Origin of the sequence: Pseudomonas sp. Ag1, from assembly GCF_000278565.1 — a bacterium.
Taxonomy (GTDB): domain Bacteria; phylum Pseudomonadota; class Gammaproteobacteria; order Pseudomonadales; family Pseudomonadaceae; genus Aquipseudomonas.
On record NZ_AKVH01000109.1, the window covers coordinates 109,657 to 222,512 of the forward strand.

The window sequence follows — 112,856 nt, forward strand, 5'->3', positions numbered from 1 at the left end:
GCATGCTCAGCACCTTGCTCGACTCGTTGCTGATGTTCTGCCCCAACGCCAACTCCTATCGACGCTTCCAGACCAACAGCTACGCGCCGCTGGCCGCGACCTGGGGCGTGGACAACCGCACCGTCACACTGCGGGTGCCCGGCGGACCGGCGTTTTCCCGGCATATCGAACACCGTATCTGCGGCGCCGACGCCAACCCGTACCTCGCGGCGGCCGCGATTCTGGCCGGTATCCACCGGGGCATCCGCGAACAGCGCGACCCCGGCGCGCCGGTGGAGGGCAACGGTTATGCCCAGGCCAAGGAGTTGCTGCCCACCGATTGGCTGACCACCTTGCGTGCGCTTGAAGGCTCGGTTTGGGCGCGTGAGGCGTTCGGCGGCGAATTCCTCGGCGTGTACCTGGCGGTCAAGCGGGCCGAATACCGTCAGTTCATGGGCGAGGTGGGCGAGCAGGATTGGCGCTGGTATCTGCACCAGGCCTGAAGATGAAGGCGCTGATCACAGACAGTTAACAGACAGGCAGCGGGCTGGATACTGGATCTGCATTAACGGCGAACAATCCTTCGACCTTTTTTTCACGAGACGGTGGTTAAGCTGCGAATGTCTGATCCATTAACAGAGTCGTGTGATGCCGTCGCAACCGCCGTCTTCCATCGAGATTGAATTTGCCGAACGCGCTGGCCAGCAGCATGCCCTGGTCTGCGCCGACACGCGTCCGCCGGGGCTGTTGCGGCGCCTGGGGTTGTGGCGCGATGAGCAATTGGTGCGCCGTGCACTGAAGATCGCCGGCGAGCCAGGGCTGATTCTCGACCTGGCGTGCGGCTCCGGGCGCTTTTGGCCGGTGCTGGCCGAGCACAGCAACCGGGTGATCCTGGCGTCGGACAACTCCCAGGACATGCTCGACCACGCCCGTACCCACCACGCGCCGGGCTTGCTCAAGCGGATCAAGACCTTCCAGGGCTCGGCATTTTCCATCGGCCTTTCGGCCAACGCGGTGGACTGCATTTTTTGCCTGGAGTTGTTTCGCCATGTGCCAACGGCAGAAGGGCGCCTGGCCCTGCTCGGTGAGTTTCATCGGGTAAGCCGCGACACGGTAATTGTTTCGGTCAACAGCGACAGCGGCTACCGGGCGTTGCAGCCTGGCCCGGCGGCAGTTGCCAGCCACCGGGCGCAAGTGGAGGCGGAGTTTCGCCTGGCGGGTTTCAAGGTCCTCGGTCAACAGGAGTTCATGCCCGGCTCAGCCATGTGGCGGGTGTATGTCCTGCGTAAGAGAGGATAAGTACCGACTGTCGGACTATTCTTCAGCTCCTATAAGAGTTTTCATGGCGGATGCTGTACTGCGAATGCTCGCAACTCCCTTTCGCGATATATACTGCGCGCCATTCTTCAAGGGAGAGCCGTGTGGCCATCGATATTCACTGGATCTGCGACAACGATAGCCTCGGCCAGCACTGCGCCGAATGGCAGCAGTTGCCATTCGTCGCCCTCGACACCGAATTCATGCGGGTCGACACTTTTTATCCCATAGCCGGGCTGATCCAGATCGGTGATGGCGCGCGCGCTTACCTGATCGACCCCCTGACCATCGACAACTGGCAACCCCTGGCCGCCTTGCTGGAGAACCCGGCGGTGATCAAGGTGGTACACGCGTGCAGCGAAGACCTGGAAGTGTTGCTGCGCCTGACCGGCAGCCTGCCGGTGCCGTTGTTCGACACGCAACTGGCGGCGGCCTACCTGAACCTCGGTTTCTCCATGGGCTATTCGCGGTTGGTGCAAGCCGTCCTCGATATCGAGTTGCCCAAGGGCGAGACCCGCTCCGACTGGTTGCAGCGGCCATTGTCCGAGACGCAAATCAGCTACGCCGCCGAAGACGCGGTGCACCTGGCAGAAGTCTACACACGCCTGCGCCCGAAGCTTTCCGACGACAAATACGCCTGGGTCCTGGAAGACGGTGCCGAACTGGTGGCCAACCTGCGCCGCGAAGTCGACCCGTACGAGGTTTATCGCGACGCCAAGCTCGCCTGGAAACTCTCCCGTGCCCAGCTCGCCGTATTGCGCGAACTGTGCGCCTGGCGCGAACAGCAAGCCCGTGCCCGTGACCTGCCGCGCAACCGGATCATCCGTGAGCACTCGTTATGGCCCCTGGCCAAATCCCAGCCGGATAACCTCGCCGCGCTGGGCAAGATCGAAGACATGCACCCGCGCACCGTGCGCCAGGACGGCGAGTTTCTGCTGGGCCTGATCAAGCGCGCCGGCAGCGTGCCCATGGACCAGTGGCCACCGGCGGTTGCCGAGCCATTGCCGGTGGACGCCGCCACGCTGATCAAGCAACTGCGCGCCCTGGGCCAGGCCGAGGCCGAACGCCTGGACATGGCGCCGGAACTGATGCTGCGCAAGAAAACCCTTGAAGCCCTGGTCAAGAGCGGCTACCCCGAGGGGCCTTACCAATTGCCAGATTCGCTGCGTGGCTGGCGCCGCGAACTGATGGGCCAGGCGCTGCTGGACAGCCTGGCCACTGCCGGAGAACAGCCTTGAAACGTATCTGCTCCATCTATCGCAGCCTCAAACGAAACGAGATGTACCTCTACGTGCTGAAAAGCGATGCACTGGAGCGCGTGCCGGAAAGTCTGCTGGCCGCCTTCGGCAAGCCGCACCACGCCTTCGACCTGGTGCTGAGCCCGGAGCGCAAGCTGTCCCGCGAGGACATCACCGTGGTTCTGGAGAACCTCGAAAAGCAGGGTTACCACCTGCAAATGCCGCCGGCCGAGGACGAGTACATCGAACACTTGCCCGAAGAGCTGCTGCGACGCAATGACCCGATGTGATCGGTCAGTGCCCCGTCCGGGGCACATCATCTATGGAATTCAATTTTTGGCGGCGGCCGCACGGTACAGTGAACTGGACCGGCGGCCGCCTGCAGTGTTTTTGAAAGGTTTGAACCATGCGCGTTCTGATTGCTGAACACGATCACCCGCTGTACGCCCGGCTGCTGCGCGAAGCGGCGCCGGACCTTGAGGTCATGACCAGCGGCGACTCCGCCGAATTGTCGCGCCTGGCGGCCGATTGCCCGGTGTGGCTGGGCCAGCCGGATCTTCTGGCCACCTTGCTGCGCCAGGGGCACCAGCCACAATGGCTGCAATCCACCTGGGCCGGCATCACGCCGCTGCTGGCCGACGGCCTGCCGCGGGATTACCGCCTGACCCGCGCCGTGGGCATTTTTGGCCAGGTGATGGCCGAATACGTGCTGACTTACATGCTTGGCCATGAGCGTGAAGTGCTGGCGCGGCTGGTCAGCCAGGTCGAGCGCAAGTGGGATAACCGCATGGGCCAGAGCCTGGCGGGGCGCAAAGTGCTGATCGTCGGTACCGGTGATATCGGCCGCAGCGTTGCGCAATTCCTGCAGCCGTTTGGCGTTGAGCTGTACGGCATTGCCAGTGAGGCCCGTGAGCAGGCGCCGTTTGTCGAAGTTGCCGGGCTCGACGCGTTGCCGCGCCTGGTGGGTGAGGTGGACTACGTGGTCAACCTGCTGCCCAACACGCCGAACACCCACGATTTGTACAATGCGGCGCTGTTCAAGCAGTTCAAGCCGACCGGGTTGTTCATCAACGTCGGGCGCGGTGTGGCGGTGGTCGATGCGGACCTGGTGGAAGCGTTGAAGGAAGGCCATCTGGCCGGCGCGGTGATTGACGTTTGCCGTCAGGAACCATTGCCCCAGCGCCATCCGTTCTGGACCGCCTGGGGCTTGCTGTTGACCGGCCACAGCTCGGCGCCGACTTCGCCGGGGATGATGGTGCAATTATTTGTCGAGAATTTGCGCGCGTACCAGGCGCAGGAAACGTTGCGCGGCGAAGTGAGTTTCGAGCGCGGTTACTGACAGCGCGAAGGCTCGGCAACGCGTGTTGCCGGGCGCTTACAAATTTCTGCAAACACTAATCAGATGTTCGTTTCGCAGGCCGTATGTGAGGCTCGTACCCCTCTCCAGATGGGTACATTCTCATGTTGAATGCTGGCACTGTGTCTCTCCCTCCACGGGTAACTCCGCAACTTTCCCTGCTTTCTACCGAGCCGGCGGCGCTCCCTCTATTGCCCTCTGCTCTGGGTGCTACGGCCGATCGCGATACGCTGGCCCTCGCCCCAGTCCCCCGGCAATCCGGTCTCACCGCGGCGTTGGGCGACCGCGAGAATCTGCGGACACTGGGCCAGAAGCTCAACGAAATCGCCAGCCGTCTTGGCGTGAATGCCAGCCCTCAAGCGGTGCTGGCCGCGCTGCAAACGACACCGATGCAAATACACCCCGACTCGTCCTACCCGACCCAGGCGGGTAAAGCGGCGACGGTAGAGACCTTTCTCGGAAGTATCGGCTTGGGGTTGCCCACCAATCATTTTCAGCTGACCGGTCATGCCCATGCGGTGAGTGACAGGGCACTGGAGCATCCGCTCGGCAATTTTGGCGGCGGGTTGTCCTGGCCTGTTCCCATGAGCGCCGCTGAACAGCGCAGGGTACTGGCGGCGGCTACCGACCATGGCAGCCAGAACCTCAATGCACCACACATCGGCGCAAGCGTGGGTGTACTGGAATATCTGAACGCGAACCAGCCGTTGTCGGGCGAGGCATTGGCTGATCCTGCCAAGGCACTCGAAACCCTCGTCAGCTCCACCCGCGGGCAGGCACTGGGGCAAGCCATACAGGACCAGCTTGGGGGCGCCGCCTCCGAGACCAGCGTGAACGAGTACGCACTGAGTGCGATCCATCTGCTGCTTGACCCGGAGTCCATCACGGCGCCGCACCGTAACCGCGTGGCGGGTTTCGACCTCGCCCAACAAGCCCATTGGGGCAAGCCGGCTTCGACAGTGCTCGAGCGCCTGAGCACTTACCTGCACGAAAATCACAAGACCAGTCCCGAGATGGCCAAGGCCGGCGCCTATTTGTTACTGGCACGAAAGGCGCCCGAGTTTTTGATCAAGGACATCCCCGACCGCGTGACCTACGGCAGTCCGGCCTGGGTAAGCCTCGCGGTCGCAGCGGCGGCCATAGAGGCGCAGTTCCCCGGAAAGGTGGCGCACATGACCTTTGCCCAAGTCATGTCCAGCGCGGAAAACGCGATCCTGACGAATCGAGCCGCCGCCGAACATGCACAAAAGGCGGCATTGGTGGACTGGGCCGTGGTCAACGGGATCGTCACATGCCAGCCAGGTGATCGTTACAGCGACGATGAGATAGACCGTGCAAGGACGGCATTCAACGCACAACTGAAGTCGACGCTTGCGGCTACCGGTTTGTTGGAAGCCGAGATTCCAAGCCGTAAAGACATTGCGTTGGCCCATTTGAAGGAGCGGTTTGGCGAACACGTACCTTTTGAAGAGAAACGACTGAAGGTCGTTGACTCGAAACAACCGTCAGCCCAACCACTTTATGGTCCGAACCGGGCGCCCGGCGGGCTTTTCTCGTTGTTGGACATCGCCATGAGCGGACTTGGCCAATACCCATGGGAAACCAGGGACCCGAGCATTGCCGAGGCAATCAAAGGCAAGAGCCTGGATTTCAGCGTGAACAAAATCTTCAACGAAGAATTTGAACAAGCAATCACTTCTCGCCAGCAAGGGGTTCGCAGCGTCATCAAGCACCTTGTCGCAACACTGCCCTTGGTCGACCGGGAAAACCTGGAGTTTGCAAAGCTCGAGTTTTTTCAGAAAAACACTTATGAACTGGGCCTCGACTTCATCTCTAAAAAACGGCAGGGCGCGGAAAACAAACTGTGGGTCAAGGCCACCGGAAGGAATGGCAACACCGTTTATGAAATTGATTTGAACGCAGGTGCAATCAAGTCGGTGCCGACCTCGGAGTTAACAACAAAACGCGAGCGGCAGGCCAACAAGGAGTTCAAGACGGAGCCCTTCAAGCCCAAGACCGTGAGCGAGGCTGCCCTTGGCCAAAAGAGCCAGGACGGCTTGTCAACGCCGCCCCCCAGTTTTTCCAGTGCGCGAACCCAGCACATTGCCGATGCCTTTGTTGAACATCTTGATCTCGACAGTGATGACATAAAAACCTATGCCCGGGGTGTCACCTCATTCGATAAACAAATGGCAACCGAGTGGAACGTCACCCACTTTTTTCTTGACCTGATTCCGCTCAGGTCCGCCATCGTGAATTTTTCCAGGGGTAACCACCTGGAAGGGGCCAGTGACCTGGCGCTGGATGTCTTTGGTTTTGTCACGGCGGGCGCGGGTGTGGCGGCGAAAGTCACGAAGGCGGGGGCCAAGGTCGCGAGCGCCGCCGCCAAGGCCATTCAAGTGGCAAAAGTCATCGGTGTGGCTGCCATTCAAGCATTCAACCCATTGGATGGCTTCAGCGAACTGGTCGCGGGCGGTGCCCGGTTGCTGGGCAAAGGCGCCAACTTTGTACGCGCCACGGGTGCAGAGGTGGTCAACAAGCTCAGGGGCGCGAGCGGCAGCTATGACCTGTTGAAGGCTGCCAGTAAACACTATGACGCAGCAGCGACGGGTACCTTCAAGGTCGCCGGGCAAAGCGTTGATGGAGGCGCGGTACTCCAGAACGGTCGATGGTATGCGTTTGATGTGGACAGGATGCGGCCTTACGGCAGCCCTCTTGAAGGCTTCACCGCAAAAACGAGTGCGATGGATGGGGCGATCATCACCACGCCTGCCGAGCCGGGCAGCGCCCTGAACAACCGGTTGCTTGGCGACTACAGCGTGGCCGAATCGAAAATAGCCGGGCTTGCGCGCAACAGTCAGGGGATCTATGTGGCGGCGGACGGTCACTTGTCCCACATCCGCCATACCGATACTGCCGGCAACACTGCGGTCTACGAAGTGCGGCAAGTGACTCGCACCGCCGACGGTGCCGTACAGGCGCAGATTTATCACAACAACCGGCAAACGCCGCTGCTGGTGCAGCACCTTCAGGGGGACCAATGGCAGCGCCTGGGGGCACGCGGCGGTAACCCGCCTTCTGTGGCATCAGACCTGGGGCCGGAAATTGGCGGGGGCGGTGAGGGGACGATCTACGACAGTCTCGACGGGAAAAGTGTCTATAAGGACTATGGCCCTTCATCCATGACTTCTGCCGACGACTTTGTCGATAACGAGACCCTGTGCCTGAACAGCTATTACGGTGACGGCTTTGCAACCACGATATTTGAAAATGGTCGCCGTTATTTGAAAATGGGCAAGCTGGACGGGGTGGATGTAAATACCCTGGCAAGGGGAAGTTTGCCCCCAGAGGCCAGGCTTTTACTGGATGACGCATTTCGGCGCATGGAACAGAAAAATCTTTACCACAACGATCTGCAGTTAAGTAATTTCCTGTATTCAGCGAGGGATAATAAAATCTATCCAGTGGACTTGAACGCAAACGGTCTTGAAGACATGACACCGTTTCTCGCCAGTATGTACAAGCGTGATCGAGACGAGCTGCGCAGGGCCTATTACGCGCTGATCGCCAAGGCTTAGCTGCACTTGTGGCGGGTGTACCCTGCTGTGATCGCAGCAGCAGGGTTTTGACGTGACCGTCAACGACTGCCAGAGCGTGTTCAGTCCTGGTGGTTGAAGTCGCCTTCGGACACCAGCTCGTTCAATGGACGACGCGGGCTCGGGGTTTCCCGGGCTTGCAGGTAGTCGGCCAGGGTCGATTTGTCGCCGAGCTTGCCAATCGCCACCGCAGCGTGCAGGGCGTAACCTTCAGGAATCTTCAGTTCCTTGCGGGTCAGTTCCTGGTCGAAACCGGCCATGCCGTGGGTGTGCCAGCCGCTGAGGCTGGCTTGCAGCGCCAGGTGGCCCCAGGCCGAGCCGGTGTCAAAGGTGTGCCACAGGGCCGGGGTTTCTTCGGTGGCACCAGGCACGGCAAAGGTCGTCTTCGACGCGACGATCACCAGGGCCGAGGCATGCTGCGCCCAGCCACGGTTGAATTCGTTCAGCAGGCCCAGGAAACGTTCCCAGTTCGGCGTGTCGCGGCGCGCATAGAGAAAACGCCATGGCTGCGAGTTGTAGGCCGAAGGTGACCAGCGCGCGGCTTCGAAGAAGCTCAACAGGGTGTCCACCGGGATGCTTTCGCCGGTGAAGGCGCGCGGCGACCAGCGGTCGGTGAATTGTGGGTGGATCGGATAGTCGGCGACGCGTGGGTTGCTGCTCATTGGGCTGATCCTGATGAAAAACCGGGGTTCAAAGCTACTTCGCCGCCGGGTGGCTGACAAGTCTTGTTCTACCGACAGTCGTAAGCGCTTGGCCCCGGGGGCCATGGGCACTAGACTGGCGGCCTTTTAACATACCGATATTGATGTAGAGCCATGGCCGCCAAAGTCGAACCTTTCTGGATCCGCAAAACCCTCGAACAACTCGACCAGGATGAGTGGGAGTCGTTGTGCGACGGCTGCGGCCTGTGCTGCCTGCAAAAGCTCGAGGATGAAGACGACAACAGCGTCTACTACACGCGCATCGCCTGCAAACTGCTGGACCTGAAAACCTGCCAGTGCACCGATTACCCCAACCGTCGCGCCTCGGTGCCCGATTGCATCCAGCTCACTCCGGGCCAGGCCGACCAGTTCAAATGGCTGCCGCCCACCTGCGGTTACCGGCTGGTCAGCGAGCGCAAGGACTTGCCGCTGTGGCACCACCTGGTCTGCGGCGATCGCGACGCTGTGCACCAGGAACGCATTTCCCAGTCCGGGCGCATGCTCAGCGAAGGCAGCGTGCCCGAGGATGACTGGGAGGATTACCTGATTTTTCGAGCAGGCTGAGAAGGAGTGTGTATGACGGTTGGAGCCAGGCTGGCGGCGAGCCTGCTGTTGTTGGTATTGAGTGCGCCGGCGTGGGCGGCGAAGAAAGTTGACCTGGACTATCACGTCAAGCTGTTGCCCCAAAGTGATCAGGCAGAAGTGCGCCTGAGCCTGTCCCAGGGCTCGGCGGTGCGCAGCCTCAACTTCGACCTGGGCCGCGACGGCGACTACAGCGACTTCAAGGCCGATGGCCAGTGGCAAGTGTTGCCGGGCATTACCCCGGGTGACAGCCGCGGCCTGTGGCAACCGAGTGCCGACAAGGCCAGCCTGACCTACCGTGTACGCCTCACCCACGCGCGCAAGAAAGGCGTCTACGAAGCGCGGATGACCCCGAGTTGGGCGCTGTTTCGCGGCGAAGACCTGGTGCCCACTGCACGTCTGGATCAACAGGACGGCATTGAACTGGTGTCGCGCCTGGTGTTTGAACTGCCTGCCGGCTGGAAAAGCGTCGAGACGTCCTGGCCGCGCATCGGCAAGAACAAATTCCGCATCGATAACGTTTCCCGCCTGTTTGACCGGCCCACCGGCTGGATGCTCGCGGGTACGCTGGGCAGTCGCAGGATGCGCCTGGGGGAAACCGAAATCACCGTGGCGTCGCCCAAAGGGCAAGGCATGCATCGCATGGATGTGCTGACCTTGCTGACGTTTGTCTGGCCGCAAGTGCAAGCGGCATTCCCACGGCACCCGGCGAAATTGCTGGTGGTGGGCGCCAGTGACCCGATGAGGCGCGGTGCGTATTCGGCGCGGGACTCGATCTACCTCAACAGCCGTACGCCGTTGGTCAGCGAGAACGGCAGCAGCCCGTTGATCCGTGAAGTGGTGCAGGCTATCGGCCGCTTCAACGACCACCAGGGCAGCGACTGGATCAGCGAGGGCTTGGCGCAGTACTACGCCATTGAACTGATGCGCCGCGCAGGAGGGATCAGCGATGATCGTTATGCCGCCCTGCAGGCCCGGCTGGCCAGCGAAGGCAAGGACGTGACCACCCTGCGGGTCGAGCACGCCAGTAGCGCGACCGTCTCACGAGCGGTGGTGTTGTTGCAGGAGCTGGACCGCGAGATTCGTGTGAAAACCCACAACAAGCGTTCGCTGGATGATTTGACCCAGGCGGTGATGCGCCTGAACAGCATCAGCACCAAGGAATTTGTGCAGCTGGGGGAGAGCATTATTGGCGAGTCGTCGGTAGTACTCGATACCAAACTGCTGCACTGAAACCAAGGTGGGAGCGGGCTTGCTCGCGAAAGCGGTGTATCGTATCAGAAACACAGTCAGTGACTGACACTCCGCTTTCGCGAGCAAGCCCGCTCCCACTTTTGATCGGGGTTAACCCACAGTTTTGCTGGCGTTTTCAGCCGCCACTTCAGCCTTGGTCTTGAGGTTTTTCAGTTCCTCACCGGCGCGTTCGATCTTGGTTCGCACGCTGTTCATTTCCTGGCGGCTGCGCTCCAGCAACTCTTTCGCCGAGCTATGCCCGCTGATTCCGCGTGCCAGCGCTACGCCGCCAATCGCCACCTGGATCAAACCGAAAAAGCCGCCACGGCGCAGGCCTTTGCCCATCATCACCACACCGCCAGCCAGGGAGCCGATGCGTTCCCAGCCCTGGACGTTTTGCGTGGGTTGGGGCTCGAACGGGGTGGACCGGATAACGGGTCGCAGGGTTTTGCTGTCGCTCATGATCTGTCTCCAACAAGGGCTGATTGATATGCAGCTGACTGCACACAGGCCGCGGATGTTCCCAAAAAATCAGTATTTGGGGCCCGAACGGGTGTTGTTGCCCTTGGCCAGACGGTCGTAAAGCACCACGTTGACGGTGGCGGCGAGGTTCATGCAACCGGTGGTCGGGATGTAGATCACGTCTTCACACCAGTCGCGAATCTCTTTGTCGAGGGAGCCGTCTTCCGGACCGAAGATATACAGCGCACGGTCCGGATGGGTGTATTCGGGGAGAGGGCGGGCGCCTTCCACCAGCTCGACGGCGACGGGGATGCAGCCCAGGGGCAGGATCTTTTTCAGGTCGTCGATACCGATCAGCGGAATGTCGTGGTGGACCTTCTTGGTGTCGGTAATAAAGTCCCGGGCCCGCTCATAGCGCTTGCCGGTGTAGAACACCGAGGCCACGCCGTAGCAGCCGGCGGCGCGCATCACCGAGCCGACGTTTTCGGGGGATTTGGGGTTGTACAGACCGATGCAGCTGTAGCGTTTATTGCCCACGGGAGAGGGTGCCTTCGAGAAAAACCGCGATTATACGGCCTCGGGCTAATGCATTGCTTGGGCGATCGCTATCGCGGGCAAGCCCGGCTCCCACATTTGGAATGCAATCCCTTGTGGGAGCCGGGCTTGCCCGCGATGAGGCCGTCACATTCAGCGAAGATACTCAGTCGTCTTTCTTCATCAGCCCGGCCAACGCCGCAAACGGGTTGTGCGTCGCCTTGGCGATCGTCGGGCTGCTGGTGGAGCCTTCGCCGAAATACTGCTGGTCGGTATAACGCGAGTGTTCGTTGTCGTGGCAATACAGGCACAGCAACTCCCAGTTGGAGCCGTCCTGGGGGTTGTCGTCATGGTTGTGGTTGCGGTGGTGCACGGTCAGTTCGCTCAGGCGCTTGCCGGCGAATTCACGGGCGCAGCGGCCACACACGTGGGGGTACATCTTCAGGGCTTTGTCGCGGTAGCCCATTTCCCGATCGCGCTGGGCATCGGCGAGGATGCGATCCAGCTTGGCGGTGTGGGAGGGCGGGTTGGTCGAGCTCATCATGGCTCCTGTCTTTTAGTGGATCACGGATAGCGTTGATTCTAGCTGCTTGCGGGCTAATAAACCTCCGGCTTTTTCAGGCGCGGTCATGCCGGTGAGGGGGATTGTTTGTAGTATCGACGAACTGAATTCATAAGGAGCGGTACTCATGCGGATGCATTCATGGTTGTGGGCGCTGCTGTTGTGCGCCGTCAGTGTTCAGGTCCAGGCGTTTTCCACGCCCCAGCCAGGCCAGGTGATCAATGTGGCGCTGGAGCAGCTCCACCCGACCCAGGCCGTCATCGGTTTTGATCAGATTCATTACAAGCTGGGGGTATTTGCCGAGTCGCCCAAAAAAGTGTTCGACGAATATTGTGAAACCAACGGCCAGGGCGGTGTCGACAAGGTGCCTGAAGATGCCGATCTGCATAAGCCAGGCAGCTTCACCTGCAAAGACCCGGTGGGCGCTCACGTGGCGGACATGAAAACCGTGGTGGTCGGCCCCGCTGGCCAGTTGTACCTCACTGACGGCCACCACTCGTTCAGTACCTTGTGGGAGCAGCCAGGTGCCGGCGCCAAACTGAAGATGTGGGTGCGGGTCACCGATAACTTCAGCGACAGTCCCGACCTGGCGACTTTCTGGAAACGCATGGAGCAGGGCCGCAAGGTCTGGCTCAAGGACGGCCAGGGCAAGACCATCACACCTGAGCAAATTCCGGCACACCTGGGCTTCAAGGACCTCGGCGACGATATGTTCCGCAGCCTGGTTTACTTCTCCCGCAAGGCGTCCTACGGCAAGCCGACCTCTGGTGAGGTGGTGCCGGAATTCCTGGAGTTTTACTGGGGAGGGTGGTTGCGCACGCAGATTGACCTCGGCGCGTTCAACCTGAACAAGCAAGGCGGGTATGAAAAGGCAATCGAGGCGGTAGCCAAGCGCATGGTCAGCCTGGCGCCCGAGGCACCGGTAGGGGACAGCGGCTTCAGCGCCCGGCAGTTGGGCGGCTTCACGTCACTTGACCGCAAAGAACTGAACGATACGTTCAAGAAGAAAGTGCCCTACGTTATCGACAGTAGAAGTAACTAAGTGACGAACCGGCAGGGGCGGCCTTGTGCTGTTTCTGTCGGACGTATAACGGCTTAATATACAGTAAAGATCCGGCAGATATCGATTTAAATGCCGTGGGGCATTTAATTGTCTTCAGGGTGATAAAGTGTTGGACTAACTTTGCCAGTTTGTTTAATGTGGCGCCTCTTGGCCTACTGCCGTTAGTGTGTTCTGTGGTGGCGTCAGGTAGTCAATACGTCAGGTCTTTCCTGGCGACTGTCAGTTTCCCGCAAGCCGGGCTTTCCTTTCACGATATCAACCCCCGTGGTTGACGTTGTGGCGTTTCAAATCAGAAGCGCTCATCCAGAGCGTACTGCTTCCAATAACCGAAGTCGGGTGGTTGAAGTGTCTGATGATCGTCGTGCAAATAATAAAAAATCAACGCGTTACCCTGTTGTTATAACTTGAATATTCGGGATAGGTGTCCTGTGCAAGTTGTAAGTTTATGGTGCCCGTTAATAAACTTCTGATGTTCATCTCACTGACATTCACACTGCGTGAATGCAACGGCCTGCTTCAATTGAATACATGCAATTTTTTGTAGAGGCTGTTGTGTCTAAAGGCGTTGTTCTGGCGGTTTCCGCTTCCTTCCTGTTTGGTGTGCTGTATTTCTTTACCTCCCTTCTTGAACCCTTGAATGGCCAGCAGATATTTGGCTGGCGAATGCTCATCTCCTTGCCCTTCATGACGTTGCTGCTGTGCCTGTCCGGGGATTGGAAGTGGGTGCCGTTGATCTACAAGCGTCTGCGGGAGAAACCCGCGTTGCTGCCCTGTGTCGTGCTCACCAGTGCCCTGGTGGGTGTGCAGTTGTGGATCTTCATGTGGGCGCCCCTCAATGGCCACGGCCTGGATGTGTCGCTGGGCTATTTCCTGTTACCGCTGACCATGGTCATCACCGGGCGCATCGTTTACGGCGAACGCCTTTCCCATCTGCAAAAAATTGCCGCAGCGCTGGCGGCGGTGGGCGTGGCCAACGAGCTGTATCGCACGGGCGGGTTCTCCTGGACCACCCTGGTGGTGTGCGTCGGTTATCCGCTGTATTTCGTAGTGCGCAGGCGTTGTGGCACCGACAACCTCGGCGGGCTGTGGCTGGACATGATGCTGATGATTCCGGTCGCGCTGTGGTTCGTCCTCGGTAGTGAGCCCATCAACGAGACCCTGGCGCAGCGCCCGGCGCTCTATTGGCTGGTGCCACTCATGGGGTTGGTCAGCGCGGCGGCGGGTTATTCCTACATCCTGGCCAGCCGGCTGTTGCCGTTCAGCCTGTTCGGTTTGCTCAGTTACGCGGAACCGGTGCTGCTGGTGGCCGTGTCGCTGATGCTGGGAGACGCCCTCAAGCCGGGCCAATGGATGACCTACCTGCCGATCTGGCTGGCGGTGGTGGTGTTGGTGCTGGAAGGCTTGAGGCATTTGAATCGACTGCGCCGGTCGATCTGACTTCAACCCACGCAGTTAATGCTTAGCCCTTGAGCTTTTCAGCAATCCAGATGGTATGCCGCGTGCCCTTGTTACCATGGGCAAACACTTGCACTTCCTCGGCCTTGAAGCCGGCCTTGCGCAGTTTGTCGCTGAACTGCTTGTCGGCGCTGGCCGACCATACCGCCAGCACGCCCTTGGGCCGTAGCGCCTTGGCGCAGGCGCTTAGGCCACCGGCGGAATACAGCCAGCTGTTGGCTTTTTGCGTCAGGCCTTCGGGGCCGTTGTCGACGTCCAGCATGATCGCGTCAAACCCCTGGGGCTCGGCCTGCAGCACCTTGGCCACGTCTTCCAGACGGATCACGGTGCGCGGGTCCAGCAGCGGGCGGCCGGACTTTTCCCCCAGGGGCCCGCTATTCCACTCGACCACGCCGGGCACCAGCTCGGCAACCACCACTTCGGCAGTCTTGCCCAAATGCTTGAGCGCTGCCGCCAGGGTAAAACCCATGCCCAGGCCGCCAATCAACACCCTGGAGCCGGGCCGACCGGCGACTTTGCGGCACGGAATCTCCGCCAGCGCATCCTCGGAACCGTGCATGCGCGTGTTCATCAACTGGCCACCGTCACCGCCCTGAATCTTGATGACAAAATCCTCACCGTATTCGAACAGGCACAAGGCACCGCCGTTGTCGGGGATCGGAGTGGTGTCCAGCAGAACGAAACGTTTCATGGAAATCTCATTGGGAAGGGCATTCTTGCGCGGTTGGGAGTAGCCTTACGACTTTACGGTCAGGCCATGGAGCCATCGATGAAGTGCAGCATTCTAACGGTCATTGTGTGGAGCGCGCTCGCCCTTGGCGGTGTGGCCCAGGCTCAGGAGTCGCAAACCGTGCCGATTACCCCCGCGCCCACGGCGGGTTCACCGGGTACTGCAACGCCCACGCCTTACCCGCAAGTCACGCCACCGGCAACGCCAAAGGCGGCCGGCAGCGGTGAGCCATTGTTGGCGCCGATCGTGCTGCCCGCGCCGCCGAAGGACCAGACGATCCCCGGCTTGCAGCAAAACGACATCAAGCCCAAGACCCCGGGCGGCTAAAACTGCTGGGACAGCAATTGCCCGTCCGCCATGCGCAGGCGCCTGGACAGGGCGATAGCAATCGCACGAATGATCTTGGCCGCGATTTTCGGTGCATCGTTGAGCATCTTTTCCAGGGAATCCTTGCCCAGGTTCAACAGCACGCAATCGCTGGCCGCCACACAGCTGGCGGAGCGGCGCTCGCCGTCCAGCACAGCCATCTCGCCAAAGGTCCGCCCGCTGCGCAAGGTGGCGATAGTCAGGCGCTGGCCTGCATGGTTGGTCTTCTGCACCGCCACCTGGCCTGAGTGAATGATGCACATGAAGGTGCCCGCGTCGCCCTCGAGAAAAATTACCTCATCGCGGGCGATGCTGCTGATGTTGAAATAGCCCGCCGCTACGTGGAAGTCTTCCGGCAGCAACGGGTCGAACAGGCCGCAATCCATCAGCATGTCGCGGATTTCGTTATTGAGTAAGGTCGGTTCTGGCATGAGGCTTACAGTCTTTGTCCATAAATCGTGCAGGGCGCGCCCGGCGGTCAAGTGTTCAGACCGGCCCGCCAGGCGGAGTTCCTTAAATCAGCCCAAGCGCCTTGAAAACAAATGCATATTCGAGTGCTACGTCACGTAATCCCTGGTAACGACCACTCATGCCGCCGTGGCCGGCGCCCAGCTCGGTCTTGAGCAGCAACAGGTTGTCGTCGGTCCTGGTGTCGCGCAGCTTGGCCACCCACTTCGCCGCTTCCCAATACTGCACGCGGCTGTCGTTGTAGCCGGCGATCACCAGCGTGGCCGGATAGGCCTGGGCGCTGACGTTTTCGTACGGTGCGTACGCCTTGATCCGCTCATACACCTCGGGCTCCTGCGGGTTGCCCCATTCGTCGTACTCGGTGATGGTCAGCGGCAACTCGGGGTCGAGCATGGTGTTGAGCACATCGACGAACGGCACTTCGGCAATCGCCGCCTGGAACAGCTCCGGGCGTTGATTGAGCACCGCGCCGATCAACAGGCCACCGGCGCTGCCGCCGCTGATGGCCAGTTGCTTGGAGGTGGTCAGGCCCTGGGCGATCAAGTGTTCGGCGCACGCGATAAAGTCGCTGAAGGTGTTTTGCTTGTGCTCCTGCTTGCCGCCGCGATACCAGGCCTCACCCAGTTCGCCACCGCCGCGTACATGGGCAATGGCGAAGGCCACGCCACGGTCCAGCAGGCTCAGGCGGGCGTGGGAGAACCACGGGTCGAGGCTGTGGCCGTAGGCGCCGTAGCCGTACAGATACAGGGGCGTCGGCTTACCCAACTGATCGCGTCGGACGACAAGACTGATCGGCACCTGAGTGCCATCGGCCGACGTTGCCCACAGGCGTTGGCTGACGTAGTCGTCGGCGTTGAACACGCCCAGCACCGGGGTTTCCTTGAGCACTTGTTGTGCGCCGCCGGCCAGTTCCAGCTGACGAACCTGGGCCGGGCGGTTCAGGGCCTCATAGCGCAGACGGATCTTGTCGCTGGCAAATTCCAGGCTGTTTTGCACATAGAGGCTGTAGGCTGCGTCCGGTAACTCCACGCGATAAGCGGCTTGCCCCTGTGGGTGCACTTCGATGATCGGCAGGCCGCCGATCCGCAGGCTCAGGGTCATGGCCCGGGCATTGAGGCTTACGCCATCGAGCATTACCGCGTCGTCGTGGGGGATCAGGTTCAGCCAGTCGTCCTGGGTCGGCACACTGCCGGTGTCGGCCGCCTGGAACAGCGCAAAGTTGATGCCGTCACGGTTGCTGCGGATAAACCAGGTCCACTGGTCGTCCAGCTTGCCGTGGTCGACGTCATATTCATGGCCCTCGACCCGTGGCGCCATGCAGGTAAACGCCTGCTGCGGCTTTTCGGCGTCCAGGGCCCAGATCTCGCTGGTGGTCTTGCTGCCCAGGGCCAGCAGCAACTGACGCTCGGAGCTGGAGCGGTAGCAGTGCAGGAAGAAACGTCCGTCAGGCTCGTGGAACACTTCTTCGGCGGCAGTGCCGTCCAGGCGATAGCGATACAGCTTGTGCGGGCGATGGGTGTCGTCCAGTTCGGTGAAGAACAGGGTCAGGCTGTCGTTGGCCCAGGTCATGCTGCCATCGCAGTCTTCAAACTCCAGTTCGCTGACCTTGCCGGTGGCCAATTCCTTCACGTAGAGGGTGTAGATCTCTTCGCCGCTGGTATCCAGGCTGTAGGCCAGGCGCTGGTGGTCCGGGCTGATGCTGAAGGCGCCGAGGGAGAAAAAGCCGCCATTGGCCAGTACGTTCGGGTCCAGCAGCAGCTCTTCCGCGCTTTCGTCGACCTGTTGGCTGTCGTCCGCCGGGCGCGGGCAGCGGTAGTGGCGGGCGTATTCGTCGCCGGCGGTGGTGCGGGTGTAATACAGGTACGGGCCCCAGGGCGAGGGCAGGGACAGGTCGGTTTCGAGAATGCGGCCCTTGATCTCCTCGAACAGGGTCTCGCGCAGCGCCTGCTGGTCGGACAATTGTGCTTCTTGCCAGGCATTTTCCGCCTTGAGGTAATCGAGCACCTCGGCGCTGTCACGCGCTTGCAGCCAGGCATACGGGTCGGTGCCTGGGGCCTTGCGGGCGATCGGGGCGGCAGTGATGTGGGTCGATGGGGGCATGGATCACTCTCTGTCTGGCGGTTGGCCGACGGCATTGCAGCCTCGGCACTGAAAAGCCGTTATCATAGCGGCCTGTTTGCCTACCTTGCCATGGACACCATGACCGAGAACGACTATCTGATCGCTTGGGGCCTCTACGCCTTCGCAGCCCTGGGTTGCCTGTTGGTGTGGTTTGCCATGACCCGCTGGATGTGGCGCTGGCTGCGCGAGCCGCTGCGGTTGCTGGTGGCGGTGCTGCTGTTCAGCCCGACCATCGTCGACCCGGTGAAGACCCAGTTCGCCCCGGCCGTGGCCATCACCGCCCTGGACCTGGTGCTCAAGGTCGGCAACAACGCCTGGCGGGCGATCTCCGATCTGTTCATGTATTGCATGATCGCGTTCGGCGTGTACCTGGTGTTCGTGCTGATCCGCTGGCCCATCGAGCGTGCCGCCAGGGTTCTTCGTGAGCAGAAGGCCGCCGCTGCGGCAGCCGCTGCCGCCGAGCCGGAGGATGACGACGAACCCTTCGCCGATGAGCGTTACGGTCGCCCGGCACCTGTCAGCGGTATGCGGGTCGAACCGCGCCTTTAACGTTGTACGCCCTGTATCGAGAAGCCTGGCATGTGTGAATTATTGGGCATGAGTGCCAACGTACCGACCGATATCGTCTTCAGCTTCACCGGGCTGATGCAGCGCGGCGGACGTACCGGGCCCCACCGCGACGGTTGGGGCATCGCCTTCTACGAGGGCCGTGGCCTGCGGTTGTTCCAGGACCCGGCGGCCAGCAGCGAATCGGAAGTCGCGCTGCTGGTGCAGCGTTATCCCATCAAGAGTGAAGTGGTGATTGGCCATATCCGCCAGGCCAATGTGGGCAAGGTGTGCCTGTCCAATACCCATCCGTTCGTCCGTGAACTGTGGGGCCGCAACTGGTGCTTTGCCCATAACGGTCAACTGGCGGACTTCAACCCCCGCGCCACGTTCTACCGCCCGGTGGGCGATACCGACAGCGAAGCGGCGTTCTGCGATTTGCTCAACCGAGTCCGTGAAGCGTTCCCGGAACCGGTGGACATCGAACAGGTGCTGCCGGACCTGATCGCCGCCTGCAGCGAATACCGCAGCAAGGGCGTGTTCAACTGCCTGCTGAGCGACGGTGACTGGCTGTTCTGCTATTGCTCGACCAAACTGGCACAGATCACCCGGCGTGCGCCATTTGGCCCCGCACGGTTGAAAGATGTCGACGTGATCGTCGATTTTCAGGCCGAAACCACCCCCAATGACGTGGTGACGGTAATTGCCACCGAACCCCTGACCGAAAACGAGACCTGGACCCGCTACGAACCGGGCCAGTGGAGCCTGTGGCGACGCGGCGAATGTGTCAGCCAAGGTAAAACGGAATAAGGACGTCGAATATGTTGCTCAGCTATTTGCGACTGGTGTTGTTTGCCGTGGGTCTGTTGGTCGGTGTGCAGGTGCCGGGGTTTATCAGCGACTACGCCAAGCGCGTCGAAGCCCACTTGATCGAAGCCCAGACCGGCTTGCGCGGCTTCGATGCCACGGCGCAACAGTTCTTCAACGGTGACTTGCAGGCGCTGGTGGCCCATTACCGTGCCAGTGACGACCCGGTGTTTCGCAGCGATGCCAACAGCCTGGGCACCTTGCTCGACCGCCAGGTAGCGCTGGATAAGCAGTTCCAGGCGATGCAGGGCCCGTGGTACATCCGCGCGCTGCAAGTGGCGGTGGCCGCCGACCCGGCGATTCGCCAGGAAACCTGGAACGGCTACAGCTACATGCTGTTGCTGACCCCGGAAGCCATGGGCTGGGGCCTGGGCGGGGCGATGCTGTTGTCGTTCGGCATCGAGTGCCTGTTCCGCCTGATCGACTGGGTGGTGTTGGGCGGCAAGCGCCTGCGCCAGAGCCGACCGATTGAAGAGCGGGACCTCAAGGGGCTTTAAAGGCTGACGCGGTCAAATTGTGGGAGCGGGCTTGCTCGCGAATGCGGTGCGTCAGTGACATATGGGGTGGCTGGCACACCGCATTCGCGCGCAAGCCCGCTCCCACAGTTTTAAATCGGTTCCTTCAGTGGCATGGGTTTGCTCAACACCATCAAGTCCTCGCCCACCTTCTGCGCATACTGCTGCACCACGCTCTGGCACAGCGCCACAATCTCCTCCACCAACTCCACGCCCACTCGCCACGACACCACCACCTGCAGGTTCGGCGGCCGTTGTTCCATGGGCAGCATGGTCAATTCACCTCGTGCCAGCTCTTCACTGACCAATACGGGCGGGAACGCACCAATCCCGAACCCGTCCCGCAGCAGGCGGGTGATCGCTGACACCGAGTTCACACAGTTCATCCGTGGGGCGGATACGCCGTTAGCCTGCATCAGGCTGAGCACGTCCTGGTGCGGACAGGAGTTTTTCGAGTAGGTGATGATGCGCTCCTGGGCCAGTTCGGCGAGGGACGCGTAGTCGCGGTTGTAGATCGAGTGGCTGGCGACGATCCAGCCCATGGGGTGGCTGGCCAGTTCCAGGCTGCGCAAGGTTTCCTGGCGCAGCAGGTCGGTTTGCAGGATCAGGTCGAGAAAGCCTTTTTGCAACTGATCGCTGAGGTTCAGCGCGGTATCGGCGACCAACTCGATTTCTACCCGCGGAAAGTTGTCCGTCAGTTCTGCCACCAGCGCGCTCAGCCAGGTGTGGATCACCGTGTCCATCACTCCGATGCGGATACGCCCGACCTTGCTGCTGGTGGTTTCCAGGGACTGCTTGAGCCCTTGCATGGTCGCCATCATCTGCTCGGCATAATCGAGCACCTTCAAGCCTTCCGGCGTCAGGCTCACACCTCGGGAGTCGCGCAGGAACAGCTTCACCCCCAACTCGCTTTCCAGCACGGCGATGCGGCTGGAGATCGAGGCCTGGGTGGTGAACAGCTTCTCTGCCGTGAGGCGAAAGCTCTTGAGCTTGGCCACCCAGACGAAGGTTTCGAGGAACTTCAAATTCATGGGATCAACTTTTCTTATGCATGGATTGTTTTTTATTAGTTGGACGCAGCGTGCCGCAACCGCCAAAAATCGAGCTGTCTCACGATAAGCGTCGTTGGGGCTCGGGACAACATCGTTGCGAGATCTTGGTAAAAGATCCCACACTACAAAAAAATAAAGCCTACAGGAGCCCTACCGTGAGCCGCCTGCTATTGAACTGCGACATCGGCGAAAGCTTTGGCAACTGGACCTTGGGTCTGGACGCCGAAGTCATGCCGTTCATTGATTGCGCCAACGTAGCCTGCGGTTTCCACGCCGGCGACCCGAGCATCATGCGCAAGACCGTCAGCCTGGCCTTCGAGCATGGCGTGCAGGTGGGCGCGCACCCGGCGTACCAGGACCTGCAGGGTTTCGGCCGCCGCTCCATGGCCTACACCCCGCAGGAAATCCAGGACCTGTTGCACTACCAGGTCGGCGCCCTCGACGGTATTTGCCGGGCCCAGGGCGGGCGGGTCAGCTACGTCAAACCCCATGGCGCGATGTACAACGACATGATGGCCAAGCCTGCGCAATTGCGTGCGGTGATCCAGGCCGTGGCGGCCTACGACGCCAGCCTGCCATTGATGCTGATGGCCACCCGTGACAACAGCGCCGCCCAGGCCCTGGGTGAGGAATATGGCGTGACCCTGTGGTTCGAAGCCTTTGCCGACCGTGCCTACGACAGCGCCGGCCATCTGGTCTCCCGCCAGTTGCCGGGCGCGGTGCATCATGACCCGGAAAAGATCATCCAGCAGGCCTTGATCATCGCCCGGGGAGAACAGTTGGTCGCCAGTGATGGCAGTCCGTTGCACCTGCAAGCCAATACCTTGTGCGTGCATGGCGATAACGCCAGCTCAGTGGCTGCCGTGCAGCGCATCCGCGAGGCGTTGACCCCAGCATGAAGCCACGGATTGAAGTGGTGGCCATCGACTGCCTGATGGTGCGCCTGTTTGAGGTGATCGCCGAAGACAACATGCCCTGGATGCTCGCCGCCACCCGCCGTTTGCGCGAAGGTTTTGGCCCGGCGCTGGTGGACCTGGTGCCGTCCTACACGACCCTGATGGTGCACTACGACCTGCTGGCGCTGGACCCTGGCCAGGCACGGGCGTTGATCGACCAGGCGCTCAAGGAATTGCAGCCCGAACCCAAGGGCAGCGGGCAATGTCATGTGTTGCCGGTCTGGTATGACCTGAGTGTCGGCCCGGAGTTGGCGTTGCTGGCGCAGCGCAGTGGCCTGGCAGTGGAGGAGGTGATTCGCCGTCACAGCCAGCATGAGTACCAGGTATTCGCCTTGGGCTTCGCCCCGGGGTTTGCCTTTATGGGGCTGGTGGATGAACAGCTCGCGACACCGCGGCTCAACACCCCGCGCAAGCGGGTGGCGGCGGGCAGCGTGGGCATCGCCGAGCGGCAGACGGCGGCTTATCCGGTGGTCTCGCCAGGCGGCTGGAACCTGATTGGCCGCACGCCGGCCAAGCTGTTTGACCGTGAACGCGAGGGCTACAGCCTGATGCAGCCTGGGGATACCGTGCGCTACAAAGCGGTCAGCCATTGCGAATTCATCAACCTGGGCGGCGATGATACGCCGTTGGAGGCGCAGGCATGAGCCGCTTGCTGATCGAGGCCAGCACGCCGCTGTGCCTGTTGCAGGACGCCGGACGTTTTGGCGTCAGGCATTTGGGCGTGACCCAGGGCGGCGCGCTGGATTGGGTGTCGATGTCGTGGGCCAATTGGTTGCTGGGCAATGCCCTGGATGCGCCGGTGGTGGAAATCACCTTGGGTGGCTTCACCGTGCAGGCCGAGGACTATTGCCTGCTGGCGCTGGCCGGGGCGGACTTGGGCGCGTATGTCGACGAGCGCGCGATCAGCCCGGGGCGCAGCTTTATTCTGCAAAAAGGCCAGCGCTTGCGTTTTACCCAGCCTTTCAGCGGTGCGCGGGCTTACCTGGCAGCGCCGGGCGGGTTTGATGCGCCGCAGGTGCTGGGCAGCTGCGCCACGGTGGGCCGTGAAGAACTGGGCGGGCTGGATGGCTTTGGCCGGTCACTGGCCGAAGGTGCGCAATTGACCTATTCGGGCGTGGGCGGTGCGATGCAGGTGTTGTCCGCCGGGCAATTGCCGAAGCTGGATTCCAAGGCGCCGCTGGAGGTGATCCTCGGGGCGCAGATCGGTCAGTTTGGCGGGCAGAGTCTGTTTGATGTGTTCAACAGCGAGTGGACCCTCGACAGCCGTGCCGACCGCATGGGCATGCGCTTGCTGGGTACGCCGCTGGAATATCAGGGGCCGTCGCTGATCTCGGAAGGCATCCCGCTGGGGGCGATCCAGGTGCCGCCGGACGGGCAGCCGATTGTGTTGCTCAATGACCGGCAGACCATTGGCGGCTACCCACGATTGGGCGCGTTGACGCCATTGGCGTTGGCGCGGCTGGCGCAGTGCTTGCCGGGGGAGAAGGTGAGGTTGGCGCCGGTGGTGCAGGAAACGGCGCATCGCCAGCAAGTGGAGTATTTGCAGTACCTTGCCAGAAACTAAAGATCGCCGCAGGACAAAATGTGGGAGCGGGCTTGCTCGCGAAGGCGGTGTATCAGCCAATATATTCGGTGACTGACACTGCGCTTTCGCGAGCAAGCCCGCTCCCACATTTGATCGTGGTTGTCTGGGAAACAACTTACTTCGACAAAAAGCGCATCCCTTCCTCAAGCCCGCGCAACGTCAACGGAAACATCTGGTCCTCGATCAAATCCCGCACAATCCCGGTGGACGCCGTATAGCCCCAGGTATCTTTCGGGTACGGATTAATCCAGATCAGCTTCTTGTACTTCTCCATGAACCGCTGCATCCACACATACCCGGGCTCTTCATTCCAGTGCTCGACGCTGCCGCCGGCCTGGGTGATTTCATACGGCGCCATGGCCGCATCACCAATAAAGATCACTTTGTAGTCGGCGCCGTACTTGTGCAGCAAATCCTGGGTCGAGGTGCGTTCCGAGCCCCGGCGCATGTTGTTCTTCCACACCGATTCATAAATGAAGTTGTGGAAGTAGAAATACTCCAGGTGCTTGAACTCGGTCTTGCACGCCGAGAACAACTCTTCGCAAGTCTTCACATGGGCATCCATCGAGCCGCCGATGTCGAACAGCAGCAACAGCTTGATGGTGTTGCGCCGCTCCGGGCGCATCTGGATATTCAGCAGCCCGGCATCGCGGGCCGTATGGTCGATGGTGCCGTCAATGTCGAGCTCTTCCGCCGCACCCTGGCGTGCGAACTTGCGCAGGCGGCGCAGGGCGATCTTGATGTTGCGGGTGCCCAGTTCCACCGAATCATCGAGGTTCTTGTACTCGCGCTGGTCCCAGACCTTGACGGCCTTGCCCTGGCGCTTGCCGGCATCCCCCACGCGTATGCCTTCGGGGTTGAAGCCGCCGGAGCCGAAGGGGCTGGTACCGCCGGTGCCGATCCACTTGTTGCCGCCGGCGTGGCGTTCTTTCTGTTCTTCGAGACGTTTCTTGAATTCTTCGATGAGCTTGTCGAGGCCGCCGAGGGACTGGATCTGTGCGCGTTCCTCGTCGGTCAGCGAGCGTTCGAATTCCTTGCGCAGCCAGTCTTCGGGGATCAGCGCCTGCAGGTGATCATCGAGTTTTTCCAGGCCATTGAAGTAGGCGCCGAAGGCCCGGTCGAACTTGTCGAAATGCCGTTCGTCCTTCACCAGGATCGCCCGGGCCAGGTAGTAGAACTCGTCCATGTCGGCGAAGGTCACGCGCTGTTTCAGCGCGTTGATCAGGTCCAGCAGCTCACGCACCGACACCGGCACCTTGGCTGCACGCATTTCATTGAACAGGTTGAGCAGCATGGCAATCGCCCTTATCGGTTACCGCGACGGCTCATGAACGCCAGGCGTTCCAGCAACTGCACGTCCTGCTCGTTCTTCACCAGGGCACCGGCCAGGGGCGGGATGGCCTTGGTGGGGTCGCGCTCGCGCAGTACCGCTTCGCCGATGTTGTCGGCCATCAGCAGTTTCAGCCAGTCCACCAGTTCGGAGGTGGACGGTTTTTTCTTCAGGCCCGGTACTTTGCGCACGTCAAAGAATACGTCGAGGGCTTCGCTGACCAGGTCTTTCTTGATGTCCGGGTAGTGCACGTCGACGATCTTTTGCAGGGTGGTGCGGTCCGGGAAGGCGATGTAGTGGAAGAAGCAGCGGCGCAGGAACGCGTCCGGCAGCTCTTTTTCGTTGTTGGAGGTAATGATGATGATCGGGCGCTTCTTGGCCTTGATGGTCTCGTCGATTTCGTAGACGTAGAACTCCATCTTGTCGAGTTCTTGCAGCAGGTCGTTGGGGAACTCGATGTCGGCCTTGTCGATTTCGTCGATCAGCAGGATGACCCGCTCCTCGGACTCGAAGGCTTCCCAGAGCTTGCCCTTTTTCAGGTAGTTGCGTACGTCGTGCACCTTGTCCACGCCCAGTTGCGAGTCTCGCAGGCGGCTCACCGCGTCGTACTCGTACAGGCCCTGGTGCGCCTTGGTGGTGGACTTGATGTGCCAGGTGATCAGCTTGGCGCCAAAGGATTCGGCCAGTTGCTCGGCGAGCATGGTCTTGCCGGTGCCCGGTTCGCCCTTGACCAGCAGTGGCCGCTCCAAGGTGATGGCGGCGTTGACGGCCAGTTTCAGGTCATCGGTGGCAACGTAGGCCTGGGTGCCTTCGAACTTCATCTATCAATCCTCGAACGTGACGCCGAACGGTGCAGGACCGAAGCGGGCGAGTAATCAGCTTGGCCCGACTATACCGCGCAGCCCCGGCGACTGTGAACGCAGACGGGCTATTCAGTCTCTGAATGGGCAGTCACGTTGAAGATCAATCTGTCGAGGGCTTGGGTTGTTCATAGCGGGCGTTGAAGGCCTGGACAAAACCATTGCGCAAAATCTGCAAAAACGCCTGGAACGCGCTGATATCTTGCTGATGCACGTTGCCGCTGAGCTCCACGCGGGTGGCGAACTGGTTTTTCTGCTGGTTCTTCAGCACGGTTTCGCTGACGCCAACCACCGCCTCCCAGATCGACCGAAAGATGCCCTTGTCCTTGTTCTCGACATCCTGCTGCCAGTTGAACACTTCGACATTGCGCAGCAAAGGCTTGATGTAGCCGGTCAACTGGCCTTTTTCGGCCTGGGCTTCCACCACCAGGTCGCCGTTGCCGGCATTGAAGTCGAACTTGCCGTAGGCCGAGGCGAAGTCATTCATGCGCTTGAGTTCGATATCCCGGGCCCGGAAGCGGAATTCGAAGTTTTCGAAATTGCTCAAGGGGTCGAACGTGGCGGTGGCTTCCAGCGGTGCCTGGCCCAGGAACAGCGCCTTGCCGTCGAAGCGCGCGTCGCGCTGGCCTTTGACATCCACCACGTTGGTCAGGTTGTAGAAGCTGGCGTTGACCTGGGTCGCGTACATATTGACCGGCGGTTTCGAACTGAAGTTATGGAACGCGATCTTGCCGTCGTTGATGCGCACCTCATTGAGGGTGATCGGCAACAGTTTGCTCAGTTGGGCACGCCAGTCGGTGCCCTGACCGGTCTGGGACGCCTGTTTGTTGGTGCCGCCGTCGACGAAGTTCAGCTCCGGCTTGATGAACTGTGCCTCGGCCACCACTGCGTGGTCGTACCACAGCGAATGCCAGCTGACCGACAGGTCGATCACCGGCGCCTTGACGAACGGTACCGGCACCTTGCCGTCGACCTTGACGATCTGCAGGCCGTTGATCCGATAGGCGCCGCGCCACAGTGCGAGGTCGACATCGGTGACCTGGCCGCGGTAATCGCCCATGTCGGCGAGTTTGTCATTCAGGTAATTGCGCACCAGATAGGGCAGGGCGATATCCAGGACGACCAGCAGTACCACGACCCCGACGAGGGTCCAGAGCGGCCAACTGTAGCGACGTTTCATAGGAAAATTCTCCATCCGTGTAGGCGATTGACTGCTGGCGCCGCCGGACGTTCGCTTGACTGGACGCCTTGCAACACGAGGCATACCCTTGGGGCCTTCCTGAAATTGCCTTAAGGACCCGTCATGAGCCGCATTTTTGCAGACAACGCGCACTCCATCGGTAACACGCCCCTGGTTCAGATCAACCGTATCGCGCCGCGTGGCGTGACTATCCTGGCCAAGATCGAAGGGCGTAACCCGGGGTATTCGGTGAAGTGCCGGATTGGCGCAAACATGATCTGGGATGCCGAAGGCAGCGGCAAACTCAAGCCGGGCATGACCATTGTCGAGCCGACTTCCGGCAACACCGGGATCGGCCTGGCATTTGTTGCCGCCGCCCGTGGTTACAAGCTGTTGCTGACCATGCCCGCCTCCATGAGCATCGAGCGCCGCAAGGTGCTCAAGGCCCTCGGCGCCGAACTGGTGTTGACCGAGCCGGCCAAGGGCATGAAGGGCGCGATTGAAAAAGCCGGCGAAATCCTTGCCAGCGACCCGGCCAGGTACTTTATGCCGGCCCAGTTCGAAAACCCGGCCAACCCGGCGATCCACGAGAAAACCACCGGTCCGGAAATTTGGAATGACACTGATGGCGCGGTGGACGTGCTGGTAGCGGGCGTGGGCACTGGCGGCACCATCACCGGGGTGTCGCGCTATATCAAGAACATCCAGGGCAAGCCGATCCTGTCGGTGGCGGTGGAGCCGATCAGTTCGCCGGTGATTACCCAGGCGCTGGCCGGTGAAGAGATCAAGCCCAGCCCTCACAAGATCCAGGGTATCGGCGCCGGTTTTGTGCCGAAGAACCTCGACCTGTCGATGGTCGACCGGGTCGAGCTGGTCAGCGACGAAGAATCCAAGGCCATGGCGTTGCGCCTGATGCAGGAGGAGGGGATTCTGTGTGGTATCTCCTGCGGCGCGGCGATGGCCGTGGCGGTGCGACTGGCGCAGAAGCCGGAAATGCAGGGCAAGACCATCGTCGTGGTGCTGCCGGACTCCGGTGAACGCTACCTGTCGAGCATGCTGTTCGCCGATTTGTTCACCGATCAGGAAAACCAGGCTTGATTCAAATCAGCGCGATGGCGTGGCCCTTATGCATAATTGGCCCGTTATCGCGCACCGCTAGATGCTGATTGTTGGAGTGCGCGGGTTTTTCCCGAGGCCCGGAGTGTTTATCATGGCCGGCTGCTACGTCTGGTTTCCCCGTAACGGGAGGCTAATGGCCAGACGCCTATTTCCAGGAGTTGCTGCATGACCTTTTCTTTGGCCGCCAAACTGTCGGTGTTGCTGCTGTTTATCGGCAGCACGCTGTATGTGCATTTGCGTGGCAAGGCCCGTTTGCCGATGTTGCGTCAGTTCGTCAACCATTCAGCGCTGTTCGCCCCGTACAACGCCTTGATGTACATCTTCTCCGCCGTGCCGTCCAAGCCGTACCTGGACCGCAGCAAGTTCCCGGAGCTGGACGTGCTCAAGGACAACTGGGAAGTGATTCGCGAAGAGGCCATGCACCTGTTCGACGAGGGCTACATCCGCGCCGCGGAGAAGAACAACGACGCCGGTTTCGGCTCGTTCTTCAAGAAGGGCTGGAAGCGTTTCTACCTCAAGTGGTACGACAAACCGTTGCCGTCGGCTGAACTGCTGTGCCCGAAAACCGTGGCCCTGGTCAGCAGCATTCCCAACGTCAAGGGCGCGATGTTCGCCCTGTTGCCAGGTGGCAGCCACCTCAACCCGCACCGTGACCCGTTTGCCGGTTCCCTGCGTTATCACCTGGGGCTGTCCACGCCGAACTCCGACGACTGCCGTATTTTCGTCGACGGCCAGGTGTACGCCTGGCGCGACGGTGAAGATGTAATGTTCGACGAGACCTACGTGCACTGGGTGAAGAACGAAACCGAGCACACCCGGGTGATCCTGTTCTGCGACATCGAACGCCCGCTGAGCAACCGCCTGATGACCCGCATCAACCGTTGGGTCAGCGCGCAACTGGGGCGCGCCACCGCGCCGCAGAACCTGGATGACGAACGCGTTGGCGGGATCAACCAGGCATATGCCTGGAGCAAGCGCTTCAGCGACAGCTTCAGTGGCGTGGTCAAGCAGTGGAAGCGCAAGCATCCGAAGGCTTATCGCATCCTGCGGCCAGTGCTGGCGGTGGTGGTGCTGACGGCGCTGGGGTATTGGTTGTTTGGTTAAGGCGTTTGCAGGCTCGAAAAAACCGCTCCGATGAGCGGTTTTTTTATGCGCTGGATTTGTGCGGGCGAAGTTATTGCAAAGCATGTCCCCAGCTGGTTATAGTCGGCCGCAGGTGTTTCCAGACACCTTGTTCATCCCTTCATAAAAGATCAGCACATGCCAGCTTCCCTGCGCATAGCGGTAGTCGATTCAGCGGTCAACGCTGCGGTCGTGCCGTGCGGGAGCCAGCAGCCTGCGCAGATCAGTCACTACCCCCCACCTGTCAGTAGCACGCCGGTGTACGCAGTCGTATCACCGCCGGGTGTTGGCATTTCGGGCTGATCAGCTGATGGCTGTTCCCCTGTGCCCGCCTGAAAAAACCTACTGAATTTCAGCTGTTGCTGAGTTGGCTTTTTGCCTGATCACAGGTGGTATCCATGTCTGTTCTTTCGAAACAATCCGTGGCCGCGGCGGCCTCGACGAGCCTGTTTGTCTTGCTGTGGAGCAGTGGGGCGATTTTCTCCAAATGGGGCCTGGCCCACGCTTCACCCTTTGCGTTTCTGCTGATCCGTTTCGCCATCGCCCTGGCGGGGTTGGTGATACTGGTACCGATCCTCAAGCTGAGGTTGCCGCGTCCCGGCAAGCCGATGCTTTACGCGGCGGCTACCGGGCTGGTGCTGTTGGGGGCCTACCAGATTTTCTATCTGCTGGCCCTGGACCTCAAAGTCACGCCCGGCATGATGGCAACCATCATGGGCGTGCAACCGATCCTGACCGTGGTGTTGATGGAGCGCCGGCGCTCCTGGAGCCGGATGTTCGGCCTCGGGCTGGGAATGGCGGGGTTGATCATGGTGGTGTACCAGGGCATCGGGATGTCCGGCATGTCCCTGGCAGGCATGCTTTTTGGCCTGTTGGCCCTGGCCAGCATGACCTTTGGTTCGATCATGCAGAAGCGCATCACCGATAACCCGTTGGGCACGTTGCCTGTGCAATACCTGGCCGGCTTGCTGTTGTGCTCGGTGTTTGTGCCGTTCCAGCCGTTCCACTTTGAACACAACACCGGCTTTTTCGTGCCGGTGCTGTGGATGGGGCTGGTGGTGTCGTTGCTGGCGACGCTGTTGCTGTACCGGCTGATTGCCCGGGGCAATCTGGTGAATGTCACCAGCTTGTTCTACCTGGTGCCCGCGGTGACGGCGGTGATGGACTACCTGATCTTCGGCAACAAGCTGGCAATGTTGAGCTTGCTGGGGATGGGCTTGATCATCGTCGGATTGGCTTTCGTGTTCCGTAAGGGCTGATAAACCCAATGCTGTAGGAGCCAAAAAGCTCCTACAGCTTGCGGGCCAATCTCCCCGGCCGAAGCACCAGCCACAACGCCCCCGCAATCAATAACCCGCCATACAGATGCGCCATGGACAACGGCTCATCCAGCAGCAACGCGCCCCACAACACCCCGAATGGCGGAATCATGAAGGTCACGGTCATCGACTTCACCGGGCCGATGGACGTCAGCAAGCGGAAGTACAGGATGTAGGCAAACGCCGTGCATACCAGCCCCAACCCCAGCAGCGACAACCAAACAGGCCAGCCACCCCAGCTGACCGGTGGATGGCTGATGGCACTCCAGGCAAACAGTGGCAACAGGAACAGCGTGGCCCCGAGCATGCTGCCCAGGGCCGCCAGGCGACTGTCCAGCCCGCCCTGTTGATCGAGCCAGCGGCGTGCCAAAAAGCCGGCAAAGCCATAGCAGGTGGTCGCCAACAGGCATGCCAGCGCACCCATCAACAATTCCATGTCGAAGGCCACCGGCCCGGCGCGGGTCAGGATGCCAACGCCGAACAGGCCCAGGCATACCCCGGCGATTTTCGACGGCGTGAGGCGCTCACTGAAGAACAACCCGCCAATCAGCACGCCCATCAGTGGCGTCGTGGCATTGAAGATCGCCGAGTAACCGGCCGGCAGCACTTGGGCCGCCACTGAATACATGGTCGCGGGAATGCCCGAGTTGATCACCCCGAGCAACAGGACCGTCTTGAACTTGCCCTGGAAATCCCAACTCACCCGCATCATGGCGAGGATCACCAGCAGGCCGGTGGCAGCAATCGACACCCGGAAAAACGCGGTAGGAAGGGTGCCGATTTCCGGCGCGATAATTCGCATGAACAAAAAACTCGCGCCCCAGATAGCGGCCAGCACCAACAGGTGCAGGGTGTCGACAGGTCTCACGGAGGAACTCCAGTTTGATAAGGGCGGAAGTGTTGCCCACCGACCTGTCTGACACAATCGCTAATACATGTTTTACAGCACGAAACGCGTCACCAAGCCATTGAGGTCCACCGCCAGCCGCGACAGTTCCTGGCTGGCCGCCGAGGTCTGGGTGGCACCGGCGGCGGTTTGCGTCGACAGGTCCCGGATGTTCACCAGGCTGCGGTCCACCTCACGAGCCACCAACGCTTGCTGCTCGGCGGCGCTGGCGATCACCAGGTTGCGCTGGCTGATCTGCGAGATCGCCGCCGTGATTTTCTCCAGTGCACTGCCGGCGCTGTTGGCTCGCTGCAAGGTCTGGCCAGCGTGTTCGGCGCTGCTGTTCAGGGCGCCGACGGTGTCCTGGGTGCCTTGCTGGATACCGTTGATCATCTGCTCGATTTCTTCGGTGGAGTCCTGGGTGCGTTGTGCCAGGGAGCGCACTTCGTCAGCCACCACGGCAAAACCACGACCGGCCTCGCCCGCGCGGGCCGCCTCAATCGCCGCGTTGAGTGCCAGCAGGTTGGTCTGCCCGGCAATCCCGCGAATCACTTCAAGCACCTTGCTGATGTCCTGGGCCTGCGCCGCCAGGCCCTCGGCCTTGGTCGAGGCACCGAGGACTTCGTCCACCAGGTTCTGGATCGAGCTGATGGTTTCGCTGATCTGGTAGTGACCGTGCTTGCTGTCTTCGTCGGAGGCCTTGGAGGCTTCGGCGCTGGAAACCGCATTGCCCGCCACTTCATCGACTGCCGCGCTCATCTGCGTCACGGCGGTGGCAGCCTGTTCGATCTCGTCGTTCTGCGCTTGCAGGCCGCGGGTGCTCTGCTCCATTACCGAACTCATCTCCTCCGCCGCCGAGGCCAACTGCTGCGACGATTCGCTGATGCCACGGATGGTTTCCTGCAGGTTGGCCTGCATGGTGGCCAGCGCGGTGAGCAGTTGCGCCGGCTCATCCTTGCCCTCCACGACGATCGGCCGGCTCAGATCGCCGGAGGCGATGGTGCGGGCCACTGTCAGTGCCTGGCCAATGGGCGCGGTGATGCTGCGGGTCAGCAGCCAGGCCAGCAACAAGGTGGCCAGCAGGGCGGTGATGATGATCAGGCCTACGATCCATTGGGCGCTGTAGTACATCTGCGCCGCTGACTCTGCGGCTTCCTGGACGCCTTTCTGGTTGAAGGTGATCAGGTCTTCCAGGCTCTTGTTGAGCACCAGGCCCTGGGGCGCGAGGCGGCTGTTGAGCAGGTCCATGGCCTGCTGCTGTTGATCCTGGTCCACCAGCTGAATCATCTGGCCCATGATGCTCATGTACGTCGATACGGTACTTTTCAGCTGGTTGAGCATCTCGGCGTCCTGCTCGTTGACCACCAGTGTTTCGTATTGCTTGAAGCTTTCCTGCAGGTCTGCCTGTTCCTTGCTGATCAGGCTCTTGCTGTTGTCGCGCACCCTGGATTCGTCGGTGGTCAACAGGCGCAGTGCTTCCAGGCGGATGCTGGCGATAAAGGCCGCGCTGTCGTGGACCGTCTCGATGCTCGGCATCCAGGAATCCTCAATCACGGTGGCGCTTTCCCGCAGCTTGGCCATTTGCCCCAAGCCAAACAGACCCACCACTACCAGCAAGCCGGCCAGTACCGCAAAACTCAGACTGGCGCGCAGGCCGATCCCCATATTCCTCAATGACATCTCAATGCTCCTTTGGCGGTTAGAACCTGATCCCGGATCGGTCTTCTGACCTTGTTAGGTGGGAGAGGGCGCGCTATATAGCAAAGTGCCACTAGCTAGGGTAGTCAGGGTTTCCCTTACGTTGGATCCAATGGTCGAGAAGCCACCAGTACCGGAGCAGTAGAGCAAAGACTCTTATTTACCCCGGCTCGCACAGGCAGGCCACGTCACACAAGGCCTGTAGATGAAACGTTTAATGCGGGGAGGGTGACGCGCGGGTTTTTTGTTGACCGGTTAGTCGAATTAAATAAAGAGTAAATAAATGTACGAAATGAACAATCTTGTACAAGTCTGAATGAAAAATGATCCTTCTCCTGTTCCCGCACACTGGCTAAGCTCAGCTCACTCCAAATGCCCGCAGAGGTTTCCCGAATGCCGCAGCCAACGCCCGCCCTCGACATTGCGCAGATGATCCTCGACGGCTTCGACGACTACCGCGAGCACTTCCGCCAGATCACCGACGGCGCCCGGGAGCGTTTTGAAAAGGCGCAGTGGCAGCAAGGGCAGGCGGCATCGGCTGCGCGCATCAATCTTTACGAAGAGAAGGTCAGCGAAGTCACGGCGCGGCTGCGGGCGGCTTTCGATGAAGCCGTGTTGCTCGACATTGCCGCCTGGCCGCTGGTGAAAAGTGCCTACATCAGCCTGATCGACCTGCGGTTTGACGATGAGCTGTCCGAGACCTGGTACAACTCGACGTTTTGCGGCCTGTTCAGCCATGACCTGATCAGCGACGGCTGCATGTTCATCCATACCACCCGGCCCAGCCTGCGCCGCGCCCGGGCGGCGCAAACCCGCACCTACAAGCCGGGCGGCAAGCTGGCGGGCATGCTGGAGCAGATTTTCGCCGACTACAGTTTCAGCGAACCCTACGCCGACTTGCCCGCCGACCTGCGCCGCCTGGAGGCGCAATTGCGCGAAAACCTGCCGGACTGGGTGTGCAAGGACCCGGACCTCAACGTCGAACTGTTTTCCTCGGTGCTGTACCGCAACAAAGGCGCGTACCTCGTAGGGCGCATCTACACCCGCGACGAACAGTGGCCGCTGGTGATCCCGCTGCTGCACCGCGAAGGGCGCGGCATCCAGATCGACGCGCTGATCACCGACGAGGCCGATGTGTCGATCATCTTCTCGTTCACCCGCTCCTATTTCATGGTGGACGTGCCGGTGCCGGCGGAGTTTATCGGCTTCCTCAAGCGCATCCTGCCGGGCAAGCACATCGCCGAGTTGTACACCTCCATCGGCTTCTACAAACACGGCAAATCCGAATTCTACCGGGCGCTGATCAACCACCTCGCCACCACCGATGACCAGTTCATCATGGCGCCGGGCGTGCGCGGCATGGTCATGAGCGTGTTTACCCTGCCGGGCTTCAACACCGTGTTCAAGATCATCAAGGACCGGTTTTCACCGTCGAAAAACGTCAACCGCGCCACCGTGATCGAGAAGTACCGGTTGGTGAAAAGTGTCGACCGGGTAGGGCGCATGGCCGACACCCAGGAGTTCGCCGACTTCCGTTTTCCGTTGAGCAAATTCGAGCCTGAATGCCTGGCCGAACTGCTGGAAGTCGCCGCCGGTACCGTCGAGGTCGAAGGCGATACGGTACTGATCCGCCACTGCTGGACCGAGCGGCGCATGACCCCGCTGAACCTCTACCTGGAAAACGCCAACGAAGCCCAGGTGCGCGAAGCCCTGGAAGACTACGGCCTGGCGATCAAGCAACTGGCGGCGGCGAATATTTTCCCGGGCGACATGCTGCTGAAGAATTTTGGCGTCACCCGCCACGGTCGCGTGGTGTTCTACGACTATGACGAAATCTGTTTCCTGACCGAGGCCAACTTCCGCCACATCCCGGCGCCGCGTACCCCGGAAGATGAAATGGCCTCCGAGCCCTGGTATTCCATCGGTCCGCTGGACGTGTTTCCCGAGGAGTTCCCGCCATTCCTGTTTGCTGATTCCGCCCAGCGCCGCCTGTTCGACGAACTGCACGGCGAGTTGTACAACGCCGACTACTGGAAAGGCCTGCAAGAGGCGATTCGCGCCGGCAAGGTAATCGATGTGTTTCCTTACCGGCGCAAGGGCCTGGACAATGAATGAGGGGAGCGCGCGGCGGCGCTTTTCTGCGACAATCCGCCCCCTGCCTACATAGACGACCTTTGCGTACCTGATGACTGACCAAGCGCCCGCTATCGACCAACTGCTGAAAAACCTCGATCACGCCATGCTCGCCGACCGCCACCGCCTGCGGCGGCAGCTGCTTGAGCTGCGCAAGAAACCCGATGAGGAAAAACTTGCGCAGTGGGTGACGCGGATGCAGGCCTCCTGCGCCCAGGTGACAGCGCGGCGCGCCAGCCTGCCGGTGATTCGCTATGACGACAGCCTGCCGATCGCCGCCAAGCGTGACGAGATCAAGGAAGCGTTGCTCAAGCATCAGGTGCTGATCATTGCCGGTGAGACCGGTTCGGGTAAAACCACCCAGTTGCCGAAAATCTGCCTGGAAATCGGCCGCGGCCAATACGGCCTGATCGGCCACACCCAGCCGCGGCGGATTGCGGCGCGCAGCGTGGCGAGCCGGGTCGCGGAAGAGTTGGCGACGCCGCTGGGTTCCCTGGTGGGTTATCAGGTGCGGTTTGAAGACCAGAGTGATTCCAACACCCTGATCAAGCTGATGACCGACGGTATCCTGCTGGCCGAAACCCAGAACGACCGCTACCTCGAACGCTACGACACGATCATCGTCGACGAAGCCCACGAACGCAGCCTGAACATCGACTTCCTGCTGGGTTATCTGAAAACCCTGCTGCCGCGTCGCCCGGATCTCAAGGTCATCATCACCTCGGCCACCATCGACCTGGAGCGCTTTTCCAAGCACTTCGACGATGCGCCGATTGTCGAGGTGTCGGGCCGCACCTTCCCGGTGGAGACCTGGTACCGCCCGCTGACCCTGGAGCAGGACGAGGAGGGCAACCGCGTCGAGGACGACCTGACCGTCGACCAGGCGATTCTCGCCACCCTCGATGAGATCGCCGCCTTCGAGCGCAGCGAGCGCAAGAGCCCCGGCGATGTGCTGGTGTTCCTGCCCGGCGAGCGCGAGATTCGCGACGCTGCCGACATGCTGCGCAAGGCCCAGCTCAAGCACACTGAAATCCTGCCGCTGTATGCGCGCCTGTCACCGGCGGAGCAGCAGCGGATTTTCCAGTCGCACCCAGGCCGGCGTGTGGTGCTGGCGACCAACGTCGCGGAAACCTCGCTGACCGTGCCAGGCATTCGTTATGTGATCGACAGTGGCACCGCGCGCATCAGCCGCTACAGCTACCGGGCCAAGGTGCAGCGACTGCCGATCGAGGCGATTTCCCAGGCCAGTGCCAACCAGCGTAAAGGCCGGTGCGGGCGGGTCGAACCCGGTATCTGCGTGCGCTTGTACAGCGAAGAGGATTTTATCGGGCGCCCGGAATTTACCGACCCCGAGATTCTTCGCACAAACCTCGCGGCCGTAATCCTGCAGATGCTGCACCTGCGCCTGGGCGAGATCACCGATTTCCCGTTTATCGAGCCGCCGGACGGCAAGGCCATCAGCGACGGTTTCAACCTGCTGCAAGAGTTGTCCGCCGTTGACCGCAACAGCCAGCTGACACCGATGGGCCGCCAGTTGGCGCGTCTGCCGGTGGACCCACGCATGGGCCGCATGTTGCTGGAGGCGGCCAAGCTTGGCAGCCTGCAGGAAGTGCTGATCGTCGCCAGCGCCATGTCGATCCAGGACCCGCGCGAGCGTCCGCCGGAGCGCCAGCAAGCCGCCGACCAGGCTCACGCACAATGGAAGGACGCGGATTCGGACTTCGCCGGGTTGGTGAACCTGTGGCGTGGTTTTGAAGAGCAGCGCCAGGAATTGACCGCCAGCCCGCTGCGCAATTGGTGCCGCAAGAATTTCCTGAACTACCTGCGCCTGCGGGAATGGCGTGACTCCCACCGCCAGTTGAGCCTGATCTGTCGCGACATGCAGTTGACCGTCAATAAAGAACCGGCGGACTTCCCCAAACTGCACAAGGCGGTGCTGTCCGGCCTGCTCAGCCAGATTGGCCAGAAGACCGAAGAGGGCGATTACCTCGGCGCGCGTCAGCGGCGTTTCTGGATTCACCCGTCGTCGGGTATTGGCAAGAAGCGTCCGCAATGGCTGATGACCGCCGAGCTGGTGGAAACCACCAAGCTGTACGCGCGGATGGTGGCCAAGATCGACGCCGACTGGATCGAGCCGTTGGCCGGGCACCTGATCAAGAAAAACCACTTCGAACCTCATTGGGAAAAGAAGCGCGGCCAGGTGGTGGCGTTTGAGCAGATCACCCTGTTCGGGTTGATCATCGTCGGGCGCCGGCCGGTGCATTACGGGCCGATTGATCCGGTGACGTCTCGCGAGCTGTTTATCCGCGAAGGCCTGGTGCGCGGCGAGATCCAGTCCCGGGCCCGCTGCCTGACGGCCAACCAGCAATTGCTGGAGCAGCTCGACGAACTGGAAGCCAAGGCCCGCCGGCGCGATATCCTGGCGGACGAGGAAACGCTGTACGCCTTCTACGATGCGCGCCTGCCGGCGGAGATTCACCAGACCGCGACCTTCGACAGTTGGTACAAGGTCAACAGCCAGAAAGACCCGCAGCTGTTGATCATGCGCGAAGAAGACGTGCTGGCCCGCGAGGCCAGTGAAGTCACCGCCGCCCATTACCCCGACACCTTGCACCTGGGCGACCTGGCCCTGGCCTTGAGTTATCACTTCGAACCCAACCATCCACGGGACGGTGTGACCCTGCGCGTGCCGGCGCCGCTGTTGCCGGCCTTGCCACCCGAGCGCCTGGAATGGCTGGTGCCGGGTGTGATCGAGGCCAAGTGCATTGCCCTGGTGCGCAACTTGCCCAAGGCCCTGCGCAAGAACTTCGTGCCGGTGCCGGATTTCGTCAAGGCGGCGTTGCAACGTATCGAGTTCGGCCAAGGCTCGTTGCCTCAGGCCTTGGGGCGTGAGCTGCTGCGCATGACCGGGGCACGGGTCAGCGATGAAGCCTGGGCCGAGGCTGCGCAGCAGGTGGAGAGCCACCTGAAGATGAACCTGGAAGTAGTCGACGGCCAGGGCAAGTTCCTCGGTGAAGGCCGCGACCTGGCCGAGTTGACCGCGCGTTTCGCCGAGGCCAGCCAAGCAGCGTTGGCGGTGCCGCAGACTGCGAAGAGCCAGCAGCCGGTGGAGGCCAAGGTGTTCGCGGCGGTGGCCGAGAAAACCCAGCAAAACATCGCCGGGCTTTCGATGACGGTGTATCCGGCCTTGGTCGAAGAAAACGGCACGGTCAAGGAAGGGCGTTTCTCTACCGCTGCCGAGGCTGAGTTCCAGCACCGTCGAGCCTTGCAGCGCCTGCTGCTGCAACAACTGGCCGAGCCGGCAAAGTTCCTGCGGGGCAAATTGCCGGGCCTGACCGAGTTGGGGTTGATGTACCGCGAGCTGGGGCGTATCGAAGCCCTGGTGGAAGACATTCTGTTGGCCAGCCTCGACAGTTGCGTGCTGGAAGGCGAAGCCAGCCTGCCGCGGGACGGCGCCGGCCTGGCCGCCCTGGCCGAGCGCAAGCGTGGCAGTTGGACCGAGCACGCCGAGCGCCAGGCGCGCCTGACCCTCGAAATTTTGAAATTGTGGCATGGCCTGCAAAAACGCTTCAAGGGCAAGATTGACCTGGCCCAGGCGGTGGCGCTGAATGATATCAAGCAGCAACTGAGCAATCTGGTGTACCCCGGTTTCGTACGGGAAACCCCGGCGCAATGGTTCAAGGAACTGCCGCGCTTCCTCAAGGCCATCGAGCTGCGCCTGGAGAAATTGCCAAGCCAGGTGCAGAAGGACCGGGTCTGGAGTACCGAGTTGGGCGGCTTGTGGAGCCAGTATCAGAACCGCCTGAACAAACACGCCCAGGAAGGCAAGCGCGACCCTCAGCTGGAGCTGTATCGCTGGTGGCTGGAGGAATACCGGGTTTCGCTGTTTGCCCAGCAGTTGGGCACCAAGGTACCGATTTCCGACAAGCGCCTGAGCAAGCAATGGAGCCTGGTCGAAGCGTGACCGACGTGCGGCAAGCAACTGTGGCGAGCGAGCTTGCTCGCTCGCCACAGGGAAGGTGTTTGTGCGGGATAGGCGCCAAGTGTCCGATGTTGTGGCAAACTTCGCGGTTATAAATGCCGGGATCGTCGAGTTGGGCTGGTGCAGCCGTGGCGCGATGGAATAAAGCGTTTCCAGTTTGAAGGCCGCTGGGCGGCATAAAACTACTTACGGTTTGGTACGACGGTACCAATACCCTTCTGCCTGAACAGATTTAGAGGAACGACCGTGCATAACGTCGTCATCAGCGGCACAGGCCTGTACACCCCGGCCAACAGCATCTCCAACGAAGAGCTGGTGCAGTCTTTCAATGCTTACGTGCAACAGTTCAACCTGGATAACGCCGCCGCCATTGAACGCGGTGACGTGGAGGCCCTGACCGAATCCAGCGCCGCCTTTATCGAGAAGGCCTCGGGCATCAAGAGCCGCTTTGTCATGGACAAGGCCGGCATTCTCGACCCGCAGCGCATGGCGCCACGCCTGCCCGAGCGCTCCAACGACGAATGGTCGATCCTCTGCCAGATGGCCGTCAGTGCTGCCGAGCAAGCCTTGCAGCGCGCCGGCAAGACCGCCGCCGATATCGACGGTGTGATCGTCGCCTGTTCCAACCTGCAGCGGGCGTACCCGGCGATTGCCATCGAAGTCCAGGAAGCGCTGGGTATCCAGGGTTTTGGCTTTGACATGAACGTGGCGTGTTCCTCGGCGACCTTCGGTATCCAGAACGCCGCCAACAGCATCCAACTGGGCCAGGCGCGGGCGATCCTGATGGTCAACCCGGAGATCTGCACCGGCCACCTGAACTTCCGCGACCGCGACAGCCATTTCATCTTTGGCGATGCGGCCACCGCCGTGATCCTGGAGCGGGCCGACCTGGCCACTTCCGAGCATCAGTTCGACGTGGTGAGCACCAAGTTGCTGACCAAGTTCTCCAACAACATCCGCAATAACTTCGGCTTCCTCAACCGCGCGGCGGAAGAGGGGATTGGTGCCCCGGACAAGCTGTTCGTGCAGGAAGGCCGCAAAGTCTTCCGTGATGTCTGCCCGATGGTCGCCGAGTTGATCGGCAAGCACCTGTCGGAAAACCAGCTGAATGTCGGCGATGTGAAGCGTTTCTGGCTGCACCAGGCCAACCTCAGCATGAATCATCTGATCGTGAAGAAACTGCTGGGCCGCGAGGCTTCTGTGGAAGAGGCGCCGGTGATCCTCGATACTTACGCCAACACCAGTTCGGCGGGTTCGGTGATTGCGTTCCACACCTACCAGGACGACTTGCCGAAGGGCGCTGTGGCTGTGCTTAGCTCGTTTGGCGCAGGGTATTCGATTGGTAGCGTGATCCTGCGCAAACGCTGATCATGTTTTGAAATCGAGGTCTTGAATGGCAGCAGCGGACGACGCGCACCTGCTTGAACGATTGCTCAAGGGTGAGCAGCGGGCCTACAAGGAGTTGGTCACCACCTACCAGAGCGCTATGCGCGCGGTGGCCTATGCCATTGTTGGCCAGCGCCATGCCGACGAGGTGGTGCAGGACGCCTGGCTCTCGGTGGTGCGCAACCTGGCGAAATTCGAGGGGCGTTCCAGCCTCAAGACCTGGCTGCTGACCATTACTGCCAACTCGGCAAAGGGCCGCTACAAGCAAAACCGCCGGGAAGTACTGCTCGATGACTTGCCGGCGCCCCATGGCACCATCGGTGATGATCGCTTTGTGCCCGACGATGGCCACTGGGCGGTCGCGCCGTTTGCCTGGCATCAGGACACTCCCGAAGCGCTGCTTACCGAAGACGAACTGCGTAATTGCCTGGAGCACACGCTGGCCAGTCTTTCCGAACTGCAAAGCAGCGTACTGCTGCTGCGCGAACGTCAGGGGCTGGAGTTGGAGGAGATTTGTAATCTTCTGACGCTATCGCTCTCCAATGTTCGTGTGCTGTTGCATCGAGCACGGCTTAAAGTCTTCGCCACGGTGGAGCATTTTGAGGAAACCGGCGAATGTTGACCTGTAAGGAACAAGTGGCACGTTCCAGTGACTATCTCGATGGGCAACTGACCTTTCGCGAGCGCCTGCTGGTGCGCCATCACCTGATGTTCTGCCCCAACTGCCGGCGCTTTATCCGGCAGATGCGCTTGATGCAGGCGACGCTGAAGATCCTGCCCGAGCCGCCTATCGCCGATGTTGATGCGTTGGCCGAACGCCTGGCCGCCGAGCGCTCCCGCGACCAATAATATCCATCACTTTTCACACTTAAACGAAGCCCGCATCGATAAAAGATGCGGGCTTTTTTTTGCTCAAAAAACAACCAAGATGAAAAATATTTCATTTTTCTCGGGTGTTTTTACATTTTGTATCATCTGCCATTTTTACCAGTTTTCAGGGCTGGAGCCTTGATTTCCGTAGGCTCTGGCTTATTTCGAATGGCTATTAAAAAGTTCCCGAGTAACAAAATCTTTATGTTCCGGCAACCCGGCTGAAATATCCCCTCGCCAAGATCGCCCCCCAACACCAGCGGCTCTAAACCGCGTGTTTTACCAATGCACAAGACCATCAATTAGGGGGATTCTTCGATGATCCGCAAGCACTTCGCCGGTTTCGCGGCCAGCGCTTTGGCCCTGGCCGTCACCGCCCAGGCTTTCGCCGGTACTGTCACTACTGACGGTGCCGATATCGTTGTCAAAACCAAGGGCGGCCTTGAGGTTGCAACCACCGACCAGAATTTCAGCTTCAAGCTGGGTGGTCGTTTGCAGGCCGATTACGGCACGTTTGATGGCTATTACACCAAGAACGGTGACTCGGCTGACGCGGCCTATTTCCGCCGCGCCTACATCGAGTTTGGCGGCACCGTCTACAAGGACTGGAAATACCAGGTCAACTACGACCTGTCCCACAACTCCGGCAACGCAGACGATGGCTACTTCGATGAAGCGTCCATGTCCTACACCGGCTTCAAGCCTGTCGTGATTCGCGCCGGTCGCTTCGACGAAGACTTCGGCCTGGAAAAAGCCACCAGCTCCAAGTGGGTCACCGGCGTTGACCGCAACGCAGCGTATGAAGTCGCGGACTGGATCCACTCCCACGCCAACGGCATGGGCATCCAGGCCAGCTCGGTGGTCGGCGACATGGCTTACCTGTCGGCCAGCGTTTCTTCCAAGGACATCAACGACAAGAACGGCAAAGGCGTGAAGCAATTCAACGCCCGTGCGGTGTTTGCGCCGATGCATGACACCGGCAACGTGCTGCACCTGGGCCTGGATTACGCGGTACGTGACCTGAAGGACACGGCCTTCGACTCGCGTATTCGTCCGCGTCTTGGGGTTCGCGGCGTTTCCACCAACGGCGGCAACGATGCGGGCGCCAACGGCAACCGTGCGACCTTCGGCGGCGGTGTGGGTCTGGATTCCGGCAGCCTGACGGCGAACGACGCCTACGACACCGACACCGTGTTCGGCGGCGAATTTGCATTCGCCCGTGGTCCGTTGTCCCTGCAGGGCGAATACCTGAACCGCAAGATGAAGGCAGACAGCAGTGCCTATCAGGACGTGAAAGCCAGCGGCTTCTACGGCCAGGTGGCCTACACCCTGACCGGAGAGTCCCGCGTCTACAAACTCGACGGTGCCAAGTTCGACACCATCAAGCCCGAAAACAAGCAGTACGGCGCGTGGGAAGTGTTCTACCGTTACGACAACATCACCGTTGATGACAAAAACGTAGTGCGCAACACCGCCACCCGTGAAGTGGGCGATGCCAAGGCCAACCTGAACATCATCGGGGTGAACTGGTACGCCAACGAGGCGGTGAAAGTCTCTGCCAACTACATCAAGGCCAAGACCGACAAAGTGGTTAACGTCGCCGGCGACGACAGCGGCGACGCCATCGTGGCCCGCGTGCAATACGTGTTCTAGGCAACCTGTAATACCGCTCCAAAGCGCTCTTTCTTCATCCGTCAAAGCGCTCCTCATTTGGTTTGCCCCGCCGTTTGGCGGGGCTTTTTTTTGCGCCGTGTCCTGTAGGCGCGAGCTTGCTCGCGAAGAACCCGAGATCACCGCGTTCTGTCAGAATGGTCGCGTTGTCGTTAACGATCATCGCGAGCACGCTCGCTCCTACACAAAGCCGTGACCGTCGGGGAATGGGATGCCGTTACAACGTTTGAATAACCTGTCCGAGATTGCGCCCGATGAATGGAACGCGTTGGTCCCCGTCGATCAGCCGTTTCTGCGCCATGCGTTCCTCAGTGCCCTGGAAGACAGCGCCAGCATCGGCCCGCACTCCGGCTGGCAGCCCGAGCATTTGCTGCATTATGAAGGTGGACGGCTGATTGCCGCGTTGCCCAGCTATCGCAAATGGCATTCCTATGGCGAGTACGTGTTCGACCACGGTTGGGCCGATGCCTGCGAGCGGGCGGGCATCGACTACTACCCGAAATTGCTGACGGCCGTGCCCTTCAGCCCGGTCAGCGGCCCGCGCCTGTTGGCCGCCAGCGCCGAGGACGGTTTCGAATTGCTTAAAAGCCTGCCCGGTTACCTGGAAATCGAAGGCCTTTCCAGCGCCCATATCAACTTTACCGACGCCCTGGCGGACACCGCACTGGCCCGGCAGCCGGGTTGGCTGCAACGCCTGGGCTGCCAGTTTCATTGGCAAAACCGCGGCTACCGCGACTTCCAGGACTTTCTCGACGCGCTGAGTTCGCGCAAGCGCAAACAGATGCGCAAGGAGCGCGAGCAAGTGGCGGGGCAGGGCATCGAGTTCGAGTGGCTGCAAGGTCATGAGTTGAGCGAGGCGCAGTGGGATTTTGTCTACGCCTGTTACGCCAATACCTACGCCATACGCCGACAATCGCCGTACCTGACCCGGGCGTTTTTCAGTCTGCTGGCCGAGCGCATGCCCGAGGCGATTCGCGTGGTGCTGGCCAAGCAAGGCTCACGGCCGGTGGCCATGGCCTTCAGCCTGATCGGCGGCAACAGTTTTTATGGGCGTTACTGGGGCTGCCTGGCCGAGTTCGACCGGCTGCATTTCGAGACTTGCTTCTACCAAGGCATGGATTACGCGATTGCCCATGGCCTGCAACGTTTCGACGCCGGCGCCCAGGGCGAGCACAAGTTGATTCGCGGGTTTGAGCCGGTGATCACGCACTCCTGGCATTACCTGCGACACCCGGGATTGAAGACCGCCGTGGCGGATTTCCTGGAGCGCGAAAGCGTGGGGATCCTGGCATATGCCGAGGAGGCGAGGGCAGCCCTGCCTTATCGGCAGGGCTGAACCACTGATCGGTTGACAGGTGCCGAGGGCGGTAGCACTTCGCTATAGTGTATGTACAAAAGTAAATACAGGATGCACCATGCGTTTTGAGTGGGATGAATCCAAAAACCAAATAAACATCCGCAAGCACGGCATAGACTTCAACGACGTATCGGATATTTTTCAACATCCAATATTGTCACAACGTGATACTCGAACGGATTATGACGAAGAACGCTGGGTCAGCATTGGCTGGATAAAATTACTGGTAGGTGTAGTTGGAGGCGGGGTGACGTAATTCGCATTATTTCCGCCCGAAAAGCAACCAAACAGGAGGCCAAATACTATGTCGAAAGCATCGAAAACTGACTGGGAGCGCCTGGCTAAGATAGACGATCGGGAGATCGATACCAGCGACATCCCCGAGTTGGGAGAAGACTTCTTCCGTCGTGCCGAATTGCGTGTGCCGGTCAAGCAGGCAGTTACTATCCGTCTGGATGCTGACGTTCTTGAGTGGTTCAAGGGGCAAGGGACTGGCTATCAGACGCGCATCAATCAGTTGCTGCGCCAGTATATGCAGGCACATCAAGGCTGATAGAGCACTGGCGAGGGCAGCCCTGCCTTATCGGCAGGGCTGAACCTGTCTGGCTCAGGCGGTTTTTTCCGCGCCCAGCCATCGATAGGTAATGCCGCCGACCACTGCACCGAGGATCGGCGCCAGCCAGAACATCCACAACTGCTGGAGCGCCCAACCGCCGACAATCAGCGCCGGGCCGGTGCTGCGGGCCGGGTTGACCGAGGTGTTGGTGACCGGGATCGAGATCAGGTGGATCAGCGTCAGCGCCAGGCCAATGGCAATGGGCGCGAAGCCCGTCGGCACACGACGGTCGGTGGCGCCGAGGATGATCAGCACGAACATGGCCGTCATCACCAACTCGCACACAAACCCCGCTGCCATCGAATAACCACCAGGCGAATGCTCGCCGTAGCCGTTGCTGGCCAGGCCCGAAGCCAGTTCGAACCCCGGCTTGCCGCTGGCTATGAAGTACAACAATGCAGCGGCAACGACGCCGCCGATTACCTGGGACACGATGTACGCCGGTAACTCCCTGGCCGGAAATCTTCCGCCCACTACCAGCCCCACCGACACTGCAGGGTTCAGGTGACAACCGCTGATGTGCCCGATGGCAAATGCCATGGTCAGCACCGTGAGCCCGAACGCCAGGGCCACACCGAGCACACCGATCCCGACCGGGGACGATGCGGCCAGTACCGCACTGCCGCAGCCACCCAACACCAGCCAAAACGTACCCAGTCCTTCCGTAACGGAACGTTTGAACAGTGACATGAACACATCCTTAATAGATTGCTCTATCTGATTAACGGGTCTGTGATGCATCCCTGCTGCCTTAAATCAGGGCCCTCCTGGGGCCTGATTGGAGTACAGCAGGATTGTGTCGCAAGACCAGCGGGATAGAGAAAACTGTCAGAATTGTTCGGAATTGAGGTCGCGGTTAACCAACGGAATCAGTCTATTCCGACGAAGCCACCGGTCTGGTGTTGCCACAATCGCGCATACAAACCGCCGTGTGCGAGCAATTCGGCATGGCTGCCGGTCTCGGCGATCTGGCCTTTTTCCAGCACCACCAGCCTGTCCATTCTGGCAATGGTGGACAGCCGGTGGGCGATGGCGATCACTGTCTTGCCCTGCATCAGGGTTTCCAGGCTTTCCTGGATCGCCGCTTCGACTTCCGAATCCAGCGCCGAGGTGGCTTCGTCCATGATCAGGATTGGCGCATCCTTGAGCAGCACTCGCGCGATGGCGATGCGCTGACGTTGCCCGCCGGAGAGTTTCACCCCGCGTTCACCGACGTGGGCGTCGAGGCCGGTGCGACCCTCGGCGTCCGACAGCAATGGGATGAACTCGTCGGCGCGGGCCTTGTGCACGGCGGCCCAAAGCTCTTCGTCGGTGGCGTCCGGCTTGCCATACAGCAAGTTGTCGCGGATCGAGCGGTGCAGCAGCGAGGTGTCCTGGGTGATCATGCCGATCTGTTCGCGCAAGGTTTCCTGGGCGACGTCGGCGATGTTCTGGCCGTCGATCAGGATACGGCCGCCTTGCAGGTCGTACAGGCGCAACAGCAGGTTGACCAGGGTGGATTTGCCCGCGCCGGACGGACCGATCAGGCCGATCTTTTCACCCGGTTTAATCGCCAGGTTCAAGCCGCTGATGATCCCGCTCTTCTTGCCGTAGTGGAAATCCACCTGATCGAACCGCACCTCACCATGGGGCACTTCCAGGCGCGGGGCATTTTCCCGGTCGGTCACTGCCAGCGGCTGGGCGATGGTTTTCAGGCCGTCCTGGACCATGCCGATGTTTTCGAAAATGCCGTTGACCACCCACATGATCCAGCCGGACATGTTGACGATACGAATCACCAGGCCGGTGGCCAGGGCGATGGCGCCCACTGAAATCAGGGATTGGGTCCACAGCCACAGGGCAAGGCCGGTGGTGGTGACAATCAGCAGGCCGTTCATGGTGGTAATCACGATGTCCATGCTGGTCACGACGCGGCTGGCCAGCTGGGTTTTCTCGGTCTGCTCGACGATGGCTTCCCTGGCGTAGTTCTGCTCGAAATTGGTATGAGCGAACAGCTTCAAGGTGGTGATGTTGGTGTAGCCGTCGACGATCCGCCCCATCAGTTTTGAGCGTGCCTCGGAGGAGATGACCGAGCGCTCCTTGACTCGTGGCACGAAGTACCGCAGGGCCAGGCTGTAGGCGACGATCCAGGTGATCAGCGGGATCATCAGGCGCCAGTCGGCTTCGGCGAACAGCACCAGGGCGCTGATGGCGTAGATCGCCACGTGCCAGATCGCGTCCACGGCGGCCACTGCGGAGTCGCGCAGGGAGTTGCCGGTTTGCATGATGCGCTGGGCAATGCGCCCGGCGAAATCGTTCTGGAAGAAGTTCAGGCTCTGTTTGAGCACATAGCTGTGGTTTTGCCAGCGGATCAGGCTGGTCATGCCGGGGCTGATGGTCTGGTGCACCAGCAGGTCATGCAGGGCGCCGAAGATCGGGCGCAACAGCAGGGCGACCACGGCCATCCAGATCAGCTCGGTGGCGTGGATCTGGAAGAAGTTGGCGGGCGGCGTGCCCTGGGCCAGGTCGATGATGCGGCTCAGGTAGCTGAACAGCGCCACTTCGATCAGCGCGCCGATCAGGCCCACCACCAGCAAGGCGGCAAAGCTTGGCCATACCTGGCGCAGGTAATAGACGTAGAAGGGTAGGACTTTGTCTGGAGGGGCCGCGCTGGGAGGTTCGCGGAAGATGTCGATCAGTTGTTCAAAACGACGATAGAGCATTAGGTCTGACGCCCGCGCGGCGGGCTCTCCTGTTCAAATGCGCGCGACGCCTTGCGGGCCCCGCGCGAAACTCCCTGTAGCCTTCAGTCGATGCGCTTGGCCGACTTGATCAGGACAGGATCGATTGGCACGTTCTGCATGCCCTGTTTGGTGGTGGTCTGCGAGTTGACGATGATGTCGACCACGTCCATGCCCTTGACCACTTTGGCGAACACCGCGTAACCGGCATCACGGCCCGGGTCGAGGAAGGCATTGTCCGCAACGTTGATGAAGAATTGGCTGGTGGCGGAGTTCGGGTCGTTGGTACGCGCCATCGACAGGGTGCCGCGCACGTTATGCAGGCCGTTGCTGGCTTCGTTCTTGATCGGTGCTTCGGTCGGCTTTTGCGACATTTGCTGGGTAAAACCACCGCCCTGCACCATGAAGCCCGGGATTACCCGGTGAAAAATGGTGTTGGTGTAGAAGCCCTTGTCGACATAGGCCAGGAAGTTCTTGGTACTGATCGGGGCTTTGACCGGGTCCAGTTCGATCTCGATGTCGCCATTGGTGGTGGTGATCAAGACGTGGGGTGCCTTGGCGGGTTCGGCCGCCATCAGGTTGGCAGCGAACAGTACGGAACCGGCAAAGAGGGCGATTTTTTTCAGCATGGGTCAGTGATCCTGGGTTGTGGTTTCGACTGTCTTGAGAAAATCGAGCAGGGTGTTGTTGAAGCGTTCGGGTTGGTCCAGCGGCGTGGCATGGCGGGAATCCTCGATCACCACCAGCCGCGCATCGGGCAGCAGTTTTACATAGATTTCTTTCTGCGCCACGGGGGTGTAGTCGTGGTCGGCGCTGATGACCAGGGTTGGACAGGATATTTTCGAAAGTTGTTCCTGTACGCCCCAGCCAACAATCGCATCGAAGCTGGCGAGGTAAGCACGTTTGTCGTTTTTTGCCCAGCGTTCGGCCATCTTGCGCCGCAGTTCGGCCTGTTCGGGCTTGGGAAACAGCAGGCTGCCCAGGGCTTTGCCGATGGTGGTCAGGCTGAGGATGCGCGCCAGGCTCCAGCGCTTGGCCCACTGCCAATAGTCGCTGGCGCTGCGAACCTTGACCTGGGGCGCACTGTTGACGATGCACAGGCTCTTGAGCATTTGCGGCTCATCCACTGCCAGTTGAAAGGCGATCATGCCACCCATGGACAGGCCGACCACGTGGGCCGGCGGCAAATGCAGGTGTTCGATCAAGGCCACCAGGTCGGCGGTGAAGCCGGCGATGCTGTAGCGCTCACGGGGTTTGTCGGAGCGGCCGTGACCGCGCACATCCACCACCACCAGGCGATAGTGTTGGGACAGCACGGGCACTTGCAGTTCCCAGTCCAGGCAACTGGAGCCCAGGCCGTGGATCAGGATCAGCGGCGCGCCGTGGCCATATTCCTCGTAATGCAGGGTGCAACCTTCATGTTCGAAATAGGCCACGTGAACTCCTTGTTCAGGCTTGCTGCGGTGCGGCGAATGGCGCGTCCAGTGGTGCAGTGTCGAAGGTGCGCAGCAACTCGACGAGAATCTGCGTGGCCGGGCCCAGGGGTTTGTCCTTGTTCGAGTAAAGATAGAAGGTCGGGTTGCGGCTGCCACCCCGTTCCAGGGGCAGTAGCTTGAGCAGGCCTTCCTTGAGTTCGCGTTCGATCAGGTGTCGCGGCAGCCAGGCGAAGCCCAGGCCGCTGCTGACGAAGGTGGCGGCGGTGGGCAGGCTGCCGACGGTCCAGCGCTGCTCGGCGCCGAGCCAGCCGACGTCCCGTGGCTGCTGGCGGCCGGAGTCGCGGATCACCACCTGCATGTGGCTTTCCAGATCCTGGAAGCTCAGTTCGCGGTGCAATTGATGCAGCGGATGTTCGGGGTGGGCCACGGCGACAAATTCGACGTCGCTCATTTCCGTACCGAGGTAACCGGGAATGATGAACCCGCTGATGGCGAGGTCGGCCATGCCGTCCATCAACAGCTCTTCGACGCCGGACAACACCTCTTCGCGCAAACGCACCCGGCAGCCACGGCTTTGCGGCATAAAGGCAGTGAGGGCGCGCACCAGGCGGGCGTTGGGGTAAGCGGCATCGACCACCAACCGCACCTCGGCTTCCCAGCCTTGTTCCATATGGTGGGCCAGGTCTTCCAGTTGGCTGGCGTTTTTCACCAGTTGCCGGGAGCGGCGCAGCAGCACTTCACCGGCTTCGGTGAGCACGGCCTTGCGCCCGTCAATGCGCAGCAGCGGCACGCCGAGCTGATCCTGCATGCGGGCCACGGTGTAGCTCACCGAGGATTGCGAGCGGTGCAGCGCTTCGGCCGCCTGGGCGAAGCCGCCATGGTCGACCACGGCTTGCAAGGTGCGCCATTGATCAAGGGTAACGCGGGGCGCTTTCAAGATGAGCTCCTCTTGTCCTAAGCTGGCGGTCCTTATTGGAGACTGCCGAATGAGAAAATTCTGTTGTGTGCTGCTGGCGTTGCTGCCGTTGAGTGCGTTTGCATTCAGTACCGATGTGACGAAAGACATTCAGGGCGTGAAGATCGATTACAGCGCGTCAGACGTCGACAGCAATATCAGTTCGATCCAACTCACCAACTACGGCCCCAATGACGCGGAGTGCAAGGTACGCTTTACCAATGGTCCGGAAGCCCCGCGTACGCGCAAGGTCACGGTCGCGGCAGGGAAAACCACCAACACCACGGCCAATTTCAGCCGTGCCATCATCAAGATGCGTATCCAGCTGACCTGCGCACCGAAATAAGGCAAAAGCGGAGCTTGCGTACAGCAATACTCCGCTTATAAACAAATTTCTAGATGGGTTATAGCAGTTTTTTACGCTTTTTAATCGAACGGACCCTGTCTAACCTTCACTCCATCGCCTTACAGCATTCACCGATGGAGCTTACATAATCATGGCCCGTGTTCTGATCATCGAAAGCAGCGCCCGTCAGCAGGACTCAATCTCCCGCCAGATGACCCAACAATTCATCAGCCAATGGAAAGTCGCCCACCCGGCTGATCAGATCACCGTACGAGACCTCGCCATCAACCCGGTTCCGCACCTGGATGCCAATCTGTTGGGCGGCTGGATGAAACCTGCCGAGCAGCGCAGCACGGTTGAACAGGCCTCCCTGGATCGCTCCAACGAACTGACCGATGAGTTGCTGGCCGCCGATGTGTTGGTGATGGCCGCGCCGATGTACAACTTCGCGATTCCCAGCACCCTCAAAGCCTGGCTCGACCATGTGCTGCGTGCCGGTGTGACCTTCAAGTACACCGCCACCGGCCCCCAGGGCCTGCTGACCGACAAGCGCGCCTTTGTGCTGACCGCCCGCGGCGGCATTCACGCCGGTGGCAGCACCGACCACCAGGAACCGTACCTGCGTCAGGTCATGGGCTTTATCGGCATCCATGACGTCACGTTCATTCATGCCGAAGGGGTGAACCTGGGCGGTGATTTCCAGGAGAAGGGTTTGAACCAGGCCAAGGCGTTGTTGGCCCAAGTGGCGTGAGATGTTAATCGTCAGATAATCGCCCGCTGTTTAGATAGCTCCACGCAACCCTTCAAGTACGCGTATCGAACCTCCCTTTGCACTTTTTGCTCCTGAGTGCTCCCGCCCGACTGACGCTTTTAGCGAGGTCGGGTTTTTTTTGCCTTGAGTTTCGTAACGCGCGGAAAACCGCTAATGTCGCGCCCATTCAAAATGAGGCGAGCATGGGCTATCTACTTGTTGTGACGCTGATCCAGGCGTTTTCCTTCAGCTTGATCGGCGAATACCTGGCCGGTCACGTCGACAGTTACTTCGCGGTGCTGGTGCGCGTGTTGTTGGCCGGGCTGGTGTTTATCCCCCTGACCCGCTGGCGCTCGGTAGAACCGGCGTTCATGCGCGGCATGCTGTTGATCGGCGCGCTGCAGTTTGGCGTGACCTACGTGTGCCTGTACCTGAGCTTTCGCGTACTGACGGTGCCGGAGGTGTTGCTGTTCACCATCCTGACACCGTTGCACGTGACCCTGATCGAAGACGCCCTGAACCGCCGCTTCAACCTGTGGGCGCTGGTGGCCGCACTGGTGGCGGTGGCGGGGGCCGCGGTGATTCGCTTCGACCAGATCACCCCGAACTTCTTCATGGGCTTCCTGCTGCTGCAACTGGCCAACTTCACCTACGCCGCCGGGCAGGTGCTTTACAAGCATCTGGTGGCCCGTCATCCGAGTGACCTGCCGCATTACCGGCGCTTTGGCTACTTCTATCTCGGCGCGTTGGCGGTGGCGTTGCCGGCGTTCCTGATGTTCGGCAAGGCCAACTACCTGCCGGAAGCGCCGTTGCAATGGGGCGTGCTGGTATTCCTCGGGCTGGTCAGCACGGCACTGGGCATGTACTGGTGGAACAAGGGCGCTTGCCTGGTCAACGGTGGCACATTGGCGGTGATGAACAACCTGCATGTGCCGGTGGGGTTGTTGCTGAACTTGCTGATCTGGAATCAGCATGAACCATTGGGCAGGTTGCTGCTGGGCGGGTTGGTGATTCTCGGGGCGGTGTGGATCAGCCGGCTGGGCCTGCGGTCGTCGGCGCCAACTGCGTCAGCAAAAAATCAATGAATGCGCGGGTCTTTTGCGGCACGCGTCGCGCTGACGAATAAACCGCATTGATGGTGATTGCCGGCGCCTGCCATTCGCAGAGCACCGGCACCAGGCGCCCGGCGCTCAGGGCGTCTTCGACGATAAAGTCCGGCAACAGCGCGATGCCCATCCCGGCCTCTGCCGCCTGGGCCAGCAGGTCGCCGTTGTTGGCGTGCAGAGGGCCGGTAACGTTGACCCGCTGGGTTTCCTGGCCCTTGCTCAATTGCAGGCTGACGCCGCTTTGCAGATACCCATAATTGAGGCACTGGTGCTGGCGCAGGTCTTGCGGGGTCTGCGGTATGCCCGCGCGTGCCAGGTAGGCTGGCGCAGCCACCATGATCCGTGGCGCAGGTGCCAACTGGCGGGCGATCATCGTTGAGTCGGGCATGCTGGCGATGCGGATGGTCACGTCGAAACCACCGCGTACCGGGTCGACCTGTTGGTCGCTGAGCACCAGTTGCAGCTCGATATGCGGATGCTGTTCATGGAACAGCGGAATCAACCGCCCCAGGCGATGCAGCCCGAACGACATCGGCGCATTGACCCGCAACACGCCCCGTAGCTCGCCGATACCATCCCGGGCGCGCTGTTCGGCTTCGTCCAGGGCGGCCAGTACCTCACGTGCTGCTTCAAAATACTCGGCCCCGGCCTCCGTCAAATGCAGGCTGCGGGTGGTGCGCTGAAGCAGTTGCACGCCTATGGCTTCTTCCAGCGCCTGAATCTGTTTGCTGACTTTTGAGCGCGGTACGTCCATGGCTCGCGCGGCGGCCGCGAAGCCGTTCTCGCCGACCGTGACGACAAACGCCCGCATGCATTCAATACGATCCATGATTGTCCCTTTTTTAGAATCAATGATTCTCGATTTTAGGTAATTGTCTCGATTTTATCCATCCCATAAAGTTACTTCCAAGCCGCCAGCCAAGCTTCACAGCGGCGCTGAACGCACCCCTTACCGAATCGAAACCATTAAAAGGAAGTCACCATGTCTATTCGCGAATTGCTCAACCCAGCCAACTCCACCCTGATCCTGATCGACCACCAGCCGCAGATGGCCTTTGGCGTGCAGTCGATCGATCGCCAGACCCTGAAGAACAACACGGTGGCGCTGGCCAAGGCCGCCAAGATCTTCAACGTACCGACCATCCTGACCTCGGTTGAGACCAAGAGCTTCAGCGGCTACATCTGGCCGGAACTGCTGGACGTGTTCCCGGACCAGCAGCCGATCGAGCGCACCTCGATGAACTCCTGGGAAGACAAGGCGCTGGTGGCCGCGGTGAAGGCCACCGGGCGCAAGAAGCTGATCATGGCGGCCCTGTGGACCGAGGTGTGCCTGAACTTCCCGGCCCTGGAAGCCCTGGCCGAAGGCTACGAGGTGTACATCGTCACCGACGCCTCCGGCGGCACCAGCAAAGAAGCGCATGACATGTCGGTGCAGCGGATGATTCAGGCCGGCGCGGTACCGGTCACCTGGCAGCAAGTGCTGTTGGAATACCAGCGTGACTGGGCTCACAAGGAAACCTACGACGCGGTGATGGGCCTGGTACAGGAGCACAGCGGCGCTTACGGCATGGGCGTGGATTACGCCTACACCATGGTTCACGGCGCGCCGCAGCGTCAGGTCAAGTAAGGTCCAACGCAAAAAAAACGGCACAACTCGGGTTGTGCCGTTTTTTGTTGTTACATCACTGCCTTTTCCGCCGGGGGCAGGTGACTGGCCCCCAGCACCGCCGGCAACATCCCCGCCCGCAAGTCACCGCCGCTGGGCTGCTGGTACAGGCTCAAACCAAATTCCGGCAGCACCGCCAGCAGGTAATCGAAGATATCGCCCTGGATCCGCTCGTAGTCGGCCCACGCGGTGGTGCGGGTGAAGCAGTAGATCTCCAGCGGAATGCCCTGGGCGGTGGTCTGCATCTGTCGCACCATGCAGGTCATGTTCGGCTGGATCTCCGGATGGCTTTTCAGATAGGCCAAGGCATACGCGCGGAAGGTGCCGATATTGGTCATGCGTCGGCGGTTGGCGGACATCGCCGCGACATTGCCCTGGGCTTCGTTCCAGGCCTTGAGCTCGGCCTTTTTGCGGCTCATGTAGTCGGTCAGCAGGTGTACCTGGGTGAGCTTCAGCTCTTCGTCGTCGCGGATGAAACGCACGCCGCTGGCGTCGATATACAGGCTGCGCTTGATCCGCCGGCCACCGGAGGCCTGCATGCCGCGCCAGTTCTTGAACGACTCGGACATCAGGCGCCAGGTGGGAATCGAGACGATGGTCTTGTCGAAGGTTCGCACCCGTTTATTGAACAGAAAATGGACAGGCGGAAACCTTGTAAATCAGTGCATTACGGTTTTCAGTCTTGTCCATTTTTTTTTCCGCCAAATGGACAGTCTCTCCTGATGCTCCGCGCACCAGATGCCTGCAGTAGGATATGGCCATAGCTTTTTCCTCGCAGTTGCATCAGACCAAGCATCTCCTTTGCACCCAAAGCGGCGTATTAAAGGCGCCACTAAGTATTGATCCGTGAGTCAGAACTCGCGCATCGAATCTCAAGCCAGCACGTCGGAATCTCTTAGTGCTAGCCGCACCCGTCCATACCACCTATTCAACAAGCAACGTTTAGACAATATTTCAGAAACACTCCGTGAAAAGGTCAAGTTTTGACCTTAGTCTGCTAGCCCCACCTTATTGATGGGGATTTATCAGCCGTCCTCAGCCTTCCAGTTCCTGCCGCCACAATCGACGCACCGTCGTCTCTGGAATCCCCAGCTGCCTGGAAGCCTCGGCCTGACTGATGCCAGCTGCTTTCAACTCTTGTACAGCCACCCATCTCTTCCTAGCCTCCGACACGTTCAATCGCGTTGCTGTCTGCGGCCCTGTAGGCAATGGTGCATCGGCCAGACCCAATGCCTCTATCTCGGCTAGAGAGGCAAGGAGTGTCTTCCGTGGCGAGCTTTTATCGTAGGAAGCCATCGTCAGAGCGAGAAGCGTTGTGGGGCTCACCCCAAGTGCTGCTGCCAATGCATAACTTGTGTCTACCGACACAGAGCTCTTCGCTAGCTCAACCTTGCTGACGGTTCTCTGATCCACACACACCGACATACCGGCTTGGGAAAGCCCTTTCCGTATACGCAGCAATTGGAGCACTGCCGCGAAGGAATAGCGGAGCGACATGACAGATCCCCAAAAACCGTAAGTTATGCCGTGTTTGCCTGCCGCCAAACAAACGTCTATAGTCGTGTATGTGGCGTTTTAGCTGCAAATCTAGTAATTTGAGGATATTGCCGAGTGGGTATGCATTGATGGAACGCACTTTGGACGGCGGCCTGCTGGGCGATCCCGGTGTCAGCCTGATGGGTTCTGAATTGGGTCTCGAAGCCGTGATGGCTGCTGCTAGAAAACGCTACAAATGGATGCCTCTATGCGCCGTCCAGGAGTGGATCATCCTAGATGCCATCGTCACCGACGACGAGCGAGCCAAAGTAGTCGCCGCAGGCTGCCAACCAATCTTCATGTTTGCCCACAAAGTCGTGGACGATGAGCAGCGCCGTTTCGAGCCGGGACATTGGGTGCGCTCAAGTATGGGTACGACCTTTGAAGAGGGCTTCCTGTTCGCCACACGCAACTCCGTCTACGTCTTGCTCGGGCCAGGCCATCGTAAGTCTGCTTCTATCGACGCGATATTTTCTCTTTTCTGATTACCCACCGGTTCTGCTGGGCAACTGACGTGCTCCAGCAGTTTGAGGCGACACATGTTCAGAACCTTAGACAACGACCTGATAGGCGTCCCAGGAATGTTCGGGGAGGGCGTGTCCCATTGGCGTGGAGTCTCAAGGCTGCTCCGAACGCCTTGGTATCACTTAACCCTTAGCGTCGAAAACGAGGGTCGGATCAGCGAGTGCGCGGTGATGATTGACGACACCCACCTGCTTCAAAAAATGTTGGTAAGCCAAGGTGTGGATTTAGCTATCACCGAGATTATGGCTGTGACGCCATCTTGGATGAATAAGTCCGGAGGCTGGCAGATGGAACGGTTAACCAGAGTAACCGTAGGTGAGGACAGGTCTGGTTCTGAGGTTTGCTTGCTGGAAGTGGCTAAAGGGGCGGTGTATCACACCTCACACCAGCGAGATTTCAAGATTGAAGCGCTGGCCAACCTGAGGCCCGTCTTTCTCTCAAGCATGATTCGATCTGCCTGAAATTTACCAAGAATTCCGCACGATACCAGCACCTCTGGTTGCGTGGGAGATTCGTGATAACGCCATATGGACTGCCCATTGGAGCGCATATATGCTCGACACCATTGATGTCAATTTTCACGGAAAGCGCCATACAGATTTTGATCTAAAACGAATTATAAAAGCTCAGGAGCAAGGCTTTGATGTGCCAGTGACCGCCTATCTATGCGGTGTTTCCATCAGGTCTCGCGCAGGCATCGGTGTTGTTTTTGGCCACAAGAGAAAAGACCAGTATGGGCGGTTTGGAGATGGTCATTTGATTCGGACTTCTGACGTTCTGAAAGTTGAGCGTGAGGGGCGGTTTTGGGTAATGACCACCGAGAATAGCCGTTATGTCCTAGCGACTTTTCAGCGCCAAAATGGCCGCGCCAGCTTGCGTGATTTTTTGCGTACCACTAAGGGGCAGTACCATCCGACCCCTCGGATCTTGCAGTGATATTTCATCGGGAGGGAGGGAATGTCTCGGCCTACTGTTGTGACTTTGGGATCAAGGTGGATTCATGCTCCTGAAGAAAGGCGAGGTCTTCTCCATTGCTTCCGGTATCTTTGACGCCTACAGCCGGGAAGGGCCGTTTGTAGCGACCCAAGATTTCGACCTTGGCGCATTCGTTGCCGAGACCGTATCTGCTGTTACGGAAACTTGGGAAATCACCGAATTGCTTTGGGAGCTTCCTCGGTTGCTTTTTGAGCAAGGTCTCCTTGTCGAGCTACCTTGTCGACGAATTCACTTGGGGTCATTGGGTGACGTTGAGCTGACGGAGGAGAAGAAGGACTTTTGATTGGGCGTTTTTCATAAGCCTTGATCGCTACAAATGGGCGTTGAGTCGCTTGCCGAGGGTTTCTTGCGTGCCCCTTTTTGGGGACGGCTGTCGTATACCAAGCCCCTGCGTGGCTTGGCCCTAGCGGGCTTCCATCCTCACGTCTTCGGCTGAAGGCCTGCGCGCTCCGCTTGCCTATGCTACCGAGTGTTGCAGGCTCGTTATGTTCAGTTCTTTCTCTAGATCTCAGTCATCCGCAAATGCCTCAAGCGCGGCAAGCAGCCTGGCTAGCTCAGTAAGGTTTGCAGTGACGATGTCATATTCTCCTCGACTGCTCAGCCGATACACATCGCGCGCTTTTTTAACGCGTTCGAGAAGAGGGACGACGATGCCGGATGCCCGCTCTAGGAAGTCGTTGATGTCCGCCCGTGTCTGGGGAATTTTGTAGCCCTTCGCCGCACTTGTGATGATGACGTCCGCATCGCGGAGTTTGGCAATGCCACTGGAGCGGATTCTCTGGCCGTTTACCTCTCCCAGTCCGCTATCTTTTAGATGGGCCATGATCTCCGTAGTCAGCACGTAATCCTTGGTGACGAATTCGCTCTGGAATCTCAAGAACCTCAAGATGCTTAGCTGCAGTCGCTCATCTTCATCGGGGTGCTTACCAACGCGCTCGCTAAAACGGTCGGCCTGGCGGAGAGCTTCTTGGTGTACCTGGTAGTCTGCATACCCAGATTCATCCGTCGGCGGCGGCAGAAGATACTGGTACTTGGATGGCCACTCAAGCATTCCAAGAGTCAGGCTGCGGAGGATTTTCTTGTAGGCAAGAACTGCTTCTTCCGAAGCTTTCTCTTCGTAGATCTGAGCGACTGAGCCAGCGAAGAAATCTGCAACCTGAACCAAAACGTTGTCCTTACTGGCCATCGTCTGGAATGCATCCTTATCGCCAAATAGGTCGTCCACGAATCGTTCTGCAACGTAGCTTTTGAGGCTCTCCTGAAATTCCTGGCCACCATGTTCGTCTACGACCATCTGGAGGTCAGGGTATGCGCGGAACAAACGTTCATAGAGCAACCCGTTCACGTATTTTATGAACGAGGTCTTGATACGGAGGCCGCCGTCTTTGTGAATTCGAGACTTATCAACGACGGTGAAATAGAGCTTGAATGGCAGCTCAGCTAGCTCGTTGAGGATTCGGGCACGGCGATTTGAATCTTTGGGCTTCAGATTGCTAGATTTGATCTCGCCTGTTTGAAAATGACGCATGCGGAGTGCTTCAGCTTGGGCATAAGCAGCTTCCAGATCTTTCTCTGCTACCAGAATGGAGCACACGATGAAGAATCCCGAGCTTCCTCCCTTTGACGTATCAAGGTCGGAATTCCCGGACTCATCCACGAATGCATACGTTCTGTCCATGAGCTTGCTCCATCAACAACGTACTGAGTGCGGCGGGTCGCCCAATGGCAAGGTGGCGAACTTAGTTCGTCGCAGTGGTACTGCCTGGAGCGGGGCCTTCGCTGAACGTGTAGTTGATGACCACGTCATTTCGGATCAAGACGTCGAGAGTTTTCTGGGTGCCCGTAGTCGTCACCTTCATGGTGACCACGTAGCTTTGGGCATGGGCTGAGCCATTGGTGTAGGTGTAGATCCACTTTTCGTCAGTCTCGCTGACAGCACTCTTGGCATAGGGCTCACCAAACAGGGACTCCAACTCAGTAGTCGTCGTTTTGCCTTTGGTGATGCTCGCTACACTGGCCGACGGAAAGTCTCGGCCTGCGGTGTAGTGCGAAGTAGCACAACCGCCAAGTGCGGCACACATCCCCATGACTGCGATGAGCTTTTTCATATCCATCCTTGATCGTAGAAAGCTCCAAATCTAGCTGGCATCGAGGCTAAAAGCCATCACCAAGGTGATCAGCTACTTTCGTGCATTCGCAGATAATGCTTTGCACATGTAGCACGCCGAGCCAGGGCAAAGCCCCTTGAACTGCTCCGTCTGAGAAATAAGAGGTGGCGCAGAGCCTCGTTGATTTACTGCATAGCCCTGCTGCTTAAAAAAGCCTGAAGCAGTTGTTGTCAGCAAATGAAATCGAGCGATTCCCTGGTTCGCAGCTATTGCTTCAATGACTCGAAGCACTTCAGCCCCAACCCCTTTCGATCTGTACGCCGGCTCCACGACCAGGGAGCGCAGCAATCCATCTGCCCCATGCGTTTCAAACCCTCCCCATCCAACAGTCTCACCACCCCGTGTGAATTCGAAAAAGGCTCGGTTCGGAAGATCAATATCGTCTGATGGAAGATCAGCAGATTCCAGAGCGTCGAGAAAGCGCCGCCATTGCCCTCCGGCTAATTCCTTTGCCTGGATCATCATCTCCTCCTCCATCCTTTTATCTCCTTTGTGCTGCTTTGCATGAACTGCTACGGATCAAGCTAAGCGGCAATCATCATATTCGCTTTACCGAATATCTGCAAAATCGTATATTCGTTTTTCCATATGCATCGAGTCAGTCATGACCCCTGCTATCAAAGTGCTTTTCGTGTGCGTTTCCAACTCAGCCCGCTCCCAGCTTGCAGAGGCCTTGCTGCGTCACACCGACCCGCACTTCGAGGCCTTCAGCGCAGGGTCTGAACCGTCTGAGGTTGATCTGCGCACGACTCAAGCATTGGAGGCGGTTGGAGTCGATGCAACGGGCCTGCGCAGCAAGTCCATCAGCGAATTTCAAGCTGATCGATTCGATTACGTAATTACTCTTTGTGATAAATCCGCAAGCGAGTGCCTACCAATGCCCAATGAAGGTGAAGTCATTGCCTGGGATTTTCCTGACCCAGTAACTAGCGATGATCCTGGCGCATTTCGCCACACGCTCCACGACATCCACGAGCGCATCAAGCTCTTCGTTTTGGTCAAGACCAAACACCTGGAGGATCTGTGACAGAACCCATGAACCCCACCACCTTATTCAAGTGCCTGGCGGATGACACCCGAGCAAAAATTTCGCTGCTTGTCGTGAGTGAAGGTGAGCTGTGTGTTTGCGAGCTAACGGCAGCACTCGACCTGAGTCAGCCGAAGATTTCTCGTCATTTGGCGCTGCTGCGCTCTGCCGGTTTGCTGTTGGATCGTCGCCAAGGCCAATGGGTGTACTACCGGCTGAATCCTGATTTGCCCACGTGGGTGACTGCAGTTTTGAAGGAAGTGGTAGACGCCAATCAGCAATGGCTGGAAACCGAGGCTAAGCGCCTCTGCGGCATGAACGACCGTCCGATCAACCAAGCCGTGTGTAGCTGATTCACGCCCAACCGGATTAATGAAATGCTGATTGCCGTATTGATCTTTATCGCCACCATCGTCCTTGTCATCTGGCAGCCCAAGGGACTTGGGGTTGGCTGGAGTGCGATGTTCGGTGCCATCGTGGCGTTGCTGGCAGGTGTCGTTACCCTTGCCGACATACCAGAGGTTTGGCGCATAGTCTGGAACGCTACCGGAACGTTCATCGCGGTCATTATTATTAGTCTGTTGCTTGATGAGGCAGGCTTTTTCAAATGGGCTGCGCTGCATGTGGCCCGATGGGGAGGCGGGAGCACCCGTAAGCTGTTCGCATTTATCGTCCTGCTGGGCGCAGCGGTGTCGGCCCTGTTCGCCAATGACGGAGCAGCATTGATCCTCACACCCATTGTGATCGCGATGTTGCTGGCGCTGCGTTTTTCTCCTGCTGCTACGTTGGCATTCGTTATGGCAGCCGGTTTTATCGCCGATACGGCGAGCTTACCGCTGGTGGTTTCCAACTTGGTCAACATCGTTTCTGCCGACTACTTCGATATCGGCTTCAACGAATATGCTTCGATCATGGTGCCGGTAAACATCGTCAGCGTGGCGGCGACATTAGCCATGCTGCTGTGGTTTTTCCGCAAAGATTTACCAAAGACCTATGACCTCAACCAACTGGACAATCCGGACGAGGCAATCCACGACCGGGCCACTTTTTTAGCCGGCTGGTGGGTGTTGGCACTACTCCTGATCGGCTTCTTTGTCATTGAGCCATTGGGGGTGCCAATCAGCGCCATTGCAGCGGTCTGTGCATTCATTCTTTACGTCATCGCGGCTCGTGGTCACGCCATCAACACAAGCAAGGTGCTCAAAGAGGCGCCATGGCAGGTGGTGATTTTTTCTTTGGGTATGTATCTGGTTGTTTATGGCCTGAAGAACGCCGGCCTGACCGACCACATCGCGCAGATCCTGAACGTGTTCGCCGGTTATGGCGTTTGGGGCGCGTCCCTAGGTACAGGGCTGCTAACAGCGTTGCTGTCTTCGATCATGAACAACATGCCCACCGTTTTGGTAGGCGCCTTATCCATTCATGCCGCCGAAGTCGATGGTGTAGTCCAGCAAGCGATGATTTACGCCAACATCATCGGCTGCGACTTGGGCCCGAAGATCACCCCAATTGGGAGCTTGGCAACTCTGTTGTGGCTGCACGTGCTCGCCCGGAAAAACATAACGATCAGCTGGGGTTACTACTTCAAGACCGGGATCGTACTGACCGTGCCCATCCTCGTCGCCACATTGTCCGCCCTGGCACTGCGCCTCAGTTTCTGAATCAAGGAATCGCCTGATGAAAGTCTTGTTCATGTGCACCCACAACAGCTGCCGCAGCATTCTGTCCGAGGCGCTGTTCAACCACTTGGCGCCTGAGGGTGTAGAAGCGGTCAGCTCAGGAAGCTTTCCCAGTGGCCGGGTGAATCAACGGGCATTGCAAACGCTGGAGGTGGCGGGTATCTCCACTGCGGGCTTGAGCAGCAAGGCTTCGGATGCTTTTGAAGGCTCGCCTCCAGACATCGTGATCACTGTCTGTGACCGGGCAGCGGGTGAGGCATGCCCAATCTTCTTTGGGCCAGCTTTGAAGGCGCATTGGGGTCTGGCCGACCCGTCTGACGCTAGCGGGTCGGAAGCCGAGATCACCGCAGCGTTTGAAACCACACTGGCCAAAATTCACGAGCGCGTGAGCGCATTTCTTGCGCTGCCACTGAAGACCATCAGCGCTGAACAGTTGAAAGCTGAACTGAACCGCATCGGTTCGCTTTAAAGATCAACCGAGGCGGCACCCAACCAGGCGCCGCCGTAGGAGTTTATATGCAAGACACATTGCCGAACGTATACGCCGACCTGATCGACATTCCGTCGCTGGAGCAACTGTCGCCTCGCACGCCTTCGCTCCATAAACCTCGCATTCTTCTGCTGTATGGATCAACGCGAGAGCGCTCATTTAGCCGATTAGTCACGCAAGAGGCTGCACGCCTGCTGAATGAGTTTGGTGCTGAAACCAAGATCTTTGACCCATCGGGTCTGCCGCTTCCGGATGACGCTCCCGATACACATCCCAAGGTCGCTGAGCTGCGCGAGCTGATGCAATGGTCTGAGGGACAGGTGTGGTGCTCCCCTGAGCGTCACGGCTCCATGAGTGCAGTATTCAAAGCCCAAATTGACTGGGTTCCGCTGGCGATTGGCGCTGTACGACCTACGCAAGGCAAAACCCTTGCTGTCATGCAGGTCTGCGGCGGCTCGCAATCTTTCAACGTGGTCAATCAGCTGCGCGTACTGGGTCGATGGATGCGGATGTTCACCATCCCAAACCAATCTTCGGTGGCAAAGGCGTTCACCGAGTTCGACGAGGCAGGTCGTATGAAACCGTCCTCGTATTACGACCGACTGGTGGACGTGATGGAGGAGTTGATGAAGTTCACGCTGCTGTTGCGGGATCGCCAGGATTATTTAGTTGATCGGTACTCCGAGCGTAAAGAGTCAGCCGAAGAGCTGTCCAAACGCGTCAACCAGCGCTCCATCTAACGTCAGCACGAGGAAGCGATATGAGCCAGATCACGATCTACCACAACCCCGAATGCGGCACCTCTCGCAACACCTTGGAGTTGATCCGCAACAGCGGAGAAGAGCCGGTTGTTATCGAGTACCTACAGACCCCACCTGACCGCACCACGCTTGTCAGGTTGATCATGGATATGGGTATCGAGGTGCGAGCCCTGCTTCGTATCAAAGGCACTCCCTACGAGGAGTTGGGACTCGGCGATACGTCACTTACTGATGATAAGCTCATCGATGCCATGATGGCTCATCCCATCCTGATCAATCGCCCCATCGTCGTGACGCCCTTGGGTACACGCTTGTGTCGTCCGTCAGAGGCAGTCCTCGACCTTCTGCCGCACGAGCAGCGCGGCAGCTTCGTCAAAGAAGACGGACAAGTCGTCATTGATGAGCACGGTCGCAGAGTCTGATACGACGACGGTGAGGTGCCGCGATTGAGCCTGGAGGATGCTAGTGGGTCAGAATTCGAAACTTGATGTAGTGGTCATTGGCGGTGGTCAATCCGCGCTGACAGTCGCTTATTTTTTGAAGCGGTCAGGCTTGTCTTACGTGCTGCTCGATGCGGAGTCGGCACCAGGAGGAGCCTGGCGGCATGGCTGGGACTCGCTGCGACTCTTCTCTCCATCGGCATGGAGCTCGATTGCAGGCTGGCCGATGCCTGCCGTATCAGAAGAAACACCTCACCGTGATGATGTTATCGACTATCTGACTCTGTACGAGCGTCGATATGACTTCCCCATCATCCGATCCACCAGGGTGACCCGTGTCGAGAAAATCGAAGAAGGATTACGGGTTGTCTCCGGGGATAGAAACTGGGATGCCAAAGCGGTTATCAGTGCAACAGGCACCTGGAGCCGCCCATTTACTCCGAGCTATCCCGGACAGGAGTTGTTCGTAGGGCAGCAGCTTCATTCCGCTCATTACGTTGGGCCGGATGAGTTTGAGGGGAAAACCGTCCTTGTCGTGGGTGGTGGCAACTCGGGAGCACAGATTTACGCCGAGGTTTCCAAAGTGGCTCAGGCAACCTGGGTAACTCAAGAAGTCCCAAAGTTTCTACCTGATGAGGTTGATGGGCGCGTCCTGTTCGAACGAGCTACTGCTCGATTGAAGGCGCAGCAGGAGGGCCTGGAACCTCAGCAGCCGCCAGGAGGGCTCGGAGACATCGTGATGGTTCCGTCGGTCAGGGACGCTCGCGAACGCGGCGTGCTGAGTGCCGTACGACCATTCAAGCGCTTCACTTCAACAGGCGTTGTGTGGTCGTCAGGAGACGAAACAGCGGTGGATGTCGTCGTCTGGTGCACGGGGTTTTCTCCAGCACTCGACCATCTGAACAGCCTAGGGATTGTAGGCCAGGATGGAAAAGTGGCCGTGGACGAAAACCGGAGTGTTGCCTCACCCAATCTGTGGCTGGTGGGTTATGGCGATTGGACAGGACTAGCCTCTGCGACATTGATCGGAGTAACCCGCACCGCTCGGGATGTAGTCAAGCAAGTGCAAAGCTATCTCACAGATGCAGCACGATAGCTCACGCCTAAAATTCGAGTGGACTACTGCGATGCGGCTTTAAGCTCGGGAAAAATAATTGGCTCCAGTGGCGGAGTCGCCTGGCACAGGCCGAGCCGCCAGTAGCCTACGTCGTGCCATTCCCCAAGCTTGAAGCCTACCTCCGGATATGTGCCGATGTGCATGAATCCGAGCGACTCGTGCAGACCCACACTGCCTTCATTGGGCTGAGCAATTCCGGCGTATGCTGCTCGAAATCTCTGCTTTTCAAGAATCGGAAGCAGGGTCTCATAGAGTTCACGGCCAACACCCTGACGGCGAGCTGACTCTGCTATGTACACCGTCACGTCAACTGCCCATCGGTAGGCCGGGCGTGCGCGGTGTTGGCTTGCATAGGCATAGCCCTTGATCTCCCCATCTTCTTCGGCCACAAGGTAGGGATATGTCTGAAGTGTCGTGGCTATCCGCTGAGCTATTTCCTCAGCGCTTGGCGGAGTCTCTTCAAATGAGATCGCCGTTCTTGAGACGATGGGAGCGTAAATGCCCTGGATAGCTACAGCGTCTGCTACCGCCGCCGTACGGATTATCAAGGCCATGCAGGTCATCCCCGTTTCAATTTAGTGTTCTTTTGCCGAGAGAAACTTGAGTCCAACAATTCCGGCCAAAATCAGAAAAAAACAGAAGATTCGCATTGCGCTGCGATCCTCGGCCAGCACCAAAATCCCATACACAGCCGTACCTAACGCTCCGATCCCAACCCATACTGCGTAGGCTGTACCGACCGGAATAGTGCGGGTAGCCAATGACAGGAGATACATGCTCAGGCAAATGAACACTGCACAAAAGATGCTCGGCCAGAGCCGGGTAAAGCCATCGGTGCGGGGCATAGCAGCTGCGTAAAAAATCTCACAACCGCCGGCTAGTAACAAAAAAATCCAACCCACAAATACCATCCTTAATGAAAAATTATGCCCTCGGCTCATGATGAAAAGTTACCGACAAACCCGATGATTGTGCCCAAGCTTGGCCCCCCGTTGCACACGGCAGTAGCAGCTCCGCTCAATGCTGTCGTCCAATTTAGTCCGATCATAGCGAGTCCTAGGAAACCAGCCAATCGAGTCGGCTGGTAGCAATCGACGATAACTCAGCTGTATACTTATTGCTCAGCCTTACCTTTGAGCTACAGGAACACCAGCATGACTGTACTCCAAACGATCTACTGGCAGCCTACGCCGCCTTAGCGCTACGCCCCCTCGCAACGCCTCGCTCCGCTGGCTTCGCTCGCGGCTGCGTATTCTGTGTGCCCGGTTTTTACACCCAAAGCACTCTCGAACAACCTTCACAATTGAATCGTATCGACATGCTCGCCATTCGCCCGGCCCGCATGTGGTGCATTGCCTTGGATATTTATATGCTGCAAACACTCAAAGAAACTTGGTTTTCCAACATCCGTGGAGACGTGCTCGCGGGGATAGTGGTCGCGCTTGCGCTGATCCCGGAAGCCATCGCCTTTTCCATCATCGCAGGCGTCGACCCTAAGGTCGGTCTCTACGCCTCCTTCTGTATCTGTGCTGTCATCGCGTTCGTCGGCGGTCGACCTGGCATGATCTCGGCAGCTACCGGGGCGATGGCACTCCTGATGGTCACATTGGTAAAAGATCACGGACTTCAGTATCTGCTGGCCGCGACCCTTCTATGTGGCGTACTTCAAATCCTTGCCGGCTACCTGAAGCTTGGCTCGTTGATGCGGTTCGTTTCACGGTCGGTAGTCACCGGTTTCGTAAACGCATTGGCGATCCTGATTTTCATGGCTCAATTACCTGAGCTCACCAACGTCACCTGGCATGTTTATGCCATGACCTTAGCAGGCCTAGGAATCATCTACTTGTTCCCGTATGTGCCTAAGATCGGCAAGCTGATTCCGTCGCCACTGGTGTGCATTCTGACCCTCACTGCTATCGCGATTTACCTGGGCCTGGATATCCGCACTGTGGGCGACATGGGCCAATTGCCTGACACGCTGCCAATCTTCTTGTGGCCAGAAGTCCCGCTGAACTTTGAAACCCTGCGCATCATATTCCCGTACTCGGCTGCCTTGGCCGTAGTGGGTCTACTCGAGTCAATGATGACCGCCACCATCGTCGACGATCTAACCGATACCACCAGCAACAAAAACCGCGAGTGCAAAGGTCAGGGTGTGGCCAACATCGCCGCAGGCATGCTCGGCGGAATGGCGGGTTGCGCGATGATCGGCCAGTCGATCATCAACGTGAAATCTGGTGGCCGCACCCGGCTGTCTACACTGTGCGCCGGCATCTTTTTACTATTGATGGTGGTGTTCCTAGGCGAATGGCTCTCCAAGATACCAATGGCAGCACTCGTCGCCGTGATGATCATGGTCTCCATCGGCACCTTCAGCTGGGATTCGCTGCGTAACTTAAAAGAGCACCCGCTGTCGACCAATCTCGTCATGGTCGCGACCGTCGTGGTGGTCGTGGCAACGCATAACCTAGCTTACGGGGTATTGGTTGGCGTGCTTCTGGCTGCACTGTTCTTTGCAAACAAGGTCGGACACTACCTGGATATCAAGAGCGCGCTTAAAGAGGCGGAGTCACATCGGACTTACCACGTCGTGGGCCAGGTGTTCTTTAGCTCTGCGGACAAGTTCACTGAAGTCTTTGACTTCAAGGAAGCACTCAACAAGGTCACCATCGATCTTACACAGGCGCATTTCTGGGATATCACCGCTGTCGCAGCGCTGGATAAAGTGGTGATCAAGTTCCGTCGCGAGGGCGCCGAGGTTGAAGTGCTGGGCCTGAATGAGGCCAGCGCGACAATCGTTGACCGCTTTGGCGTTCATGACAAACCTGGCGCTATCGACAAGCTCATGAGCCACTAAGGAGAAAGACAATGACCCACGTTATGGCATGCATTGATAACTCACAATCCTCATTAGCAGTCTGCGACTACGCAGCATGGGCGTCGCAACAACTCAATGCCCCTCTGACCTTGCTCCATGTATTGGATAAAGAAAAATACCCGGCATCCGCTGACCTCAGCGGCAATATCGGTCTCGGGAGTAGAGAGCATCTACTGGAGGAACTGGCCACGCTGGACGCCCAACGTGCCAAGCTCGCTTTGGAGCAAGGGCAACATATGCTTGAAAAGGCTCGCGAGCGGACTGTCATCTCCGGCGCTATCGCGCCTGACATGAAGCAGCGACACGGTCACCTTGTCGAAAGCCTGAGCGACCTTCAGGACGATATACGACTGCTGGTTATCGGGAGAGTGGGTGAAGACAGCAAACACAACGCTCACAGTCTTGGAAGCCAGATTGAAGCTGTTGTCCGAACAATCCATCGGCCCATCCTAATTACAACCAGCCAGTTTAAAAAAACCGAAAAGGTTATGCTCGCATTTGACGGCAGCCCCACCGCCCATAAAACCGTGCAAATGCTTGCTGCAAGCCCACTGTGCGAAGGCCTGACGATTCATATCGTTATGGTCGGAGCAGACTCTCAAGACAACCAGAGCGAGCTTGAGAATGCACGAAGTGCACTTGCCTCGTCCGGCCTGATGGTTCAAGCCGAGATTCGACCAGGCGAGGTAGAGACAGTTCTGCATGCTTATCAAGCCGAGCACGCCATTGACCTCCTTGTCATGGGGGCGTATGGGCATTCACGCATCCGGCAGTTTCTGGTAGGCAGCACAACTACAACAATGTTGCGAACGGCAACTATACCGGTGCTATTGCTTCGCTAAGATCGATCCTGGGTCGTGGAGTTTCTTACAAATGAGAAATTCCATGATCAGCATGTGAAGCCCGCACTAGCGCGCAGAATTAGATCCTGTTATCTAAAATATTAGATTTTGTTAATATTGATAATCTGCGCGCTCTAAAAATAACGCTTTAGTGGAAAGCAAACTGGCAATCAAAATAAATGCGAGGCAACCCAGCGCTTGAAGCCTAAGAGTAATACCCTGATCGATAAGTACACCCATGATTACAGGTGAAGCACCACTAGCGACTACGCTCCAAGCTCCAACCAAAGATCTGATTCGGCCTAGCTGCCCTTGACCATACAATTGCATCCACAAAGCTGTAGATAATGTTGACGCGACTGCTGAAGAGACTCCCGTCAATACTAGGTATAGAGGAGCTATCCATACAGAACTAGACAAGTACAACATCACCATCGCTATACCTTGCGGCGCCATGAAAAAGGGCAGAATTCGCACTGGGCCATAACGATCCAATATTGGGCCAGAAACTATCAAAGATAAGGCTTGAGTAAGTGCATAAACAACAAACCACCCTGCAACCCAAGCGATACTCCAGTTCATCTCTTCGGACAGCCGAGCCTGATGAAAGAAGAACCCAGTCGTAATAAAAGGTGAGGCCAAAATAATTGGCAATGTCAGTAGAATTCGTGGATCTCGCCATAACCTAAGATTGATGGGGGGGGCAGTGGTTCTATTGCTTTCTTTTTTTTGTATGGAAATAGTGGTAGGAATTAGTCTTAAGGCAAAAGCCATTATCGCTGCGACGACCACGGCGTTCACGATCCATGCCCAGCGCCACCCGATTGCATCAATCATTCCTACCGCTGCCAATGGCATTAGCGCTTGAGCTAGTGCTAACCCCAAAGCAATCAGACCAAGTGCTTTTCCTGCATCAATTGGAAATTTCCTAGCTGTTGCAGTCATAGCGGTATGAACCATTAACCCTTGACCGCTCAATCGCAATAAATAAAAGCCAATTCCTAGAGTTATAATCCCCACACTGGCAGCAGTAACTAACGATGCCAATACAAGGCCAATGGCGACGAAAAGGGTATAGCGAAATAGTGACGTTCGGTCTATTAGGCGCCCGACCCAGGGTAGGGTTAACGCGCTTAAAAGTGTGGCCACTGCGTATATAGCACCAAGCTCTCCATCGGAAAGCGAAAAAAAATCTCTAAAACTGCCGCTATAAATCGCGACAAAATAAGTTTGCCCAAAGCTAGAGGTGGCCATGAGAATGGCACCAAATAAAAGACCATTCCAATTTAATCTGACAAATTTTAAATATTTATACATCATATATCTCGCATTCTATTTCTCGCAAGGCCTTGCATCATAAAATCACCTGAGCACAAATAGTATCTTTACACTCCGCCCGCCCATGAATAATTATCACAAAGCGACGAAGGCTAAAGCTAGTACCGCATCTATCGCGTAAATGAATTTTCAAAACCGCCAAGGTAAAATAAACAGTGCATTCAACCTAAAACCTCGCAGCAGTTGAAAACCGAAACGGAAGCGGCCAACTCAACTCAGACCACGACAGGAGCGAAATGTTAGAGAAAAAGCAAAGTACGCTGCACAACTATAATTATAATGAGTTTCGAGGTGGAGTTGAAGGGGATAGAGCAATTCATAGAATGAATAATAGATCTCTATCATCGGCCATGAGGAGAGACTCTGCCTTCCGGGCAATGCGTAGAAATCCTGCCAACTAGAAAATAATAAAAGCTTTTAAATCAATAGGTTATATCAATATTTCATTTCGGGGGCTCCCCTGCAACCACCTTTTAAATTGTCACCATTACCTTTGTGGCGTATAGTCACAGCTGTCAGAAAAATCAAACTACCTGCAAAAGAATGGCAGACACCAATGTATATCTTTACTAAAAGCTCTCTAGCGGAGCATAAAGCGCCATAGCGTCACCTCGCCCAAGCCCTTCAATTCTTGGTTTGCGAGAGGATATCTATGAGCGGTTCTATCAAGCGTTTTAGTTTTGGCAGACATCCGGTTGTTATTGATTTCGGATCTAGTGCTGAATATACTGGTTCTTCAGTGCTGGTTCATGTTGGACAGAGCGCCGTCCTGGCAACTTGTCATGTGCACCCCCCTTCTTTTCAGTCTCGCCCACCAGGCTTAGTTATTTCGTTTGTTGAGCGAAGCTATGCGCGTGGCCAAATTTCCGATGACTCAAAAATTCAACAAGCAGAACTAAACAATGCGGATCGGAGCAGACTTCTAGAGCTCCAGTCAATGCTGAACGGCACCCTTCCCGATAATCACGAGTTAAGAATAGAGCTAAACCTGCTGGTCTTTTCACGTGACCCTCAAGTCGAGCCGATTGTCGCTGGTGTCATTGCAGCAAGTTGCGCGCTAGGAATTACCTTAACGCCGCAGGCAGACCCTATAGTTCTGGCGCGTTTAGCGAAAATAAATGGCGCTTTCTGTACTAATCCTAGTAATAGCACGATTGAAAAGTCGCAATGCGACCTGTGGATTTACGGAAGCTCTTCACAAACCAGTCAAGTGCGCGGAAATGCCAATGAACTTGACGAATCAGAGCTGATTTGTGCAATTGAGTTTGGGCAGAGTGAAATTCGCAGAGTAAGCAATTCGATAAAAGAATGGATCATAGAGCACTCAACCAGCAATACGCATTTTACGAAAACTGTCAAAACACCACTGAAAAGAAAAATTGCAGCTCTCGCTAAAACATCACTGAAGAAGATTTTCCAGGAAGTTGAAAAAAAAGATCTGTCAAGTCAGCTGAGCAACTTACAAAAGGCGGTGGAGATAGCGATCTGCATTAACGAAATCGATGAAAGCCGAAAAAATATAGTAGCCGTTTATTTCTGCCAATGCGTACAAGAGACTCTCAGGGAACACTATTTAAAAATAGCATCATCAAGTGATGTTCATGAGCCTACCAGGCTTCATACGAGAAAGGTTAAGGCGCACCTGTTTCCGAGAACGCATGGATCTGCGAGTTATACGGTTGGAGATCACTGCGCGATTGCACTCACGACCTTGGGTAGAGACCACTCTTCCTTAAATGGTCAATACGTTGAAGAAAAGAATAGCTTTAATGTGCACATTCATAGCTTTGCGGATGATACAGGCGCTGGATGCCAAAGCCCTACACGTGCTCTAGATACCGGTCGCTGGGTAGCCGACACCTTGAGATCCGTAGTGCCAAAATTAGATATATTCCCCTACGTAATCCAAGTAGATGTAGAACAAGTAGGAATGCACTCAAGTTCACCGGATGAGATTTTGTGCGCGGCAATGCTATCTATGTTAGATGCAGGAGTTCCGCTATTTTCTGTAGTCGGCGCAGTAGAGGTAGGTGTGATTTGTTCGCCCTCGCAACTTATACCGCTGATTGATCCCGACGATCTCGAAAAAGCTTCTTGTAATGTCGTTGGCACCGTCGCTGGAACCATGACTGGTATTGCTGGCATTGATTTGCGAAGCGAAACTCTTCTCACAAGAGAAATATTGCAGGATTTATTGAGTCAAGCCAAGCAGGCACGCTTTTCGTTGATTGCACTTATGGAAGAGTCTATTGGCACTCCGAAAGAACTGAGTAAATTCGCGCCTAGAGTACAGATTCTGAAGATATCCTCACGTAAGACTGGGCAATTAGTAGGCCGTGGTGGCAGCGTTGTAAAAGCGATCTGTCAGCAAACTTATAGTAATGTCGAAGTTTTTCCAGACGGAACCGTTCGAGTAAGTGCAAGTAATGATAACAGTTTGCAAAATGCAATAATCGCAATCCAAAAAACTCTCAAGCCGCTTAAGCCGGGTCAGGTTTTTGAGGGCGTGGTGAGCGGTATACAGGAGAATGGTTTATTGATCAATTTGTCTCCTGGACGCGACGGTTTCCTCCCTCGTGAGCAATTATTGAATGCTCATCTCCCAGTGAGAGAACAATTCAAGATAGGCGAATGCATTCGTGTAGTGTGCGAATCAGTCAATCATAATGGTCAAGGACAACTATCTGTCAAGGCGTTACATCATGAGAACACTGGCAATAGCAGATACTAATATTTTCATGGATGATTACTATAAAAATAATTTAAAAGTCGTATGTTTTATTGAGGAGGTTTGGTGGCAATTTACAGTTATGATGTTGTCATTATCGGGTCAGGCCCGGCGGGAGAAGGTGCTGCCATGAATTCCGCAAAAAATGGCCGCAAGGTTGCCGTTGTGGATAGTCGTCCTCAAGTTGGTGGAAACTGTACCCACCTTGGAACTATTCCTTCAAAAGCTTTACGACATTCCGTTCGCCAAATAATGCAGTTCAACAACAATCCAATGTTTAGAGAAATCGGGGAGCCACGCTGGTTCTCATTTCCAGACGTATTAAAAAGTGCGGAACAAGTCATAAATAAACAAGTTACATCACGCACGAGCAATTACGCTCGCAATCGGGTCGATACCTTCTTTGGCAAAGCTAGTTTTGCAGACGAACAAACTTTAAATATAATTTGCGCTGGAGGGGAGGTAGAGACGCTTATAGCGAAGAAAATTGTGATAGCCACAGGGTCTCGCCCCTACCGTCCGGCAGATGTGGATTTCTCCCACGCGCGAATATACGACAGCGATACAATTCTGAGTCTCAATCACACGCCGCGAAAGCTTATTATTTATGGCGCGGGAGTGATTGGGTGTGAATATGCGTCAATATTTAGTGGGCTAGGAGTTATGGTTGACTTAATTGACAATCGCGAACAACTGCTCAGTTTTCTAGACGATGAAATTTCAGATGCTCTTAGCTACCATCTTCGGAATAATAACGTTGTAATTCGACACAACGAGGAGTACGAGAGCATCGAGGTACTTGATGGCTCCGTAATCCTGCATTTGAAATCCGGGAAAAAAATCAAAGCGGACGCGTTGCTATGGTGTAACGGACGCTCAGGAAATACCGAAGATCTCATGCTCGAGAATATCGGGATTGAATCCAACAGCCGTGGTCAAATTCGAGTTGACCAGGACTATCGTACCGAAGTCCCGAATGTCTTTGCTGCCGGGGATGTGATTGGTTGGCCTAGTCTCGCTAGTGCGGCGTATGACCAAGGACGGTCAGCAGCTGAAAATCTGATTGAAAGCGGAAGTTGGAGGTTTGTTAATGACGTGCCTACAGGGATCTATACCATACCCGAGATTAGCTCTGTAGGAAAAACTGAACGAGAGCTAACTGACGCCAAAATACCTTATGAAGTAGGTAAAGCCTTTTTCAAGTCTATGGCACGAGCACAAATTTCCGTTGAGCCAGTAGGCATGCTAAAAATTCTATTTCATCGTGATACCTTGGAGTTAGTAGGTGTACATTGCTTTGGCTATCAAGCAGCAGAAATCGTTCATATTGGACAGGCGATAATGAATCAAAGAGACTCCGCAAATACTTTAAAATACTTCGTAAATACGACTTTCAATTATCCGACCATGGCAGAGGCTTATCGAGTCGCCGCGTTCGACGGACTCAGTAGGCTTTTTTAATTGTTTCATGTGGAGCTCTAGAAAATCTAATAAAGAGATTTGCTAAATGTAGATCCATAATTCAGAGCTTTTCCAGCACGTGCCTAACTTTCCTTTATAGCGCCAAGTAAGAGGATAAATGATGCGCAAACTAACTTTTAGATCTCCTAGGCAAGACCTCCTAGCTAGACGGCAGCTACTGGGCAATTTGTTGAATAGGCTGGAGGTTGAACGTTCCAATCGATCATTTAATTTAATACTTGAAAACAGCAGTTATCAGCTGGAACTTGACGAACACTACTGGCTTGCTAATGCAAGCTACACGCAGTTGACACTTGAGCATAATAGTCTCTGTTCAGCGCTTAGCCGCCAGACCTCCACCACCGAAAATCTAGACACACGCAGTCAAAAAACTTCACTACCGGGATCAGCTCAAGAGGATAGGCCTTCACACCACACTCGAGAAAACTCAGATGATATGATCATCCCTGGCAGAATTTATCAAGGGCACGTCTTTAGGTTAAAGGCAGGTTTCGCTTGTATATCTTTACCATATGGATGCTATGGAACGCTGCAACTACCTGAAGTTGCCGATCAACCGTTAGGTCAGCTGTATGAATATCTAAACTTGGGAGACTCAATATCTGTGAGGGTCATCAATGTTGACGACCGAGGTCAAATCAGTCTCAGTATGAGAGATATACCTGAGTATCATTACAAATGACTTTAGCGCATAGCGAAAGAAATGGATATTCAGACCCTAGGGTTCAAGGTTAGTCGTAAAAAATTGGCTGCATTTGCAAATTTTTCTCCCTGAGACGATCAGATATCTGTTACAATTCTCTCAAATTCAATGTCAGGCAATCCAAAGACAACATGATGAATTTCTGCTCCTTTCTGGTTGTTAGTCCACCTTAGACAGCCATCCCCCCTCGCTTTAGCGCCGCATGTTTGCATTTTAGAATGCAGGCTTTTGGCACTCCACCGTCGCCACGCACGACGGTAATTTTACATGTCATCTAATCACCATCAAGGCAATGCTGTTCGTTCTCTGCTGAGTAGACTGGTGTATATCCGGAAATTCCTGCTCAGCAGTTAACCTTTGATGCATTCCTGCGCTTGGTGTATTTGGATTTTTGAAATGGGGGTCTAATGCCGCCAATTTTAAGCTTTGCTCTGATGCATCACCGTCTTTTCTTAATGCATTGCCTGGACTCGGTAGTGCGCGCCATATTCATAAGAAAGCTCGGTATTCCACCATAGTCAGGCAGGCCCACTTCTGAAGCTAAGCTCACTGTTGCATTCCTGTAAACACGGGTGCACGTTTAGCTTAAAGGAGAAGGCTTTTTTGCCACTAAATGAATTCAGTTCAGGCTTTTGGCCTCGGCCTGTTAGCCCCCTATTACTAAATTAAAAGACAAATGCTATGTAGCTAAAATATGCCATAAATACTCGATGGAAACTTTTTAATAGGTATCCAATTTTTAGTGCATCTATTTACGGGGAATCGAATGCTTCAAATAATAAAGCAATCTTGGCTGTCCAATATAAGAGGCGATTTGCTGGCCGGTATCGTCGTAGCCCTTGCGCTGATTCCAGAGGCAATAGCATTCTCGATCATCGCAGGGGTCGATCCGAAAGTGGGGCTCTACGCTTCATTTTGTATCTCTGTTGTCATCGCCTTTGTAGGGGGAAGACCAGGGATGATTACCGCAGCAACAGGTGCCATGGCGCTATTAATGGTTACCTTGGTAAAAGATCACGGGCTACAGTATCTTCTTGCTACGACGTTGCTAACAGGTGTCTTGCAAATTATAGCCGGATACTTGAAGCTTGGAAGTTTGATGCGGTTTGTCTCTCGCTCTGTGGTCACAGGTTTTGTTAACGCATTAGCCATTCTGATTTTTATGGCTCAACTGCCAGAATTAACCAATGTTACATGGCACGTTTATGTTATGACGCTGGCGGGGCTGGGCATCATCTACCTGTTCCCTCATGTGCCCAAGATCGGAAAACTCCTTCCGTCGCCCTTGGTCTGCATCATCGTATTGACCGCAATTGCCATATACCTTGGGCTTGATATCCGCACCGTAGGAGACATGGGTTCGTTACCGGACACTCTGCCGTTCTTCCTTTGGCCGGATGTGCCGCTCAATCTCGAAACGTTGGCGATTATCTTTCCTTACTCAGCAGCTCTTGCAGTGGTCGGCTTGTTAGAGTCGATGATGACCGCAACAATCATCGACGACTTGACTGATACACCGAGTAATAAAAACCGCGAATGCAAAGGCCAAGGGATTGCAAATATCGCGTCGGGCCTCTTAGGTGGTATGGCCGGATGCGCAATGATCGGCCAGTCAATCATCAATGTGAAATCTGGAGGACGCACACGTCTATCATCCTTGGCAGCAGGTGTTTTCCTGTTGCTTATGGTGGTATTCCTAGGCGAGTGGCTTGCGCAGATTCCGATGGCCGCGTTGGTAGCCGTGATGATCATGGTAGCTATTGGAACCTTTAGTTGGGACTCACTGCGCAACCTGAAAAAGCATCCGTTATCGACCAATATTGTCATGGTAGCCACTGTTATCGTGGTTGTCGCAACACACAACCTTGCTTACGGCGTGCTGGTAGGTGTGTTGCTTGCGGCAATGTTTTTTGCCAACAAGATCGGCCATTACATGGACATAAGCTCTGAAATCGACGAACACGGGAACGAACGTAGATACTCTGTGGTTGGTCAGGTATTTTTCAACTCGGCGGACAAATTTGTTGATTCGTTTGACTTCAAAGAAGCGTTGGAAAAGGTCGTCATTGACCTCACCCTTGCACACTTTTGGGACATTACAGCGGTTGCTGCTTTGGACAAAGTCGTCATCAAATTCCGGCGTGAAGGCACTGAGGTTGAGGTGCTGGGCCTTAATGAGGCTAGTGCGACTATCGTTGACCGTTTCGGAGTCCACGATAAACCTGACGCTATCGATCAGTTGATGGGCCACTGATTCATGGAGCATTCGATGACTCACGTTATGGCCTGCATTGATGGTTCAGCATCATCAACTGCAGTATGTGATTATGCTGCATGGGCAAGTGTTCGCCTGGCCGCGCCGCTGACCTTTTTACACGCATTGACAGAAGAATCTGCTCCTCCCTCAGATCTCAGCGGCACCCTTGGCATCGGCATTCGAAAGCGACTGCTGCACGATCTTGCAAAACTCGATGAACAACGTACTGCCCTAGCAAAAGACCATGGAAATTATCTGCTTGAGGCAGCGAAGCACCGTGTAGACCAACTTGGTATCGTGCACCCCCAAGGCCGGCAGCGCCATGGACGTTTAGTTGACTGCATTCAAGAACTTGAAAGCGAAATCAGGCTGTTGGTTATTGGGCGAAACGGACACGGCAGAGAAGCGCCAAGCGAGCACATCGGAATACAGGTAGAGAATGTCATTCTAAAACTCAAACGGCCCGTGCTCGTAACGCCCTCCCAGTTCAATATACCTAGAAGCTTTTTGTTGGTTTTCGATGGAGGCGAGACGGGCCTTAAAAGTGTTGAGACGATTGCGCAAAGTCCATTTTTGAGGGGGCTTCGATGCCACATATTGATGATCGATCAGGAATCAGAAACGGCTTGGCGTGAGGTCGATATAGCAAGAAACTTACTACAGAATGAAAACTTCAGTGTGCAGGCAGCGGTAATGCCTGGAGAGGTTGCAGTCGTTACTGAGCGCTATTGTGAGGAGGAGAGAATAGACCTGTTGGTAATGAGCTCATCCGGACACTCCAAAATCCAAAATTTTTTTGTCGGTAGTGCAACAAGTAAAACCTTGCGTAAAGCAACAATTCCCATGCTGTTCTTACGTTAGCTTCTAGCCGCCGAGAAGGTGCTGCGCTGACGGCCACACATTGGAAAAGGTTGCCTCGTACATATTTTTCGAGGCCACCCATGTTTGAAGCTCTTCTTAATAAGAGGCATAACACGGGATTTAATCAATGACTCAGAAATCACTAACAAATCCATCGACAGCATTTATCTCTCCTAACTCCAACATTCATAGGATGACTGTTGAATTGCTTGAGCAAGCAGATATACGCATTGGCGGTAATCGTCCTTGGGATATGCACCTTAAAGCGAGTAACGTTCCTGAACGAGCATTTGCACATGGAAGCTTGGGGCTGGGTGACGCTTACATGGATGGTGACTGGGATGCAGAAAGTCTAGACGAGTTTTTCTGTCACCTCCTACGGGCGCATCTCGATCAGCATGTGCAGCCTTTCAAGCTTGTGTTTCATGCGCTGCGCGTCCGGTTGCTTAACCGCCAGAGTACAACGCGAGCTTGGCAGGTGGGCGAAGCACATTACGATTTAGGCAACGATTTCTATGCTGCCATGCTTGATCCAAGAATGGCTTATACCTGCGGCTACTGGGAAAACGCTAGCAATCTTGCAGAAGCTCAGGAAGCCAAGCTCGAATTGATTTGCAGAAAACTTAAACTGGAACCTGGAATGCGAGTCCTTGACATCGGCTGCGGCTGGGGGAGCTTTATGGGGTACGCCGCTGAACACTACGGTGTCGAGTGCGTAGGGGTGACCATCTCTAAAGAACAGGCTGAATGGGCAAAAAAACGTTACGCTGGATTGCCACTGGAATTCAGGTTGCAGGATTATCGAGAAGTAAATGGCGCTTTTGACCGAGTCGTCAGCGTAGGGATGTTCGAGCATGTCGGACGTAAAAATCACAGGGAGTTTATGGAGGTCGCATCGCGTTGCCTTGTAAATGACGGATTGTGCCTTTTGCACACCATAGGTAAAAATGAGCGAAACACTACGCCAGACCCGTGGATCGATAAGTACATTTTTCCGAATGGTGACCTGCCATCAATCGGCCAGATCGGGGATGCTGCCGGCGGACTTTTTGTGGTCGAGGATTTACACAACTTTGGCGCTGACTACGACAAGACCTTGATGGCTTGGCACGCCAACTTTGAAGCCGCATGGCCACAATTTTCAGCAGAGTTAGGTGACCGATTCTACCGAATGTGGCGCTACTACCTGTTGTCGTGTGCTGGAGCGTTTCGTGCGCGGGATATTCAGCTCTGGCAGTGGGTTCTCTCAAAAGAAGGCGTCATGGGCGGCTACTTGAGGCCGACTCTGAGCACCGAAATATAACCGGTGCAATCGTACTGGCCCGGATCGCCGCTCGATGGAGCGCACGATCTGGAGGTTCACAGCCATGCGAGGTTGATCTTCATATCCGAGCGGAGGCTCAGCATGACTGGCCTCCACGATGAATACTCAATCCGTATTGACGTTCTGATAGAGCATCAGTCGTGAGGTCTCATGCAGACCTCGCGTCAACGCGAGCAGACGACGAAATTCTTCAGGGTGTTGGTCAGCAACGTCCTTTAGTGGTTCTTGCGAAGCAATATCATGCAGGCTTGGTTGACTACCATCGTGCTGCATTTGCAGAAGAAAGTCCTTTGTCACGCCACCGATCAGCGGGAACGTACCCTCTCTAAGCACCAGAGGAACCACCCGCTCTCCTTCTGTAGCTGGCTGCTGTATATCTCGCCCCATCGCTCCGTTGCGAAACTCAATACCGGCCATGCCGAGGACACTGGGCAGCAGGTCGACCAAACCAACAGCTTCTTCAATCACTCTTGGTTCCAGCAGTTTCGGAGCGTGGATCAGCAAGGGCACATGATTGCTCTCAAGCCCCAGTTTTTCGAATGCCGGTGGCATATGCGGGATCTGGCTGATACGTGTATTGTGGTCACCAAACATGACAAAAATCGTGTTCTCGTACCAACCGCCTTCTTGAGCAATTTCCATCAGGCGCCCAATGTTGAAGTCCAACAGGCGTACCGCGTTGTATTGAGCCACGCTGCGAGAGCCCGCGTTCTGCACGGTTTCCAAAGGTAAATCAAGCACCTCGAAGCCGTCGTTCTCATTGGGGATGGTAAAAGGCCGATGGTTACCCGCAGTCTGGATATAGGCAAAGAAGGGTTTGCCCTCAGCCTGCCGGCGAAGGATCTTGTCGCTTTCCTTGAACAGATCCAAATCCGAAACACCCCAGACGTCGACGATTGGTGATTTCCAGTGACGTTCTTCCAACAGCTGGATATCGTCGATGCTCTGACGAATCAAGGCATTCATATTGGCCCAGCCTGAATTACCGCCGATCATGTAATACTTGTCGTAACCCTGCATTGCATTGATCAAGCTGTGCTGACGAGTGATTAGGGGGTTGCGCGTTGCCGTTTCCTGACGAGAGACGTCAGGTACGCCGGAGATACTGGCCCATACGGTTTTCGCTGTTCCGGTAACTGGCACATAGAAGTTCTTGAAGAACCAGCTCTCTTTAGCCAGTCGATCAATATTCGGGGTGGGATTCAGCGGATTGCCATAAGCACCCACCGCGCTGGTGCCCAAGGATTCGAGCATGATGAAAACCACATTCGGTTGCTGCTCGCCCGCGATAGCGTAGGGCTGCGGGGGCTGCAAGCGACTAAAATTCAGGCTTTTTATGTCAGGCTGGTCGACCCCTAAATAGTGGCTTACAACCTCGTAGTGTGCTGCGACCTGCTCCCGATCATAGGGCTTACTGGGTACCCTCAAAGTGTCGTAGAGAAAAATCACCGGGTTCAGGCCTAAAGCTGAAATTTGGTTGTCGCCAGAGAAGAAGGCGTCGCTCCAACGAAGCGGTACCGGGTTTTCCAGATTGATGTTCTCGACGCGGCCCAGAATACCGAGGAAGACAGCCACTACCATCAGGGCGCTGCCCCAGGTCAGAGAGAGTCGGCTGATGGGCTTTGCCGGACGATCCAGGGTCACTCGCTCAAGACGCAGCAATAGCCAAAAAATCACGGCTGTAACAGCTGCCCAGCCAAGGCTAATCCACACCACAGGATAGGTTTGCCAGACCATGTCTGTTGAGATCTGCGCGTCTTCTAGAAACCGTAATACGGTCGCATTGATGCGCACACCCAGATAGGCGTAGTGACCGAAGTCGACGATATAGATCAACATTACTGCGCCGAGCCCCAGCGCAAGGTAGAGCCGTGCCAACCAGCGAACTACACGTGAGCGTGTCAGATTCCACACCGGCAACCACGCCAGCAGGGCAACGGGTAACATCAGCAGGATTGCCAAGCGAAGGTCAAACCGCAGCCCTATTCCGAGGGTTTCCGGTACTGCCTTAACTTCGCTCACAGCGCTGGCTGCGAATCCCGAGAAACCTATGAAGAACAGCCCGCGCAATGCCGCCAGCGTTACGAAAAGGATGGCTACTGCACCAACCCAGTAGTGCAAGCGCCTCGAGTGAAGCCAACCCATCGTTTGAATCCTCAATCTATAGAACTATCAATGTGGTTTTGCCTAGCCATCAAACACGTATCGGCAGCGTGAACTCTCGTCGTGCGGACAAGCCGCGCCAGATCATCTTAATCGCGTATCCAATCAACGCTCCCCAGCAGTAGAGAGCAATGAATGGGTCGAGCAAATAGTCCCAGTAATTCGGGGAAGGTTTAACGCCCAAGCTGAAGGCCAAAGTGGCCAGGCCGAACATGCAGGCCCCCAGCCAGTTTCTCCACACCATCAGCCCCAACGTCGTCGCGCCGATAATCATGATCAACGGTCGCGGGTTGTAACCCAGTCGATATGGATCAAAGTAGGTCATCCCCATCGTGGCCGGATAGAGAAAGAGGGCCAGCGCCGCTAAAGGGATCAGTAGCTGCAAGCGAGCCGTTCTATCCTGCCTCGTCGCTAGTCCTATACGTACCGCAGCAGCAAATCCCAGCGCCACAAGGGACGTGATGGCAATATCGTCCGTGAAGCTGCGAACGTAGGCTGCTAACGAGAGCCCATTTATTGAAATAAAGCTGACTCCCAGCAAGACGAGCAGCCATATCACTTGCGTACCTGGACGTAGGCCAAATCTTGGAGTAACAACGAATGCGAGTAGCGCGAGGGTCAAATGCGCTTGCCAAAGATCAAGCATCAGAGCTGCTCCTCTAGCCAGGCATCATTGAAGCTGACATGTTTTATGAACGTGTTATTCCATGAGTAAACGAGGTGATAGAGACCCTCGGCACTCTTGATAAAATAGGGATATTCATATTCGAAATTGCAACCGGTTTCTTCGCAGACACGCTGGTCAAGGTTCACCAAGAACTTATCAACAAGCATTTCTCTTCGAGGGCCACTGGATAGGCGGAACTTGTCGCCGATGATTTCCCGGTATGCTTCAGCGCTAAACGGATTACCTTCTGGGTCGGGAGACTCATCCAAATTGATCAAAGGCTTCCAGAAATCCAACCTAGAGTTAGTGCCCATTAGGCGAAGTCGGAATCGTCCGTCCTTCAGATCATTCAAAGCGACCAACAAGCCGTTATTAGGTGTTGCCACTGCAGCAAGTGATGAGTTTGGGTTAGCAGGGTCAAGTGGATAAGGCTCACTCCAAGTATGCCCTGCATCCTCCGTTCGGCTCGCGAGCACTTTGTGGAAGGTGTCGCCGGCGTAACGCAACATGGCGACCGCGTTACGCTCATCCATGGGCACAACTGTAGGCTGCAATGAGTGCTTACCTCTGCTGATTCTGCTTTTATCAATCACACTCCCTGTGGGACTGATGTAAAGATACTCAGCAAATTTCCCCAAAAACTCATGGTAGACAGGTAAACCGATGGTGCCATCCTGATGAAATATCGGAGCATTGCGTACGAGCGTGCTGATGTTCAAAAAGGGAGTCGTAATTAGTTGCTGAGGGGGTGACCAATTTTTACCCAAATCGTCCGAGTACATTGCATTGATTGCGCTTCCAGCCCAACCACCTACTGAGACTGACACGTAGAAGAGCCACAGACGGTTATCGGGCGCCAAGGCAATAACCGGATTGCCCAATTTGCGTATGTATTTTTGAGTCGCACTCTGGGTCGACTCTCGCGTCGCAAGAACGAGTTCATCACCCCATTCAGCAGTTTCTGTGTCGTAGCGAGCGCCGCGAACCTGTACATCGGCTGCACCTTCTCGTGAGCCAGCAAACCATACAGCCATTAGACCGCCATCTGGCAGTGCCGCCACCGACGAGGCGTGTACAAATTCTTCAAGATCCGAGGAGGCAAATCTGCTGCTGTAAAAAGGTGCCTGAGCGCTAGCTCCGTTTTGATCGACATTTGCTGAGACGGAAAAACCCGAGATAGGGCGATCAGGATGGAGCCACCAAGCAGCAGCAAATACAGCAAAAATCGGGAGAGCAAGAGCCGAGCTGAGAAAAATATTGTTCAAGCGCATTTATAAACCATTTATACACAAACACACGACGCTCCTGATTAATAAGCAGGAAGCGACCGGACACATACCTCAGCGGAGGAGGCATGGCGAAGTGGTGTTTGCGTGGTTTCTACAAGGGCCTGACTCAACTCAAAATGAGAACGAAATGACTAGATGCTTAACAACGGGGCCAAATCATCGCCCAGCAGTCCCCTAGACGCAACCGCAACTACCTGTCTTGAGGTATCGATTTGTTACCATGGATTTCGAGTTTGGCAATCATTACCGCACGTAATATCCAGCTCTCCTGCGTGATCACAAGCACAGATGCTATGCCAGACACTGTCTAGATCGAGGGCGTGACTATTTATCGACACCTCTGTTAGGTTTGATCCATGGAATGCCAGCAATGCGTCAACGCACACAAATTTTAGGCCGTCGGATAGCTGGCATGGGCGGTCTTCCTTCCGCCAATCCACAGCCGTTTTCGTGAGTTCCAACCGGCAGCGTTCACGGAGGTGCCTCGCACCTAACGCCCCTAGACTGCATTAGTAGGCATTGCCATGAGTGATGAGATTAAATTGAGACACGCTCGCGATTTGCTACTTGCCCGCTTGGTTGAATTGGAAAATTTTGAGTCCTCAGCACAATCACGCGAGTCCATAGAGCTAGATCAAAGCAAGGTAGGTAGACTCTCGCGCATGGATGCGTTGCAGCAACAAGCCATGCTGGACGCCAACCGAGCCCGAGGTAGGGGTGAGCGACTACGTATTGAGGCCGCGCTTCGAAGAGTTGACGAAGGCCTATATGGCTATTGCGTCGAGTGCGACGAGCTAATAGCTCAAGGCAGGCTGGATTTCGATCCAGCCACTGCGCTGTGCATTGGATGCGCTCAACAAGTCGAAAAGGGCAACTAAAAACCGCTGAAAAATGCTGAAAAATTGATTCGGCCCCCATCACTCGCTTGAGCTGAAGACCACATGCAACTCATAACTGAAATTGTTCACCCCGAGCTGAAATCCAAACAGGGCAGAGTATTCCGTCGACACGCAGCACGCGGCATAGTGATGCGGAATGAACAGATCCTGTTGCTGTTCACCGAGCGCTATAACGATTTCAGCTTTCCTGGCGGCGGCCTTGATTGTGACGAAGACATTGTCGCAGGCCTGAAGCGTGAGCTTGAGGAAGAGACTGGTGCTCGTGAAATTCAGGTGCTCCAGCACTACGGCTATATTGAGGAGTACCGGCCCTACTGGAAGCCACAGTACGATCTGATGCACATGACCTCGCATTTTTATCAATGCGAAGTAGCGCCCCAGCTAGAGCCCGTGAGAATGGAAAGCCACGAAATCGCTAATGGTATGCGGCCTGTCTGGATCAACCTGCATGAAGCCATCACGCACAATGAAGCCGTTATGCAGCGTCAGGATTCATCGATGGGGCAGTCCATTCAGCGCGAAACTTTCATGCTGAAAAAAGTTGCTACGGAGTTGCTGGTGCAAATCAGCCGTTAAGGGGGGGATGGGCGAGTGAACATCGTTCCTTCATTCCCTGCGTGTGTTTCCCCGGATATTTGATGATCGGAGCAGCTGAGGCCCAGCATAATGCAAGAACCTCAGCGCGATCCTCCGACAGAGGCATTTGAATCTGGCGTAAGTCTATTTGGGGATATATGCAGCAACCGACTTACGAATCTCTTCCCGCGCTTCATCTGCGCTCCCCCAACGGCCCATCTTCACCCACTTGCCCGGCTCCAATGCCTTGTAGCTTTCGAAGAAGTGCTGGATCTGTGCGAGGAGTAATGCAGGGAGGTCTGAGCACTCCTTGACGTCGCGGTACATAGAACTGAGCTTGTCATGAGGTACTGCGATCACCTTGGCATCCGCACCAGCTTCGTCCGTCATGTACATCACACCAACCGGGCGGCTGCGAATGACAACGCCAGGTGACACGGGATAAGGGCAAACCACCAGGACGTCCAGCGGATCACCATCGTCGCTCAGCGTATTCGGGATAAACCCGTAGTTGGCCGGATAGAACATCGGAGTGCTTAGGAAGCGGTCGACGAAAATTTGTCCGCTTGGCTTGTCCACTTCGTTTTTGATCGGAGAGTGGTTTGCAGGAATCTCGACAACGGTGAAAAAGTCATCGGGGATCGCGTTACCAGCAGGGATGTCCGCGTAGCTCATGTTCATAGCTCCGAAGTTGTGGAGGGGGCTGCGCTGGAAGGCGTTTTTCCAAGGGTGCCCATCTCGATTGGCGTCTTAGTGAAAAACACCGATATCTCCTCGGAGTCCAGTCGTGTGAACAACCGTTCTGCCTCATCTTCCGTGATTGCCAAGCGAATCTCCGTGGGTTGATCCGCCAGCTCAAAAAAGTGCGATGAATGCAGTTTTCCGGTGTGCCCAAACCCTTCGATTCCAGTGCAGAGCGTGGCGCCTCGCAAACCCATTTCTTTAGCCACGTCGACGATCCATTCGCCTAGCATCTTTCCCTGATAGCGACGGTTTTGTTGAGTAAAGAAAACGACCATAAAGCCTTTCATTTCTATCTCCTCAGCGAGTACCAATCATTTGGTAGGAAAGAAGTCCGGCAGCGGTCATCGCTAACGAACCTAAGACGTGCAACGCAATTGAGCCGAGCGCCCATAGCAGTCTGCCTTCCTGAATCAAGGCGACCGTTTCGGCTGAAAATGTGGAGAAGGTGGTAAGGCCGCCACAGAAACCCGTGATGATCAGGAGACGCCATTCTGGACTCAGGGTAGGAGAAGCGGCCAAGAAGGCGATGGCCAGGCCAATGATGTAACCCCCAACCATGTTCGCGACCACAGTACCTGGAGGAATCGTCGGGAACAGAGCATTCAGTTTCATGCCCAATATCCAGCGCAACCAGGCTCCCAGTGAGGCACCAATGGCAATGACGATTAATGACTTAGACACAGCAATCTCTCCTCATCAGACCTGTGTGGTTTGACAGGTAGAGGGATGCATGAAAAGCGGGAAGGAAACAGCGGAGTAAAATCATAGCCTGTCCTAAATTGGAGGACAGGGAGGCACACCTACGCACCCTGTCCAGGGTTCACGTAGGCATCATCAGCACAATGCGGTTTAAGGAGGAATGCCATCTCCTAACCTGAGCCTACCGCATCTGAGCAATCGGCATCAATATCCTTTTCGGGCTTCGCAGCGCAGCTCCCACGAGCGCTCAAGCGACGCGTTAGTTGACGGTGGTTTGAGAACGTCCAATGCCGTTTCTGACGTGACTGCTTGGTGTGATGTCGAACGACTGTAACTCCTTGATCATGAGCAGCACCTGGAACGTGTTCCTACTGCGGGTTCGAACAAGGACTCAACAATCGTGCAATCTGGGGTGTTTGAACCCAAGCAAGTTGATTCACACGTGCCAGCCATGGAAAGCAGTTCTACGCGGATCTGCTGCAGCTTAGCGACCTTAGACTCTACTTCTGCCAAGTGTTTCTTGACCACGGACAGTGCGTCAGCACACGGACGATCAGCATCTGCTGCGAGCGCGATGAGTTCTCGTATATCGTCGAGGGGAAAGCCTAACTCACGATTCTGACGGATGAACACGAGTCTTGAACGGTGCTTCTCTGTGTAGATTCGGTGCCTGCCGGTCGACCGCAGGGCCGGCGGTAAAAGGCCTATTTTCTCGTAGTAGCGAATCGTCTCAATGTGGCAACCCGTTGATTTAGACAACGCCCCAATTCCTGACATGCGAATTCCCCAAGCATTTTCTTGAACCTGTAGTGGCTACAGATATTACCCTGCTCAATCGAAAATTGATTTCACGCGTTTAAGGGCATTTCGTGGACAGAGAACAGCTAGAAAAGAACCAGATCCCCGTCTACTTCGTCGCGGTCATTGTCGCGGCTATCGGAGGCCTGCTCGCACCTAATGCCTCTCAAGCGTTAGGTGCGTTGGTGACACCAGCCATCGCTGTGCTGATGTACGCCATGTTTCTACAGATCCCGTTCCTGGATCTCCGTGAAGGGCTCGCAAACAAGCGTTTCATGACGGCGCTGCTCACAGCCAACTTCGTCGCCATCCCCCTGTTGGTTTGGGCGTTGACCATGGGCCTAAAGGATCACGCCGCGATTCTGGTGGGTGCACTGTTGGTCTTGCTGACGCCTTGTATCGACTATGTGGTGGTGTTTACCCATATCGGTAAGGGCGACTCCAAACTGACTCTGGCGGCGACGCCATTACTACTCTTGCTACAGCTGGTTCTACTGCCCCTGTATCTGGCCTTCATGCTGGGTAATGACTCGGCAGTGGTTATATCTGTCGGCCCATTTGTTGAGGCCTTCGTAGTGCTGATCGCTTTGCCCTTGGTCTTGGCGGTAGCAACAGCTGCCGGTGCAAAAAGGTCACGCGTCGTTGAGGGTTGGAACAATGCTTGGGCTTGGATGCCTGTGCCGGCTATGGCGGCTGTATTGGTCGTAGTGATCGGCTCTCAGATTTCAGCGGTGGTCAGAGACATGGACAAGCTGCTGCCCGTCATTCCTGTCTACATTGGTTTCATGCTCATGGCACCATTGGTTGGAGCGCTGGTTGCGCGAGCATTCAAATTGCCGGCCATCACTGCAAGATCAGTAGCGTTCAGTAGCTCGACACGGAACTCGTTGGTGGTTCTGCCCTTGGCACTTGCTCTACCCGAAGAAATCAGAGGGCTAGCTGCGGCAGCAGTCATCACCCAAACGCTGATTGAATTGGTCAGCGAGCTAATTTACATCCGGGTAATTCCTGCATTGGTTTGGCGAGAAGCGTAGCGTCAACCACCACTTGGTGGGGGTGAAGTGGGCCGAGATACCGCCGAGCAGCGCCCCAAGAAGCCCGCACCTGAAGTGCGGGTACCAGTGCGAAGCCGCAGCCGATCAGAAACAGCACGGCCAATGTGCCAACACCAGACGGGCGGTGGTGCGAAGGGGTACACGGACTGGGTTAAAGCGACTGCTTAGCTGTGAGGAGCCGTCAGAACTACCAACCACCACAAGGATTTGTCCTTGGTTTGCGGGGTTCAGAGACGACGGCCATTCAAATGCTGGTCAGTAGAGGGAATACACCTCCCCTGGTCTATTTCGGTTCCGTCTGCGGGGACACAAGCGCGAAGACGAAATGCTTGTCGAAGAACTGGAGGCCCCAGAAGCTAGCGTCATCGTCTTCCAGTATGAATTTGTAGACGAATGTGGCGTTGTTGAGCTCTACCCGCGTGGCGCGCGATAGTAGAAGCTTAATCGGCGCCCCGAGCTCAGGCGTAACGGATTGTGCCGGGATAATTTGGATTTCTGCGTCTGGTCTAAGAATTTGGGCACTTTGCTGCCAATACAAGCCTCTGACAATGCGCTGAATGACTCTGCTGTAGGCTTCACGGTCAAACGGAACGGCGACCAGTGGCTCGACTACGGCATTTCCGAAGCGGTGACCATAGCCGCGTTCCTGTTTGGTCAACACCTGTTGGGCAAGCCTCATATTTTTACCGATAGTTCCAGCGAGGGAGTCGATTACCTGATCTGGATTTTCCCTGTACTCAACCCGATGATCAGCTTGAACTGCTCATCATCAGCGCTACCTGCATTGTTGCAGTGGGTTGCTGTCACGCGACGACCGGGTTGTTGATGGGTATCGATGTCTTGCGAAGAGCGGGCAGCAGCGCTCAACTGGTCGGCGCAGTGAACGTTACCGCGATCAATCTGGGAATCATGCTGGGATCTATGGCCGGAGGATTTTTGATCGACCACGTCGATCTTAGATATATCGGTCTGCTGGGGGGAAGCTTTGTGCTGCTGGGGTGGATCGTTCGTACCCGATTACAACCGCTACCTCGCATGAGCTAAACCTCGGAGTGATGTCGAGGCTGTTCTGACCGATTTCTAGCTGAACATCTCGTTGACCTCCGTAGGAGCACGGCCCAGCGACTTCATCGAGATGCTTCCGGCGTCATTTTCACTGACGTACCAGAGCGCAAATTTCGGCAGGTTGAGCCAAGCCGGTGGCTGCGTCGCGACTGGGTAAGCTGAGCGGGTTTCGTAGGTGGCGGTACCATTTATTATCGAAACCAGAGCAATACCGTGGGCTGTTGCATATTTTATTGCTCCGGATTGAAACCCCGTGGTGGTGAACAACATTCCTTTATGAGCGCCGACGGATCGCACCTTGTCGTGCAGTACCTGAACCAACTCCCGCTCGACTGCGTTCCGGTATTTTTTGCACTCAATCAGCACGATAAATTCGGCCCCTGCAAAAGCCTGGAATTTCGCCAGCACGTCGATCTGGTAGGTTGAGTCGTAGGCCTCGACCTTCACGTCGTGCTTGACCTCCAGCGATGTTAGTTCACCTCCCTGTTTGAGGATCCAGTCTCTGACCAAGAACTCGAATTCAGTGGCGCTAATTTCGAGGTTGGGATTCGCCATTGGTGGGAACATTCTTTTCCTTATCGTTCAGTCGAATTGGCGGTGCGCGGTAGGTGCGCAGGACTCGGGGTAGCAGCACCTAAGACTGTCGAATCCTCAAAATGGAATCGGTGATGGCTTGAGCATTTGCGTCCAGCGCTTCCATGGCCGACATCGCATGAGCGGCGACGCTTCCCACTCCATTTTCTGAAAGCCACTTGGTTATTTCTTCTATCGCTGCACCTAGTGCGTGCTGGTTATGCAGCAGCAATGTCAGAGTGTCCGCCGTGGCGATCTTGTAGTCCGAGGTATCTGGCATGTCAGTCTTCCTTGAGAATGAGCCAGAGAGCCTAGTTCATCTCATCGCTGGCTCAAACGGTGCGGGTAGTCGTATAGGTTTGCCCGATGTTTTGGCAGAGCATGACCTGGGCTGACAGGGGGCCAGGAGGCTGCACTCACCGTATGTGCTTGCCCCGCCGTGCTGGTCTGTGGAGCACACGCTGGGTAATACACCCGAGATTCAGGTTTGCGTACGAAGCCACGCTTCCACTTTTTGCAATCTACCAACCTCGGAAAGCTTTGACCTTCCTATATCTAGAATCTCAAGCAGTCGCTGCCTTTCAGCTCGAGAGGGGAACCAATCATCAATCTCGACGCTGCAGTGGATGGACTCACTCAATGCCCATCTAACGATCATGTCCGCAGCGGCTCGGTAGTGATTGGCCATGAAAAGACGTCGGCCCTCCACAGACCAGCCAAGGTCGCCAAAATAGTCGGTGGTGTCAGGATAATGAATGCCTGCCAATGACACCTTAGCCACCCCGGATTCCCGGTCAAAATACGAAAGGAAATGCCACCCACCCGTGGTGCTTCCTGGATGCGGAAAATTGATGGCGGCTTTCCCTGTTATGTAGTGCTCGCGCGCGACACGTTTGAGGTCAAAGTCGAAAAGCGGCTGGGCCATGAGGGCTTTCCTGAATTTTTGAGCGCCGATTCGGTTAAGCGGAGCACACCCCCAGTTCGTGGTATAGCGGCCCATAGAAGGGTGGAGGATCGCGTTGTTCTAGTTGATGTAAATCATACCGTATTAAAAAGCGTGTGGCATATCTCTACGCATTGAGAAGTATGCTGCGAACGAACAGGTAACGCTCGAAAAATACCAATGAAAAAACATTGTAGTTTCGCTAAGGAATTAGTGAGTGCCGCCGATGATATATGTTCACTAATTAGCTAAGGGTCTGTGCGTGTCTGACGGTATATTTTCTGTGATCAAGAGTGTTTTTCCCACGTTCGTGGCTGGAGCTAAAGATCTACAGCGTTCCATAACTACTCCGACCGAATTTTTCAAAGATATGAAGCTGCGCAATTACTGGTGTGCGCAAGCCAGCTTGATCGGGCTCGTAATGGCCGTTGCGTTATCACTACTAAGCTTTCCATCGCTGAAAGGGATTGGGATAGAGCTGAGTAAAGACTTTGTAGCCGTCATGGTTGTCCTGAATTGCATGCTCCTGATCCTCTATGGAGCTTGCTTCTGGTTAGGCGCACGTTTCATGTTTGGAAAGGGGTCGCTGTTTTCTACGATCAACTCATTTTTTTATATCTCGATTTGCCTAGTCTTCATGAAGATCGCTGAGATGCCAGCGCTGGGTTCGAGAATGACCGCACTGGCGCAGAGCTGTGAGCTTGGGGAGTTTGGAGCGAATGTCACTGCAGCGATATCCGCAAGTTCTGTTTCCAGGACGTCGAACTTTTTAATCGGCGTATTTTACCTTGCATTTACCGTTTGCTCGGTAAAACTCCAGCGAGGCGTCAATGTCTTCGGTATCGTAAGGGGAGTAGTGTCCGCGATTTTCGGAATGGTATTCTTAAGTTTAGCCGTTATTTATATCCAAGAGCCAGCAGTGTATGCAGTGGTCTGCGGCTACTTAGGCGAAAAGTGACTAACCATGTTTTGATTGGTTAGCTAGCTAGCGTTACGTCCCAGTAGATCAGCGATTAAGATAACTCATATTTAACTGTACCATGGCTGGTTGTTTCTTTGCGTCAACAGCCATGGAACGGTTATCGAGGATTCAGACCAGCGGGCGTGGCCCGAATTCTTCTTCAATCCTTTCACCCCATGCTGAGTTTTCAGGTTTGTTAGCGGCCCCTCCTACTATTCTAATAGCGTATGCGCGGCACACCTCCAAAAGCGAGGGCGGGATGTATTCCAGTATCTCTTTGTATTCTTTGTCGTCCCCGTCACGGTATTGGTACATATCAGCGCACCAAAGATCGTAGACCCAGGCACTAATTTCCTCGTCGCTTTGCGGAAGGGCAACCAATTCTTTGACGAATTTGTTCAGGTGCTGACGCTCCCTCTTGGAAAATCCTCGCGTGGTTAGGCTAAAAAACTTTAAAGCCTTTATAGCTGGTCTGACTCTCCAGGTGAGCGAATCAAGTGACTCTGGGTCTCGCATGATCGGCACTAGCTGATATGGGTTGAGCAGCTCACCGGTATCTGTTGCCACGGAGTGCAATATACGGTCAAGGTGGAAGCTTCTACGCTCACTGCGCATGTGGCAAAAGGCATCAATGGTTTTATCAGTTTCCTTGCAGGGATCAGATATATCCCTTTCTGTGATATTACCTGCGCCATCCTGGTACTTAATGCGTATGTGCACTGTTGCTCCTGAAATTCTGTCCTGGGCTGTAAAATGTTACTGTTCAGCTATTGTCAGGCGGGGAGCGAGTCTCGGAGGCGCGGGTCTTATCTATCCCCCACACTGCTTTAGCTACTTCTTCAATTTTCGCGACAAATTTATCGACGTTGAGCCCTGCGATGAAAGCTAGCGCGAAGAAACCAATTTCACTTGCGTCAGATTTAGAGCTGGATTCCAATACCAGCAAGCCCGCTTTGAGGAAAAGATAACTAACGGCACCAGCAATCACGCTCGTAATGGGACGGATGAAGTACCACGCATACCAGTCCGTATCCCACCTTTTGTGGACGCATTTGTTCAAGTACACAGCCCTGAGGCAGTAAAGGCAGCCCCCCACGCAACCAATTGCACCACACATCAATGGAATCCGTAGCACCTCATAAGGTTGTGCAAGCCAACCTAGCGCCATTGCGCCTATCGAGTAGGTCGCGATGAACAGCAACAGCACAAGATAGCCTACGATCAGAAGCAGCACTTAATAGTCCTTCAATTGGTCGGAGCACGTTCCGATAGTAACTGTGCAATCAGTTTCGCCCATGATGAACATGACAACTGGCAAGCCATCGTTGGCCATGGTCAGGGCTAAGGATGCTAGTAGATTCATGTCGTTGGAGCTCGGGCGTGACGAGTGCTTGGGCGGATGCGAATGCCAGTCACCGATATAGTCGACGATCCCGGCTGTTTTCCGACGCGAATCAAGAAGCACTTCTTCCTGGCCCTCGTACCCTCGAATGAAGGAGGTGGGTGTAAAGACGCTATCTGGAGGGGCAGGCATTCCTTTGACTATATTGATAGTTTTCAACTGATGGTCGGTGTATCCAAGCAATATCCCACCTGTTTCATTGGGTAGCGCCTGGCTTCTCAGGTTGCGGAGTTGTTCAATAAATCCTTGATCCCACCGGACTGTCCAGCCGTCTGACCGTGCTTCCTTTGATTCGGAAATGGCTATCTCATGCGCTGCGACGCCGCCGGTTTCATCGTTTACATCCCATACACACGCTCGCGCGCCCGATTTGGCTTGGCTCAGCCTTACCTGCCGGCTGAGAAGTGATGCGTGGAGGCGAATCAGTTCGACGGAAAGCCTGAGGGAAATATCTCTGCACCCGTTCCCGACCCATTCACCTTTGCTGTGTCCATCAAGATGAAGTTCTCCCCACTGCGACTCAAGGATTGCACGGTAGTATTGGGCTTCAATGCTCGATATCCGAACGCCCCTGTCGCGGTCTTCGAGAAGCAATACTGAGCTTCTACCTGAAGGTGTGAGGAAAACGCTTGCAGTACGGGGTGTTCCATCACGCTCACCTAATTCCCTCGGTACATGCAACGTCGTCGTGGCGTCCACTACTAAGCTTGCGTTGCTTAGTGCTGCCGAGACATTCACATCTTCGTCGACAACGCTCGCGTCAATCGCCATATGCGGGGGTTGTTCGGGGAATATTTGATCAAGAATGCGTTTAACGGCTCGGACTTTCGGGGATCCGATAGCAGAATCCGAAATGATGTGCCTTGCTAGGTTGTGAGGCATAGCTTGGTCAGGATCTATCAAAGTCCACTGACCCCAAGACTCTCTCGTCCACGTTTCCACCATGGAGCTGCCGAGAGCACCTACCCCAGCGATCACTCCTTCGAAATCCGAATCCGCAGATTCCAGGCACGACAATGAACGGATGAGTGGCTTATCGAGCTTATATCGAAGCTGGGTTGGCAAAATTGAAATAGCTTTCCATCGCTCCTCTAGCGTTTGGCCTATGAGCTCAACGGGACTCCAGCTTCCTCGGTATTCATCATAAAAAAGCAACCCGCAGGCTTCACCCAGATGGAGCAGGGAATTGGTAACCCAATAGGCGAGGTCGTCAACCTTGTCCACTGTCCCGTTCCTGAGTCTCGGAACCGATAGCAAAATAAGAACGCATTTTGGACGCTGTTCATTGGATGAAAGATCAGTGACCGAAATCAACTGCTTGATTGCTTTGGTAAGCTCGTCAAAAAAGGAACCGCCACGAATCGCCACCCATTGGTCAAGGTCTCCCAGGGTCGCTGGGAAGCGCTCGACGCGCGAGCTTTCAACAGGCGGTAAATTAACGCGAAGAGTAGGGACACCCTTCATTCCACATGCCGTTGCTGCATTCGCATCTACATAGTAGCCAAGGTAAGTGGTGACCTCAGTGCTACCGGACTCGGCTTCTGCAAGAACCAAGCGGCGAGCAGGGTTTAATGATTCCTGGGCGTGTTTGGCGGGCAAAATAATTTGGAACGATGTGTTGAAAAATAATTGCTCCAAAGGCTGATCGCCGAGATGAAGCGAATTTTCGGCTGATTCCCGCAACCACCAGAGCACCCTCGCGAGAAACTTTTGAGGAGTCCAGGAGCGCTGAATCTCTGACCATGTGCTGTTGTACAAGCATAAGGAAAGTGGCTCGCCGGTACGGGTGTAATTTTGATGGCCTAGAACAGGGAACTCACTTCTTAAAGCCCTTACCCCAACAGGTGGGTCTTCCTCCGCGTTCACAGTGAGTGCTAACCACTCCTTACGCAAGATACCGTTTGGGTTGTGGGCCCCAACCGACCCGTCTCCGGCCTTCACCACAATTATCTCGGTTAGGCCTGTGCCGTCTGATAGCGACCGGACTTCCTGGATCTGGAAGTATTCATGCCTTTCGCATGCTCGATAGATCTCGACCGACAAGGGAAGTGTCAGTGCCTGCGCTTCATCTTCGAGTGGGCTGCCCCACTCGATGAGACTGAGGCTCACTTCTTGGCTCCTGCCCGAGGAGCCGCCGCTGCCACAGCGCTGCTCGCTGCCGCGATCCCTACAGCTGCTCTCACCAAACCCGATGATGTGACCTCAAACCGGATCGTTTCTGGTTTGGCCTTGTCGCCGACACATAGAAAAATCCCGTTGACATCGTCCAGAATGGACTCGTACTCCCGCTTAGCTCGAATGCAAGGCGGGTCGTTTTTGTCATCGACCACCTTTTTGCTGCTGGCGACAATGATCGCGCCCTGACGAGCTTGACCCAACGCAGATCTTGCACCCTCGGATACCTCTGCATCTTCCCCATAAGTCGACCAGCTGTGGTGCGAAAGTGCGTGCCACGAACAGTGGTGCGGAGCCTGGAGCAGATCGTATTCCAGCACTTCAGGAGTTTCTTTGTAACGTTCCCAGATTCGCTCCCAGATAGAGGTATGGGCATCGCCACCAGTCAGAAAGCGAGTTTTATTTCGGCTGAATGACGACGGAGCCAACTCGATACACAAAATCACACTTGAGTGATTTTTCGAAAGAGTCTCTTCTGTCTCGTCATCCTGCTTGGGCATAGGTGCCAAGAGTTTTGCGCTGAAGAAGTCACCGTAGGTATGCCCGCCAATGGTCGAGAACGTCTCACCTGTCTTCACTAGGATGGGTTGGATGTGGTCGGTTTTGCCTCCTTCATCCTCACCGAAAACTCGAACCCCATTACCAACCACTGCGTAGCCAAGCTCCTTCCAGCGAAGGACTCGGCGCCTTGCTTCAACGTGAAAGGCGTGGGCGTCGTCACACAGTGTTAGGCCGAGCGAGTTACGTCGCCGAAAAATCATAGGAGACGACCACATCTCACGAATCACGATTCGCTTTTCAGCTTGCGGCTTTTTATCGTCCGGGTAGTCCTCAATCGGCCCAAGCCAAAAATGCTTGCGCACGCCGAGGCAGTGATCTTCGTCAGGATGGCTGAGAAGAAACGCATCCACGTAGGGGCGTTGGTCAGCATCTGTGAGCAACTGCTTCCTCAGCTCCCCCGCAACATCCGGCGTCTCATCCTCAGGATCATCTGCCGCTTGGCGAATCCGGACGTCAATGATGATGGTAGTGGCATCGGCGTTAGCCAGTCGCACCATGGTCATGTCGCCGTTACCCACCGGGAAAAACGCAATTTGTCCAGCCATGGTGCACACCCCCAAAAGAAGACGCGAATCGTCGTGATGGCAATACGGTACTCATAAAAATTAGATGAGTCTAGTTTTTAGTAGTGTTACCATCGCGCCATTCATTGCACTAGGCTCAACAGATGACTGACCACCCACCAAAAAAGGCAGGCCGCTGGGGCCAGATGCGCCGTTTGGAGTTCATTGACTTCAGGCTTTTGTGGGAAGGACGGGTAAATCGGGCTGATCTGCTCGATTTCTTCGGAATTTCTGCTCCGCAGGCTTCTTTAGACTTCGCTAGTTACTTGGAGCAGGCGCCAGGAAATGCAGTCTATGACAAGAACGTAAAGGCCTATGTGGCCACGGATACGTTCACCCCGAAATTTGCTCCCGACGACGGTTTGCGCTATTTGGACGAGCTTCTCGCACGGGAGATGGGCGTGATCGATGAAGCAGAAAGCTTCATCGGTTGGGCGCCTCCGATGGATTCGGTGCCCAACCCTATCCGTCTAGTCGATAAGCCGGCGCTTATAAAAATTCTTCGAGCCATTCAGCGGCAGGAAGCGCTTGAGATTAATTACCAATCGATGAGTGGGCCAGATCCAACCATCAGGACTGTCGCGCCACATGCTTTAGGGTTCGATGGCTACAGATGGCATGTGCGGGCCTATTGTTTTAGACGTAACCAACACATAGATTTTGTTCTCGCAAGAATACTTTCGTTGGTTCCGAAAGACCTGCCGTCTACACCACCGTACGATAAGTTATGGCATACCTATGTACAGGTGGTAATTGGAGCTAACCCTGAGTTGGACGAAGGGCGTCGTCGTGCCATTGAGTTGGATTACGGTATGCAGGATGGCCAAATTACGTTGACCACCCGTCAATCTCAGCTTTGGTACCTTCTACAAAAGCTTGGTCTAAGGAACAACAATCCTGATCCTAAAGCACAGCAACTGGTACTTCTCAATCAGCCAGAGTGCCAGCACTGGTTAGGTGAGTAATCTAGCTAGTGCACAGTGATTCAGGCCGATATTTGCAAATCTACTGATGGATTAAACATGGTTGCGATATTAGAGTTGGTGAAAGATCCCTACGAGCGAAAGGCTAGAGTGATACCAGGGCTGCTGGTTTCACTGCCGCTGCTTGTGCCCTTACTGTGCGTTTATGGTGCTAAACATCCTGTACTCACCAGTGTCATTGGACTGCTGGGCGGGTGTGGTGCGATCTACGCGTTGGCGAGCGTTGCGCGTGGTCGAGGAAAAAAGCTGGAAGAAAAGCTGCTAAAGAGATGGGGAGGAATGCCTACGACTTTAGCCTTGCGGCACAGTGATAAATTCCTGGATAGCGTCAGCAAGCAGAGATATCACCAACAGATATCGTCAAAGCTGGGAATTGATATGCCGAGCGAACAGGATGAAAAGTCGGATCCTGCTAGAGCTGATGATATTTATATTGGCGCGACCAAACGCCTCAGGGAATTGACTCGTGGCGATAAAAATCTTCTGCTGAAAGAAAACATCGCATATGGCTTTCACCGCAATATGGTCGCAATGAAGGCCGTAGGAATTCTGTCTTGCCTTTGCGGATTAGGATATGGCGGACTGATTGCGGGAGTAATTCGGATAAAACCGCCTCATTTTGAGCCGATTCATTTGGCAGATCCAGGGCTTGCAGCAGGGCTCACAATTCTTATTTCTGGGTCACTTTTGATGGCTTGGTTATTTTATTTCGACAAGGATGCTGTAAGGCGGATGGGTTTTGTGTACGCGGAACGTCTGTTCGAGTGCCTTGGTTCCCTACCCAATCCGAGATCAAGAAAGAAACCAGCACAAGCCCAGTTGGAGCCCTAGGCTCCTACCGATTTATCTTTAATACAAGTAGTCAATTATAATTATGCAGGGAGGCAAAATGCCTACGATAAAAAGCTTGTCCGTTGGTAATGGCGATATGTTCTACATCCTTCATGGTGGTGATAACTTTACTATGATTGATTGTAATCTGAATGCTGGGAATTCTGATGAGATTATCGCCGAACTCAAGGAGGTATCTAAAACCAAAAGTATGCGACGCTTCATCTGCACTCATCCGGATGAGGATCACTTCAAAGGTATCGAGAAACTCGATAAAAAATTTCCTATAGCGAATTTTTATTGTGTAAAAAACAAGGCTCAAAAACCGGATCTAACGGATTCGTTTCTTCATTATTGTGCCTTGAGGGATAGCGGGAAGGCTTTTTTCCTTGAGAAAGGTTCAAAGCGTAAGTGGCTTAATCAAGGCGATGACGACCGTGGATCTTCCGGGGTTCATGTTCTTTGGCCGGATACCTCTAACGCAGACTTTAAGGAAGCTTTGCGTAAATGCGATGCTGGTGAAAGCTTCAATAACGTGTCCTGTGTATTGAGGTACTCTGTAAAAGGAGGGGCAAGCTTTCTTTGGTTAGGTGATCTCGAGACTGACTTCATGGAGAGCATTGTAGATGACATCGAACTGGAAAAAACAACCGTCGTATTCGCCTCTCATCACGGTAGAGCATCCGGTAAGATTCCAGACTCTTGGCTCGAGAAGCTTGATCCTCAAATCATTGTAATCGGTGAAGCTCCATCGCGGCATCTTCACTACTACACCGGCTATAACGTTATTACCCAAAACAAAGCAGGCCACATTACGATGGATTGCGTAGATAACATGGTTGATATCTATGTAACGAACGAAGAGTATGAGCGCGATTATCTTGAGGATCATGGGAAGCGAGCTTACCCAGGATATATTGGCTCCTTAGAGGTCGAGACTGAATACACACTATGACTCATTGGGCTACGGGAGGTATCCGCTGAATTTGGCTGCACCCTTTGGTTCCATGTGTAAGCCGACCGGGAGCCTAGATATCCAATCTGTACGGGCTAAGCGCATCTAATTAGCGCGTGGTTTTTCGGAGGATTTCAAGCGGGACTGCCAGATGAGAGTTTGCGGCCTGAGGCGCCCCGTTGCACTGATAGACCGATTCAAGTCTGCTGTCGTTGGATTTTGTGGGACGGAGTACATCTGTACTCCCTTACAATCCATGCCTCTTAGAGTCTAGATAAATGGACGTGGTGATAGCGGTGAGCTATGTTCGCCTACGATTAAGCGCGGAACCGCGCGACGACTCAGGAAAGGAATCAGCGCGATGATTTATCAATGCAATGGATGCAACAGGACTACCTTCGAGATCGCATGCCCCTGGTGCATGGGCTCTCAAGTTTCACCGTCATCAGAGCTCACGTTGCGACACCTCACGCCATTGGATCCTTCGTTTTATCCCGACTTTCAATACAGATCCAAAGGCTTGATTCAGGACTTCTTCGGGAAGAAGAAGGAGCAAGCCCAGCTCAACGATCTTTTGAACAATGTCTTGAGAAAGTACGCGGAGCTGAAGCAGCCATACTTCACGAACTTCATTCACACCACTCGCGAAAGCGCAGGTAGTAGCGATGAAGCAGGCGTACCCGGCCCACGGTTGGATGGTGTGTACAGCGAGAGGGAGCTGTTCAGGGAAGTCTTGATTCGCAAAGGCTTTGACGAACTTGAAGGTCTTCCATCGCTATTGGACAAGCTGCTGCAGACCACAGCCTTCAACTCTGCCTATCTAGGCTTCTCCAGAGAGCTGACCCGCCACATTCGGACTGACCTTGCCGACACATTACGTTCTTGGATTGAAGAGGCAGGAACGACGTTCAGGTCTGACTTGGCTCTGTTCTATTACTACCTTTGGGAAAATGACGTAGCTTTCCCCAATGTTCAATTCAATCCCCAGGCAGCGTCGACATCTGGTGTGCCGCTCCTCCCGATACAGGTTTTCCGGAATGGCCTGAGCCTCTGCGAGGAGATTTATTTCGATATTCTCGTCGAGCGTCTGGGATCTCAGCTGGAGCATTTCAATCCGAACCAGTTCATCACCATGTACCTAGTGGATGCCATGGATGGGTTTCAATTTGAAGCCTTCCTTGTTGAGATTTTCCAGACCATTGGATATGACGTTAAAGAGACCAAGAAGACGGCTGACCAAGGTGCTGATCTATTTGTAAGCCGCTTCGGCAAAAACATGGTGATCCAGGCAAAGAACTACTCGGGCTCCGTAGGCAATGCGGCTGTGCAGCAAGCCATCTCCGCAAAAGCCTTTTATGGGTGCGACGAGGCCATGGTAGTCACGAACTCCTACTACACGAAATCAGCGAAGGAGTTGGCCAGCACGGCAGGCGTGCGTCTAATCGACCGGGATGGGCTTCAGAGCTACCTGGACGACTACAATCAAAAACTGATCGAGGTCTTCCAGGCCGAGGAAGAAAGTGCTTAGGTCTGTGTCCGTTAACGTTCGTGAGCACAATCGCTAGGGCTGCATCTTGCGTAGTGTTCAAAATAGAAAGCGACATGTCACGGGCACAACTCAGTGAATAGTCGTTTCCAGCCACCGGAGGAAGCGTGGGGAATCTGATAGCATTAACGCGGGACAACCTGCATGAGCTCGAATCCATCGAGCGACTCGCCGCTTTTCTTGGTGCCGCCCGCTTTGGTGCTCTGGCTTTGCAGTTAGCGTACGAATATCCAGTCAAAACTGACGAGCCCTATCTGTCTATACGGAGAATGCATCAAAGCTCCGTCATAGGCGCGAGTGAGGCGCTATTTGAGGCGCTATGCGTCGTTTGTGAGGTCGTCATTGGCTGAATGCCCGAACTGCTGCGGGTACTTTCATATCGTTGTCGACACGAGAACCGTACGACCGTCCCCTATGGGCTTTGGTTAACTCTTCTAGAGTGGGCAAATGCAGATATGTCTCTGGTCGATTCTACTAGCCAGTGTGCAACCGATGGGCCCCGGCATCCGGATACCGTATCTGAATTCCAAGAGTTGGTCGCTGACAGCCAAGCAATGCTTGACCAGGAATTTATACTCTCACGTAAGCACGAAGGATTGTCGGTCTGCGAGGCCGTGGAGAGCTTGATCGCACATAGACGGGGCATCCACGATGGCTGGCAGGATGGAAAGTTGGATAAGTAACCTCGAGCGCCGAAACTGGACTCGTAATGCTGCAATGCCCTGGAGATCACCTAAGGCTAAGGCCTATTTGTTTCGTTAAGCTTCGAGGGCAGGGCTATACGAGGCACAGGCATGGCTAAGGCACAGGTCAGAGGCGCTAGGCCTTGGAGCAAGCGGAGCGCGCAGGCGTGAAGGATGGACGCCCGGCAGGGCCGAGACACGACGTGGCTCGGTGCACGACAGCCGCCCCGGTGGGGCACGCCCAATAACATGCTGCCCGACTTAGAGGGCCTTCACCGTTCGGTAAAGATTTTGATGCTCCCATGTCGATAACATGGCAATGGGATCCGTTCCGAATCTATCACCTGAATCGAACGACCATCTCCTCCCATCTGGGCTCACGCATCCTTCGCGATAATCGAGCTCCTCACAGTCGTTGAAGATCGTAATGCTCCATCCCTCGACGTCGACCATGAACATCCCGGCATAGAGCTCGTCCCAAGTCTGAGCGCATACTCTGATCATCGTGCGTCGCCCAAAGATCGCATCGCGCAGTACCTGGCAAACCTCCCTTGCTGCGAGCGCACGCGTAGGTTCGTCAGGGCAATCGGTTAAAGTCATAAAAGAAACCAGCCGGCTTTGATCGTTTAACCAAAGGTACACCGGCATGCATGAACCAGGTACTCACAGGGAGGGGACGATGAAGCTATTTTTAGACTGTGAGTTCACTCGGCTCAACCGAGACACGAAGTTGATTTCGCTGGCACTCGTGTCCGAAGCCGGGCACGAATACTACGTCGAGCTCACAGACACGTACGTGACTGAGGACTGCAGCGACTTTGTGATTCAAAATGTCCTGCCACAGCTCAACCTGGCTGCGCACGGGCAGACCTTGGTCGAAGCTCAATCCTCACTACTTGCTTTCCTGAGCAACCTGAAAGGCCCCCTCGAGGTTTGCTCGGACGCGCCGGATTGGGATTGGGATCTCTTCTGCCAACTGGCCTACGTGAATCATCGTTGGCCAGGTAACGTTGCCAATCGCGCGACTAACCTGATCCTGCTATTCAGGCATCTCGAAGCGGATGATATCGGCAACGTGACGCTCCCGGAACTTCCACATCACGCGCTGCTGGATGCTCGCCTCTTAGCCGACCTTTATCGTCGACTGACTGCCGGTTCCAATCGAGGCACTGAACATGGCAGATGATCTTCGTACGCGTGAGTCTGTTAGGCGCAAAGCCCTTTGGGCACTTTCGCACCTGGTGCCGGGCGACCCACAAGCTGCCGCTATTTTGAATGTGCTTGACGACATTGAAGACCAAGAGCGCGTCGACTTAAACCAGAGTCATCCACATCTCGATATTGATGCTGTCCGCAAAGCCGTCCTGATTGAGCGCCACAGTTCCGGTATCAACATCGTTGACGAGGCCAGTATTCCACAGCCGTGGCGTGAGCGTTTTCTACATGCGAGCATCGGCTCGACGCGCTTGGTCGATGGCCCGTACGCCCATGACTGGGACAAATTTCTGACTCAATGGCAGGCTGAAATGAAGCACTTGGATGCTCACATGTCTGCAAGGCGTGAGCGTCAGCGTTAGGCGTCGGAGGGCACCTTCGATTGTCTACTTTGGATAGTGCTGACTATACTGGCAACACTAAATATCTGAGGTGTTACATGTCCCGTCTCGCTGAATTCCGCGCGCTTGAACAACAGCTTGCTGCCCAATTGGCAGAGCTTGAAACACTGAAAAACGATGATGGTCTGAAGCGTGAGATTGAATTCGAAACGAAACTTCGTGACCTGCTGGGTGAGTATGGTTACAGCTTGCGCAACATTGTCGCGATTCTCGATCCGCATTCTTCAAACCGCCGTTCTCCAGCAGCGGCTGAAACCAAGGGCACCCGTAAAGCTCGCGCTGTGAAGGTTTACAAAAATCCTCACTCGGACGAAGTCGTCGAGACTAAGGGCGGCAACCACAAGGTTCTGAAGGAGTGGAAAGCTGAATACGGTTCCGACACCGTCGAAAGCTGGCTGACCCGGTAAAATATTTTGAGTACAAATTGAGGGCCCTGTGGGGCCCTTTTTTATGGGGATAGGAAATGCTTCGTTCAGCAGCGCTTGAGTTGGTAACGAGCTTCAGGCTGGCAGTCGAGATGGTCGTACAGACCGACGATGTCCCCATGCACATTCAAGGTTTCCCACGCGGATGCTGCGGAATCATTTCTGAGCTCATGGGCGACTATTTGAACACCGTAGGACTTGGCGAATTCTTCTATGTTTGCGGGATGAAGGACGGCGCTTCACATGCTTGGCTTGAAGTCGATGGATTGATCGTCGACATCACCGGAGATCAATTCCCTGACCGACCTAGTATCTATGTCGACACACCAGACGCTTGGTACGGCGAGTGGGAGGAGGACATTAAGCATTTGGCAGTTCATGAACCCTCTGCATTCTTCTATGGGGAGGAGCGCCGTTTTCTAGAACGGGTGCTGGTGCAGCTCAATAGCCGTGAATCATCATTCGTTTCCTGAGCTCGTCATAGGGCTCTTCTGACACGCTCGATGGGTCAGGCAAATCAATGGCGCAGATTTAGCATTGAGGCTCTAAGGTGGGCATTACGGCCCGCTTCATGTGGTGCGTGGAACCTGCAGACCCATTACCATGCCCGCTTCTAGGATCATCGAGGTAATGATATGTGGGCATCTGTATACCGCTCTGCCATCCCTGACGATGCAGCAAATTGCTTTCGCGTCGAGAGCTTAGCTTGGGCTGGCGACGCGAACGCGACCCTGGAAGAATTTCAGGATTGGATTCAACGCAATCCCGAGAACTTCCTCATCTATGAGCATGAAGGAAAGTTTGTAGGCTTTGCTCATTTTGGCCACTCGAATGACGATTTCATTACGGAAGAAGGGTTCAAAGATCAGTGCAATGCTGATGCGAGCGCACCTTGCCTCCACATCAGATCAATCGCAATCGATCCGTTCTTTCAGAGCGGTGAACTAGCAGCACTGATCGCTAACGTTGAGCCCATCGCCGAGGAGCTAGGCAAAAAGTCGATGCACCTGCGTTGCAGAGATCAGTACGTAGACTTTTTCAGGGATCAGGGTTATCGATATATCCAGGCGATGACTTCCGACGAGATCAGCACTTGGCATGAGATGGGAATCAAAAAGAGGTGGGATTGATCACTGGAGTCCATCGCGCGTGCGGCTCAATCGAATGACTGCGTGAGCTCCGCGTGGGTAAGCCACGCAGTTGACTCGGGACGGTAAGCCACTGACGTGGGCGCCATGGTTTCAGTGAGTCGAGCTTACTCGGCCACCTTTTTTGCCGTTCTGAAAGCATGCTAAATGGCGGTGGCTGCAAGCAGGTCGCCTTACACGCTACCGTTATTTATGAACCAGGTCTTTGTATAACTCACGGGCTGCAAGGATCTGATCCCTGAGTTCTTCCGGGTCGATTCTCATGCCGCCTCGTGGTGTCACCTGCAGTGTCTTCAGGCCGTTCGCAGCTTTGATGAAATCTCGTTCTTCCGCTTGAACCCATTCAGGGCGTTTGTCCTTCCAAAATGACCATGCCATTTCGCCTAGCCTCACTCCACGATGGATGGATGGAAGCTAGTATGTGGTAGCCGCAGGGAATGTCCAAGCTAGGTGGTGACTTTGATCATCATGCAAGCGGAGCGCGCAGACCAGGAGGGTCGAAGGGCATGAGGATGGAAGCCCGGAGGGCCAAGACCTGTCGTAGACAGGGCTTGGTTAACGACAGCCGTCCCTGCTAGGGCATGCCACGACAACCGCAGTATCGAATACTACCTCAAGGCGCGCTGTTCAAATGACCGAGGAACAACCCCCTGCGCGCAAAGATCATACGTTTTGCGTAATGCTACCTCATCGCCAGAAGACACCCTCGCGTGGGTAAAGATCGTCGACAAAAAACGCTTCCGTTCGCCATTGCCGAGTTCAGACCAGACCCTTGGCTGACCTTGTGCATCTGGCACCGCAAGACGATCAAGGAAATACTCTTCAAGGCTGTGGAGCCGTTGCTGGCCATCGACCAGAATCTCGCTGTTCTCCGCCAATGCCCTGCCAGTGCTCGCCGGCTCCGACCAGTCGTTTGTAAGGTAGCTTCCCAGGTCTCCCCCTGACCACACAGAGGTAATGAAACGAGCCTGCTGGCCAACGTTCCACTTCACGCCGCGTGCCCACTTGGGTATTGGCATGCCCATGGCAAACCGCTCAGCCCACTGAGATCTATCGCGAGCGGAGGACGGGTCTACCAAATACTTTTCCCAGTGACTTACCAGAACATCAATTGGGTAATGACTGACGGTTGTAGCCAGAACCCGCTGCGGCATCTGGATGCGTAATTTAGACGGTTCGTCGTCGGCATAGCGTTGAAAAATAGAGGTCATGGTTCTCACTGGTGGCTACAAATAGGTGGGGGTGCTGGAGCCAACACGGGCGCATCGCCAAGCGTCGATAATCTCGATGATCAACACATCTCGTTCGATGGAAATGTCGATCTGGTCGCTGTCGATCAGCGCATGTGCGTAGCCCTCTATATAGGCTGCTGCTTTATCAAATGCAGAAAGGGTTTCCGAAGACTTGATGACGCTGATCAGACGTTGCCAGGCACCGTGCTGGCGGTTGCCCAGGATCGTCTTGGGAAACGGAATGGCAGCACTCAAACGCTGTGCGTAATCATCGGTTGGTGGGATCAAAGCGGTTCGCTCAAAGGGAGTACATACCTATGACAAACGGTTGGTTTTGGAAAACCTTGAGCCTGAAGCGATGTTTTTTGAAGAAATACATGTTTGCCCAAATGCGGCAGTCTGGACTGATGTGTTACTGGACTGTCACGTCAGGCAAGCGGAGCGCGCAGGCGCGAAGATGGAAGCCCGGAGGGGCAAGATAGCCATTGAAAATGGCTGGCTTGATTCACGACAGCTGGCCCGAAGGGCGTGCCAAATGCCGGCCTGCATGAATAAGCTCTCTGACTGAATTTGGCATGCAGTCAGCATTACTCAAACACCCTATTCCAGTCCCGTTTATTCAGCTCGCTACAGGCATCTGGTGCTCCACCGAATACACGTCCAGATATCTTCGCCATGGTGGCCTCAGTGATGTATTGAACAGGTGTCCCGTCCTCGCCAATCAGCACCCCCTTGGCACCACTCAACAGCGCATGACCAGCTACGACATCATGAGCGCTAACAGGGTAAAGCGAGATACCACAAACACCGTCTCCTGCAGCAACTTTAGCGAGCCGATATGCAATGGATGGCATGGCGTAAAACTCTGCCGGCGCGCACAGCTGGTTATTGATATCGGGCTTGCCAGCAGCTGCAGCGCTAACCATCACGGTGGACGTCTCGGAAAGCTTTTGATCAGAGAGGTCGACGACGATGCGATTGTTATTTCTGAGCAGATGATCCATACCCTTTGCCCAGGCAATGCAGTCAGAAACTCCCGAAGGCGTAACAGGGGCGTGCACCACTCCAAGGATAGGCTTGCCGTCATGGAGCAAGCCGACGGATATGGCAGAGCCTGCGAGGCCCCTCAAAAAATCGCTGGTGCCATCGTTAGGGTCGACCACCCAACAGAATGGATATCCAGTAAGAATATGGCCTGTTTCCTCGCCCCACCAATCGCAATCCACCAGGGCCAGCAGTTGGGCCCGGAGCAGAACCTCAATCTCGACATCAATCTCTGCTTTGTCTCCTGATCCTCTCCGTCCACCCGGACGTTCGCATTCTTCTGCCAACAAAACGCCGGCTCGCCCCACTACTTCGATCACTTGGTGGAGAATGTGCTGCAGCCATTGATTGGTCATGGGGATCTTCGAGGTTTGAGGACAGGGGGTAGCCTATTTACAGCGTTTGAAAACCTATTTCATGCCGGGTGTATCTGGCTTGAAGTGCTTCGGCGATTTCTTTAAAACCGGCGCTTGATGGGCCGTTTTTCCAGAACCATTGCTTCATATCCTGATAGATCTGAATGTGGACACTGTCGAACCCTCCGCGATGCTCATCGATGTCGAAAGTGTACCTACAAGGATCGAGCTGATAGAGGACGAACTCTTGCAGCCGATAGGCTGTTCCATACATGCCGTTGAATAGGATTTCGCGATGTATTACGTATGGAGACTGCTGCTGCATCGGTGCCTCTCTCTGAGGTGTGTTCGTGAGTGTTTGATGAGCCTTCTGATTTGTCGCGCAACTGGTAAGCGGAGCGCGCAGACGTGAGGATGGAAGCCCGGTAGGGCCAGGACGGCGGCGAGTATCGCCGGGCCTGGTTCACGACAGCCGTCCCGGCAGGGCACGCAAAAGCTGCATTCTCCACTTCTCAGGCCAGCATCAGTGCCTATGGGATAGGCTTGGAACCGGTAGCCGACTCTCGCCACGAATCCAAGTCCTCGTCAAAGAGATCTGGCCCGTCTCGCAGCTGTTCCGGCTCTGCTTCGGGTTCCTCATCAGTTGGTGGCCCGAAGACTTTTTCAGGCGTCCAGTCATCATTAAACAGGAACATCTTGGTCGTGAACTCGAAGATTCCGATTTCGTTGTTGTCAAGAATGTCGCGAACGAACTTTCTGAAAATCCTGCCCCCATCAAAGCCTAAACCTGCTGCGACATCTTTGATAAGTAGGACAGTCCAATCGTCATACATGACACCAGCAGCAATTTCTTCCCAACCGAGATGAAACAGCTCAAAACTCTCACCGACTAATACGTCGTCATACACGACGACGAGCATACCTTTGGAGGCATTCAGCAGCTTCACCGGGGAGAGGAGGTTCAAGATGATCGACTGTTCGATCAAATCGATCACCCTCGTATCAGGTTGACCCTCCCACAGCACAGCGAATTTCTGAATGCCCGTAACATCAAGTGGAACGCAGTCAGGGCCGAACAACTGCTGTGTAGAAAAAATCGTATATGCGCCCTCACCATCATCGTTGTGAGGTTGCTCGTGCTCGGTATAAAGCAAGCGGGAATAGATCATGGCGGACACCGTTTGCGAAGGATTGTCGTATAGAGGGCTGGGCTATGCGCGGGCCAGTGGTACGGTTGGTTGACTGGAGCTTGGAGCGATAGGCTTGTGAATCCGAACATGATGATTAACGAAGTCACCGCCAACCGGCCACGTTCCTTTTGGAAGCTCGTGGCCAGCGATACGCAATTTATTCACGTTCAGTATTTTTACGGTTTGCGGAAATGTAATACGCGGTCATCGACAATGAGCTATGAACCAACGACCTGACGTTAAGCGAAGGAAGTTCTAAATTGTTATTAGTAGATACTGAGTGGCGAATGCTACTAATCGACCGCAGCGCCGGGTCAACATTTGCGTCGCGAAGCCATGAGCGGAAGGATTTGACTAAAGCCCCTGAGTTCATTGGGGTTTTACTGTCGCTACGCGAGGGGAATAGGAAGTCATCCCCGGAAAGTCCGTTTGATTCGATATAACGAATGAGCATTGCACCTACACGTGGAGATAAAACTAACTCCTTGAAATGACCTGAGAGCCTAGTTTTTTGCATTCTAATGTGTACCCCGCTATGCATATCTGTGACTTGGCTTGCCCTCATCATTTGCAGCTCAATGGGGCGGTACTGTGCTAGCAATAATCCAAACAAACATTGATCACGCAGATTGTGCTTTTGCAGGATGGCTTCGCCGATATCATTAAGCTCTTGATGGCTGAAAATCGAGGGGAGAGTCATAGTCTTTTCGCTTCCTGAATTAATGTTGGTGAGATAAGCATCAGAGCAGGGCTGGCATTCGGTATGAAATGCCCTTGAGATGCCTATAGGTTCACTCGGCGGAGAGCAGGAGAAAACTCCATCAGTGAAAGTTGAAAAAGTTAGTTGTTCTTTGAAGTTGCTACTAAGAGTGCGAAAATCTCGTTGGTTAACACCAAAAGACGCACAGGATAAGATAGTCTTCGCGACCATCCAGCTGTCAATTTCGGATTCAGCACCCAACAGTTCGTTCTGATTCGCGAAGCTCACAGTCCATGACGGCAGACCGCTTTCCTTTAAGGCAGATGCCCACGAACGCTCAAGCGCGGGAATGTCGCTGCTAGCCACTTCACTGTCGGTGATGATTAAGAGCAGATTGTCTTGCATGTCGAGTAGCACTACCCCGTTGAGAGCGCCTTCAGCATGGGCTGATTGCAATGTGCTCATGACTGCCGCTAGCTCCAATGCATGCTCGTAGACAACTCCGAAGCGTTGCATGCCGGAGCATTTTAATGAGTCAGGTGTGGGGCTTCTCAATTGCTGGCAGCCGTACTCCTGATAGCTGAGCAAGTTGTTGAGCTTCACAAGGGGGGTGACGGGATGAAGCAGCGGTAACGAAGCACGCATGGCGGTTCTCCTAGCTAGTGACATCAAATCAAGACCAGATATGGCATCCCGTCAAGGGTGATCTCAACAAAATAGCTATATTTATCAGTGGGTTATGAGTATAGAGATACAATACCCATACCGAGAAACGCAACCGGTTGAGTCTGTATTCAAAACATGTACCCTTAGTAGGTATAAATTTTCATAAATCTTGATGCTCCCAAACGTGCCGATAATTTGGCAATGTTGTTTGGATATACGTACCCTCTCAGGTCAAATAGCTAGGAGATTTATTAAGCGCACCACACGCTATTCCTTGTTTGAACCAGGCAGTGAGTGGAGTGGGTTTGGCAGTACCTACCCAGCTATTAAGCCGGTGGCGTAAATTTTCCCTATGGTCTCAACGTTTCAGACGTTCTTGCATGACGTCTAATTTCCCCCTAAAGCCTTGTATTGGCTGAACTTTTGTTTATGAGCGCTTGTCGTCAGCCGTCTGGGCGAAATTCTATGGCGATAATTTTTTGCGATGCCGGAGTACCTGATGAATTCAACAGTTTTCAATTTGCGAAACTTTTGGGGGGTTGGGCTTCGGGAAAGTTTTTATAAAGGAAATGCAAGTCCTGTTGCTTTTTATATTTATCGGCGTAAAGCGCCTTGCTTCACATTAATTATCCGGCCAGATAATATTTAAATATTGCCAGCGTGGTCAAGGAAGTGTGGTGATTATTGATCTGCTATAAATTGTCTAAAGGTATGCTTATAAAATACCGATAGTTACATTTTTTTTGATTTTAATGTTGCTGTGTCGAAGTGTGAAAACTACTATAGAGGTGGCCGCTAATTTCCTAGAGTGTACAATTCAAATGCTGTGGCAGGATGTTCGTACAGGGCTGGGAGTTCCTAGGGCAGAGCGCTAAAACGTAGAATGATTATCGGGCTGGATTAAAATTTTGGCCCAGCCTTAGCCAGCTTAGAGTTAATTTTATGTAAAATAGTTTACGTTGAGCTCCAAGATTGATAGGTGAAGTTTTGAAGAGTCGAAAGCACTACAAGATTAACGAGTTCACCTATCTTAATGTAAGTCATTTCTACAATCTGCCCATACATTCGATGGTTCTGGTTTCTGAAGATAAAAGAAGTGTCTTCGTTGGAGCTTTGGCCTTCAAGGAAAAGGGGCGAAGGGGCACATCTGTTAGTGTAGTGGCTGAAAGTCTATGCGATGAAAGAGTACCTGTAATACAGAAGTACATTTACGAAGGCCTCGGACGCAAAATGTTAGGCGGTATAAGAGAGGCAACGTTCATTACAGAAGTTCAGGATTTTGTCAGATTTGGTTTCTGGGCTGATGCTAATGGTCATCAAGATTATCTAATTTGTCCGAGTGCATATCGGAAAGCCCTGATTGCATATACTGAAATGCTCAATGATAGGCTGAGGAATAAAGAGATCTCTCAAAATTCGGCCAGTTCAAGCCAGCGTGTTCCGTTTGATAATTCGCATTTGTTATTTCCAGAAAATACCTTAGATATTGTGGGTGGTATTCAAAGGATTCCAGTCGCGACAAAAATGCAGTTGTCAGCCAACAAGGATAATACGAAGCGGCTTGGAGATATTGACATTGTATTTCCTTACCATACGGCAATTTTTCGTGGTTTGGCTAAGTTTGTCTGTGGTGGCTATATCTTTCCGTTTAAATTGCAGCTTCCTAAAGAAGATTGCTGGGTCATACCAAGCCGGCGAGGTTTTGCGCTCACCAAGCAGCAGGTGGAGAAAACTGATTCCAGATTTAGAATCTGGGATATCCAAACAGGTGAGCTCAAAAAAATCAGTGATTTTCCAACTGCAAATCAGAAGTATGTATCTGAAAAAATAAATGAGATGGCTGAAGCCCTCTTGGCTGCGAATGCGGATCATCGACATGACATTAGGCAGTTTCTTGCGAAATTCGCTCATGATTCGTTCTTGGTAATGTTCGAAGCCGTTACTGGTATTAACGAAAGCGATGCACGCAAGATGCGCTGGAGTGGTGACTATACGATAACTCGAAAGGCTATCGGTTTAAAAAGCGTTAAGCACAGAGCTAACAAACAAGTTGAGTATTTTATAACGGATATTTTCGAAAGTGATCTAAAACTATTTTTTTCACTAAGGCAATATCTGGTAGGTGAGCATGATTATCCCTATTTTTTCGTTGGGCAATATGCACGGGATCAACTGGGGTCTCCGCTTGAGAAATTACATGCCTCAGTGATCTTGAGGCATGGGCAGCGGGTGAAAAATAATATGGATAACACAATCCCAATCTTGTCTTATCAGCTACTCCGTGAGTATCGTTCAAAAGAGCTCTTGAAAGAAAATGATCCTGAGATCGCTGCTGCGCTTTCGAATCACACCGTAGATACCCTTGCTAATAACTATATAAAGCCGTCCGTAGCAGAAGCTGAATATGAATTAACGACCTATTACAAAAAAATAGTGGTTCGGGTGGATGAGGTTCGATTATCACTGACGGACACCCCGGCAGGTGCATGTGAGGATTACGGCCACCCGGTTAAATTGCTGGACGTGGCGTCGGTGGAACCTGATTGTAAGAATTTTCAGGGATGTTTATTTTGCGACCATTTCGTGGTGCACGCCCGGAGAGAAGACATTGTAAAGCTTAATAGCCTCTTGTTTGTCGTATTTTCTTCAACTGATGTTTGTGACACTCCGGAGATTTACCACGCCATCTACGATCCAATTATCAACAAGGTTAATTCGCTATTGAAGGGTATCTCTGAGTTGTCTCCCGAAATGGCATCGCTTTGCCGAGCTGTTGAACAAGAGGTGTTTGTGCAAGAGCGCCTGACAGTATATTGGGCCCACTGCAACGACTTTATATCCCTAATAGGATCATCGCTATGAAGCTCGCTGGCTTAAATTCTAGCAAGGACGAGATTATTGACTGGGATAATCTGATTGTGTCCTGGAAAAAGGATGGTACTCCGAATAGTCGATTTACCGATAATGTATGGTACGTAGGCGACTACGCAGTCTCTAGATCTGATCCAAAGGTGCTAAACTTTGAACGATTAATCGATAGCACAAGCATCAACAGTAGGACTCTGTGGGAGAGTAAACAAGTCTTTTTTAAGATGTGGCGTACCCCCGATAAATATGGAAATACTCCCAAGATCGCTACTGCCGCGTCATATCTGATTTTTATTAATGTCCTAGTTGTTAAAGCTTGTAATAGTGTGACCAGTTTATTTGATTTCTTATCCTCGGCCTCAATGGTCAGAGAGTTTGCTGCGAATATTACAGATGCATGGACGCTCAAAGCGCTTTACTCGATCATCAGAAGGATTCGAGAAGTTGGATGCAACCTGCCAGGGCTCAATGCGGCGTTTCAAGTTTTGCCGTACTTAAAGCGAATGAAGAAAGACTTGCCTGCGGAATCACTGC

General features: G+C 55.5%; 117 protein-coding genes, 3 pseudogenes and 1 riboswitch (2 of these 121 only partly in view). Of the genes and pseudogenes, 69 read left to right on the top strand and 51 right to left on the bottom strand.

Features of this window, described 5'->3' with window-relative positions; all coding sequences use genetic code 11:
* The 6 genes from A462_RS06830 to A462_RS06805 all read left to right on the top strand — a co-directional run.
* A protein-coding gene (locus A462_RS06830; protein WP_003210664.1) for a glutamine synthetase family protein crosses the window boundary here: on the top strand, nt 1-482 show its 3' end. Its footprint begins 892 nt before the window's first position; only the last 482 of its 1,374 coding nucleotides appear in the window; its start codon lies beyond the left edge, outside the window; it ends in the stop codon at nt 480-482.
* A gap of 145 nt (nt 483-627) precedes the next feature.
* Nucleotides 628-1,278 (top strand): class I SAM-dependent methyltransferase, encoded by a 651-nt coding sequence (locus A462_RS06825; protein WP_003210665.1) that lies wholly within the window; start codon nt 628-630, stop codon nt 1,276-1,278.
* 122 nt (nt 1,279-1,400) lie between these two features.
* The gene (gene rnd / locus A462_RS06820) at nt 1,401-2,534 is read left to right on the top strand and encodes a ribonuclease D (RefSeq protein WP_008437922.1); all 1,134 of its coding nucleotides are present in this window, start codon (nt 1,401-1,403) and stop codon (nt 2,532-2,534) included.
* Nucleotides 2,531-2,824, top strand: a complete 294-nt coding sequence (locus tag A462_RS06815; protein WP_003210667.1) for a YcgL domain-containing protein — start codon at nt 2,531-2,533, stop codon at nt 2,822-2,824. The genes rnd and A462_RS06815 overlap by 4 nt, the downstream gene beginning before the upstream one ends.
* Before the next feature lie 116 nt (nt 2,825-2,940).
* Entirely contained in the window at nt 2,941-3,873 is a 933-nt protein-coding gene (locus tag A462_RS06810) for a D-2-hydroxyacid dehydrogenase (protein ID WP_003210668.1), read from the top strand.
* A 122-nt stretch (nt 3,874-3,995) separates the two neighbouring features.
* Nucleotides 3,996-7,469: an OspG family effector kinase gene (locus tag A462_RS06805; protein WP_008437923.1), complete on the top strand. Its 3,474-nt coding sequence runs from the start codon at nt 3,996-3,998 to the stop codon at nt 7,467-7,469.
* A gap of 80 nt (nt 7,470-7,549) precedes the next feature.
* Here A462_RS06805 and A462_RS06800 read toward each other — a convergent pair whose 3' ends face one another.
* Nucleotides 7,550-8,149 carry a nitroreductase family protein gene (locus A462_RS06800; protein ID WP_008437924.1) on the bottom strand — a complete coding sequence of 200 codons (600 nt, stop codon included), beginning with the start codon at nt 8,147-8,149 and terminating at the stop codon, nt 7,550-7,552.
* Between the two features lie 153 nt (nt 8,150-8,302).
* Here A462_RS06800 and A462_RS06795 point away from each other — a divergent pair, with 153 nt between their 5' ends.
* Entirely contained in the window at nt 8,303-8,752 is a 450-nt protein-coding gene (locus tag A462_RS06795; RefSeq protein WP_003210671.1) for a YcgN family cysteine cluster protein, read from the top strand.
* Nucleotides 8,753-8,764: 12 nt separating this feature from the next.
* Nucleotides 8,765-10,003 carry a hypothetical protein gene (locus tag A462_RS06790; protein WP_008437925.1) on the top strand — a complete coding sequence of 413 codons (1,239 nt, stop codon included), beginning with the start codon at nt 8,765-8,767 and terminating at the stop codon, nt 10,001-10,003.
* Nucleotides 10,004-10,114: 111 nt separating this feature from the next.
* Here the strand turns inward: A462_RS06790 and A462_RS06785 are convergent, their stop codons facing one another.
* From A462_RS06785 to A462_RS06775, 3 genes are all read right to left on the bottom strand, one after another.
* A complete protein-coding gene (locus tag A462_RS06785; protein WP_003210673.1) occupies nt 10,115-10,465 on the bottom strand; it encodes a YgaP family membrane protein in 351 nt (116 codons plus the stop codon).
* 69 nt (nt 10,466-10,534) lie between these two features.
* The gene (locus A462_RS06780) at nt 10,535-11,002 is read right to left on the bottom strand and encodes an RNA methyltransferase (protein ID WP_003210674.1); all 468 of its coding nucleotides are present in this window, start codon (nt 11,000-11,002) and stop codon (nt 10,535-10,537) included.
* Between the two features lie 163 nt (nt 11,003-11,165).
* Nucleotides 11,166-11,540 (bottom strand): YajD family HNH nuclease, encoded by a 375-nt coding sequence (locus A462_RS06775; protein WP_003210675.1) that lies wholly within the window; start codon nt 11,538-11,540, stop codon nt 11,166-11,168.
* A 148-nt stretch (nt 11,541-11,688) separates the two neighbouring features.
* Here A462_RS06775 and A462_RS06770 point away from each other — a divergent pair, with 148 nt between their 5' ends.
* Complete coding sequence (locus A462_RS06770; protein WP_008437929.1) at nt 11,689-12,603, top strand: ParB/Srx family N-terminal domain-containing protein; 915 nt, start codon at nt 11,689-11,691, stop codon at nt 12,601-12,603.
* A 573-nt stretch (nt 12,604-13,176) separates the two neighbouring features.
* The gene (gene rarD / locus A462_RS06765; RefSeq protein WP_032899734.1) at nt 13,177-14,061 is read left to right on the top strand and encodes an EamA family transporter RarD; all 885 of its coding nucleotides are present in this window, start codon (nt 13,177-13,179) and stop codon (nt 14,059-14,061) included.
* Nucleotides 14,062-14,083: 22 nt separating this feature from the next.
* Here the strand turns inward: rarD and A462_RS06760 are convergent, their stop codons facing one another.
* Nucleotides 14,084-14,770: a spermidine synthase gene (locus tag A462_RS06760; RefSeq protein ID WP_008437932.1), complete on the bottom strand. Its 687-nt coding sequence runs from the start codon at nt 14,768-14,770 to the stop codon at nt 14,084-14,086.
* Between the two features lie 78 nt (nt 14,771-14,848).
* On the opposite strand from A462_RS06760, the gene A462_RS06755 reads away from it, so the two are divergent.
* The gene (locus A462_RS06755; protein WP_003210679.1) at nt 14,849-15,136 is read left to right on the top strand and encodes a hypothetical protein; all 288 of its coding nucleotides are present in this window, start codon (nt 14,849-14,851) and stop codon (nt 15,134-15,136) included.
* On the opposite strand, the gene A462_RS06750 is transcribed toward A462_RS06755, so the two are convergent.
* Both A462_RS06750 and A462_RS06745 read right to left on the bottom strand, forming a co-directional pair.
* The gene (locus tag A462_RS06750; protein WP_003210680.1) at nt 15,133-15,606 is read right to left on the bottom strand and encodes a cyclic nucleotide-binding domain-containing protein; all 474 of its coding nucleotides are present in this window, start codon (nt 15,604-15,606) and stop codon (nt 15,133-15,135) included. The genes A462_RS06755 and A462_RS06750 overlap by 4 nt on opposite strands.
* Before the next feature lie 82 nt (nt 15,607-15,688).
* Nucleotides 15,689-17,743 carry a S9 family peptidase gene (locus A462_RS06745; protein WP_008437939.1) on the bottom strand — a complete coding sequence of 685 codons (2,055 nt, stop codon included), beginning with the start codon at nt 17,741-17,743 and terminating at the stop codon, nt 15,689-15,691.
* Between the two features lie 21 nt (nt 17,744-17,764).
* Here A462_RS06745 and A462_RS06740 point away from each other — a divergent pair, with 21 nt between their 5' ends.
* The 3 genes from A462_RS06740 to A462_RS06730 are packed head-to-tail and all read left to right on the top strand — an operon-like array spanning nt 17,765 to nt 19,674.
* The gene (locus A462_RS06740; RefSeq protein ID WP_008437941.1) at nt 17,765-18,313 is read left to right on the top strand and encodes a hypothetical protein; all 549 of its coding nucleotides are present in this window, start codon (nt 17,765-17,767) and stop codon (nt 18,311-18,313) included.
* Nucleotides 18,314-18,343: 30 nt separating this feature from the next.
* Nucleotides 18,344-19,120, top strand: coding sequence for a class II glutamine amidotransferase (locus A462_RS06735; protein ID WP_003210683.1), 777 nt, complete (start codon nt 18,344-18,346; stop codon nt 19,118-19,120).
* Nucleotides 19,121-19,131: 11 nt separating this feature from the next.
* The gene (locus A462_RS06730) at nt 19,132-19,674 is read left to right on the top strand and encodes a DUF2937 family protein (RefSeq protein WP_003210684.1); all 543 of its coding nucleotides are present in this window, start codon (nt 19,132-19,134) and stop codon (nt 19,672-19,674) included.
* Nucleotides 19,675-19,784: 110 nt separating this feature from the next.
* Here A462_RS06730 and A462_RS06725 read toward each other — a convergent pair whose 3' ends face one another.
* Complete coding sequence (locus tag A462_RS06725) at nt 19,785-20,723, bottom strand: LysR family transcriptional regulator (RefSeq protein WP_008437943.1); 939 nt, start codon at nt 20,721-20,723, stop codon at nt 19,785-19,787.
* Nucleotides 20,724-20,899: 176 nt separating this feature from the next.
* Here A462_RS06725 and A462_RS06720 point away from each other — a divergent pair, with 176 nt between their 5' ends.
* Genes A462_RS06720 through A462_RS06710 form a run of 3 tightly spaced genes read left to right on the top strand, consistent with a single transcriptional unit; the run spans nt 20,900 to nt 23,264 of the window.
* Nucleotides 20,900-21,643, top strand: coding sequence for a 5-oxoprolinase subunit PxpA (locus A462_RS06720; RefSeq protein ID WP_008437944.1), 744 nt, complete (start codon nt 20,900-20,902; stop codon nt 21,641-21,643).
* Nucleotides 21,640-22,344 carry a 5-oxoprolinase subunit PxpB gene (pxpB, locus tag A462_RS06715; RefSeq protein WP_008437945.1) on the top strand — a complete coding sequence of 235 codons (705 nt, stop codon included), beginning with the start codon at nt 21,640-21,642 and terminating at the stop codon, nt 22,342-22,344. The genes A462_RS06720 and pxpB overlap by 4 nt, the downstream gene beginning before the upstream one ends.
* Nucleotides 22,341-23,264, top strand: a complete 924-nt coding sequence (locus tag A462_RS06710; protein ID WP_008437952.1) for a biotin-dependent carboxyltransferase family protein — start codon at nt 22,341-22,343, stop codon at nt 23,262-23,264. Before pxpB ends, A462_RS06710 begins: the two co-directional genes overlap by 4 nt.
* Before the next feature lie 136 nt (nt 23,265-23,400).
* On the opposite strand, the gene A462_RS06705 is transcribed toward A462_RS06710, so the two are convergent.
* The 3 genes from A462_RS06705 to A462_RS06695 form a co-directional block, all read right to left on the bottom strand.
* Complete coding sequence (locus A462_RS06705; RefSeq protein WP_003210689.1) at nt 23,401-24,579, bottom strand: vWA domain-containing protein; 1,179 nt, start codon at nt 24,577-24,579, stop codon at nt 23,401-23,403.
* 11 nt (nt 24,580-24,590) lie between these two features.
* The gene (locus A462_RS06700; RefSeq protein WP_003210690.1) at nt 24,591-25,436 is read right to left on the bottom strand and encodes an AAA family ATPase; all 846 of its coding nucleotides are present in this window, start codon (nt 25,434-25,436) and stop codon (nt 24,591-24,593) included.
* A 142-nt stretch (nt 25,437-25,578) separates the two neighbouring features.
* Nucleotides 25,579-26,655 carry a DUF748 domain-containing protein gene (locus A462_RS06695; protein WP_008437961.1) on the bottom strand — a complete coding sequence of 359 codons (1,077 nt, stop codon included), beginning with the start codon at nt 26,653-26,655 and terminating at the stop codon, nt 25,579-25,581.
* A gap of 123 nt (nt 26,656-26,778) precedes the next feature.
* On the opposite strand from A462_RS06695, the gene cysK reads away from it, so the two are divergent.
* From cysK to A462_RS06680, 3 genes are all read left to right on the top strand, one after another.
* Nucleotides 26,779-27,753, top strand: coding sequence for a cysteine synthase A (cysK, locus tag A462_RS06690; RefSeq protein ID WP_008437962.1), 975 nt, complete (start codon nt 26,779-26,781; stop codon nt 27,751-27,753).
* Nucleotides 27,754-27,939: 186 nt separating this feature from the next.
* Nucleotides 27,940-28,878: an aspartyl/asparaginyl beta-hydroxylase domain-containing protein gene (locus A462_RS06685; protein ID WP_003210693.1), complete on the top strand. Its 939-nt coding sequence runs from the start codon at nt 27,940-27,942 to the stop codon at nt 28,876-28,878.
* Nucleotides 28,879-29,294: 416 nt separating this feature from the next.
* A complete protein-coding gene (locus A462_RS06680) occupies nt 29,295-30,155 on the top strand; it encodes a DMT family transporter (RefSeq protein ID WP_008437977.1) in 861 nt (286 codons plus the stop codon).
* 31 nt (nt 30,156-30,186) lie between these two features.
* Here the strand turns inward: A462_RS06680 and A462_RS06675 are convergent, their stop codons facing one another.
* Together A462_RS06675 and A462_RS06670 are read right to left on the bottom strand one after the other, a co-directional pair.
* Nucleotides 30,187-31,083: a DMT family transporter gene (locus A462_RS06675; RefSeq protein ID WP_008437984.1), complete on the bottom strand. Its 897-nt coding sequence runs from the start codon at nt 31,081-31,083 to the stop codon at nt 30,187-30,189.
* Nucleotides 31,084-31,155: 72 nt separating this feature from the next.
* Entirely contained in the window at nt 31,156-32,781 is a 1,626-nt protein-coding gene (locus tag A462_RS06670; RefSeq protein WP_023659094.1) for a methyl-accepting chemotaxis protein, read from the bottom strand.
* A 411-nt stretch (nt 32,782-33,192) separates the two neighbouring features.
* Between A462_RS06670 and aceK the strand changes: the two genes are divergently transcribed.
* The 6 genes from aceK (at nt 33,193) to A462_RS06640 (ending at nt 42,823) form a co-directional block, all read left to right on the top strand.
* A complete protein-coding gene (aceK, locus tag A462_RS06665; protein ID WP_008437985.1) occupies nt 33,193-34,914 on the top strand; it encodes a bifunctional isocitrate dehydrogenase kinase/phosphatase in 1,722 nt (573 codons plus the stop codon).
* 70 nt (nt 34,915-34,984) lie between these two features.
* Entirely contained in the window at nt 34,985-38,896 is a 3,912-nt protein-coding gene (hrpA, locus tag A462_RS06660; RefSeq protein WP_008437986.1) for an ATP-dependent RNA helicase HrpA, read from the top strand.
* 264 nt (nt 38,897-39,160) lie between these two features.
* On the top strand, nt 39,161-40,282 hold the full coding sequence (locus A462_RS06655; protein ID WP_003210699.1) for a beta-ketoacyl-ACP synthase III: 1,122 nt from the start codon (nt 39,161-39,163) through the stop codon (nt 40,280-40,282).
* A 25-nt stretch (nt 40,283-40,307) separates the two neighbouring features.
* On the top strand, nt 40,308-40,922 hold the full coding sequence (locus tag A462_RS06650; RefSeq protein ID WP_008437987.1) for an RNA polymerase sigma factor: 615 nt from the start codon (nt 40,308-40,310) through the stop codon (nt 40,920-40,922).
* Nucleotides 40,916-41,149, top strand: a complete 234-nt coding sequence (locus tag A462_RS06645) for an anti-sigma factor family protein (protein ID WP_003210701.1) — start codon at nt 40,916-40,918, stop codon at nt 41,147-41,149. The genes A462_RS06650 and A462_RS06645 overlap by 7 nt, the downstream gene beginning before the upstream one ends.
* A 339-nt stretch (nt 41,150-41,488) precedes the next feature.
* Nucleotides 41,489-42,823 (top strand): OprO/OprP family phosphate-selective porin, encoded by a 1,335-nt coding sequence (locus A462_RS06640; protein WP_008437988.1) that lies wholly within the window; start codon nt 41,489-41,491, stop codon nt 42,821-42,823.
* 34 nt (nt 42,824-42,857) lie between these two features.
* Here the strand turns inward: A462_RS06640 and A462_RS34975 are convergent, their stop codons facing one another.
* On the bottom strand, nt 42,858-43,013 hold the full coding sequence (locus A462_RS34975) for a hypothetical protein (protein WP_157222855.1): 156 nt from the start codon (nt 43,011-43,013) through the stop codon (nt 42,858-42,860).
* 39 nt (nt 43,014-43,052) lie between these two features.
* Here A462_RS34975 and A462_RS06635 point away from each other — a divergent pair, with 39 nt between their 5' ends.
* From A462_RS06635 to A462_RS06630, 3 genes and pseudogenes are all read left to right on the top strand, one after another.
* A complete protein-coding gene (locus A462_RS06635) occupies nt 43,053-44,177 on the top strand; it encodes a GNAT family N-acetyltransferase (protein ID WP_003210704.1) in 1,125 nt (374 codons plus the stop codon).
* A 79-nt stretch (nt 44,178-44,256) separates the two neighbouring features.
* Nucleotides 44,257-44,525 (top strand): annotated as a pseudogene (locus A462_RS33765) (BrnT family toxin).
* Nucleotides 44,503-44,751 (top strand): BrnA antitoxin family protein, encoded by a 249-nt coding sequence (locus tag A462_RS06630; protein ID WP_008437989.1) that lies wholly within the window; start codon nt 44,503-44,505, stop codon nt 44,749-44,751. Before A462_RS33765 ends, A462_RS06630 begins: the two are co-directional and overlap by 23 nt.
* Nucleotides 44,752-44,805: 54 nt before the next feature.
* Here the strand turns inward: A462_RS06630 and aqpZ are convergent, their stop codons facing one another.
* The 5 genes from aqpZ to A462_RS06605 form a co-directional block, all read right to left on the bottom strand.
* Entirely contained in the window at nt 44,806-45,504 is a 699-nt protein-coding gene (gene aqpZ / locus A462_RS06625) for an aquaporin Z (RefSeq protein ID WP_008437990.1), read from the bottom strand.
* 179 nt (nt 45,505-45,683) lie between these two features.
* A complete protein-coding gene (locus tag A462_RS06620) occupies nt 45,684-47,516 on the bottom strand; it encodes an ABC transporter ATP-binding protein (protein ID WP_003210707.1) in 1,833 nt (610 codons plus the stop codon).
* Nucleotides 47,517-47,599: 83 nt separating this feature from the next.
* A complete protein-coding gene (locus A462_RS06615; RefSeq protein WP_008437991.1) occupies nt 47,600-48,163 on the bottom strand; it encodes a peptidylprolyl isomerase A in 564 nt (187 codons plus the stop codon).
* Between the two features lie 3 nt (nt 48,164-48,166).
* Complete coding sequence (locus tag A462_RS06610; protein ID WP_008437992.1) at nt 48,167-48,970, bottom strand: alpha/beta fold hydrolase; 804 nt, start codon at nt 48,968-48,970, stop codon at nt 48,167-48,169.
* 13 nt (nt 48,971-48,983) lie between these two features.
* Complete coding sequence (locus tag A462_RS06605; RefSeq protein WP_003210710.1) at nt 48,984-49,907, bottom strand: LysR family transcriptional regulator; 924 nt, start codon at nt 49,905-49,907, stop codon at nt 48,984-48,986.
* A 49-nt stretch (nt 49,908-49,956) separates the two neighbouring features.
* On the opposite strand from A462_RS06605, the gene A462_RS06600 reads away from it, so the two are divergent.
* The 3 genes from A462_RS06600 (at nt 49,957) to A462_RS06590 (ending at nt 52,107) form a co-directional block, all read left to right on the top strand.
* Nucleotides 49,957-50,271, top strand: a complete 315-nt coding sequence (locus A462_RS06600; protein WP_032899698.1) for a hypothetical protein — start codon at nt 49,957-49,959, stop codon at nt 50,269-50,271.
* Nucleotides 50,272-50,422: 151 nt separating this feature from the next.
* A complete protein-coding gene (locus tag A462_RS06595) occupies nt 50,423-51,022 on the top strand; it encodes an FMN-dependent NADH-azoreductase (RefSeq protein WP_008437994.1) in 600 nt (199 codons plus the stop codon).
* Between the two features lie 203 nt (nt 51,023-51,225).
* Complete coding sequence (locus A462_RS06590; RefSeq protein WP_008437995.1) at nt 51,226-52,107, top strand: carboxylate/amino acid/amine transporter; 882 nt, start codon at nt 51,226-51,228, stop codon at nt 52,105-52,107.
* On the opposite strand, the gene A462_RS06585 is transcribed toward A462_RS06590, so the two are convergent.
* Nucleotides 52,052-52,957: a LysR family transcriptional regulator gene (locus A462_RS06585; protein ID WP_032899700.1), complete on the bottom strand. Its 906-nt coding sequence runs from the start codon at nt 52,955-52,957 to the stop codon at nt 52,052-52,054. The two genes, A462_RS06590 and A462_RS06585, sit on opposite strands and share 56 nt — an antisense overlap.
* Before the next feature lie 153 nt (nt 52,958-53,110).
* Here A462_RS06585 and A462_RS06580 point away from each other — a divergent pair, with 153 nt between their 5' ends.
* Nucleotides 53,111-53,755: a hydrolase gene (locus A462_RS06580; protein ID WP_008437999.1), complete on the top strand. Its 645-nt coding sequence runs from the start codon at nt 53,111-53,113 to the stop codon at nt 53,753-53,755.
* A 50-nt stretch (nt 53,756-53,805) separates the two neighbouring features.
* On the opposite strand, the pseudogene A462_RS06575 reads toward A462_RS06580, so the two are convergent.
* Nucleotides 53,806-54,411, bottom strand: a pseudogene (locus A462_RS06575) (mechanosensitive ion channel family protein); the annotation flags it as partial.
* Nucleotides 54,412-54,829: 418 nt separating this feature from the next.
* The gene (locus A462_RS06570) at nt 54,830-55,291 is read right to left on the bottom strand and encodes a helix-turn-helix domain-containing protein (protein WP_008438002.1); all 462 of its coding nucleotides are present in this window, start codon (nt 55,289-55,291) and stop codon (nt 54,830-54,832) included.
* A 128-nt stretch (nt 55,292-55,419) separates the two neighbouring features.
* Between A462_RS06570 and A462_RS06565 the strand changes: the two genes are divergently transcribed.
* From A462_RS06565 to A462_RS06550, 4 genes are all read left to right on the top strand, one after another.
* On the top strand, nt 55,420-55,815 hold the full coding sequence (locus tag A462_RS06565) for a DUF6957 family protein (RefSeq protein WP_032899701.1): 396 nt from the start codon (nt 55,420-55,422) through the stop codon (nt 55,813-55,815).
* 210 nt (nt 55,816-56,025) lie between these two features.
* Nucleotides 56,026-56,316 (top strand): hypothetical protein, encoded by a 291-nt coding sequence (locus A462_RS06560; RefSeq protein ID WP_238544261.1) that lies wholly within the window; start codon nt 56,026-56,028, stop codon nt 56,314-56,316.
* A gap of 91 nt (nt 56,317-56,407) precedes the next feature.
* Entirely contained in the window at nt 56,408-56,791 is a 384-nt protein-coding gene (locus tag A462_RS06555) for a hypothetical protein (protein WP_008438008.1), read from the top strand.
* 64 nt (nt 56,792-56,855) lie between these two features.
* Nucleotides 56,856-57,134 (top strand): hypothetical protein, encoded by a 279-nt coding sequence (locus A462_RS06550; RefSeq protein ID WP_008438009.1) that lies wholly within the window; start codon nt 56,856-56,858, stop codon nt 57,132-57,134.
* A gap of 225 nt (nt 57,135-57,359) precedes the next feature.
* Here A462_RS06550 and A462_RS06545 read toward each other — a convergent pair whose 3' ends face one another.
* The 3 genes from A462_RS06545 to arsN2 all read right to left on the bottom strand — a co-directional run bounded on the left by A462_RS06545 (nt 57,360) and on the right by arsN2 (nt 59,496).
* Nucleotides 57,360-58,529 (bottom strand): DUF3800 domain-containing protein, encoded by a 1,170-nt coding sequence (locus A462_RS06545; protein WP_008438011.1) that lies wholly within the window; start codon nt 58,527-58,529, stop codon nt 57,360-57,362.
* Nucleotides 58,530-58,590: 61 nt separating this feature from the next.
* Complete coding sequence (locus A462_RS06540) at nt 58,591-58,959, bottom strand: hypothetical protein (protein WP_008438012.1); 369 nt, start codon at nt 58,957-58,959, stop codon at nt 58,591-58,593.
* A gap of 72 nt (nt 58,960-59,031) precedes the next feature.
* Complete coding sequence (gene arsN2, locus A462_RS06535; RefSeq protein ID WP_008438014.1) at nt 59,032-59,496, bottom strand: arsenic resistance N-acetyltransferase ArsN2; 465 nt, start codon at nt 59,494-59,496, stop codon at nt 59,032-59,034.
* A 127-nt stretch (nt 59,497-59,623) separates the two neighbouring features.
* On the opposite strand from arsN2, the gene A462_RS06530 reads away from it, so the two are divergent.
* The 7 genes from A462_RS06530 to A462_RS06500 are packed head-to-tail and all read left to right on the top strand — an operon-like array spanning nt 59,624 to nt 64,512.
* A complete protein-coding gene (locus tag A462_RS06530; RefSeq protein ID WP_008438017.1) occupies nt 59,624-60,046 on the top strand; it encodes an arsenate reductase ArsC in 423 nt (140 codons plus the stop codon).
* Between the two features lie 8 nt (nt 60,047-60,054).
* Nucleotides 60,055-60,399: a metalloregulator ArsR/SmtB family transcription factor gene (locus A462_RS06525; RefSeq protein WP_007247283.1), complete on the top strand. Its 345-nt coding sequence runs from the start codon at nt 60,055-60,057 to the stop codon at nt 60,397-60,399.
* A 24-nt stretch (nt 60,400-60,423) separates the two neighbouring features.
* Nucleotides 60,424-61,707 (top strand): arsenic transporter, encoded by a 1,284-nt coding sequence (locus tag A462_RS06520; protein ID WP_008438018.1) that lies wholly within the window; start codon nt 60,424-60,426, stop codon nt 61,705-61,707.
* A 16-nt stretch (nt 61,708-61,723) separates the two neighbouring features.
* Nucleotides 61,724-62,194 carry an arsenate reductase ArsC gene (locus tag A462_RS06515; RefSeq protein WP_008438019.1) on the top strand — a complete coding sequence of 157 codons (471 nt, stop codon included), beginning with the start codon at nt 61,724-61,726 and terminating at the stop codon, nt 62,192-62,194.
* 47 nt (nt 62,195-62,241) lie between these two features.
* Nucleotides 62,242-62,955 carry an arsenical resistance protein ArsH gene (gene arsH, locus A462_RS06510; RefSeq protein WP_008438020.1) on the top strand — a complete coding sequence of 238 codons (714 nt, stop codon included), beginning with the start codon at nt 62,242-62,244 and terminating at the stop codon, nt 62,953-62,955.
* 20 nt (nt 62,956-62,975) lie between these two features.
* On the top strand, nt 62,976-63,398 hold the full coding sequence (arsC, locus tag A462_RS06505) for an arsenate reductase (glutaredoxin) (RefSeq protein ID WP_008438021.1): 423 nt from the start codon (nt 62,976-62,978) through the stop codon (nt 63,396-63,398).
* A 37-nt stretch (nt 63,399-63,435) separates the two neighbouring features.
* Nucleotides 63,436-64,512: an ArsO family NAD(P)H-dependent flavin-containing monooxygenase gene (locus A462_RS06500; protein WP_032899704.1), complete on the top strand. Its 1,077-nt coding sequence runs from the start codon at nt 63,436-63,438 to the stop codon at nt 64,510-64,512.
* 23 nt (nt 64,513-64,535) lie between these two features.
* On the opposite strand, the gene A462_RS06495 is transcribed toward A462_RS06500, so the two are convergent.
* From A462_RS06495 to A462_RS35310, 3 genes and pseudogenes are all read right to left on the bottom strand, one after another.
* On the bottom strand, nt 64,536-65,087 hold the full coding sequence (locus A462_RS06495) for an arsinothricin resistance N-acetyltransferase ArsN1 family B (RefSeq protein WP_032899736.1): 552 nt from the start codon (nt 65,085-65,087) through the stop codon (nt 64,536-64,538).
* 21 nt (nt 65,088-65,108) lie between these two features.
* Complete coding sequence (locus A462_RS06490) at nt 65,109-65,435, bottom strand: DMT family transporter (protein ID WP_008438024.1); 327 nt, start codon at nt 65,433-65,435, stop codon at nt 65,109-65,111.
* Nucleotides 65,436-65,473: 38 nt separating this feature from the next.
* Nucleotides 65,474-65,593 (bottom strand): annotated as a pseudogene (locus A462_RS35310) (hypothetical protein); the annotation flags it as partial.
* 309 nt (nt 65,594-65,902) lie between these two features.
* Here A462_RS35310 and A462_RS06485 point away from each other — a divergent pair.
* Nucleotides 65,903-67,390: a SulP family inorganic anion transporter gene (locus A462_RS06485; protein ID WP_008438025.1), complete on the top strand. Its 1,488-nt coding sequence runs from the start codon at nt 65,903-65,905 to the stop codon at nt 67,388-67,390.
* Nucleotides 67,391-67,401: 11 nt separating this feature from the next.
* Nucleotides 67,402-68,253 carry a universal stress protein gene (locus A462_RS06480; RefSeq protein ID WP_008438026.1) on the top strand — a complete coding sequence of 284 codons (852 nt, stop codon included), beginning with the start codon at nt 67,402-67,404 and terminating at the stop codon, nt 68,251-68,253.
* A gap of 111 nt (nt 68,254-68,364) precedes the next feature.
* On the opposite strand, the gene A462_RS33770 is transcribed toward A462_RS06480, so the two are convergent.
* Nucleotides 68,365-69,573: an MFS transporter gene (locus tag A462_RS33770; RefSeq protein WP_238544262.1), complete on the bottom strand. Its 1,209-nt coding sequence runs from the start codon at nt 69,571-69,573 to the stop codon at nt 68,365-68,367.
* 670 nt (nt 69,574-70,243) lie between these two features.
* Between A462_RS33770 and A462_RS33775 the strand changes: the two genes are divergently transcribed.
* From A462_RS33775 to cfa, 6 genes are all read left to right on the top strand, one after another.
* A complete protein-coding gene (locus tag A462_RS33775; protein ID WP_083853245.1) occupies nt 70,244-72,322 on the top strand; it encodes a S1 RNA-binding domain-containing protein in 2,079 nt (692 codons plus the stop codon).
* A gap of 63 nt (nt 72,323-72,385) precedes the next feature.
* Nucleotides 72,386-73,780, top strand: a complete 1,395-nt coding sequence (gene sthA / locus A462_RS06475; protein WP_008438029.1) for a Si-specific NAD(P)(+) transhydrogenase — start codon at nt 72,386-72,388, stop codon at nt 73,778-73,780.
* 457 nt (nt 73,781-74,237) lie between these two features.
* Nucleotides 74,238-74,483, top strand: coding sequence for a S1 RNA-binding domain-containing protein (locus A462_RS35315; RefSeq protein WP_369124851.1), 246 nt, complete (start codon nt 74,238-74,240; stop codon nt 74,481-74,483).
* A 787-nt stretch (nt 74,484-75,270) separates the two neighbouring features.
* The gene (locus A462_RS06470; RefSeq protein ID WP_008438030.1) at nt 75,271-76,758 is read left to right on the top strand and encodes a SulP family inorganic anion transporter; all 1,488 of its coding nucleotides are present in this window, start codon (nt 75,271-75,273) and stop codon (nt 76,756-76,758) included.
* A 15-nt stretch (nt 76,759-76,773) separates the two neighbouring features.
* Complete coding sequence (locus A462_RS33780; RefSeq protein WP_083853246.1) at nt 76,774-77,622, top strand: universal stress protein; 849 nt, start codon at nt 76,774-76,776, stop codon at nt 77,620-77,622.
* A 127-nt stretch (nt 77,623-77,749) separates the two neighbouring features.
* Nucleotides 77,750-78,925 (top strand): cyclopropane fatty acyl phospholipid synthase, encoded by a 1,176-nt coding sequence (cfa, locus tag A462_RS06465; protein WP_032899707.1) that lies wholly within the window; start codon nt 77,750-77,752, stop codon nt 78,923-78,925.
* A 126-nt stretch (nt 78,926-79,051) separates the two neighbouring features.
* On the opposite strand, the gene A462_RS06460 is transcribed toward cfa, so the two are convergent.
* Genes A462_RS06460 through A462_RS0132690 form a run of 3 tightly spaced genes read right to left on the bottom strand, consistent with a single transcriptional unit; the run spans nt 79,052 to nt 83,047 of the window.
* Nucleotides 79,052-81,091, bottom strand: a complete 2,040-nt coding sequence (locus tag A462_RS06460) for an LTA synthase family protein (RefSeq protein WP_008438033.1) — start codon at nt 81,089-81,091, stop codon at nt 79,052-79,054.
* Nucleotides 81,092-81,140: 49 nt separating this feature from the next.
* Complete coding sequence (locus A462_RS06455) at nt 81,141-81,755, bottom strand: hypothetical protein (RefSeq protein WP_008438034.1); 615 nt, start codon at nt 81,753-81,755, stop codon at nt 81,141-81,143.
* Nucleotides 81,755-83,047: a sialidase family protein gene (locus A462_RS0132690; protein ID WP_032899708.1), complete on the bottom strand. Its 1,293-nt coding sequence runs from the start codon at nt 83,045-83,047 to the stop codon at nt 81,755-81,757. The genes A462_RS06455 and A462_RS0132690 overlap by 1 nt, the downstream gene beginning before the upstream one ends.
* 542 nt (nt 83,048-83,589) lie before the next feature.
* On the opposite strand from A462_RS0132690, the gene A462_RS06450 reads away from it, so the two are divergent.
* Nucleotides 83,590-83,943, top strand: coding sequence for a TraR/DksA family transcriptional regulator (locus A462_RS06450; protein WP_008438036.1), 354 nt, complete (start codon nt 83,590-83,592; stop codon nt 83,941-83,943).
* Nucleotides 83,944-84,006: 63 nt separating this feature from the next.
* A complete protein-coding gene (locus A462_RS06445; RefSeq protein ID WP_008438037.1) occupies nt 84,007-84,540 on the top strand; it encodes an NUDIX hydrolase in 534 nt (177 codons plus the stop codon).
* Nucleotides 84,541-84,684: 144 nt separating this feature from the next.
* On the opposite strand, the gene ppa is transcribed toward A462_RS06445, so the two are convergent.
* The 4 genes from ppa to A462_RS35080 all read right to left on the bottom strand — a co-directional run bounded on the left by ppa (nt 84,685) and on the right by A462_RS35080 (nt 86,760).
* Nucleotides 84,685-85,215 carry an inorganic diphosphatase gene (ppa, locus tag A462_RS06440; protein ID WP_008438038.1) on the bottom strand — a complete coding sequence of 177 codons (531 nt, stop codon included), beginning with the start codon at nt 85,213-85,215 and terminating at the stop codon, nt 84,685-84,687.
* 2 nt (nt 85,216-85,217) lie between these two features.
* Nucleotides 85,218-85,571, bottom strand: a complete 354-nt coding sequence (locus A462_RS06435) for a DUF190 domain-containing protein (RefSeq protein WP_008438039.1) — start codon at nt 85,569-85,571, stop codon at nt 85,218-85,220.
* A 10-nt stretch (nt 85,572-85,581) separates the two neighbouring features.
* Entirely contained in the window at nt 85,582-85,965 is a 384-nt protein-coding gene (crcB, locus tag A462_RS06430) for a fluoride efflux transporter CrcB (RefSeq protein ID WP_008438048.1), read from the bottom strand.
* Nucleotides 85,966-86,102: 137 nt separating this feature from the next.
* Nucleotides 86,103-86,163: riboswitch (Fluoride riboswitch) on the bottom strand.
* A gap of 162 nt (nt 86,164-86,325) precedes the next feature.
* On the bottom strand, nt 86,326-86,760 hold the full coding sequence (locus A462_RS35080; RefSeq protein WP_008438050.1) for a MerR family transcriptional regulator: 435 nt from the start codon (nt 86,758-86,760) through the stop codon (nt 86,326-86,328).
* A gap of 92 nt (nt 86,761-86,852) precedes the next feature.
* Between A462_RS35080 and A462_RS06425 the strand changes: the two genes are divergently transcribed.
* From A462_RS06425 to A462_RS0132695, 3 genes are all read left to right on the top strand, one after another.
* Complete coding sequence (locus tag A462_RS06425; RefSeq protein ID WP_008438051.1) at nt 86,853-87,815, top strand: arsenic resistance protein; 963 nt, start codon at nt 86,853-86,855, stop codon at nt 87,813-87,815.
* 535 nt (nt 87,816-88,350) lie between these two features.
* Nucleotides 88,351-88,662, top strand: coding sequence for a hypothetical protein (locus A462_RS34365; protein ID WP_157222857.1), 312 nt, complete (start codon nt 88,351-88,353; stop codon nt 88,660-88,662).
* Nucleotides 88,662-88,880, top strand: coding sequence for a hypothetical protein (locus A462_RS0132695; protein WP_238544263.1), 219 nt, complete (start codon nt 88,662-88,664; stop codon nt 88,878-88,880). Before A462_RS34365 ends, A462_RS0132695 begins: the two co-directional genes overlap by 1 nt.
* Nucleotides 88,881-88,916: 36 nt before the next feature.
* Here the strand turns inward: A462_RS0132695 and A462_RS06415 are convergent, their stop codons facing one another.
* From A462_RS06415 to A462_RS06405, 3 genes are all read right to left on the bottom strand, one after another.
* Nucleotides 88,917-89,468, bottom strand: a complete 552-nt coding sequence (locus A462_RS06415) for a restriction endonuclease (protein ID WP_008438053.1) — start codon at nt 89,466-89,468, stop codon at nt 88,917-88,919.
* A 67-nt stretch (nt 89,469-89,535) separates the two neighbouring features.
* Nucleotides 89,536-89,754, bottom strand: coding sequence for a hypothetical protein (locus A462_RS06410; protein ID WP_008438054.1), 219 nt, complete (start codon nt 89,752-89,754; stop codon nt 89,536-89,538).
* Between the two features lie 201 nt (nt 89,755-89,955).
* Entirely contained in the window at nt 89,956-90,399 is a 444-nt protein-coding gene (locus A462_RS06405; RefSeq protein ID WP_008438055.1) for a hypothetical protein, read from the bottom strand.
* A 280-nt stretch (nt 90,400-90,679) separates the two neighbouring features.
* On the opposite strand from A462_RS06405, the gene A462_RS06400 reads away from it, so the two are divergent.
* The gene (locus A462_RS06400) at nt 90,680-91,375 is read left to right on the top strand and encodes a hypothetical protein (RefSeq protein ID WP_157222858.1); all 696 of its coding nucleotides are present in this window, start codon (nt 90,680-90,682) and stop codon (nt 91,373-91,375) included.
* Nucleotides 91,376-91,507: 132 nt separating this feature from the next.
* On the opposite strand, the gene A462_RS06395 is transcribed toward A462_RS06400, so the two are convergent.
* The 4 genes from A462_RS06395 to A462_RS06380 are packed head-to-tail and all read right to left on the bottom strand — an operon-like array spanning nt 91,508 to nt 96,061.
* Complete coding sequence (locus A462_RS06395; protein WP_008438057.1) at nt 91,508-92,098, bottom strand: hypothetical protein; 591 nt, start codon at nt 92,096-92,098, stop codon at nt 91,508-91,510.
* A gap of 43 nt (nt 92,099-92,141) precedes the next feature.
* Nucleotides 92,142-92,612 (bottom strand): hypothetical protein, encoded by a 471-nt coding sequence (locus tag A462_RS06390; protein ID WP_008438059.1) that lies wholly within the window; start codon nt 92,610-92,612, stop codon nt 92,142-92,144.
* Nucleotides 92,613-94,889 (bottom strand): Mov34/MPN/PAD-1 family protein, encoded by a 2,277-nt coding sequence (locus tag A462_RS34980; RefSeq protein ID WP_008438062.1) that lies wholly within the window; start codon nt 94,887-94,889, stop codon nt 92,613-92,615.
* The gene (locus A462_RS06380; RefSeq protein WP_008438063.1) at nt 94,886-96,061 is read right to left on the bottom strand and encodes a hypothetical protein; all 1,176 of its coding nucleotides are present in this window, start codon (nt 96,059-96,061) and stop codon (nt 94,886-94,888) included. The genes A462_RS34980 and A462_RS06380 overlap by 4 nt, the downstream gene beginning before the upstream one ends.
* A 122-nt stretch (nt 96,062-96,183) precedes the next feature.
* Between A462_RS06380 and A462_RS06375 the strand changes: the two genes are divergently transcribed.
* The 4 genes from A462_RS06375 to A462_RS06365 all read left to right on the top strand — a co-directional run bounded on the left by A462_RS06375 (nt 96,184) and on the right by A462_RS06365 (nt 100,376).
* Nucleotides 96,184-97,044 carry a helix-turn-helix transcriptional regulator gene (locus A462_RS06375; protein ID WP_032899716.1) on the top strand — a complete coding sequence of 287 codons (861 nt, stop codon included), beginning with the start codon at nt 96,184-96,186 and terminating at the stop codon, nt 97,042-97,044.
* Nucleotides 97,045-97,101: 57 nt separating this feature from the next.
* A complete protein-coding gene (locus A462_RS06370) occupies nt 97,102-97,893 on the top strand; it encodes a hypothetical protein (protein WP_008438067.1) in 792 nt (263 codons plus the stop codon).
* 58 nt (nt 97,894-97,951) lie between these two features.
* The gene (locus A462_RS33795; RefSeq protein WP_008438068.1) at nt 97,952-98,848 is read left to right on the top strand and encodes a ComEC/Rec2 family competence protein; all 897 of its coding nucleotides are present in this window, start codon (nt 97,952-97,954) and stop codon (nt 98,846-98,848) included.
* A gap of 361 nt (nt 98,849-99,209) precedes the next feature.
* Nucleotides 99,210-100,376 (top strand): restriction endonuclease, encoded by a 1,167-nt coding sequence (locus tag A462_RS06365; RefSeq protein ID WP_008438069.1) that lies wholly within the window; start codon nt 99,210-99,212, stop codon nt 100,374-100,376.
* Nucleotides 100,377-101,338: 962 nt separating this feature from the next.
* Here the strand turns inward: A462_RS06365 and A462_RS35320 are convergent.
* Nucleotides 101,339-101,725, bottom strand: coding sequence for a DUF7693 family protein (locus A462_RS35320; RefSeq protein WP_008438071.1), 387 nt, complete (start codon nt 101,723-101,725; stop codon nt 101,339-101,341).
* On the opposite strand from A462_RS35320, the gene A462_RS06350 reads away from it, so the two are divergent.
* The 5 genes from A462_RS06350 (at nt 101,724) to A462_RS06330 (ending at nt 104,248) form a co-directional block, all read left to right on the top strand.
* Complete coding sequence (locus A462_RS06350; RefSeq protein WP_008438072.1) at nt 101,724-102,263, top strand: 3'-5' exoribonuclease; 540 nt, start codon at nt 101,724-101,726, stop codon at nt 102,261-102,263. The genes A462_RS35320 and A462_RS06350 overlap by 2 nt on opposite strands.
* Nucleotides 102,253-102,654: a hypothetical protein gene (locus A462_RS06345; protein WP_008438073.1), complete on the top strand. Its 402-nt coding sequence runs from the start codon at nt 102,253-102,255 to the stop codon at nt 102,652-102,654. The genes A462_RS06350 and A462_RS06345 overlap by 11 nt, the downstream gene beginning before the upstream one ends.
* Nucleotides 102,655-102,731: 77 nt before the next feature.
* Nucleotides 102,732-103,100, top strand: coding sequence for a histone-like nucleoid-structuring protein, MvaT/MvaU family (locus tag A462_RS06340; RefSeq protein WP_008438074.1), 369 nt, complete (start codon nt 102,732-102,734; stop codon nt 103,098-103,100).
* A gap of 56 nt (nt 103,101-103,156) precedes the next feature.
* Nucleotides 103,157-103,591, top strand: coding sequence for a hypothetical protein (locus A462_RS06335; protein ID WP_008438075.1), 435 nt, complete (start codon nt 103,157-103,159; stop codon nt 103,589-103,591).
* Between the two features lie 162 nt (nt 103,592-103,753).
* The gene (locus A462_RS06330; protein WP_008438076.1) at nt 103,754-104,248 is read left to right on the top strand and encodes a GNAT family N-acetyltransferase; all 495 of its coding nucleotides are present in this window, start codon (nt 103,754-103,756) and stop codon (nt 104,246-104,248) included.
* A gap of 204 nt (nt 104,249-104,452) precedes the next feature.
* On the opposite strand, the gene A462_RS06325 is transcribed toward A462_RS06330, so the two are convergent.
* The 7 genes from A462_RS06325 to A462_RS06290 form a co-directional block, all read right to left on the bottom strand.
* A complete protein-coding gene (locus A462_RS06325; RefSeq protein ID WP_008438077.1) occupies nt 104,453-104,644 on the bottom strand; it encodes a hypothetical protein in 192 nt (63 codons plus the stop codon).
* A 230-nt stretch (nt 104,645-104,874) separates the two neighbouring features.
* Nucleotides 104,875-105,477, bottom strand: coding sequence for a DUF262 domain-containing protein (locus A462_RS06320; protein ID WP_008438078.1), 603 nt, complete (start codon nt 105,475-105,477; stop codon nt 104,875-104,877).
* A gap of 15 nt (nt 105,478-105,492) precedes the next feature.
* A complete protein-coding gene (locus A462_RS06315) occupies nt 105,493-105,786 on the bottom strand; it encodes a hypothetical protein (RefSeq protein ID WP_008438079.1) in 294 nt (97 codons plus the stop codon).
* Between the two features lie 299 nt (nt 105,787-106,085).
* On the bottom strand, nt 106,086-106,898 hold the full coding sequence (locus A462_RS06305; RefSeq protein WP_008438103.1) for an inositol monophosphatase family protein: 813 nt from the start codon (nt 106,896-106,898) through the stop codon (nt 106,086-106,088).
* Nucleotides 106,899-106,935: 37 nt separating this feature from the next.
* Entirely contained in the window at nt 106,936-107,223 is a 288-nt protein-coding gene (locus A462_RS06300; protein WP_008438105.1) for a hypothetical protein, read from the bottom strand.
* Nucleotides 107,224-107,428: 205 nt separating this feature from the next.
* Nucleotides 107,429-108,067 (bottom strand): hypothetical protein, encoded by a 639-nt coding sequence (locus A462_RS06295; RefSeq protein ID WP_008438107.1) that lies wholly within the window; start codon nt 108,065-108,067, stop codon nt 107,429-107,431.
* Between the two features lie 178 nt (nt 108,068-108,245).
* On the bottom strand, nt 108,246-109,433 hold the full coding sequence (locus tag A462_RS06290; protein ID WP_008438121.1) for a tyrosine-type recombinase/integrase: 1,188 nt from the start codon (nt 109,431-109,433) through the stop codon (nt 108,246-108,248).
* A 1,008-nt stretch (nt 109,434-110,441) separates the two neighbouring features.
* Between A462_RS06290 and A462_RS06285 the strand changes: the two genes are divergently transcribed.
* Complete coding sequence (locus A462_RS06285; RefSeq protein WP_157222859.1) at nt 110,442-112,316, top strand: hypothetical protein; 1,875 nt, start codon at nt 110,442-110,444, stop codon at nt 112,314-112,316.
* Nucleotides 112,313-112,856: the 5' portion of a hypothetical protein gene (locus tag A462_RS06280; RefSeq protein WP_008438125.1), read on the top strand. 1,388 nt of this gene lie beyond the right edge of the window; 544 of the gene's 1,932 nt are visible here — the first part of the coding sequence; its start codon is at nt 112,313-112,315; the stop codon falls past the right edge of the window. Before A462_RS06285 ends, A462_RS06280 begins: the two co-directional genes overlap by 4 nt.

Bases quoted from the DNA above. Each gene is read 5' to 3' on its own strand.
- A462_RS06825 (WP_003210665.1), top strand. From the start codon at position 628: ATGCCGTCGCAACCGCCGTCTTCCATCGAGATTGAATTTGCCGAACGC.
- A462_RS06810 (WP_003210668.1), top strand. From the start codon at position 2,941: ATGCGCGTTCTGATTGCTGAACACGATCACCCGCTGTACGCCCGGCTG.
- A462_RS06805 (WP_008437923.1), top strand. From the start codon at position 3,996: ATGTTGAATGCTGGCACTGTGTCTCTCCCTCCACGGGTAACTCCGCAA.
- A462_RS06800 (WP_008437924.1), bottom strand. From the start codon at position 8,149: ATGAGCAGCAACCCACGCGTCGCCGACTATCCGATCCACCCACAATTC.
- A462_RS06795 (WP_003210671.1), top strand. From the start codon at position 8,303: ATGGCCGCCAAAGTCGAACCTTTCTGGATCCGCAAAACCCTCGAACAA.
- A462_RS06790 (WP_008437925.1), top strand. From the start codon at position 8,765: ATGACGGTTGGAGCCAGGCTGGCGGCGAGCCTGCTGTTGTTGGTATTG.
- A462_RS06785 (WP_003210673.1), bottom strand. From the start codon at position 10,465: ATGAGCGACAGCAAAACCCTGCGACCCGTTATCCGGTCCACCCCGTTC.
- A462_RS06775 (WP_003210675.1), bottom strand. From the start codon at position 11,540: ATGAGCTCGACCAACCCGCCCTCCCACACCGCCAAGCTGGATCGCATC.
- A462_RS06770 (WP_008437929.1), top strand. From the start codon at position 11,689: ATGCGGATGCATTCATGGTTGTGGGCGCTGCTGTTGTGCGCCGTCAGT.
- A462_RS06760 (WP_008437932.1), bottom strand. From the start codon at position 14,770: ATGAAACGTTTCGTTCTGCTGGACACCACTCCGATCCCCGACAACGGC.
- A462_RS06755 (WP_003210679.1), top strand. From the start codon at position 14,849: ATGAAGTGCAGCATTCTAACGGTCATTGTGTGGAGCGCGCTCGCCCTT.
- A462_RS06750 (WP_003210680.1), bottom strand. From the start codon at position 15,606: ATGCCAGAACCGACCTTACTCAATAACGAAATCCGCGACATGCTGATG.
- A462_RS06745 (WP_008437939.1), bottom strand. From the start codon at position 17,743: ATGCCCCCATCGACCCACATCACTGCCGCCCCGATCGCCCGCAAGGCC.
- A462_RS06735 (WP_003210683.1), top strand. From the start codon at position 18,344: ATGTGTGAATTATTGGGCATGAGTGCCAACGTACCGACCGATATCGTC.
- A462_RS06730 (WP_003210684.1), top strand. From the start codon at position 19,132: ATGTTGCTCAGCTATTTGCGACTGGTGTTGTTTGCCGTGGGTCTGTTG.
- A462_RS06725 (WP_008437943.1), bottom strand. From the start codon at position 20,723: ATGAATTTGAAGTTCCTCGAAACCTTCGTCTGGGTGGCCAAGCTCAAG.
- pxpB (WP_008437945.1), top strand. From the start codon at position 21,640: ATGAAGCCACGGATTGAAGTGGTGGCCATCGACTGCCTGATGGTGCGC.
- A462_RS06710 (WP_008437952.1), top strand. From the start codon at position 22,341: ATGAGCCGCTTGCTGATCGAGGCCAGCACGCCGCTGTGCCTGTTGCAG.
- A462_RS06705 (WP_003210689.1), bottom strand. From the start codon at position 24,579: ATGCTGCTCAACCTGTTCAATGAAATGCGTGCAGCCAAGGTGCCGGTG.
- A462_RS06700 (WP_003210690.1), bottom strand. From the start codon at position 25,436: ATGAAGTTCGAAGGCACCCAGGCCTACGTTGCCACCGATGACCTGAAA.
- A462_RS06695 (WP_008437961.1), bottom strand. From the start codon at position 26,655: ATGAAACGTCGCTACAGTTGGCCGCTCTGGACCCTCGTCGGGGTCGTG.
- cysK (WP_008437962.1), top strand. From the start codon at position 26,779: ATGAGCCGCATTTTTGCAGACAACGCGCACTCCATCGGTAACACGCCC.
- A462_RS06685 (WP_003210693.1), top strand. From the start codon at position 27,940: ATGACCTTTTCTTTGGCCGCCAAACTGTCGGTGTTGCTGCTGTTTATC.
- A462_RS06680 (WP_008437977.1), top strand. From the start codon at position 29,295: ATGTCTGTTCTTTCGAAACAATCCGTGGCCGCGGCGGCCTCGACGAGC.
- A462_RS06670 (WP_023659094.1), bottom strand. From the start codon at position 32,781: ATGTCATTGAGGAATATGGGGATCGGCCTGCGCGCCAGTCTGAGTTTT.
- aceK (WP_008437985.1), top strand. From the start codon at position 33,193: ATGCCGCAGCCAACGCCCGCCCTCGACATTGCGCAGATGATCCTCGAC.
- hrpA (WP_008437986.1), top strand. From the start codon at position 34,985: ATGACTGACCAAGCGCCCGCTATCGACCAACTGCTGAAAAACCTCGAT.
- A462_RS06650 (WP_008437987.1), top strand. From the start codon at position 40,308: ATGGCAGCAGCGGACGACGCGCACCTGCTTGAACGATTGCTCAAGGGT.
- A462_RS06645 (WP_003210701.1), top strand. From the start codon at position 40,916: ATGTTGACCTGTAAGGAACAAGTGGCACGTTCCAGTGACTATCTCGAT.
- A462_RS06640 (WP_008437988.1), top strand. From the start codon at position 41,489: ATGATCCGCAAGCACTTCGCCGGTTTCGCGGCCAGCGCTTTGGCCCTG.
- A462_RS06635 (WP_003210704.1), top strand. From the start codon at position 43,053: ATGCCGTTACAACGTTTGAATAACCTGTCCGAGATTGCGCCCGATGAA.
- A462_RS06630 (WP_008437989.1), top strand. From the start codon at position 44,503: ATGTCGAAAGCATCGAAAACTGACTGGGAGCGCCTGGCTAAGATAGAC.
- aqpZ (WP_008437990.1), bottom strand. From the start codon at position 45,504: ATGTCACTGTTCAAACGTTCCGTTACGGAAGGACTGGGTACGTTTTGG.
- A462_RS06620 (WP_003210707.1), bottom strand. From the start codon at position 47,516: ATGCTCTATCGTCGTTTTGAACAACTGATCGACATCTTCCGCGAACCT.
- A462_RS06615 (WP_008437991.1), bottom strand. From the start codon at position 48,163: ATGCTGAAAAAAATCGCCCTCTTTGCCGGTTCCGTACTGTTCGCTGCC.
- A462_RS06600 (WP_032899698.1), top strand. From the start codon at position 49,957: ATGAGAAAATTCTGTTGTGTGCTGCTGGCGTTGCTGCCGTTGAGTGCG.
- A462_RS06595 (WP_008437994.1), top strand. From the start codon at position 50,423: ATGGCCCGTGTTCTGATCATCGAAAGCAGCGCCCGTCAGCAGGACTCA.
- A462_RS06590 (WP_008437995.1), top strand. From the start codon at position 51,226: ATGGGCTATCTACTTGTTGTGACGCTGATCCAGGCGTTTTCCTTCAGC.
- A462_RS06585 (WP_032899700.1), bottom strand. From the start codon at position 52,957: ATGGATCGTATTGAATGCATGCGGGCGTTTGTCGTCACGGTCGGCGAG.
- A462_RS06580 (WP_008437999.1), top strand. From the start codon at position 53,111: ATGTCTATTCGCGAATTGCTCAACCCAGCCAACTCCACCCTGATCCTG.
- A462_RS06570 (WP_008438002.1), bottom strand. From the start codon at position 55,291: ATGTCGCTCCGCTATTCCTTCGCGGCAGTGCTCCAATTGCTGCGTATA.
- A462_RS06565 (WP_032899701.1), top strand. From the start codon at position 55,420: ATGGAACGCACTTTGGACGGCGGCCTGCTGGGCGATCCCGGTGTCAGC.
- A462_RS06560 (WP_238544261.1), top strand. From the start codon at position 56,026: ATGATTGACGACACCCACCTGCTTCAAAAAATGTTGGTAAGCCAAGGT.
- A462_RS06555 (WP_008438008.1), top strand. From the start codon at position 56,408: ATGCTCGACACCATTGATGTCAATTTTCACGGAAAGCGCCATACAGAT.
- A462_RS06550 (WP_008438009.1), top strand. From the start codon at position 56,856: ATGCTCCTGAAGAAAGGCGAGGTCTTCTCCATTGCTTCCGGTATCTTT.
- A462_RS06545 (WP_008438011.1), bottom strand. From the start codon at position 58,529: ATGGACAGAACGTATGCATTCGTGGATGAGTCCGGGAATTCCGACCTT.
- A462_RS06540 (WP_008438012.1), bottom strand. From the start codon at position 58,959: ATGAAAAAGCTCATCGCAGTCATGGGGATGTGTGCCGCACTTGGCGGT.
- arsN2 (WP_008438014.1), bottom strand. From the start codon at position 59,496: ATGGAGGAGGAGATGATGATCCAGGCAAAGGAATTAGCCGGAGGGCAA.
- A462_RS06530 (WP_008438017.1), top strand. From the start codon at position 59,624: ATGACCCCTGCTATCAAAGTGCTTTTCGTGTGCGTTTCCAACTCAGCC.
- A462_RS06525 (WP_007247283.1), top strand. From the start codon at position 60,055: ATGAACCCCACCACCTTATTCAAGTGCCTGGCGGATGACACCCGAGCA.
- A462_RS06520 (WP_008438018.1), top strand. From the start codon at position 60,424: ATGCTGATTGCCGTATTGATCTTTATCGCCACCATCGTCCTTGTCATC.
- A462_RS06515 (WP_008438019.1), top strand. From the start codon at position 61,724: ATGAAAGTCTTGTTCATGTGCACCCACAACAGCTGCCGCAGCATTCTG.
- arsH (WP_008438020.1), top strand. From the start codon at position 62,242: ATGCAAGACACATTGCCGAACGTATACGCCGACCTGATCGACATTCCG.
- arsC (WP_008438021.1), top strand. From the start codon at position 62,976: ATGAGCCAGATCACGATCTACCACAACCCCGAATGCGGCACCTCTCGC.
- A462_RS06500 (WP_032899704.1), top strand. From the start codon at position 63,436: ATGCTAGTGGGTCAGAATTCGAAACTTGATGTAGTGGTCATTGGCGGT.
- A462_RS06495 (WP_032899736.1), bottom strand. From the start codon at position 65,087: ATGGCCTTGATAATCCGTACGGCGGCGGTAGCAGACGCTGTAGCTATC.
- A462_RS06485 (WP_008438025.1), top strand. From the start codon at position 65,903: ATGCTGCAAACACTCAAAGAAACTTGGTTTTCCAACATCCGTGGAGAC.
- A462_RS06480 (WP_008438026.1), top strand. From the start codon at position 67,402: ATGACCCACGTTATGGCATGCATTGATAACTCACAATCCTCATTAGCA.
- A462_RS33770 (WP_238544262.1), bottom strand. From the start codon at position 69,573: ATGATGTATAAATATTTAAAATTTGTCAGATTAAATTGGAATGGTCTT.
- A462_RS33775 (WP_083853245.1), top strand. From the start codon at position 70,244: ATGAGCGGTTCTATCAAGCGTTTTAGTTTTGGCAGACATCCGGTTGTT.
- A462_RS35315 (WP_369124851.1), top strand. From the start codon at position 74,238: ATGATCATCCCTGGCAGAATTTATCAAGGGCACGTCTTTAGGTTAAAG.
- A462_RS06470 (WP_008438030.1), top strand. From the start codon at position 75,271: ATGCTTCAAATAATAAAGCAATCTTGGCTGTCCAATATAAGAGGCGAT.
- A462_RS33780 (WP_083853246.1), top strand. From the start codon at position 76,774: ATGACTCACGTTATGGCCTGCATTGATGGTTCAGCATCATCAACTGCA.
- cfa (WP_032899707.1), top strand. From the start codon at position 77,750: ATGACTCAGAAATCACTAACAAATCCATCGACAGCATTTATCTCTCCT.
- A462_RS06460 (WP_008438033.1), bottom strand. From the start codon at position 81,091: ATGGGTTGGCTTCACTCGAGGCGCTTGCACTACTGGGTTGGTGCAGTA.
- A462_RS06455 (WP_008438034.1), bottom strand. From the start codon at position 81,755: ATGCTTGATCTTTGGCAAGCGCATTTGACCCTCGCGCTACTCGCATTC.
- A462_RS0132690 (WP_032899708.1), bottom strand. From the start codon at position 83,047: ATGCGCTTGAACAATATTTTTCTCAGCTCGGCTCTTGCTCTCCCGATT.
- A462_RS06450 (WP_008438036.1), top strand. From the start codon at position 83,590: ATGAGTGATGAGATTAAATTGAGACACGCTCGCGATTTGCTACTTGCC.
- A462_RS06445 (WP_008438037.1), top strand. From the start codon at position 84,007: ATGCAACTCATAACTGAAATTGTTCACCCCGAGCTGAAATCCAAACAG.
- ppa (WP_008438038.1), bottom strand. From the start codon at position 85,215: ATGAGCTACGCGGACATCCCTGCTGGTAACGCGATCCCCGATGACTTT.
- A462_RS06435 (WP_008438039.1), bottom strand. From the start codon at position 85,571: ATGAAAGGCTTTATGGTCGTTTTCTTTACTCAACAAAACCGTCGCTAT.
- A462_RS35080 (WP_008438050.1), bottom strand. From the start codon at position 86,760: ATGTCAGGAATTGGGGCGTTGTCTAAATCAACGGGTTGCCACATTGAG.
- A462_RS0132695 (WP_238544263.1), top strand. From the start codon at position 88,662: ATGGGTATCGATGTCTTGCGAAGAGCGGGCAGCAGCGCTCAACTGGTC.
- A462_RS06415 (WP_008438053.1), bottom strand. From the start codon at position 89,468: ATGTTCCCACCAATGGCGAATCCCAACCTCGAAATTAGCGCCACTGAA.
- A462_RS06410 (WP_008438054.1), bottom strand. From the start codon at position 89,754: ATGCCAGATACCTCGGACTACAAGATCGCCACGGCGGACACTCTGACA.
- A462_RS06405 (WP_008438055.1), bottom strand. From the start codon at position 90,399: ATGGCCCAGCCGCTTTTCGACTTTGACCTCAAACGTGTCGCGCGCGAG.
- A462_RS06380 (WP_008438063.1), bottom strand. From the start codon at position 96,061: ATGGCTGGACAAATTGCGTTTTTCCCGGTGGGTAACGGCGACATGACC.
- A462_RS06375 (WP_032899716.1), top strand. From the start codon at position 96,184: ATGACTGACCACCCACCAAAAAAGGCAGGCCGCTGGGGCCAGATGCGC.
- A462_RS06370 (WP_008438067.1), top strand. From the start codon at position 97,102: ATGGTTGCGATATTAGAGTTGGTGAAAGATCCCTACGAGCGAAAGGCT.
- A462_RS33795 (WP_008438068.1), top strand. From the start codon at position 97,952: ATGCCTACGATAAAAAGCTTGTCCGTTGGTAATGGCGATATGTTCTAC.
- A462_RS06365 (WP_008438069.1), top strand. From the start codon at position 99,210: ATGATTTATCAATGCAATGGATGCAACAGGACTACCTTCGAGATCGCA.
- A462_RS06350 (WP_008438072.1), top strand. From the start codon at position 101,724: ATGCATGAACCAGGTACTCACAGGGAGGGGACGATGAAGCTATTTTTA.
- A462_RS35320 (WP_008438071.1), bottom strand. From the start codon at position 101,725: ATGCCGGTGTACCTTTGGTTAAACGATCAAAGCCGGCTGGTTTCTTTT.
- A462_RS06345 (WP_008438073.1), top strand. From the start codon at position 102,253: ATGGCAGATGATCTTCGTACGCGTGAGTCTGTTAGGCGCAAAGCCCTT.
- A462_RS06340 (WP_008438074.1), top strand. From the start codon at position 102,732: ATGTCCCGTCTCGCTGAATTCCGCGCGCTTGAACAACAGCTTGCTGCC.
- A462_RS06335 (WP_008438075.1), top strand. From the start codon at position 103,157: ATGCTTCGTTCAGCAGCGCTTGAGTTGGTAACGAGCTTCAGGCTGGCA.
- A462_RS06330 (WP_008438076.1), top strand. From the start codon at position 103,754: ATGTGGGCATCTGTATACCGCTCTGCCATCCCTGACGATGCAGCAAAT.
- A462_RS06325 (WP_008438077.1), bottom strand. From the start codon at position 104,644: ATGGCATGGTCATTTTGGAAGGACAAACGCCCTGAATGGGTTCAAGCG.
- A462_RS06320 (WP_008438078.1), bottom strand. From the start codon at position 105,477: ATGACCTCTATTTTTCAACGCTATGCCGACGACGAACCGTCTAAATTA.
- A462_RS06305 (WP_008438103.1), bottom strand. From the start codon at position 106,898: ATGACCAATCAATGGCTGCAGCACATTCTCCACCAAGTGATCGAAGTA.
- A462_RS06300 (WP_008438105.1), bottom strand. From the start codon at position 107,223: ATGCAGCAGCAGTCTCCATACGTAATACATCGCGAAATCCTATTCAAC.
- A462_RS06295 (WP_008438107.1), bottom strand. From the start codon at position 108,067: ATGATCTATTCCCGCTTGCTTTATACCGAGCACGAGCAACCTCACAAC.
- A462_RS06290 (WP_008438121.1), bottom strand. From the start codon at position 109,433: ATGCGTGCTTCGTTACCGCTGCTTCATCCCGTCACCCCCCTTGTGAAG.